This is a genomic window from Pseudomonas sp. E1MeOHC2, from assembly GCF_058745025.1.
Genome location: NZ_CP196675.1, coordinates 2,689,916 through 2,805,258, shown reverse-complemented (window position 1 = coordinate 2,805,258; position 115,343 = coordinate 2,689,916). Strand labels below are relative to the sequence as shown.

Genomic DNA, 115,343 nt, shown 5'->3' with positions numbered 1-115,343 from the left:
TCTTGTTGAAGCCGATCAGGCGGTCAACCGGGCGCTTGGCCAGGTCGGCTTCCATCCAGGCGCTGAGTTTCTCGTTGCGGCGGTGGTTGAACAGCGCCTTGACCGGCGCCACCAGCACTTCGAAGCCAGGCGGAATGTCACCTTCCCAGATCAGCGTGTACACACGGATCTGGTGGCCCCGCTTCTGGCATTCCAGGGCAATGCGCATAAAGTCGCGCTGCAGCCCGCCGAAGGGGAAATATTTGTAAAGCACGAAAGCCAGTTGCATCAACGAACATCCTCAGCCAGCAGCAACGCGCTCAAGCGGCTCGCCACATGCTCGGGATTCAGGCGAGTGAAGCACAGCGGCCACTCGCGTTTGAGATCGAACCGGCGCAGGTCATCGGCGCTCGGTTTGTAGGTGCACTTTTTCTGCAAGCAGGGTGCGCAGGGGAAATCGCTGGCCTGGTGAACCTGGGCGCGGCCATAGGCGCCGGTCAGGCCAGGGTTGGTCGGGCCAAACAGTGAAATGGTCGGCACGTCCAGGGCTGCGGCCAGGTGGCCCAGGCCAGTATCGACTGCCACGCAGGCCTTGGCCGCCGCCAGCACACGGGCGACACCGACAAGGTTCAATTTGGGGAGCACCTGGCAATTGTTCAAGCCCTGGGCGATGCGCTCGGCGCGTGCCTTCTCGGCCGGGTTGCCCCACGGCAGGCGCACCTCAAGTTTGCGCCGGCCCATGCGCTCGGCCAGCTCGCGCCAGTAGGCTTCGGGCCAGTGTTTGGTGGCCCAGGTGGTGCCGTGCAGGAACACCACGTAAGGTGCGGCCGGCGGCAGTTGCAGGCGGTCCAGGTCCAGGCCGTAGTTGCCGATGCCTTCCGGCAGGTCGTAGGCCAAGGCCATGGCGAACAGTTGCCGCACGCGCTCAACGGCGTGCTGGCCAACAGCGACTGACAGCGGGCGGTCATAGAAGCGGCTGGCCAACCCTTCGCGCGCCGAGTAACGGTCCAACCCGGCCACCGGTGCCTTGACGTAGCGGGTCAGCCAGGCCGACTTGACCAGGCCCTGGGCATCGATCACCAGGTCATATTTGCGCGCGCGAACGCGCTGCTTGAACGCCTTCCACTCGCCGCTCTTGAGGGTCTGCCAGATATTCTTGCGCCAGCGCCGGATGGCCACCGGGATCACCTGGTCGACCGCTGGGTGCCAGCTGGGGATTTCGGCGAAGCCTTCTTCCACCACCCAGTCGAATCGGATGCCCGGGATCGCGTGGGCCGCATCGGTAAGCGCCGGCAAGGTGTGAATCACATCACCCAGCGACGAGGTCTTGATGATCAGTACCCGCACTTAGTCGACCTCAGCCACGGTATCGATCAGGTTCGGGCCACCCAGGCTGTGCAAGGCGGCGATGACTTTTTGCGGGTCGAGCAGGCGCAGGCAGTTGTAGTGGCCGAAGCGGCAGGTGCGGTCGAAGCAGGGGCTGCATTCGATGCCGGTGCGTACCACTTCCACCTGCTCGGCCAGCGGCGGCGTGAAGCCCGGCGAGGTCGAGCCATAGACGGCGACCAGCGGGCGATTCAGCGCGGCGGCCACGTGCATCAGGCCAGAGTCGTTGGACACCACCGCATCGGCGCAGGACATCAGGTCGATGGCCTCGGCCAACGAGGTTTCACCCGCCAGGTTGTACGATTCTTCACGCAAGCCGGGGATCAGCCGGTCGCGGATCTGCTCACCGACCGGATGATCGCTCTTCGAGCCGAACAACCACACCTGCCAGCCCTGGCGAATCATCGCCTCCGCTACGGCAGCGTAGTGCTCGGCCGGCCAGCGTTTGGCCTCGCCAAACTCGGCACCGGGGCACAGCGCCAGCACGGGGCGGTCCAGCACCAGGCCGAATTTGGCCAGGGCGGTGTCACGGCTTTGCGTTTCGATCTGCAGGCTGGGGCGTGGGTAAGGTTGTGGCAGCTCGGTGCCCGGCGCATAGGCCAGGGCCATGAAGCGCTCGATCATCAGCGGGTAGCGGGCCTTGTCCAGCTTGCGCACGTCGTTGAGCAGGCCGAAACGCAGCTCGCCGCGCCAGCCGGTGCGTTTGGGAATACCGGCAAAGAACGGCACCAACGCCGATTTCAGCGAGTTGGGCAGCAGGATCGCCTGGTCGTACTGGCCGGCCAGGGACTTGCCGATGCGCCGACGCGTGGCCAGCTCCAGCGCGCCGTGGCCGAGCGGGAAGCTCAAGGCTTGACGCACTTCGGGCATGCGCTCGAGGATCGGCCGGCTCCACTCGGGCGCCAACACGTCGATCACGCAGTCGGGGTGCTGCTGTTTCAGGCTCTGGAACAGGGTCTGCGCCATCACCATGTCGCCGACCCAGCTGGGGCCAATGATCAGTATTCTCATGCTTAGTCCAGAAACGCTCGGGGAGGCTGCAGACTGCAGTACAGCCTGGCCTCCCCTCTTTATATTCAGGCTATGTGGCGGACAGTGTAACACCGGGAGCCAGCGCGGTACCTGTGGGAGCGGCCCTGTGCCGCGAAGGGCCGCCACGCGGCCCCAGCCCTCTCAAGTCAAACCGAGCTCACCCCAGATCCGCCGCACCTCACGGCGTTCATCGGCAAACTGCGCCGCATCGATCACCCCGGCCTGCTTCTGCAGGGCCTGGCGGTGCGAGGCAGAGCGGAACGCCTTGTACACTTCACGCAACAGCACCGCGTCACTGGCCGGCATCAAACCCGCCTGCTCCAGCTCTTCCAGAATGCGGATGTTATCGGTCCATCGGAGTATGGCCGGATGGTCGTGGGACCAGGCCAAAGCCGCGTATTGCACCATAAATTCGATATCGACGATACCGCCGGCATCCTGCTTGATATCGAACGGTACACCCGCTTCGAACGCATTGGCCGCAGTGCCGGCGGCAGTGGCCTTGGTGCCGAGATTGCCACGCATCTTGGCGCGCATCTCACTGACTTCGGTGCGCAACTTCTCAAGGTCACGGGCCTGGCCCAGGACCTTGGCGCGCACACCTTCGAACGCCGCGCCCACCTGCTTGCAGCCGACCAGCACGCGGGCCCGCACCAGGGCCTGGTGCTCCCAGGTCCAGGCCTCGTTCTGCTGATAGCGCTCGAAGGCACCGAGCGAGCTCACCAGCAGGCCCGAAGCGCCAGACGGGCGCAGGCGCATGTCCACGTCATACAGCTGCCCGGAGTTGGTCTGGGTGGTCAGCAGGTGGATGATGCGCTGGCCTAGGCGAGTGAAGAACTGCGCGCTGTCGATGGGCTTGTCGCCATCGGTTTCGGCCTGCGGGTCACCGTCATGGATGAACACCAGGTCCAGGTCCGAGCCATGGCCCAGCTCCAGGCCACCGACCTTGCCGTAGCCAATGATGATGAAGCCCGGGTCGCACAGGCTGCCGTCACTGCGCTTGGGCTGGCCATGGCGAGCCACGGTCTGGCGCCAGGCCAGCGCCAGCACCTGGTCGAGGATGGCTTCGGCCAGCCAGGTCAGGTAATCGCTGACTTTCATCAATGGCAGGTTGCCGCTGATTTCCGAGGCGGCCACGCGCAGGCTGTGGGCCAGCTTGAAGTGGCGCAGCGCCTCCATCTGTTGCTCAAGGTCGTCCTCGGGGATGCGCGTCAAACGCTCACGCAACTCGCTGGCCAGCTCCGGCGCCAGTGGCGGGCTGAACAGCCGGCCTTCGTTGAGCAGTTCGTCGAGCAGCAACGGGTAGCGGGCAATCTGCTCGGCAATCCAGGGGCTGGCCGCGCACAGCGTCAGCAGGCGGCGCAAGGCGCCCGGGTTTTCGGTGAGCAGCACCAGGTAGGCCGAACGCCGCGCAACGGCCTCGACCAGTGGCAGCACACGTTCAAGCACCAGGTCAGGGTTTTCATGTTCCACGGCCTGGGCCAGCAACCGAGGGATGAAGGCATCCAGGCGCTCGCGGCCAATGCGCTGCATCGAGCGCAACTGCGGGCTGCCACGCAACCCGGCAAGGCGACGCAGGGCATCGGCGGGTTGTTTGAAACCGGCTTCTTCAAGCTGCCTGCAGGCGGCGTCTTCATCCTGCGCCTGTTCCCACAGCGGCGACCATTCGCCACCGACCACCAGTTCGCCCTCGCCGTCTTCTTCATCTGGGTCGGCGATGACCTGGCGGAAGTGCCAGTCAACCCGGCCACGCCAGTACATCAACTGGTCATGGAAGCCCTGCCAGTCGGCAAAGCCCAGGATGTAGGCCACACGCGCCTGGTCGGTTTCGTTGTCCGGCAGCATCTGGGTCTGGCGGTCGGCGATGGCCTGGATGGCGTGCTCGGTATACCGCAGGAACTCGTAGCCTTCGCGCAGCTCGGCCACCACCGCGGGCGGCAGGTAACCTTGGCCTTCGAGGGTCGCCAGCACCTTGAGCAAAGGCCGTTGCTGCAGGCTCAGGTCACGTCCGCCGTGGATCAGCTGGAAGGCCTGGGCAATGAACTCCACCTCGCGGATGCCGCCGGCGCCCAGCTTGATGTTTTCGGACATGCCCTTGCGCCGCACTTCCTGCTGAATCAGCTGCTTCATGGTGCGCAGGGCTTCGATGGCCGAGAAGTCCAGGTAACGGCGATACACGAACGGGCGCAGCATCTGTTGCAACTGGGCCCCTGCCGCCTGGTCACCGGCCACCACCCGGGCCTTGATCATGGCGTAGCGCTCCCAATCGCGGCCCTGGTCCTGGTAGTACTGCTCCAGGGCATTGAAGCTCAGCACCAGGGAACCTGCCGAACCGTAGGGGCGCAAGCGCATGTCGACGCGGAACACGAAACCGTCGACGGTGACCGGGTCCAGGGCCTTGATCAGGCGCTGGCCCAGGCGGGTGAAGAATTCCTGGTTGTCCAGCGAGCGCTTGACCCCTTCGGTCTCGCCGCCCTCGGGGAAGGCGAAGATCAGGTCGATGTCCGACGACAGGTTCAGCTCCACGGCGCCCAGCTTGCCCATGCCCAGCACCACCATGTGCTGCGGCTGGCCGCTGCGGTGGCCGACGGGCGTGCCGAATTGCTGGCAATGACGCGGGTACAGCCATTGGTAGGCTTCATCTATGGCGGCGTCGGCAAGGTCGGACAGGTCGCGGCAGGTTTCGCCCAGTTCGGCCTGGCGGGTGATGTCGCGCCAGATGATGCGCACCTGCTGGCGATTGCGCTCGCGGCGCAGGTTACGCGCCAACTCGTCCTCGCTCTGCGCTGCCTGGGCCACGGCGGCGATCTGCCCGCGCAACTCACCGGGTGCATAGCGGCGCTCCAGCTCACCACTGGCCATCAGCGCGAACAGCATGGCCGGTTCGCGCTGGGCCTGGCCGAGGACGAAGTCGCTGGCGGCGGCAACCTGATCGAACTGTTGCCGATGGGCCGGGCTCCAGGCGTTCAGGTCAAGTTCGGGGTGGCCAGCCACGGCATCGCTGAGGCACTGCTGATTACGAGCGACCAGCGGTTGCAGGGTGGCGGGCAGATCGAGCGGCAAAGGCAGGCGCATGGACTATCCTTGATCGGCGTGAAAGAGAGGGGTAGAGGCGGCCAAATGGAAGGCGGACCACGGTTGGACTGTCATACAAAAGTTGGAAATAGCTAAAAAAAACGAATCACTGGCAAAAAACATCAAGAATCACCCGTTCGCGACACACCGCCAACCAACATGAACGTTTTTCCCCACAAGCCGGGGTGCGACCAAAAGCCGCATTTGTGTAGTTTTACTACTACCCCGGCTGTCTAAAAGCATGAAATACGAATGCATTTGTAGTAAAACTACACGGCGCCGGATCACACTCCGGTAATCCAAGAATTCACGACGTCTGCCCATAAGGCCAGTCGCAAACTCAGGCAAATCGATTCTGGTTGCCTTTCCGCCCTGGAGCAAGCCATGCAAGACCTCGATCCAATCGAAACCCAGGAATGGCTGGATGCCCTGGAGTCGGTCCTCGACAAAGAAGGCGAAGACCGCGCTCATTACCTGATGACCCGTATGGGCGAGCTGGCCACCCGTAGTGGCTCCCAGCTGCCGTATGCGATCACCACGCCATACCGCAACACCATCCCTGTCACCCACGAAGCACGCATGCCTGGCGACCTGTTCATGGAACGCCGCATTCGCTCGTTGGTGCGTTGGAACGCCCTGGCCATGGTCATGCGCACCAACCTGAAGGATTCGGACCTGGGCGGCCACATCTCCAGCTTCGCCTCCAGCGCCACCCTGTACGACATCGGCTTCAACTACTTCTTCCAGGCCCCGACCGAAGAACACGGCGGCGACCTGGTGTTCTTCCAGGGCCACGCTTCGCCAGGCGTCTACGCCCGTGCCTTCATGGAAGGCCGCATCAGCGAAGACCAGATGAACAACTTCCGTCAGGAAGTCGACGGCAAAGGCCTGTCTTCGTACCCACACCCATGGCTGATGCCTGACTTCTGGCAGTTCCCGACCGTTTCGATGGGTCTGGGCCCGATCCAGGCGATCTACCAGGCGCGCTTCATGAAGTACCTCGAAGCCCGTGGCTTCATCCCGGCCGGCAAGCAGAAGGTCTGGTGCTTCATGGGCGACGGCGAGTGCGACGAGCCGGAATCCCTGGGTGCAATCGCCCTGGCCGGCCGCGAGAAGCTGGACAACCTGATCTTCGTCATCAACTGCAACCTGCAGCGCCTCGACGGCCCGGTTCGCGGCAACGGCAAGATCATCCAGGAACTCGAAGGCGTGTTCCGTGGCGGTGGCTGGAACGTCAACAAAGTCGTCTGGGGCCGTTTCTGGGACCCACTGCTGGCCAAGGACACCAACGGTGCCCTGCAGCGCCGCATGGACGAAGTCATCGACGGCGAGTACCAGAACTACAAAGCCAAAGACGGCGCGTACGTGCGTGAGAACTTCTTCAACACCCCAGAGCTCAAGGCCATGGTCGAAGACCTGTCCGACGAAGAGATCTGGAAGCTCAACCGTGGCGGCCACGACCCGTACAAGGTCTACGCGGCTTATCACCAGGCGGTGAACCACAAAGAGCAGCCGACTGTCATCCTGGCCAAGACCATCAAGGGTTACGGCACCGGTGCAGGCGAAGCCAAGAACACCGCGCACAACACCAAGAAGGTCGACGTCGACAGCCTGCGTCACTTCCGTGACCGCTTCGACATCCCGGTCAAGGATGCCGACCTCGAGAACCTGCCGTTCTTCAAGCCAGAAGAAGGTTCTGCCGAAGCCAAGTACCTGGCCGAGCGCCGCGCAGCCCTGGGTGGCTTCGTGCCGCAGCGCCGTGCCAAGAGCTTCAGCGTGCCGACCCCATCCCTGGAAACGCTGAAAGCGATCCTGGACGGCTCGGGCGACCGCGAAATCTCCACCACCATGGCCTTCGTGCGCATCCTGGCGCAGCTGGTCAAGGACAAGGAAATCGGCCAGCGCATCGTCCCGATCATCCCGGACGAAGCCCGTACCTTCGGTATGGAAGGCATGTTCCGCCAGTTGGGCATCTACTCGTCGGTCGGCCAGCTCTACGAGCCAGTCGATAAAGACCAGGTGATGTTCTACCGCGAAGACAAGAAGGGCCAGATCCTCGAGGAAGGCATCAACGAAGCCGGCGCCATGTCGTCGTTCATCGCTGCCGGTACCTCGTACAGCTGCCACAACCAGCCGATGCTGCCGTTCTACATCTTCTACTCGATGTTCGGCTTCCAGCGTATCGGCGACCTGGCCTGGGCCGCTGGCGACAGCCGCACCCGTGGCTTCCTGATCGGCGGTACCGCCGGCCGTACCACCCTCAACGGTGAAGGCCTGCAGCACGAAGACGGTCACAGCCACATGATGGCGGGCACCATCCCGAACTGCCGTACCTATGATCCAACCTACGGCTACGAGCTGGCGGTGATCATCCAGGACGGCATGAAGAAGATGACCGAAGAGCAACAGGACATCTTCTACTACATCACCGTGATGAACGAATCCTACCAGCAGCCAGCCATGCCGGCCGGTGTCGAGGAAGGCATCATCAAGGGCATGTACCTGCTCGAAGAAGACACCCGCGAAGCCGCGCACCACGTTCAGCTGATGGGCTCCGGCACCATCCTGCGCGAAGTCCGCGAAGCGGCGAAGATCCTGCGTGAAGAGTTCAACGTCGGTGCCGACGTGTGGAGCGTCACCAGCTTCAACGAACTGCGCCGCGACGGCCTGGCCGTGGAACGCGCCAACCGCCTCAAGCCTGGCCAGAAGCCTCAGCTGACTTACGTCGAAGAGTGCCTGAACGGTCGCAAAGGCCCGGTAATCGCTTCCACCGACTACATGAAGCTGTTCGCCGAACAGATTCGCCAGTGGGTGCCGAGCAAAGAGTTCAAAGTCCTGGGTACCGATGGTTACGGTCGCAGCGACAGCCGCAAGAAGCTGCGTCACTTCTTCGAAGTCGACCGTCACTTCGTGGTGCTGGCTGCCCTGGAAGCCTTGGCTGACCGTGGCGAGATCGAACCGAAAGTGGTGGCTGACGCTATCGTCAAGTTCGGCATCGATCCGGACAAGCGCAACCCACTGGACTGCTGAGGAGTATTTTTAAGTGAGCGAACTCATTCGCGTACCTGACATCGGCAGCGGTGAAGGTGAAATCATCGAGCTGTTCGTCAAGGTCGGTGACCGTATCGAGGCTGACCAGAGCCTGCTGACCCTGGAGTCCGACAAGGCCTCCATGGAGATCCCGGCCCCCAAGGCCGGCATCGTCAAGGAACTGAAGGTCAAGCTGGGCGATCGCCTGAAAGAAGGCGACGAGCTGCTGGTGCTGGAAGTCGAGGGCGCCGCTGCGGCGCCTGAGGCTCCGGCCGCCCCTGCCGCTGCTCCGGCTGCCGCTGAAAAGCCAGCTGCCGAAGCGGCCCCTGCGCCGGCTGCAGCCCCTGCTGCCGCCAGCGTGCAGGACATCCACGTGCCAGACATCGGCTCGTCGGGCAAGGCTAAGATCATCGAAGTGCTGGTCAAGGTCGGCGACACCGTCGAAGCCGACCAGTCGCTGATCACCCTGGAGTCCGACAAGGCCTCCATGGAGATTCCATCGCCTGCTGCTGGCGTGGTCGAAGAAGTCCTGTGCAAGCTGGAAGATGAAGTCGGCACTGGCGACCTGATCTTCAAGCTGAAAGTGGCTGGCGCCGCTCCGGCTGCCGCTCCGGCTCCTGCCGCTGCTGCACCGGCCAAGGCTGAAGCTGCCGCGCCTGCCGCTGCCGCCCCAGCTGCTGCCCCTGCTCCGGTCGCTACCGCACCGGCTGCCGGCAACAACGCCAAGGTTCACGCAGGCCCAGCCGTTCGTCAGCTGGCCCGTGAATTCGGTGTCGAGCTGGGCGCTGTCGCGGCCACCGGCCCGCACGGCCGCATCCTGAAAGAAGACGTGCAGGTTTACGTCAAGGCCATGATGCAGAAGGCATCGGGCGCGCCAGCAGCCGCTGGCGCAACCGGCGGCGCTGGCATTCCGCCAATCCCTGCCGTGGACTTCAGCAAGTTCGGTGAAGTGGAAGAAGTGGCCCTGACCCGCCTGATGCAGGTCGGTGCCGCCAACCTGCACCGCAGCTGGCTGAACGTGCCGCACGTAACCCAGTTCGACAACGCCGACATCACCGAGCTGGAGGCCTTCCGCGTAGCGCAGAAAGCCGTGGCCGAGAAGGCTGGCGTCAAGCTGACCGTGCTGCCGCTGCTGCTCAAGGCCAGCGCCTTCCTGCTCAAGGAAATGCCTGACTTCAACAGCTCGCTGGCGCCAAGCGGCAAGGCCATCATCCGCAAGAAGTACGTGAACATCGGCTTTGCCGTGGACACCCCGGATGGCCTGCTGGTCCCTGTGATCAAGAACGTCGACCAGAAGAGCCTGCTGCAACTGGCTGCCGAAGCCGCTGCACTGGCCGAGAAGGCGCGCACCAAAAAGCTGTCGGCCGACGACATGCAAGGCGCCTGCTTCACCATCTCCAGCCTCGGTCACATTGGCGGCACCGGCTTCACGCCGATCGTCAACGCGCCTGAAGTGGCGATCCTCGGCGTTTCGAAGGCAACCATGCAGCCGGTCTGGGATGGCAAGGCCTTCCAGCCGAAGCTGATGCTGCCGCTGTCGCTGTCCTACGATCACCGTGTGATCAACGGCGCTGCCGCCGCGCGCTTCACCAAGCGCCTGGGCGACGTGCTGGCGGATATCCGCACCCTGCTGCTGTAAGGCGGCACGCTGCCCCTCGCAAGAGGGGCAGTACCCTTTTCGAGCTGCCACGCTCGTACCTCAACCCCGCCATTTGGCGGGGCTTTTTTTTGTTCGCCGATACGGTTTTGGCGCCTGTGAGATCGAGCGCCGAAAATATCAAGGCGATCTAAGATTTCCCGCCCACCCGCCGATAACCCGTACACAGCATCACACATGGCCGCTTGCCAGCCCTCGGGACATGATGCAACCTTGCCAGATACACCGCCGACCAGGCCGTGTCACCCTCTTCAAGCGAGTCTTCGATGAAAAGCCAACCCGATGCCGCCAGCCGTGTGGCGGCCGAGGTCGTCACGCAGCTACCCGTGCCCTCGCGGCTCGGCATGCTGCGCTTCGAAAGGCTCAACGAAGCCACGTGGGCAATGCTCTACCTGGACCCTGCCTGCGAGCGCCAGTTCGGCCTGCAGGCAGGCGAACTCTGCGCGCTGATCGATTCACCCTATGCCAGCCTGATGGAGCCCGAAGCCCGTTACAGGCTGCACGATGAAATCCAGTCGCAGCTGGCCCGGCGCGGCTATTACCGGGTGCGCTACACCTTGCATGCCCCTGGCGCTTCGCTACGCCTGCTGGAGGCCGGGGAAGCCTACAGGCAACACAATCGCCAACTGCTGCGCGGCTACCTGAGCGTGCTCGACGACCCGCCCGAAGACGCTAGCGACGCAGATGCCAGCGACCTGGAATCACGCAACAGCCGCCTGCAACTGGCCCTGAAGCTCAACCAGCGTGCCCAGCAAGAACAACTTGAACACCTGGAGCGGGTGCGTGGCCAGCAAGACCTGATCCTGCGCCTGGCCCGCCAGCGCTACAGCGCGGAGAACTCGCTGCTCGAAGCCGCCGAACTGATTACCCAGAGCGCCTGCGAAATCTACAAGGTCGACAGCGCCAGCATCTGGCACCTGGAAGACCAGCGCCTGGAGCCGATCAGCGCCTGGTACCGGCACGAACAGGAACACCGCCTGCCCGAAGCCATCGATGCCAGCCGCTTTCCCGATTACCTCGACGCCCTGCACGCCAGCCGCGCCATCGACGCGCATAACGCCAGCCACGACCCGCGCACCCGCGCCCTGACCCAAAGCCTGCGGCCCGACAACAAAGCCATGCTCGATGCCAGCGTGCGTGTCGATGGCCAGGTCATCGGCGTGTTGTGCCTGGAACAGAGCGGCCAGCCGCGGGCCTGGCAGTCCGACGAAATCGCGTTTGCCGGTGAGCTGGCCGACCAGTTCGCCCAGGTCATCACCAACCACAACCGGCGCACCGCGGCCAGCGCCCTGCACCTGTTCCAGCGCGCGGTAGAACAGAGTGCCAGTGCCTTCCTGCTGGTCAACCGCGATGGCGTGGTGGAATACGTCAACCCAAGCTTTACGGCGATCACCCAGTACAGCACCGACGAAGTCCAAGGCCGCCAACTGGCCGAACTGCCGGCGCTGGAAAACCTCAGCGAGCTGCTGTTCGATTCGCCTTCCAGCCTGGCCATGGGCAACAGCTGGCAGGGCGAATTCAAGAGCCGACGCAAAAACCTCGAGCCTTACTGGGGCCAGCTGTCGATTTCCAAGGTGTACGGCGATAACCGTGAGCTGACCCACTACATCGGTATCTACGAGGATGTCACCCAGACCAAGCTGGCCCAGCAGCGTATCGAGCGCCTGGCCTACACCGACAACCTGACCAACCTGGGCAACCGCCCGGCGTTCATCCGCAGCCTCGACGAACGCTTTGCCCGCAACGACGAAAACTCGATGTGCCTGCTGCTGGTGGACATCGACAATTTCAAACGCATCAACGACAGCCTCGGCCACCAGACCGGCGACAAGCTGCTGGTGAGCCTGGCCCGCCGCCTGCGCAACAGCCTGAGCGCCGGTGGCATCCTGGCGCGTTTTGCCAGCAACGAGTTTGCCGTGCTGCTCGACGATACCCGCCTGGAAGACGGCCAGGGCGTCGCCTTGCAATTGCTGCGCACCCTCGACAAACCGATGTTCGTCGACAACCAGCTGATCAACGTCACCGCCTCGGTGGGCCTTGCCTGCGCGCCGCTGCACGGCATCGACCCGGCGAGCCTGATGAAAAACGCAGGCCTTGCCCTGCACAAGGCCAAGGCCAACGGCAAGCACCAGGTGCAGGTGTTTACCGAAGTGCTCAATGCCGAAGCCAGTTACAAGCTGTTCGTTGAAAACAACCTGCGCCGCGCCCTGACCCAGAACGAGTTGGAGGTGTTCTACCAGCCCAAGCTGTGCCTGCGCAGCGGCCGCCTGCTGGGGCTGGAAGCGCTGCTGCGCTGGAACCACCCCGAGCGCGGCATGATCCGCCCGGACCAGTTCATCAGCGTGGCCGAGGAAACCGGCCTGATCATCCCCATCGGCAAGTGGGTGGTGCGCCAGTCGTGCCGCATGAGCCAGCAGTTGCGCGAGGCCGGCATGGGCAACCTGCACGTGGCCATCAACCTGTCGCCCAAGCAGTTTTCCGACCCAGACCTTGTGGCCTCGATCAGCTCGATCCTCAAGGAAGAGGCGCTGCCGCCGCACCTGCTGGAACTGGAGCTGACCGAAGGCCTGCTGCTGGAAGCGACCGAAGACACCCACCGCCAACTCGACGAACTCAAGGCCCTGGGCCTGACCCTGGCGATGGACGATTTCGGCACGGGCTATTCGTCGTTGAGCTACCTGAAGAAGTTTCCGATCGACATCATCAAGATCGACCGCAGCTTCATCAACGAAATCCCGGACAACCAGGACGACATGGAAATCACCTCGGCGGTGGTGGCCATGGCCCACAACCTCAAGCTCAAGGTTGTGGCTGAAGGGATCGAGACCCCGGCGCAGCTGGCGTTTCTGCGCAGGCACCGGTGCGATGTGGGCCAGGGGTATCTGTTTGATCGGCCGATTCCCGGGCGTGAGCTGGCCGAACGATTGAAGCGTTATCCGCGCGGTCCAATGGCCTGACAGCAGCCTAAAGCTCGGGCACTATAGAGACCATTCGTGCCCCTTCGCGGGGCAAGCCCGCTCCCACAAGTCCGTCCATGCATTCAGCCAGAACGGTAATCCTGTGGGAGCGGGCTTGCCCCGCGAAGAGGCCAGCACCTATCTACCTGACATACAGAGGAACGGCCATGGTCCTGCGTTCGGAAATCCTGGTGAACAAAAACGTCCTGCCAACCGCGGAACAGGCCCTGCCTGGCCGCGAAACGCCAATGTCCCTGCCTGAATTTCACTACGTCTTCAAAGACACGCCCCTGCTCGGCCCGTTCTTCGAAGGTGCCATCGACTTCGCCATCTTCGGCCTGGGTTGCTTCTGGGGCGCCGAGCGCCGTTTCTGGCAGCGTGAGGGCGTGGTCAGCACCGTGGTCGGCTATGCCGGCGGCTCCACCCCCAACCCCACTTACGAAGAAGTCTGCTCGGGCCTGACCGGCCACACCGAAGTGGTGCTGGTCGTGTTCGACAAAGACAAGGTCAGCTACCGCGAGCTGCTGGCGATGTTCTGGGAACTGCACAACCCGACCCAGGGCATGCGCCAGGGCAACGACGTCGGCACCCAGTACCGCTCGGCCATCTACTGCACCAGCCCCGAGCAGCTTGAACAAGCCAAGGCCAGCCGCGATGCCTTCCAGGCCGAACTGAACAAGGCCGGTTTCGGCACGATTACCACCGAGATCGACCAGGCACCAACCGTTTACTTCGCCGAGGCCTACCACCAGCAGTACCTGGCCAAGAACCCGGACGGCTACTGCGGTATCGGCGGTACCGGTGTATGCCTGCCACCCAGCCTGCAGGGCAACTGAACCATGGCCACGATGACCCTGTTCCACTCGCCGCTGTCGCCCTTCGTGCGCAAGGTCATGGTGATGCTGCACGAGACCGGCCAGCTTGACCGCGTCACCCTGCAGCCGGTGAACATCAGCCCGGTGAGCGGCGATGAGCAGCTCAACCAGGACAACCCGATCGGCAAGATCCCGGCCCTGCGCCTGGACGACGGCACGGTGCTGCACGACAGCCGGGTGATCTGCGAATACCTCGACCTGCAACACGTCGGCCTGCCATTGCTGCCGCGTGAAGGCTCGGCGCGCTGGCGGCGCATGACCTTGGCGTCGCAGGCCGATGCAATCATGGATGCGGCAGTGTTGAGCCGCTATGAGAGCTTCCTGCGGCCTGAAGACAAGCGCTGGCAAGGTTGGCTTGAGGCGCAAGGTGACAAGATCCGCCGCAGCCTGGCCAACCTGGAGCAGGAGCACCTGGCGGAGCTGATCTCGGGCTTTGATCTGGCGGCGATTGGCGTGGCGTGCGCGCTGGGGTACCTGGATTTGCGTCAGCCTGAGTTTGGCTGGCGTGAGCGCCAACCTGGGTTGGCGGCCTGGTATGCCGAGGTGATCAAGCGGCCGTCGATGGTGGCTACAGCTCCAGTGGCCTGACCGGCCTCTTCGCGGGGCAAGCCCGCTCCCACAAACCATGCAGCGCCGCCGGCACTGTGGGAGCGGGCTTGCCCCGCGAATGGGCTGCACAGCAGCCCCAGGCCCCACCTCGGTATCACAGGAAACAACTGCCCAATCCTGCGGGCCAACCACCGCCCGATCTCTCTGTCCTCCCTCATGCCGCCCTCCCCACCCGCGCCCAATCCAGCCGCCGGGTCAGCACCATGAATACACCCAGCAAACCAAAGCACAGCAACGACCCCATCAACAGTGCATAGTCTTCTGCACTGAGCAGCCCATAAAGCATCGCGTACAACGCTGCCAGCCCCGCCGCAAACCCAACCCCACGCCCCAGGCTGTGCAACACATGGCTGAGGTAGAAGCCGATCAGCAGCACACACGCCGAAGCCGATAGCCCGTATGCCGGGCCGAAGCCAATGTGCTCGGACAACGACAGCAACAGCAGATAGAAAAACGCCAGCGCCACACCGACCAGGATGTACTGCACCGGGTGCACACTCAGGTTCTTCAGCACCTCGAACAGGAAGAACCCGGCAAAGGTCAGGGCAATGAACAGCAAGGCATACTTGATCGCCCGTTCGCTCTTCAGGTACTGGTCCACCGGATCGACAAAACTGACGCCGAAGGTGCGACCGCTGAAGTCCTCGCATTGCCCGGCAGTGGCGCACTGGCGCAGGGCATCTTCAAGGTTGGTGGCGAAGAACGACGTCTGCCAGTGCGCAGTGAAGCCTTGGGCATCGATGTCGCGGCGGCTGGGCAGGTAGCTGCCGATAAAGCTTGGGTGCGGCCAGTTGGCGCGCAGATCGACACTGCTGGTACGGCCAACCGGCAATACATGCAACTGGCCAGTGCCTTGCAGCGCCAGGTCGAAGCCGTAGCTGAACGCACGCGCCTGCAAACCATCCAGCCCTGGCAGGCTGGCATGCACGCCACCGCGCATCCAGTCGAGCCCGGTCCCGGCTTCGAACGGCAACTTACGTTCGTCGAGCATCAGCTCCAGGCCATTCTCGATGCCGCGAATGTCGCTGATACCCACTACCAGAAAGGGCGTGTCGAACCGGTAGTCTTCGTAATCCTTGTCGATACCCCAACGCTCAGGGAGTTTGAAACGGCCACTGATACGGCCTTTGGCGTGAAACAGCCTGGCCTGGTAAATGCCGCGAGATCGTAGCTCGGTATCGACACCCAGGTCGGCGTCGAAGGTTTCCGGCAGGAAGTACAGATGGCCGGCAATTGTGCTGGTCTCCTGGGTACGCTCGCCGTCCTTGTCGATCCAGCGGCGCTGGTACTTGCGATAGGGCACCACCAGCAATGGCCCACTGAGCTGCTGCTCGAAACTGGCGCTCTGGGCGATGTCCCGCACCACGCTGTCACGCAGGTTCTGGCGCTCGTCGATGAGCCCATTGATCATCAGCAGGGGGATCAGCAACAACAACATCAGCAAGGCAATCATGCCGAGCTTGAATCCAAGGGTCTTGTTCATGGGGCCTCCTTTGGCAGTGGGCGCAGTGTCTGCGCCTTGCGTGGAGGCCTTGGGGAGACTGTGTGGAGATTGAGTGTTTTTCAGCTGATACGCCGCACCGGCAGCCACAACCGTACCCGCACCCCGCCATCGACGTTATCCACTGCCAGCGAACCGCCATGCAGTTGCATCACCTCGGCCACAAAATTCAGCCCCAGCCCAGTACTCTTGCGCCCACTCCCCGGCCGCGGCAGCGAGTAAAACCGCTCACTCACCCGCCCGATGGCATACGCCGGTATCGCCTGCCCCTGGTTGAACAGGCTCAAAGCCACCCGCCCACCATCGCGCTCCAGCTCGAACAACAGCGCGCCACCGGCCGGAGTAAAGTCCAGCGCATTGTCGAGCAGGTTGGCCAATGCCTGGCGCATCAGGAACGGGTCGCACAACAACCGCAGCCCTGCCGGCACCCGCTGTCGCACTTGCAGGCCCGCCCCTTCGATGCGTGCCGCATGGGCCAGCAACAACTCGTCGACCAGCGCCGCCAACGCCACTTGCTGCTCATCTTCCAGCGCCTGCATCTGCTCGACCCGGGCCAGGTTGAGCAGGCGCTCGATCATCTGCTGCAAGCGCTCGCTCTCGCGCTCGATGTTGCTGGTAAAACGCGCCCGCTGCTCGGCCGGCATGTCGCCCTGCAGCAGCTCGGAGGCCCCGCGAATGGCCGCCAGCGGGCTTTTCAGCTCGTGGGTCAAGGTGTGCACGTAGCGCTCGACGTAGGCCTTGCCTTCCAGTTGCGTGCGCATGCGCTCCACTGCATTGGCCAGGTGCGCCAGCTCACCGCCCTTGTAATGCGGCAATGCCGCCCGCTCACCTTCGCTGACCGCCTGAGCGTAACGGGCCAGCCTGCGCAGCGAACGCGCCAGCCACCACGACAGCGCTGCGCCAATCAACAAGCCCAGGCCAATCAAGCCCAGGCCCAACGTGAGCAAACGCTGCTCGGAGCGGTCGATGTAGGGTTGCAGCGAACTGTTGGGCTTGGCCACGGTAACCACGCCGATGATCTGGCCGTCATCGATGATCGGCGCGGCCACGTGCATCACCGAGGTGCTTTCGTCATCGGCGACACTGCGCGTGGAGCGGGCGCCGTACTCGCCGCGCAGGGTGAGGTAAACGTCATTCCACTTCGAGTAATCCTTGCCCAGGCCCTCACCGCTGGAGTCGAGCAGGACTATGCCTTTGGCGTCGGTCACGTAGATGCGGTGGCTGACCTGGTTTTTCGCCAAGCCCCAGATCTGCGCGCCCGGGCTACGCGAGCCATAAGCCTTGAGCACTTCAGGCAAACGGCTTTGCCCGAGGGTGCCGGCCTTGACGTCATCGTGCAGGATTTCTGCCAGCAGGTTGGCGGTGTCTACCAGGGTTTCTTCGGACGATTGGCGCACCACCGGGCGGATCTGTTCGCGCACCGTGTTGAGCAGAAAATACCCCGCCAGCCCGACGAACAGGAAGTACACCAGGAAGATGCGGATGCCCAGGCGCATCAGGCGTGATCCGGGCTGTAGCTGTAGCCGAGGCCGCGGTGGGTCTGGATCGGCTCTGCCTCGCTGGCGATCAGGCGCAACTTGGCGCGCAGGCTCTTGATGTGGCTGTCGATGGTGCGCTCGTAGCCCACGTCCGAGGCCACGCCTAAGGCATCAAGCAACTGCTCGCGGCTGAAGACCCGCTGGGGCTGTTCCAGCAGGCATTGCAGCAGACGAAATTCATGGCGGGTCAGGCTCAGCGGCTGGTTACGGTAGCTGATCTGCATGCGCAGGGTGTCGAGTTGGAACAGCATTGCCGCTGCGGCGGGCTCAACACGTGGCGCCATGCGTTTGAGGATCGCCCGCACCCGTGCAGCCACCTCGCGCGGGCTGAAGGGTTTGACCACGTAGTCGTCGGCACCGATCTCCAGGCCCACCACCCGGTCAATTTCGCCATCACGGGCGCTGAGGAACATCACCGGCACTTCGCTGAAGCGGCGCAGTTGGCGGCAGGTTTCGAAACCACTGATATCGGGCAGGCCGATGTCGAGGATGATCAGGTCGGCCGGGCGCTGGCGCTGCTGGTCGAGGGCGGCGCTGCCCAGGGTCACCCATTCGGTGCTGTGGCCATCGGCCTGCAGGGCGTAGACCAAGGTGTCGGCAATGGCGGCTTCGTCTTCGACGATGAGGATATGGGGCATGGTGCGCGGCCTGTGCAGAGATCGATGGCGACGCACTATTGTGTAGGAGCGGCCTTGTGTCGCGAAAGGGCCGCAGAGCGGCCCCGGCAAAATCTGCAGCAACGCTGAAATCGTGGGGCCGCTTTGCGGCCCTTTCCGACCGGTCCGGCGCCCCGGCAAGGCCGCACCTACAAGGGGCCAGTCAGGTTCCAGGTCAGCAGTCTGGCTTACCAGCGGTGAACTTCTTGGCCGGGTTGACCGCCGCCTTGAATTCACGCAGTGCCTTGGAGCCGATCAACAGCGGGTAGTTGAAGCTGCTGCGGTCCACCAGGTTCACTTCTACAGTGCGCTTCACGTCACCCAGGCACAGCTCAAGGTCCACCACCGGGCGCTTGGAGATTTCCGGCGCATCGCCCTCTTCCTCTTCGTCGGCACGGCCTTTGATTTTGCTGATGCGCGACACCTTGTGCTCGTAGACCTTGCCGTCGGACTCTTTGGTCGCCAGGCGGAAGCGCACCCACTCATCGCCATCGCGGGTGAACAGCTCGATGTCCTTGGCCGACAGCGATGCGGTAAAGGCACCGGTGTCCATCTTGGCCTTCAGGGTCTCGCCAATTTCCGGCAGGCTAATGTTTTCGTAACGGCCATAAATCGTCGGCTCGGCGGCCATGACCGGCAAGGCGAACAGCGACAACAGGGCAAGCAGTGATTTCACGGGTTACGCTTCCTTGATTGCAGACAGTGCTTAGACTGCACGAGTTGAATAGGTTCGTCGTCACACGGTAATCAACACAATGTGAAACATTTGTCCTCGCCGCTGGGCATTGGACATTTGGCGTGGGCCGCATCGCTGCTTATCATTGCCGGCCGTTTTTATCTGACAACAAGAGTTTTTTTATGCGTCGCCTGCTGACCGGCATTCTCACAACCCTGCTGCTGCTGCTCAACACTGTGGTGATGATCTGCCCGCTGATGGTCTTCGCCCTGCTCAAACTGGTGCTGCCAGGCCGTGGCCGTGACTACGCCTCCGCTGCGGTGATGTGGTTTGCCGAAACCTGGTCGGAGATCGACAAGGCGATCTTCGCCCTGTGCATCCCCACCCAGTGGGACATCCGCGGCGTCGAGCGCCTGCACAAGGACACCTCGTACCTGGCCGTGAGCAACCACCAGACCTGGGTCGACATCCCCGCGCTGATCGAAAGCCTCAACCGCCGCACGCCGTTCTTCAAGTTCTTCCTCAAGAAGGAGCTGATCTGGGTGCCGCTGCTGGGCCTGGCCTGGTGGGGGCTGGATTACCCGTTCATGAAGCGCTACAGCAAGGCGTTTCTGGACAAGCACCCCGAGCTCAAGGGCAAGGACCTGGAAATCACCAAGGCCGCCTGTGAGCTGTTCAAGCGCCAGCCGGTGACTGTGGTCAATTACCTTGAAGGTACACGCTTCACTGAGGCCAAGCGCCAGGAGCAGCAGTCGCCTTACCGCTACCTGCTGAAGCCCAAAGCCGGCGGCGTCGCCTTTGTGCTGGCGGCGTTGGGTGAGCAGCTGGATGCGCTGTTGGACGTGACCATCGTCTACCCCGGCAACCAGGCGCCTGGGTTCTGGGACTTGCTCAATGGCAGCATCAGTCGGGTGATTATCGACATTCAGGTGCGTGAGCTGGACCCGGCATTGTGGGAGGGGGATTACGAGAATGACCCGGCCTTCCGGCAGACCGTGCAGGCTTGGGTGAACCAGCTGTGGTTGGAGAAGGATCAGCGGATCGAGCAGTTGCGGGCTGAAATGAGATGAGATCTCTATCGCCTGTTCCGGCCTCTTCGCGGGCAAGCCCGCTCCCACAGGATGTCCACACTTTTCGAGTGCAGTGAGATAACTGTGGGAGCGGGCTTGCCCGCGAAGAGGCCCGCACATGCACAGCACAAATCCGATTAAAACCGACGCTAATAATCAGCATAAGGATTACTTCTTTGTCACCTTCCACCTAAGTGGATAAAAATCGACCAAAGCACAATTACAAAAAATTGCCTGGATCGATCGATGGCCAACCAAACCAGCTCCAACCCCGCCCAACTTCGTCGCGTCCTGGGCCTGCCCGCCCTGGTGTTCTTCGGCCTGGTGTACATGGTCCCGCTGACCATCTTCACCACTTACGGCATCGTCACCGAACTCACCGGTGGCCGCACCGCAGGCGCCTACCTGGTCACCCTGGTGGCCATGTTGTTCACCGCCGCGTCCTACAGCTTCATGGTCAAACGCTTCCCGGTCGCGGGTTCGGCGTATTCCTATACCAACATGGCCTTTTGCCAGAACGTTGGTTTCCTGGCGGGCTGGTCGCTGCTGCTCGATTACTTGTTCCTGCCAATGATCAACTACCTGCTGATCGGCCTGTTTCTCAACATCGCCTTCCCAGCGGTGCCCGCCTGGGCCTTCGTGCTCGCCTCCATCGCCCTGGTGACCGTGCTCAACGTGGTCGGCATCAACTCGGTGGCTAAGACCAGCAACCTGATCGTCGGCGCGCAGATCGTGTTCATCGGTGTGTTCGTGGCGTTGTCCTGCCAGACCCTGGCCGGCCAACCGGTAGACCTGCTCTCGCCGCTGATGGGTGACGGCTCCCAACCTGGCTTCGGCCCGCTGATGGCGGGTGCTGCAGTGCTGTGCCTGTCCTTCCTTGGCTTCGATGCCGTCTCGACCCTGGCCGAGGAATGCCGCGATGCCCGCCGCGATGTGCCACGGGCAATCATCCTCACCACGCTGTTTGCCGGAGTGCTGTTCACCGCGCTGGCCTACGTCAGCCAGCTGGTGCTGCCAGGCAGCACCTTTGCCAATGCCGATGCGGCAGCCAACGAGGTGATGTTCAAGGCAGGCGGGCAATTCCTGGCCAACTTCTTCACCGCAGCGTTCGTTGCCGGCAGCCTGGGTTCAGCACTGGCCTCGCAGGCGGCGGTGTCGCGCATTCTGTTCACCATGGGCCGTGACAACGTGCTACCACGCCGTAGCTTCGCTTACCTGTCACCGCGCTTTGGTACGCCGGTGTTCGCCATTTTGCTGGTGTCGGCGTTCTCGCTGCTGGCGCTGGTGATCGACCTGTCCACCCTCGCTTCGCTGATCAGTTTCGGCGCGCTGGTGGCGTTCTCGGCGGTGAACCTGGCAGTGGTGAAGACCCACCTGATGGACGATGCCAGCCAGCGTAATGCCAAGGGGTTGTTGAGTTATGGCGTGGTGCCGCTGGTGGGGTTGGGGCTGACACTGTGGCTGTGGACCAGCCTGTCGGCGCTGACGTTGGTGATTGGGTTGTGCTGGTTTGCGCTGGGGCTGGCGTATCTTGCCGTTCTGACTGCCGGCTTCCGTCGTCCGGTTCTACTGACGGACTTCTCCGAGGCGGGCTGAGGTCCGCCGCAAGTACTGACAATTCTGCCAGTTGTGCGTGGCCTCGCGAAGACAAAGACTTACGTAACACCGTCTTTTGCGAGGTACCCGCCATTGAGAACAGCCGCCCTGGCCTACACCCCATACGGATACATCGACAGTCAAGCTTGGTTGGCCACCCTGCTTGGCTTCAATGGCGAAAAGAACGATCCGCTCACCAGCATCTACCCATTAGGACAAGGTTACCGTAGCTACAGTCCAACCCTGATGCGCTTCCATAAGCCCGATAACCTCAGCCCCTTTGGGCAGGGCGGATATAACACTTACGCATACTGCAACTGTGATCCGATCAATTTCTGGGATGACACAGGTCATGCGCGAACATTTGCTCAGCTACGGAAGTTCTGGGTTGAACATAGCCAGTCGGCCCAATCCTCAACTACCCGGTTGATACGAGCGCCAAAAAAGAAAGTGACATTTAACAGAAAGATAACTGGCCGTATCTATCCGGGCGAACACGACGTACAGACAGGCAGGCTTATTGAAGAAAAACAGTCATTACAAGTTTACATTCACAAGTTCACTCAGCGCGTAAAACGAAAAACAGAAGACTTCAATTTTCTCATGGAGCCATCGACGCCTGACCTCGCGAAAAGTTTTGGCATCAGTGAGAAAAGATACCAGACTTCGCTGGAGGCACTCGCCACATGGCTTGACGACGCGCAAGATCGGTTGAAAAACCTTAACTCCACACTCAGAAGCTATCGAGTCTAATGGTCAAGCATGAGGAATATCTGATGAGTCGTGCGTCGCTTCGCGCTTATACACCTTATGGGCATTTTCACTATAGCCTTTCAAATCAGCAACTGCTCGGCTTCAATGGCGAACTGCTAGAAAGGCACTCTGGAACGTACCTGCTTGGCAATGGCTATCGTCCGTACAACCCGATAATCATGCGATTCCTTGCGCCTGACAGCTGGAGCCCGTTCGGCAAGGGGGGGCTGAATGCCTATGGCTATTGCGCAGGAGACTCCATTAACAATGTAGATCCAGATGGGCATGCTGTTGTCAATCGATTACGCCGCCACGCCGCCATACTGACGCCCGATGTTCCTCCCCCCCAAACGGCCCAGCATCTCAATCGCTCCCTCAACAGGCAGGGCTTGCAGACCGGACGCAGCGATCCGCTCACTCCTCCACCGCAAATTCAGCAGCCACGCGCCAATAGAAACCCACTGGCAAACGGTGGTCGAATGCCGTTTGAAGACCGGAGAAATCCAAGCGTGCCATTGAGTGAGGTCGTAACTCTGGCCAAAGAACTGGCGGGGGCGAAGCGGTCCCTTGCAGATGCTCCAGCGTTTCTGACATACGTGCATGAACCGAAAATGCGTGCCAATTACCTTGCGAATCTCGCCAGCATCCGTAGTGAAGTGCCAAAACAGCAAGATCGATTGAACGTGGCGATGGTCAGGTGGTTCCACTCCTGACCAACCCCATGTCCAGCCCAATCAAACCGATGGCGTATTCACTGGCGCCGGCGTGGTCCACAGGCTCCCCAGGTTCTGCAGCAACGACCCGGCGATGCCCTGCTGGCCCAGGTACTGCAGAATCAGAGGGGCAAACTGGCCGATCATCCCGGTGTCCATCCCCAGCGCCTTGAACGCAGTGTCCAGGTCGTTGCGGTTCTCGACGTTGTTGCCCAGGGCATTGCTCAGCGCCGACTGGCTTTCGCTGTTCTTGCCCAGCAAATCGCCCAGCCCGCTCAACCCGCCGAGTGCGTTGGCACCCGACAGCAGGTCCAGCCCAGGCACGGCTTTGGTCAGCTGGCCATAGTCGTCAGAACTCAGGTTATTACGCGCCAAGCCCAACATCGCCCCCGCCCCGCCCACGGCCTGTTCCGGGGTGATCTTCAGTTCACTGCCCAACGTGTTGAGCAAATTGGCCTGCGCCTCAGGCGCCTGCACCTGGCCCTGTTGTTTCTGGTTTTGCATGGCAGACACGGCATTGGCGGCATCGCTGAGGTTGAAGGCGAACACCGGGCTTGCGGCCAGGGTCATCAGGGTTGCAAGGGTGAATGCTTTCATTGAGAGGGACCTCGTGGGCCGGGATGGCTGCGGAAACGAATGGTTTGACTAAAAAAACCAACCTTTGTTCCGAGCCGATCACAAGCGCATGTCGCCGGTCATCGATAAGCGCTGCGCGACGGCAGGCTGCGGTGGAGGTACTTAAGAAAGCACATATACCAATTGGAGCATTTCAAATCCCTAGTATTTTTACCAGTTGCTAGTCGATTCTTCGGCAGTCATGCTTGAGACGTTCACCTCATCCAGCAGAAGTCCTGCCAATTAATCGGCCATGTATCTCACCATTGGAAGTATTCGCATGCTTACCAGACCCAGCACTAGAAAATTTCTCTATCAAAATGGCGAACTTAGCACCATTATAACCAATGAGGAAAGTCTAATACTTTTTCGCCACATGGCCAAGTTGCTTTCCGAGCGGAGCACAACCCATGGACAAGCGCTTACAGCAGGCAATCAAAGCAACTCCATACTGATTACAAAAAGCGCCGAAAAACAAGAAGCACGCGCCTACTCTCCATACGGATACGAACCCTATTTTCACACAGCATTCACAACGACAGGTTTTAACGGGAAACCAATCGAGAATTTCTTAGAAGGTTACATGCTCGGTAACGGTCATAGGTTATTCAAACCAGAGACCATGCGCTTTTACTCTCCCGATGAAATCAGCCCTTTCGGCGCTGGTGGACTTAACGCTTACGCCTACTGCTCGGGAGACCCGATAAACTTCCTCGACCCATCAGGTCGTTCTAGAGCAACCACCCTTTACAAGTCTCTAAAAAACATCTTCCCCACGCCAACAAAAAAAATGTAGGCGAACAAGGTCATTATGACTATATCACCTCGCCTCCCAGCTATGCGAAGGTACTCTCCGAGCACCCCAGCGAGCTTTCTACTGCTAAAGCTTTCCTCCGCGAGGATCTAGTCTCGCAAACAAAAATATTTGAATTCCACAAAAATGAAAAATCAGCATACCTCCAGGCCGCCTTCAACGAACATAAGAAGACGAAAAAACTCTTCCAAATGCCTAGTACAAAAAAATTACACAAAAAAACTGAGAACGAATTTAGAGCACAATACAAACACCACAAAGAACTGGAAGATAATGCCCTCGGGAAAATTGATCAGATCAAAACCTCGCTCGCACGGATCAGAACCGCAGAAAGCTAGAAAACAGCGACGTGCGGCGACGCCCCAACTGCCGCACGAACTCTTGCGACTTGTCTTCATACTCGGCTCAAGCGAGGCTGAGGCATGCAACTGGCGCAGAACCGCACCTAAATGAAAAGCCCCTCGACAGGAGGGGCTCTTCTTACTCAACGATGCTTACGCAGCACCCCACATCTTGTGCGGGTCGATCACAAACTTCTTCGGCACCCCTGCATCAAACTCGCCATACCCTTCCGGCGCCTGATCCAGGTTGATCACCTGCACGCCCACCACTTCAGCGATGTTGATCCGATCCCACATGATCGCCTGCATCAGCTGGCGGTTGTACTTCATGGTCGGGGTCTGGCCGGTGTGGAAGCTGTGCGACTTCGCCCAGCCCAGGCCGAAGCGGATGCTCAACGCGCCGATCTTGGCGGCGGCGTCGGAGGCGCCCGGGTCTTCAGTCACGTACAGGCCCGGGATACCGATACTGCCGGCGACGCGGGTAACCTGCATCAGCGAGTTCAGCACGGTGGCCGGGGCTTCATGCTTGGCGCCTTCGTGGCCGTGGCCGCGGGCCTCGAAACCGACAGCATCCACCGCGCAATCCACTTCTGGCTCGCCGAGGATGTCGATGATCTGCTCGTGCAGCGGGGTGTCCTTGGACAGGTCCACTACTTCGAAGCCCTGGGACTTGGCGTGTGCCAGGCGGGCCTGGTTGAGGTCACCCACGATCACGCAGGCGGCGCCCAGCAGACGCGCCGAGGCAGCAGCGGCCAGACCAACCGGGCCAGCACCCGCGACGTAAACGGTGCTGCCTGGGCCAACGCCCGCAGTCACGGCGCCGTGGTAGCCAGTCGGCAGAATGTCGGACAGGCAGGTCAGGTCACGGATCTTCTCCATGGCCTTGTCGCGATCCGGCAGTTTCAGCAGGTTGAAGTCAGCGTACGGCACCAGCACATATTCGGCCTGGCCACCGGTCCAGTCGCCCATGTCGACGTAACCGTAGGCACCGCCAGCGCGGGCCGGGTTGACGGTGAGGCAGACACCGGTGTGCATCTCTTTGCACGAGCGGCAGCGGCCGCAGGCAACGTTGAACGGTACCGACACCAGGTCGCCTTTTTTCAGGCGTTCGACATCACGTCCCAACTCGACGATTTCACCGGTGATTTCGTGGCCCAGAACCAGGCCGACCTGGGCAGTGGTGCGGCCGCGGACCATGTGCTGGTCGGAGCCGCAGATGTTGGTGGAGACCACCTTGAGAATGACGCCGTGTTCGATCTTCTTGCCGCGCGGGTCCTGCATTTTCGGGTAGTCGATCTTCTGCACCTCGACCTTGCCGGCGCCGAGATATACCACTCCACGATTGCCAGACATGCTCTTACCTCGCTTGATTATTATGTATGCAGCATTGGTTGAAGCGCCGCCATCCATGGGCGGCATGTGTTACTGGAATGCAGGGAATTGTGGGCCTGATGGGGCGGGGGGCAGTGACTGGAAACGACAGAAAGATGCCTTTTTACGGCAGGGAAAAATGTGTTGGGCCATTCGCGGGCAAGCCCGCGAAGAGGCCGGAACAGACTGTCAGAGAACGACAGTCCTGTTGGCGTTCAGGAACACCCGCCGCTCAATGTGATACCCCACCGCCCGCGCCAAGGTCAGGCACTCGATATCCCGCCCCTTGGCAATCAGGTCCTCGGGATAATGGCTGTGATCCACCACCTCGACCCCCTGGGCAATGATCGGCCCTTCATCCAGGTCGTTGTTGATGTAGTGCGCCGTAGCGCCAACCATCTTCACGCCCTTGTTGTACGCCTGGTGGTAAGGCTTGGCGCCCTTGAACCCCGGCAACAGCGAGTGGTGAATATTGATCGCCCAACCGTCCAGGCGCCGGCACAACTCGGGCGACAACACCTGCATGTAACGGGCAAGGATGACCAGTTCAGCGCCAGTCTCCTCGATCACTTGCAGCACCTTACGCTCTTGCCCGGCCTTGTCGTTGGGGTCGAGGGCAAAATGGTAGTAGGGAATCTTGTGCCAGTGCGCCAAGGGTTCGAGGTCTGGGTGGTTGGACACCACCGCAACCACGTCCATGCTCAGTTGCCCGATGCGCTGGCGATACAGCAGGTCGTTCAGGCAGTGGTCGGCCTTGGACACCATGATCACTACCTTGGGGCGATGATTCGGCGCGGTCAGCTCGAAAGCCATGCCAAACGCATCACTGCGTTCGGCGAGGCCGGCACGAAAGCCGACCTCATCAAAATCGTCCGGCTGGCGGAACTCGACGCGAATGAAGAAGCGCCCCGACTGCCGGTCATCGAAGGAGTGGTGCTCCGTCACGTAGCAGCGCTGCTCGAAGAGGTAACGCGTCACCACGTCGACGGTACCGAGCATGCTCGGGCAGTCGGCGGTGAGAATCCAGGTATCCGGTGCCCGACTCATGTTCTGCTCTCCTTAGGCCTCGATGCTCAGGCCGAACTCGGCCGAAGCGTCCTGCAGCCACAGCCACCAGTAGTCGGCGAAGCTGCGGCGAATCACCAGTTCCCAGGTGTCTTCGGCGGTGCGGCGGATCACCAGTTGCGACTTGGCGAACACGGTGCCGACGGCCTTGCCCACTGGGAAGTTGTTTGGGTGAACATCATAGCTGGTGGACTTCATCAGCACTTCACGCACGTTCGGGCCGCGCAGTTCCAGCAGGCTTTGCCCGCCGCTGACGTTAACTACCTGGATGTGCTGGCCTTCAAGGGCCGCGCGCAGTTTTTGCTCAACGGCAAACTCCTGGCCGCCTGGGACGATCAGCAGCCACTCGTCGGGGCCCATCCACTGCAGCGACATGTCGCTGTTGGCAACCACGGTCAGGGCCACCGGCAGCTCCAGGCCCAAGGCCTTGTGCACGCCTGCGGCGAATTCCGGATTGTGGCCGTCGCCACGCAGGGTCAGGTGACCGAGGAGTTTTTTCTCACGCAGGGTCACGCCTGCGTTCTTGCGGCCTTTGCCAACCAGGCTGGCCAGGTCGGCATGGTGCAGCGGCGACTGAGCCTTGGCTTCGGCGCCGGGGTTTTGCTGGAAGACGTTGATAGCGCTCATTTCTTACCTGCCTTGAATTCTGTTGTCCGTAAGACCGGAGGTCAGATGCAATGCCCGAATGCTAGCTGTGGCCTGTGGGAGCGGGCTTGTCCCGCGAAGAGGGCGGTGAAGCCACCATCGCATTCGCGGGGCAAGCCCGCTCCCACAGGGCTTGCATTTCAAGCAGACCTATCTCAGGGCCTTAAACGTTCTGCCGCTCACCCTTCGGATCGAAGAACACCGAAGACACGATTTCCGCCTCGATCACGCTGCCGTCGGCCTGCGGCGAGTACACACGCTCGCCCATGCGCTTGAGGCCGCCTTTGACCACACCCATGGCGAACGAATAGCCCAGGGAGTTGGAGGCATAGCTGGAGGTGACGTGGCCGACCATGTCCATCGGGATCGGTTGCTTGGGGTCGAACACCAGTTGCGCGCCCTCAGGCAGCCACTGGGTCGGGTCCACAGGCTTCAGGCCGACCAGCTGCTTGCGGTTGTCGCGCAGGCAGTCTTCGCGGTTCATGCCACGCAGGCCGATCCACGAGAACGGCTTGTTGCGGCCCACACACCAGCTCATGTTCAGGTCGTCCGGGTTCATCGAGCCGTCAGTGTCCTGGCCCACGATGATGAAGCCCTTCTCGGCACGCAGCACGTGCATGGTCTCGGTGCCATACGGGGTCAGGTTGTATTGCTTGCCCGCCTCGATGATCTTTTCCAGCACGCCCATGGCGTAGTTGGCCTGAACGTTCACTTCGTACGACAGCTCACCGGTGAACGAGATGCGGAACACACGGGCCGGTACGCCAGCGACGGTGCCTTCCTTCCAGGTCATGAACGGGAAGGCGTCCTTGTCCAGGTCGATGTCGTCGGTCAGCGCGCTCAGCAGCTTGCGGCTGTTGGGGCCGGACAGGGTCATGGTCGCCCAGTGGTCGGTGACCGAGGTGAAGTACACCTTCATCTCTGGCCATTCGGTCTGGTGGTACAGCTCCAGCCACTGCAGCACGCGGGCGGCGCCGCCGGTGGTGGTGGTCATATAGAAGTGGTTGTCGCCGACGCAGGCGGTCACGCCGTCGTCGAAGACCATGCCGTCTTCCTTGCACATCAGGCCGTAGCGGGCCTTGCCCACGTCGAGCTTGGTCCAGGCGTTGCTGTAGATGCGGTTGAGGAACTCACGCGCGTCCGGGCCCTGGATGTCGATCTTGCCCAGGGTCGAGGCGTCGAGCAGGCCGACGCTGTCACGCACGGCCTTGCACTCGCGGGCCACGGCGGTGTGGATGTCTTCACCGGCTTTCGGGAAGTACCAAGGGCGCTTCCACTGGCCGACGTCCTCGAACTCGGCGCCGTTCTTCACGTGCCAGCCATGCAGCGCGGTGAAGCGTACGGGCTCGAACAGGTGACCACAGTGGCGGCCCGCTACTGCACCGAAGGTTACCGGTGTGTAGTTGGGGCGGAACATGGTGGTGCCCATTTCCGGAATGGTGATGCCGATCGAACGGGCGGCGATGGCCAGGCCGTTGATGTTGCCCAGTTTGCCCTGGTCGGTACCGAAGCCCAGCGCGGTGTAGCGTTTGACGTGTTCGACCGACTCGAAACCTTCACGGGTGGCCAGCTCGATACCGGCAGCGGTCACGTCGTTCTGTTGGTCGACGAACTGCTTCGGCCCTTTGCTGCCCTTGTCGTGCGGCACCTGGAACAGTGCCACGGTGGCTTCTTCCTTACGCGCCACGGTTTTCGGCAAGGTGCCGGTGCTGGCCTTGAAACCGGCTTCAGTGGCTGCGCGAACGCCGCCTTCAAAGCCATCGGCAATCACGTCGCCGAGGGCGTAGACGCCATGGATACCACCGACGCAAACGCGTTTTTGCGGGGCATCGCCCGGCACGAAGCCGAGGATGTCATCGCGCCATACCGGGCGACCGCCCAGGTGCGATGCCAGGTGGACGATCGGGCTGTAACCACCGGAGCTGGCGATCAGGTCGCACTCAAGGGTTTCGCCTGGGCTGGTGACTTTATGGGCCTGCACGTCGATGGCGGCCACGCGGGCGCCGGTCACGTGCTTGCTGCCTTTGGCCTCGACCACGGCGCTGGAGGTGAGGATGCGGATGCCCTTGGCACGTGCTTCTTCAACCAGCGAGCCACGTGGATTGTGGCGAGCGTCGGCGATGGCGACCACTTGCAGGCCTGCGTCGTGCCAGTCCAGCGCGGCGCGGTAGGCGTGGTCGTTGTTGGTCGACAGCACCAGCTTGCGGCCTGGGGCCACGCCGTAACGGCGCACGTAGGTAGACACAGCACCGGCCAGCATGTTGCCCGGCACGTCGTTGTTGCCGTACACCAGCGGGCGCTCGTGGGCGCCAGCGGCCAGTACCACACGGCCGGCACGCACACGGTGCACGCGGTGACGCACCTGGCCGATCGGCGCGCGGTCGCCGAGGTGGTCGGTAAGGCGCTCGTGGATGGTCAGGAAGTTGTGGTCGTGGTAGCCGTTGACCGTGGCGCGAGGCAGCAGGGTTACTTCAGGCAGGCTTTCCAGCTCTTTGACTACGGCATTCACCCAGTCAGCGGCAGGCTTGCCGTCGAGGGTTTCGCGGGTGTCGAGCAGGCTGCCACCGAACTCTTCCTGTTCATCGGCGAGGATCACGCGGGCGCCGCTGCGGGCTGCTGCCAGGGCGGCGGCCAGGCCAGCAGGGCCGGCGCCGACAATCAGCACGTCGCAGTGCTGGTTCATGTAGTCGTAGCTGTCCGGGTCGTTCTGCAGCGGCGCACGGCCAAGGCCTGCCGCTTTACGGATGTACTTCTCGTAAGTCATCCAGAACGATTTCGGGTACATGAAGGTTTTGTAGTAGAAGCCCGGCGGCATCATGCTGCCGCCGACCTTGCCGAGGATGCCCATGACGTCGTTGTTGACGTTCGGCCAGCCGTTGGTGCTGGTGGCGACCAGGCCTGCGTACAGCGCCTGCTGGGTGGCACGCACGTTGGGGATCTGGGTGGCTTCGCTGGAGCCGATCTGCAGGATGGCGTTCGGCTCTTCGGTACCGGCGGCGATGATGCCGCGCGGGCGCGAGTACTTGAAGCTACGGCCAACGATGTCGACGCCGTTGGCCAGCAGCGCGGCGGCCAGGCTGTCACCGGCATAACCTTGGTAGGTCTTGCCGTTGAAGGTGAAGTTCAGGACCTTGCTGCGGTCGATACGGCCGCCGCTGGCGAGGCGATAGGTCTGGCTCATACTTTTTCCCCTTGGCCTTTGACGGTCGACGGTGCGCTGTTTTGCTTGCCGTTGGCGGTCACCTGCGGCTTCTCGCCAATCTTGTAGGTTTCCAGAATCTCGTAGGTCACGGTGTCGCGGGTGACGTTGAAGTACTGACGGCAGCCGGCAACGTGGTCCCACAGTTCATGGTGAATACCGCGCGGGTTGTCGCGGAAGAACATGTAGGTACCCCACTCCTCGTCGGAGCAGGCAGCAGGGTCCAGCGGGCGGGCGATGTGCGCCTGGCCAGAGGCGTGGAACTCTTCTTCGGAGCGCAGCTCGCCGCAGTGGGGACAAAAAATATGCAACATGACGGTGTCTCCGGTTAGTGGGCGACGGCGGCGGCGCCGTGTTCGTCGATCAGTGCGCCGTTGTAGAAACGGTCCATGGAGAACGGCGCAGCCAGCGGGTGCATCTCGCCTTTGGCCAGGCTTGCGGCAAAGACGTTGCCCGAGCCCGGGGTCGCCTTGAAGCCGCCGGTGCCCCAGCCGCAGTTGAAGAACATGTTCTTGACCGGGGTCTTGGAGATGATCGGGCAAGCGTCCGGCGAGGTGTCGACGATGCCGCCCCACTGGCGGTTCATGCGCACGCGCGAGAGGTTGGGGAACATCTCGACGATGGCCTGCAGGGTGTGCTCGATCACCGGGTACGAACCGCGTTGGCCGTAGCCGACCCAGCCGTCGATACCGGCACCGATCACCAGGTCGCCCTTGTCGGACTGGCTGATGTAGCCGTGCACGGCGTTGGACATGATCACGCTGTCGATGATCGGCTTGATCGGCTCGGACACCAATGCTTGCAACGGGTGCGATTCCAGCGGCAGGCGGAAGCCGGCCAGTTTGGCCATGTGCCCGGAGTTACCGGCGGTGACCACGCCGACGCGCTTGGCGCCGATGAAGCCTTTGTTGGTTTCGACACCGATGACCGCGCCGTTTTCCTTGCGGAAACCGATCACTTCGGTCTGCTGGATCAGGTCCACGCCCAGGGCGTCGGCGGCACGGGCGTAACCCCAGGCCACGGCGTCGTGACGGGCAACACCACCACGGCGCTGAACGGTCGCGCCGAGGATCGGATAACGGGTGTTCTTCGAGCAGTCCAGGTACGGGATTTCGGCCGCGACCTGGGCGGTGTTCAGCAGTTCGCCATCGACGCCATTGAGGCGGTTGGCGCTGACACGGCGCTCGGAGTCACGAATGTCCTGCAGGGTGTGGCACAGGTTGTAGACGCCGCGCTGGGAGAACATCACGTTGTAGTTGATGTCCTGAGACAGGCCCTCCCACAGCTTCATGGCGTGTTCGTACAACTGCGCCGATTCGTCCCACAGGTAGTTGGAGCGCACGATGGTGGTGTTACGGGCGGTGTTGCCGCCGCCCAGGTAACCCTTCTCGATCACTGCAACGTTGGTGATGCCGTGTTCCTTGGCCAGGTAGTAGGCCGTGGCCAGGCCATGGCCGCCACCGCCGACGATGACCACGTCGTAGACCTTTTTAGGGGTCGGCGTGCGCCACATGCGCTGCCAGTTTTCGTGGTGGCTGAGGGAGTGTTTGAAGAGGCCGAAGCCCGAGTAGCGTTGCATGGTCGTTTACTCCACTCAGCGGTAAACAGGGAAGTCTGCGCACAGCGCCGCGACGTTCTTCGCCACATCGGCTTCGACGTCAGCGTCACCGAGGTTGTCGAGGATGTCGCAGATCCAGCCGGCCAGGGCCACACACTGGGCGACCTTGAAGCCGCGAGTGGTGACGGCCGGGGTGCCGATGCGCAGGCCCGAGGTGACGAACGGCGACTGCGGGTCGTTCGGCACGGCGTTCTTGTTGACGGTGATGTGCGCGCGGCCAAGGGCGGCGTCGGCATCTTTACCGGTGAGGCCCTGGCGGATCAGGCTGACCAGGAACAGGTGGTTGTCGGTACCACCGGAAACCACGTCGTAGCCGCGGTCAATGAACACCTGGGCCATGGCCTGGGCGTTTTCGATCACTTGTTGCTGGTAAGCCTTGAAGCCAGGCTCCAGCGCTTCCTTGAAGCACACGGCCTTGGCGGCGATGACGTGCATCAGCGGGCCGCCCTGGGCGCCCGGGAAGACTGCGGCGTTGAGCTTTTTCTCGATCTCTTCGTTGGACTTGGCCAGGATCAGGCCGCCACGCGGACCACGCAGGGTCTTGTGGGTGGTGGTGGTGACCACATCGGCGAACGGGATCGGGTTCGGGTACAGGCCAGCGGCAACCAGGCCGGCAACGTGGGCCATGTCGACGAACAGCAGCGCACCGACCTTGTCGGCAATGGCGCGGAAGCGTGGGAAGTCGAGGGTCTTGGAGTAGGCCGAGAAGCCGGCCACGATCATTTTCGGTTTGTGCTCGACCGCCAGGCGCTCGACTTCGTCGTAGTCGATCAGGCCGGTGTCGGTGTTGATGCCGTACTGCACAGCGTTGTACAGCTTGCCCGAAGACGACACTTTGGCGCCGTGGGTCAGGTGGCCGCCGTGGGCCAGGCTCATGCCCAGGATGGTGTCACCGGCCTGCAGCAGGGCCAGGTAGACCGCGCCGTTGGCGGAAGAACCGGAGTGCGGCTGGACGTTGGCGTAGTCAGCACCGAACAGCTGCTTGGCGCGCTCGATGGCCAGTGCCTCGACCTTGTCCACGTGCTCGCAGCCACCGTAGTAGCGCTTGCCTGGGTAGCCTTCGGCGTACTTGTTGGTCAGGCCGCTGCCTTGGGCCTGCATGACGCGCTTGCTGGTGTAGTTCTCCGAGGCGATCAGTTCGATGTGATCTTCCTGGCGCTGTTCTTCGGCATTCATCGCCGCCAGCAGTGCGTCGTCGTAACCCTGGATCTGGTCTTGCTTGCTGAACATCGTGTATCTCCCGGCAGCGATCGTTTTTTGTCGTGGGGCACTGTGGCCCTTTATGGCGATGTTATGACTGGCGGGGTCGGGTCAGATGCCTGCGCACGCCTTGCAATGGCGCGTTTACGACATTGGCATTTGTGTTGTGCATGCCGGCCTCTTCGCGGGGCAAGCCCGCTCCCACAATGGCCGCGTGCACAGGGCCACTGTGGGAGCGGGCTTGCCCCGCGAAGAGGCCGGCATGCACAACGCATAAGTGGAGGTTGCACAGTTGTATAGGCAACTGCTGAATCGATGGTTTAGAGTGCTGATCTGCGTCGTTCACAGGACCGTGCCATGACAGATAAGAGCCAACAATTCGCCAGCGACAACTATTCCGGCATCTGCCCCGAAGCCTGGGCCGCGATGGAGAAAGCCAACCACGGCCACGACCGCGCTTACGGCGACGACCAGTGGACCGAGCGTGCCTCGGAATACTTTCGCAACCTGTTCGAAACCGACTGCGAGGTGTTCTTCGCCTTCAACGGCACCGCCGCCAACTCCCTGGCCCTGGCCTCGTTGTGCCAGAGCTACCACAGCGTGATCTGCTCCGAGACCGCCCACGTCGAAACCGACGAATGCGGCGCGCCGGAGTTCTTCTCTAACGGCTCCAAGCTGCTGACTGCGCCCAGCGTCAACGGCAAGCTGACGCCACAATCGATCCGCGAAGTGGCGCTCAAGCGCCAGGACATCCACTACCCCAAGCCACGCGTCGTCACCCTCACCCAGGCCACCGAAGTGGGCACCGTGTACCGCCCCGACGAGCTCAGGGCGATCAGTGCCACCTGCAAGGAGCTGGGCCTGAACCTGCACATGGACGGGGCACGCTTTACCAATGCCTGCGCGTTCCTCGGTTGCAGCCCGGCCGAGCTGACCTGGAAGGCCGGTGTCGATGTGCTGTGTTTTGGCGGCACCAAGAACGGCATGGCGGTGGGTGAGGCGATCCTGTTCTTCAATCGCCAGCTGGCGGAAGATTTCGACTACCGCTGCAAGCAGGCCGGGCAGTTGGCGTCGAAGATGCGTTTCTTGTCCGCGCCCTGGGTCGGGCTGCTGGAAGACGGCGCCTGGCTGCGCCATGGCAACCACGCCAACCACTGTGCGCAGTTGCTGGCATCGTTGGTCAGTGACTTGCCGGGGGTGGAGCTGATGTTCCCGGTGGAAGCCAACGGGGTGTTCCTGCAGATGCCGGAGCCAGCGATTGAAGCGCTGCGTGGCAGGGGCTGGCGGTTCTATACCTTCATTGGTAGTGGTGGGGCGCGGTTCATGTGTTCGTGGGATACCGAGGAAGCGCGGGTGCGGGAACTGGCGGCGGATATCCGCTCGATCATCACTGCCTGACAGATCGCATTCGCGGGCAAGCCCGCTCCCACAGGGTTGTGCATGCCCCTGTAGGGGCGGGCTTGCCCGCGAATGCGATGGCAGCAGCTCCAGCGATCTAAAGCCTGAACCCACTCATCTGCCGCGCCAGGTCATCAGCCAAGCCACGCAACGCCTGACACTCCTCCCGGCACCCCTGCACCTCCGCCGCCGTTTCCCGGGCCAGGTCGGAAATCCCCTGCACAGTCCGGTTGATCTCCTCAGTCACCGCCGATTGCTCTTCAGTCGCTGTAGCCACTTGGTGGTTCATGTCGCTGATGTGCTCGACCTGATCGGTAATCGCCCCCAACGAGGCCCCGGTACGCTGGCTCGACTCAACGCCACAGCCCGTCGCCTGCTGCCCGGCCTGCATCGACGTCACCGCTGAACCGGCCCCTTGCTTTAGGCGCTGGATCATTTGCTGCACTTCATCCGTGGACAACTGGGTTCGCCGCGCCAGGGTACGTACTTCATCGGCAACCACGGCAAAGCCACGCCCCATCTCCCCTGCCCGCGCCGCCTCGATGGCAGCATTCAACGCCAAGAGGTTGGTTTGCTCGGAAATACTGCGGATCACCGCCAATACTTCATCGATCGAGGCGACTTCATCGGCCAACTGCGCTACCGCATCCGCAGCCTTGCCGATGTCACCCGACATACCTTCGATACCCTGGATCGAGCGCCGAACCACATCACGCGCCTGCAAGGCTTCGTCGCGCGCCGACTGTGAAGCCTCGGCTGCATTGCCGGCATTGCGGGCAATGTCCTGCACCGTCAGCCCCATTTCGTGGACGGCGGTGGCAACCATCTCGGTCATTTCTTGCTGCCGCCCCGAGCGTTCAGCTGTGTTGTCCACCACCTGAGTGACCTGTTCAACGGCCAGGTGCAACCGCTCGGTCGTGCGCAGCACTTCACCGATCAACCCGCGCTGGCTGTCGAGAAAACGGTTGAAGCCGCGGGCCAGGTCGCCTAATTCGTCCTGGCGGGAATCATCCAGGCGATGGCTGAGGTCACCCGCGCCACTGCCAATCTGCACCAGCGCAGCGGTAACGCGGCGGATAGGCCGCACCAGTCCACGCGCCAGCAATACCACCAACAGCAGCGACAGCAGCGCGACGCCACCACCGATCAAGGTGGTCAGCCAAACCGCCTGGTGCATCTGCGCAAAGATCTCGGCCTCAGGCACCTCGGCGACCAGGGTCCAGTTCAGGTCGCGCAGCGGCAGGCCCAACGCCAGGTAGTCTTCGCCATCGCGCTGGAAGCGGCTGGTGCGCAGGCCCTGGTCGCCACTCATGACCGCCTTCGCCGCGTGCGCATCGAGCTGTTCGACGAGCTGGCGCTTGCCGCTGAAGGCATTGTCCGGGTGCACCTGGATCAGGCCATCGTTGCGCACCAGAAACACCTTGCCGTGCTCGCCAAAGCTGAAGTCATGGATCAGTTTCGACAGTTGGGTCATGCGCAGGCCCATGCCGGCCACGCCCACCAGCTTGCCGTCCTTTTCCACGCGGTAGTCGATGAACAGCGCCAGCTCGCCGGTGGCGCCGTCGATATCGATATTGATCAGGCGCTCGGCGCCGCTGTCGATGTAGCCGTAAAACCACTTGTCCTTGGGGTTGGCCCGACTCAGGGTGCGGTCCAGGCCATTCTCGTTGTAGTAGTGGCCGGTCTCGGTCGAGGCGAACAGCGTGGTAAAGGCTTTGTTCCGCTGCTTGGCAGCGTCGAGGTACTCGATGAAGCGCGGGGCTTGAGCAGGGTCTTCGCCATCGGCGAGCCAATCGCGCAGCAGGGTATTGCCAGCAATGTCGGCCGCAGCCACCAACGGCTGGCCGAGCATACGCTCGATGTCGTTACGGATGGCTTCGACACTGGCTGGCAACGCTGTGTCGACCAGGTAGCGTTCGGTCAGGCGGTTGAGCGCCACCGTGAAAATGATCACCACCACCAGGATGCTCGCCAGCAGGGCCGCGCCCATGCTTGCGATCAATTGCCACTGGATGCTCTTACGCCAGATACGCATGCCCTTGCTCCCCGCCAATTATTGTTTTGGGGGAAGTGTATACACTTGCGTATCCAGTTATTCCAGTGACTTGGAACAACCAAAAACAACTGTGGGAGCGGGCTTGCCCGCGAATGCAGCGGTGAATTCACCATCGCATTCGCGGGCAAGCCCGCTCCCACAGGGGTTCGGCAGGGTGCTGCTTATTGTTCGGCGATAGTCCGAACGATCGCATCCACCGTGGCGTCGATCTGCGCCTGGGTGCGCGCAAGCGTCTGCTGGTGTTCCTTCTGCAGCTCAACCTGCTTGGAGCACAGGTTCAGTGCAGCCAGCACCAGCAGCTTATCGCCGATCAGGGTCGGATAAGAACCCTTGGTCTCAGCCAGGGCGGTGTTGAGCATCCGCACTGCCTGCGCCAGGGTTTCTTCCTGGCCTTCGGGCGCCTTGATCGAATAGTCGCTGCCGAGGATCGACACGACATTGACCGGCTGCGCTTGCAGACTCATGCGTTGACGACACCCGCATTGGCGCGATCAACCAGCGCCTGGATACGTGCGGCTGTGGCGCCGTTCTTTTCTTCCTGCTCCATCAGCGACAGCTGCAGGGTTTCGTTTTCTTCCTTGGCCTGGGCCAGTTGCTGACCAAGGGTGGTGTTCTGCTCGGTGAGTTGAGCGTTTTTCTGCATCAGGTCGCTGACCAGTTGCTCGATTTGATTCAGGGAGGCTTCCAGCATGGGTCTATCTCAGGTTGTTGCAAAGGCCGCACACGATAAAGAAAAGCGTGAGTCCTCGCCATTAAATATCGGATTCTTAAGGTTTCTAACCCGCAGATTGACAGGGTAACCGCCCGCTTGTTCCGACCTGGATCAACCGCCGGTCAGGAAAAGGTTAGCGCGCTCACAATTTTCACTGCGCTCGCTCAAGACTAACCCGTCACGACCGATAGCCAGGCAAGTCATATTTCGTCGCTGCTCCCTGCGACCTCTTCCCTTTGCCTGGATTGCTCCTTCCATGTCCCTACGCAACATGAACATCGCCCCGCGCGCGCTGCTCGGCTTCGCGCTGATCGGCCTGCTGATGCTCGGCCTCGGCATTTTCTCGCTCATGCAGATGGGCAACATCCGCCAGGCGGGTGTCGCCATCGAAAGCATCAGCGTGCCCAGCATCAAGTCGCTCGACGAGCTCGCTGCGCTGAACCTGCGTATGCGCACCCTCTCCTATCGCCTGCTGCTCAACCGCGAACCGGAGACGCAGCGCGACACCCTCAACCTGCTGGACCAGCGCAACACCCAGATCGACCAGGCGCGCCGCGCCTACGAGCCCATGATCGGCGCACCCGACGAGCAAGCCGCCTACGATCAATACAGCCAACTGCTCAATCAGTACCGCCAGCTGGAGGCGCGCATGCGCAGCCTGAGCCAGGCGGGCCGCACCGACGAACTGCGCGACCTGCTCAACCGCGACCTGTTGGCCAACTCCGAGCAGATCAACAAGGTCATGGACACCCTGGTGCGCATCAACACCGACCAGACCCGCGCCACCAACGAAACGGCTGCCGGCCAGTACGCATCTGCTTTCGCGCTGGTGATCGGTCTGTTGATCGCGGCCACCTTGTTGACGCTGGTGTGCGCGTTCCTGCTGACCCGCAGCATCGTCAAACCGATTGAAGACGCGCTCAAATGCGCCGAGCAGGTTGCCGACGGTGACCTGACCCACGTCATCCGCGCCGAAGGCACCGACGAAGCCGCCCGCCTGCTGCGCGCCATGGCCCGCATGCAGGACAAGCTGCGCGATACCCTGCAATTGATTGCAGGCTCCGCAACCCAGCTGGCATCTGCGGCGGAAGAGCTCAATAGCGTCACCGATGAAAGCGCCCGCGGTTTGCAACAGCAGAACAACGAAATCGAACAGGCCGCCACCGCCGTCACCGAAATGACCAGCGCCGTGGAAGAGGTGGCACGCAATGCGGTCAGCACCTCGGAAGCCTCGGGCGAAGCCAGCCGTTCGGCCGGCGACGGGCGCGACCTGGTACTGGAGACTGTTGGCGCCATCGAACGCATGAGCGGTGATGTGCAGGCCACTGCCACGCTGATCACCCACTTGGCCGAGCAGTCGCGCGACATCGGCAAGGTACTCGACGTGATCCGTGGCCTGGCCGACCAGACCAACCTGCTGGCACTTAATGCCGCGATCGAAGCGGCCCGTGCCGGTGAGGCAGGCCGTGGCTTTGCCGTGGTGGCCGATGAGGTGCGGGCACTGGCCCATCGTACCCAGCAGTCGACCAGCGAAATCGAGCGGATGATCGGGAGCATTCAGGGCGGTACCGAAGAGGCGGTGGAGTCGATGCGCACCAGCACCGAACGTGCCGCATCGACCCTGAACATCGCCCGTGGTGCGGGCATGGCGCTTGATACCATTGCGGGTGCCGTGGCGCAGATCAACGAGCGAAACCTGGTGATCGCCAGCGCGGCGGAAGAGCAGGCACAGGTGGCGCGGGAGGTGGACCGCAACCTGGTGAATATCAATGACCTGTCGGTGCAGAGTGCGACCGGGGCGCATCAGACCAGCGCGGCGAGTGCGGAGCTGTCGCGGTTGGCGGTGGACCTGAATGGGCTGGTGGCCCGCTTCCGTACCTGAAAACTGCTGGGGCCGCTTTGCGGCCCATTCGCGGGGCAAGCCCGCTCCCACAGGTGACCACTGATTTCAGACCTGTGATAAGCCTGTGGAAGCGGGCTTGCCCCGCGAAGGGGCCGACACTGCTACCCAACATCCAGCAACCATTCCCCGCCTCACGACACGGCCACTTAACCTAGTGTTTCCCTGAATCTTACTTCAGGGAACATCACATGGACCGTGCCCAATCCCACCTGCTGCGCCGTGGCCGTTTCTCACAGCCCGGTGGTCTCTACCTACTGACCACGGCAACCCATGAGCGAAAGCGGATCTTCACCCAACTGCAATTCGCCCGGGGCGTGATCCAGCAACTGAGGCAGACAGAAACCGATGGGCTTTGCCGATCCCTGGCCTGGGTGGTAATGCCTGACCATGTGCATTGGCTGATCGAATTGCGAAGTGGCACGTTGTGTTGCCTGATGCGCAGGTTCAAGTCATGCAGCAGTCATGCACTTTATAAGCGGGGCATGCCACGCGCAAAGGTATGGCAGCCGGGCTATCAGGACCGGGCCTTGCGTCGGGAGGAGAGTGTCGTGCAGGTGGCGAGGTACATCGTTGCCAACCCCGTAAGAGCAGGGCTGGTAGACCGTGCTGGCGATTATCCACATTGGGATGCAGTCTGGATTTGATGGCCCTTTCGCGGGGCAAGCCCGCTCCCACAAGTCCACCGTAACCTTCAAGCCCGCGGTGAACCTGTGGGAGCGGCCTTGTGCCGCGAATGGGCCGCAGAGCGGCCCCTTGGGTCTCCCACAAGCCCCCCGTAACCTTCAAGCCTGCGGTGAACCTGTGGGAGCGGCCTTGTGCCGCGAATGGGCCGCAGAGCGGCCCCTTGGGTCTCCCACAAGTCCCCCGTAACCTTCAGCCCGCGATGAACCTGTGGGAGCGGCCTTGTGCCGCGAATGGGCCGCAGAGCGGCCCCTTGGGTCTTTGGATCAGTAATCGATCCGCACATCCCCTTTAGGCACACTGCAGCACGACAGGATGTACCCCTCGGCCTCGTCTTCCTCGGTAATCCCGCCGTTGTGCTCCATCTCCACCTCGCCGCCCAGCTTGAGTACCTTGCAGGTGCCACAAATGCCCATGCCGCACGCTTTGGGAATCATCAGCCCGACCTTCGCCGCCGCCGCATGCACGGTCTCGCCCGGGGCGATGCGAATACTCTTCTCGCTGCCGATGAACTCCACCAGGTTGAGGTCCGAGACATCCAGTTCCGGCGCATCGGCGGCCTGCTCGGCGTGTTCCACGGCATCGGCCTTGGCCTCTGCAGGCGTGGCACCGAACGATTCCTCGTGGTAGTTCTTCATGTCGAAGCCGACGGCTTCAAGCATGCGCTTGACCGCGCTCATGTACGGCGTCGGGCCGCAGCAGAACACCGTGCGTTCCATGTAGTCGGGCGAAATCAGCTCCATCAGGCGCTGGTTCAGATACCCACGGTAACCCGCCCACGGCTCACCCAGCCCGTGCTTCTCACAAATGATGTGCAGGCTGAAGTTGGGGATGCGCGACGCCATCTGCTCCAGCTCGCGGTGGTAGATGATGTCCTTCGGCGAGCGGGCGCTGTGCACGAAGACCATGTCGACATTGGCGTTGGTGTCGTAGAACCAGCGCGCCATGGACATCACCGGGGTAATCCCGACACCGCCCGAGAGGTACAGCACCTTGCCCGCCGGGAAGTCGATGGCGTTGAACAACCCCACCGGCCCGTGCACCGGCAGTTCGGCGCCTTCGTGCATGGTGTCGTGCAGGTAGTTGGAGACATGCCCGCCCGGCACCCGCTTGACCGTGATCGAGAAGCTGTACGGCACCGACGGCGAACTGGAGATGGTGTAGGAGCGCATCACCGGCTTGCCTTCGATCTCCAGCTCCAGGGTGACGAACTGCCCAGGCTTGAAGAAGAACATGATCGGTTGGTCGGCCATGAAGCAGAACGTGCGCACGTCCCAGGTCTCCTGGATGACCTTGACGCAGCGCACGATGTGGCGGCCGTTGGCCCAGGTCTGGGTGGTGACCGGATTGAGGAAGGTATCGGACATGTTCATCTCCAGCAGCCGACTATTGGCCTTTTTATGGCGTCGATAATGCGCAAGCTGAAGGCGACGTACATTCCTGCCTGCGACATCGGCGTACTTATCGCGACCAGGCCCATGCTGCAAGGGCTGTGGCGTCGTTATTCAAATCGGCCATGTCGCCCATGGATACGGTTCACGACGCCTTCGGACGCACACTCCACGGCAAAAGAACCTGCTGTTTTTTTTACGACAGCCTTGCGGCACCACAACAATGATTAGCCACCTTTTGCCGGCCGCACACGGCCCCGAGGACCACACGATGGACGTCACCGCAACCCTGAGCCTGGGCGATCCACTGGAAGCAGCACGCACGGCCACCGCCGAGATGCTGCAGACCCGCGAGCGCACCTACTCGCTGCCCCAGCCTTTCTACACCGACGAGCGTCTGTTCCAGATCGACATGCAGGAGATCTTCCACAAAGAGTGGCTGATCGCCGGCATGACTTGCGAGATTCCGGCCAAAGGCAACTTCATCACCCTGCAGATCGGCAAGAACCCGATCATCGTCATCCGTGGCGCCGAAGGTAAGGTGCATGCCTTCCACAACGTCTGCCGCCACCGCGGCTCGCGCCTGTGCACCAGCGACAAGGGCAAGGTGGCCAAGCTGGTCTGCCATTACCACCAGTGGACCTACGAGCTGGACGGCCGCCTGCTGTTCGCCGGCACCGAAATGGGCGCCGACTTCGACATGAAGGAATACGGCCTCAAGCCTGTGAACGTGAAGGTTGCGGGTGGCTACATCTTCATCAGCCTGGCGGAAAACCCGCCAGCCATCGACGAGTTCCTGGCCACTCTGGACCATTACATGGAACCGTACGACATGGAGAACACCAAGATCGCGGTGCAGACCCAGTTGCTGGAAAAGGCCAACTGGAAGCTGGTACTGGAAAACAACCGCGAGTGCTACCACTGCAGCGGTTCGCACCCAGAGCTGCTGAAGACCCTGCTCGAATGGGACGACACCAACGACCCGCGTGCCAGCCAGGAATTCAAAGACCACGTGGCCGCTTCTGCCGCCGCCTGGGAAGCCGAGAAAATCCCGTACCTGCACAAGAGCCACGGCCTGCGTAACCGCATCGTGCGCATGCCGCTGCTCAAGGGCACCGTGTCGATGACCATGGACGGCAAGCAGGCCTGCCAGAAGCTGATGGGCCGCATCAAGAACCCGGACCTGGGCTCGATGCGCATCCTGCACCTGCCGCACTCGTGGAACCACTGCATGGGCGATCACATGATCGTCTTCACCGTGTGGCCGATCAGCGCCCAGGAGACCTTGGTCACCACCAAGTGGCTGGTGCACAAGGACGCAGTCGAAGGCGTTGACTACGACCCCGCGCAGATGCGCAAGGTGTGGGACGCCACCAACGACCAGGACCGCCGCCTGGCGGAAGAGAACCAGCGCGGGATCAACTCTACCGCTTACCAGCCAGGGCCTTACTCGAAGACCTATGAGTTTGGTGTGGTGAACTTTATTGACTGGTATAGCCAGCGGGTGCTGGAGAACCTGGGGGCGGAACCGGCGCCGTATTTGAAGGAAGTGCAGGCGCAGTAACTTGTACCACCTCCTGGCACGTTCTCTTACACGTGCCAGGAGACATCAGGACCGGCGGACATCCTCCATTTGGATATCACGGTCCCCTGACGATTGCCAACCTTGATAAGCGCCCCGCACCGTATTGGCGATCCTGCCTGCCCAATACGCACTCGTACGACCAACGTAGCTCATTGCCTCGCCCATCATCCTGATTCCGGTCACCTCCACGAACGTACCGAATACGACGCTGCTCGACGGTATGCCTGGCTGTCCCATCAGCGCCCAAGTCTCTCGTGCAGCATTGAAATTGGACGTGATGCCACCCGCAATATTACCCCCGGAATTAGCCAGGCCAAATCCAGTGCTGACGGATATCAATGAACCGTCTGCCCAACCGCTCTCGGCACCCGCGAGCAAGTTGGCTGTAATGCCTGTCGTACCGGTTGCCGCAAATAAAGTGTTGCCAATACGGCTCGTCAGTGGCGGTTCAGTATAGGTGGAAGGCATACCTTGAGAAATGAGGTACCGGTCTTGTAAACGCAACGCCTCGTTCTTCGACGTTCTAAAAATCGCCCCGGCGGCGGTAACAAGACTTGACGCCGCGCCGACCACAGGCTGCCAACTCTGCGCATCCGGGTCGATTCTGTTGATCGGGTCACCGCTGCAATAGGCGTAGGTATTCAGTCCACCTTTGTCGAACGGGCTTAGCCGGTCAGGGCTCAGAAACCGCATAAGGGACGGGCTATAGGCGCGACGTCCTTTTCCAAGCAAGTACTGACCAGTCAACGAATCCCGATATTGGCCGCAAAAGCCCACTACGGGTTCCACAGAAGCTTTCATCACGCCATAAGGCGAGTACGCACGTGGAATAGGAGGTAGCCCTCCCATTACGGACTGTTGCCGATCAGTGCTTAACAATAACGTCGACATGGTTTACCCACAGGTGCCGGTTCTTGTGGATACCTTAGCGAAAGCTTAGAAGTGTGCGTACTGGCAAAAATACTAGGGAGCATTGATCATTATTTGATCAATCTTTGGCAGGCCTTATGGAACCTGGTCTGCAGCGAATTCCGTACACCTTGTCCACAGGGACACCAACAGAGATTGTGTGCAAAACTTCGCGCGACTGAAAAGGGCTGTGGATAACGGTCGCAAGCCTCGGTTTATGCCACAACAGTGGAGCGTAAACGGATAATGATCACTTTTTGATCAAACCCGCGTAACGCCTGAATCCAGAGGCCTGTAGCGATGCACAAACACTTTATCCACACCTTGGCGAACAGATTCCGGGGGTAAGATTCAGTGTAGGAGCGGCCTTGTGTCGCGATGGGTCGCAGCGCGGCCCCAGGATCTCGAACCTGGCTCAAGAGTGTCGGGGCTGCTGCGCAGCCCATCGCGACACAAGGCCGCTCCTACACAGGGGCGTCAACGCAACACGCCCTCTTCTACCAGCAGCTTGAGGATCGCCTCAGCGCCCTCTTGCGGCGAGACATCCTTGAGCACTTTGCCCCCGCCGCCACTGGCCTTGGCCGTTGCCGCCTTCATCCGGTCGGCACCGCTCTTGGCCTTGATGACCTTCAGGCGCTTAGGCCGTGGGCGGGCAGGTTGCAGCTCAGCTTCGCCCAGCAGCTCGTCTTCGACAATCGCCACATTACGCGCTGCCAATACACCCCGACGCGCAGGCCCAAACGCACTCTGGCGTGGCTTGGGCGCAGCGTTATCCACAGTCGCCAGCAACGGCAGGCGCACCTTCAGGCGACGCCGCTGCCCGCGAGGCAGGGCCTGGAGCACCTGGGCGGTGCCGTTTTCAATGGACTCCACCTCCGCCAGGCCGACGATCAACGGCCAACCCAGCTTCTCGGCCAGCAGGAACGGCAACATGCCCGAGCCCTCGCCCGTCTCGGCCTGGCTGCCGGTCAGCACCAGCTGGGCGCCAGCATCGCGCAGATAATCCCCGAGCACGCCCAGCACATCGGCGCCGGCCGGCTGCTCCAGCACATCCAGGTGCTCCAGCCCCATGCCCAGGTACGCACGCAGCGCCTCTTCCCGAGGATCGCCGGCATGTACCACCTGCAAGTTATCCCCAGCCAGCTGCAAACCCAGCTCCACCGCGCGGGCATCCTGCTCGGCGCGGCGGGCGCGGCCAGAGCTTGGGTGGGCACCGATGGAAACCAGGCTGATGACTTTCGTACTCATGCTCGTGCCCTTATGCCGCGTCGCGCTGGCCGCCGCTGCGGTAGTTGTCCACAGCCTCGATCAGTGCCTTGAGAATCGCCGAACTGTCGCCAATTACCGACAGGTCGGCCCGTTTGATCATGTCGCAGCCTGGGTCCATGTTGATCGCCACCACCTTGTCGCAGGCACCAATGCCCTGCAGGTGCTGGATCGCGCCAGAGATACCCACAGCTACATAAACCCGTGCAGTGACCCAGGTACCGGTGGCCCCCACCTGGCGGTTACGCGGCATGAAGCCGTCATCCACCGCCACCCGCGAGGCGCCTTCGGTGGCGCCGAGGGCTGCGGTTGCCTTGTGGTACAGGTCCCAGTCCTTGACGCCATTACCGCCCGAGACAATGAACTCGGACTCGGCCATGGCAATGGTGGCAGGGTCTACGGCCACGGAGCCCAGGTCTTCGATACGCGACAGGCTGCGGGCGATGCTTGTGGACAACTCCACCGGCTGCGCCTCGTGACGGGTTTCGCTGACAGGTTCGGCACATTCCGCCGCTGCCAGGATCAAGCGTGGCACGGCGCGTTGCAGGTCTTGTTGACCTGCGCCCGCGCGGCCTATGCACTGGCCATCCTTGACCTGCCAGACCCGCGTCGCCGGGCGTTCGCCCAACGCCGCCCCGAACCGCCGGCCCAATTCGCCGCCACCGGTGCGGCTATCGGGCAGCAGCCAGTGGCGCGGGGTGAACTGGTTATCCACAGCCCGCAGGCCCTGGACCAATTGTTCTGGCGCGTACCCTTCGAACGCCTCGCCCTCGATAACCAGCAAGCGGTCGACGCCGGCTGTGGAAAAGTTGCTTTCCTTGTGTTCGCCAAATACCACGGCCAACACTGCGCCGTCGCTGCCAGCCAGGCTGTGGGCCAGGCCCAGCAGGTCGCGGTCGTGGCTGCTCAGGCGGCCACCGACCATGTCCGGCACCACGCCAATGTAGAACGCCGGCGTCGGCACCTGGTGCAACGGCAGTTGGACTTCAGCGGCCGCCGTGCGCCGCCCGCCCACACCGGTGCCCTGCTGGGCGCCGCTGCGGTCGATACGCTTGATGCCACTGGGGCCGATGAAGCCTGCGGCAATCGCATGCGGGTTTTTGCGGATGACGCCGTTGGGCCCCATCCAGCTGGTCTGTTGCGTCTGCATCGCCGCATGCAGCGGATGCAGACGGTTACGGGCGATCCACTCGGCGCGTGGGTCGCGGCGGATGATGTCGCTCATCAGTGCACCTCCGCAGGTTCACGTTTAACCGTTGGCGACTTTGGGGTCGCGGGGGTTTCCTCTTCGATCAGCACATCGGCTACCAGCTCGGCGAGGTCCTTGATCTGTGGGCGCGGTTCGACCACACCTTCGAGCATCGCGGTGCACTGTGGGCAACCCACTGCCACCAGTTCGGCCTCGGTCTCGCGGATGTCGTCCATGCGCATGTCGGGGATACGTTGCTTGCCCGGGATGTCGGTAATCGGCGCACCGCCGCCACCGCCGCAGCAACGGGAACGGAAGCCTGAGCGCTCCATCTCGCGCACTTCGATACCCAGCGCCTTGAGCACTTCGCGGGGCGCTTCGTATTCACCGTTGTAACGGCCCAGGTAGCACGGGTCGTGGTAGGTGACGCTGCCGCCCTTGTGCTGGCCCAGGTTGAGCTTGTTGGCTGCGATCAGTTCGGCAATGTAGGTGCTGTGGTGCTGCACCTGGTACTCGCCACCCAACGCACCGTACTCGTTCTTGAGCACGTGGAAGCTGTGCGGGTCGCAGGTGACGATGCGCTGGAACTTGTACTTGGCCAGGGTCTGAATGTTGCGCTTGGCCAGTTGCTGGAAGGTTGCTTCATCGCCCAGGCGACGGGCCACGTCACCGCTGTCGCGTTCTTCCAGGCCGAGCACGGCAAAGTCCACGCCGGAGGCCTTGAGCACTTTGACGAACGAACGCAGGGTGCGTTGGTTACGCATGTCGAAAGCACCGTCGCCGACCCAGAACAGCACCTCGGTGGCTTTCACCTCCGACAGCAGTTTCAGGTTGAGGTCGGCCGCCCAGTTCATCCGCCCGCCAGGGGCGAAGCCGCCGGGGTTGTCGGTGGCAATCAGATTGTCCAGCACCTCGGCGCCCTTGTTGGGGGTCGCGCCCTTTTCCAGGGTGAGGTGGCGGCGCATGTCGACGATGGCATCGACGTGCTCGATCATCATCGGGCATTCCTCGACGCAGGCGCGGCAGGTGGTGCACGACCACAGCGTCTCGGCGTCGACCAGGCCATTGACGATCGGCTGGTGCGGATGGCCGCCATGCTCGCCGATCGGCTTGCCGGGGTACGGGCTGCCGGCGAACTTGGCGTCAGTGCCACCGGCCAGGCCGATGACCATGTCCTGGATGAGTTTTTTCGGGTTCAGCGGTTGGCCTGCGGCATAGGCCGGGCACATGGCTTCACATTTACCGCACTGCACGCAGGCATCGAACCCGAGCAGCTGGTTCCAGGTAAAGTCCACCGGTTTTTCCACGCCCAGCGGCGCGTTCGGGTCTTCCAGGTCCAGCGGCTTGAGGCCGGTAGAGCGGCCGCCGCCGAAGCGTTCGGCACGGCGGTGCCAGGCCAGGTGCAAGGCACCGGCGAAGGCGTGTTTCATCGGGCCGCCCCAGGTCATGCCGAAGAACAGCTCCGACACGCCCCACAGCACACCCAGGCCGAGTACGCCGACCATCACCCAGCCACCGGTGTTGGCCGGCAGGATGCCGGCCACCGGCAAGGTGGCGATGAAGAAGCTTGCGGCGAATACCAGCAGGCTCTTCGGCAGGCGCATCCACGGGCCCTTGGACAGGCGCGCAGGTGGGTTAAGGCGGCGTTTGAAGACAAAGATCGCACCGGTGAACATGATCACCGTCGCGACCAGCAATGCATAGCCAAGGATCTTGCTCTGCAGGCCGAAGCCGTGCACCAGGATCGCCAAGGCCGCCGACAGCACGAAGCCGCCCGCCGTGGCGACGTGGGTCTTGGACATGTACTTGTCGCGTTCGACCACGTGGTGCAGGTCCACCAGGTAGCGTCGCGGCATGGCCAGCAAGCCGCCGATCAGGTTGACCTTGGACGCTCGGCCACGCCGCCACATGCGCACCCGGCGCAGGGCGCCGAGCACCGCCAGGCCAAGGGCAGCGAACAGCAGGATGGGTAGAAGGGTGTTCAACATGGGAGGCTCCCACAAACAGCTGAATTCTTGCGCCGCTATGCCCCTTGTGGGAGCGGGCTTGTCCCGCGAAGACGTCCGGCCTGACAACATCGTTGTTCTTGCTGACGCATTCGCGGGGCAAGCCCGCTCCCACAGGGGTCTACGGCGTTTATGCCTGCTGGATCAGAAATCCTTGCACAGGCGCAAGGCGTCGTAGATCGCCGCATGCACGTTGCGCTGGGCCACGCAGTCGCCGATGCGGTACAGCAGGTAGCCCTCGCCCGGCTGGCTGAGGATCGGCTGCGGCTTGATGGCGAACAGCGCCTCCACATCGATCTGGCCCTTGTTGCGCGAGCCATCCTTCAGCGCGTAGTACAGCTCTTCGTCAGGGCGCACGCCGTTCTCGATCACCACCTGATCGACCACGCGTTCTTCCTTGGCGCCGGTGTATTCGTTCTCCAGCACCGCCACCAGCTTGTCACCCTCGCGGTAGACCTTTTCCAGCATCATGTCGCCGGTCATGATCACTTCTTTGGGGTACATGCTGCGGTAGTAAGTCGGGAAGGTCGTACCGCCCATGGCCACGCCCGGTTTGATGTCGTCGGTGACGATCTCGACCTGGCTGCCTTTGTCGGCGATGTAGTCCGCCGCCGACATGCCGGTGAATTCGCAGATGGTGTCGTACACCAGCACGTTTTTGCCCGGCGCAACCTTGCCGTCGAGCACGTCCCAGCTGCTGACCACCAGCCCTTCGGCGGCGCCCCAGTGTTCGTTCTGCTCGACGAACGGATGGCCGCCCACCGCCAGCACGATAACGTCCGGGCGCAGGTCCTGAATGGCGTCCACGCTGGCAGCAGTGCCCAGGCGCAGGTCGACTTTCAGGCGCGCCAGTTCCAGTTGGTACCAACGGGTGATACCGGCGATCTGGTCACGCTGCGGTGCCTTGGCGGCGATGGTGATCTGCCCGCCGATCTGGTCTTTCTTCTCGAACAGGGTCACGTCATGGCCGCGCTCGGCAGCCACGCGGGCGGCTTCCATGCCGGCAGGGCCGGCGCCGACCACCACCACCTTGCGCTTGACGCCGGTGGTCTTCTCGATGATGTGCGGCACGCCCATGTATTCACGGGAGGTCGCGGCGTTCTGGATGCACAGCACATCCAGGCCCTGGTACTGGCGGTCGATGCAGTAGTTGGCACCGACGCACTGTTTGATCTGGTCGATCTGGCCCATCTTGATCTTGGCGATCAGGTGCGGGTCGGCCATGTGCGCACGGGTCATGCCGACCATGTCCACATAGCCGCCTTCAAGGATACGCGTCGCCTGGTTCGGGTCCTTGATGTTCTGCGCGTGCAGCACCGGGACCTTGACCACTTCCTTGATGCCGGCCGCCAGGTGCAGGAACGGCTCCGGCGGGTAGCTCATGTTCGGGATGACGTTGGCCAGGGTGTTGTGGGTGTCGCAACCCGAACCCACCACGCCGAAGAAGTCGAGCATGCCGGTCGCGTCGTAGTACGCGGCGATCTGCTTCATGTCCTCGTGGCTCAGGCCATCGGGGTGGAATTCGTCGCCGCAGATACGCATGCCCACGCAGAAGTCGTCGCCGACTTCGGCACGTACCGCCTTGAGCACTTCCATGCCGAACTTCATGCGGCCTTCGAAGGTACCGCCCCATTCGTCAGTACGTTTGTTGACCCGTGGGCTCCAGAACTGGTCGATCATGTGCTGGTGCACGGCTGACAGTTCGACGCCGTCCAGGCCGCCTTCTTTGGCACGACGCGCAGCCTGCGCGTAGTTGCCGATGACCCGCCAGATCTCTTCCACCTCGATGGTCTTGCAGGTGGCGCGGTGCACCGGTTCACGGATGCCCGACGGCGACATCAGGGTCGGCCAGTTGAAGCCGTCCCAGCGCGAGCGACGGCCCATGTGGGTAATCTGGATCATGATCTTGGCGCCATGCTTGTGCATGGCGTCGGCCAGGTTCTGGAAGTGCGGGATGATGCGGTCGGTCGACAGGTTGACCGACGCCCACCACTCTTGCGGGCTGTCGATGGCGACCACGGACGAGCCGCCGCAGATCGCCAGGCCGATGCCGCCCTTGGCCTTCTCTTCGTAGTACTTCACATAGCGGTCGGTAGTCATGCCGCCGTCAGTGGCGTAGACCTCGGCGTGCGCGGTGCTGAGCACGCGGTTGCGGATGGTCAGTTTGCCGATCTGGATCGGCTGGAACATTGCTTCGAATGCCATGACGCTATCTCCGGCTTACAACGGCTTTGTAACGAACAGGCCATCTTCGTGGCCTTCTTCCGACCCGCCGTAGACCTGTTCGGCCACGGTGCGGATCTTGCTGCCGCGGGCAGCGAGAATCTGGTCCATTGCGCCGGCGAACCAGCCGGTGAACATGTAATCGACCTTGCGACCCACCTTGCCGTACACGTACACGAACGCCGAATGCTTGAGCTTGACGCTGCAGGTGCCTTTATCCAGGTCGATGTCCTGGATCTCGAACAGGCCCCAGCCCCGCTGGGACAGGCGCTTCATGTAGTGCTCGAACACCGCCACGCCTTCCAGGCCATGGCATTCGGCTTCCTTCTCGCACCAGTGCCAGGCGGACTTGTAACCGGCCTTGTAGAGGATCTCGGCATAGGCGTCAGCGCCCAGCACTTCTTCGATGCCGATGTGGTTGTTGACGAAGAAATGGCGTGGCACATACAGCATCGGCAAGGCGTCGCTGGTCCAGACACCGGTCTCGCTGTCGACTTCGATTGGCAATTGCGGGGCGATCTTGGCCATGGAAACTCAACTCCATAAAATTTTTTATTGGGATGCCCCGGCGTTGCTGGCAGGGGCTTTCAGGCTTGGAGAGCGGCTTACTCGCCCCAGACATCCTTGAGGACGTTTACCCAGTTCTCGCCCATGATCTTGCGCACCACACGTTCGGAGTGGCCGCGCTTGAGCAAGGTCTCGGTGAGGTTGGGGAACTCGCCAACGGTGCGAATGCCCAGCGGGTTGATGATTTTGCCGAAGTTGGTCAGGCGACGGGCGTAGCCCTTGTCGTGGGTCAGGTATTCGAAGAAGTCCTGGCCGTGGCCCTGGGTGAAGTCGGTGCCGATGCCGATGGCGTCTTCACCGACGATGTTCATGGTGTATTCGATGGCTTCGGCGTAGTCGTCGATGGTCGAATCGATGCCCTTGGCCAGGAACGGCGCAAACATGGTCACGCCGACGAAGCCGCCGTGGTCGGCGATGAACTTGAGCTCTTCATCCGACTTGTTGCGCGGGTGCTCCTTGAGCCCCGACGGCAGGCAGTGGGAGTAGCAGACCGGCTTTTTCGATTCGAGGATGACTTCTTCGGAGGTCTTGGAGCCGACGTGGGACAGGTCGCACATGATGCCGACGCGGTTCATTTCGGCGACGATCTCGCGGCCGAAGCCGGACAGCCCGCCGTCACGCTCGTAGCAGCCGGTGCCGACCAGGTTCTGGGTGTTGTAGCACATCTGCACGATGCCCACGCCCAGCTGCTTGAACACGTCCACGTAAGCAATCTGGTCTTCGAACGCGTGGGCGTTCTGGAAGCCGAACAGGATGCCGGTCTTGCCCAGCTCTTTGGCCTTGCGAATGTCGGCGGTGGTACGCACGGGCATGACCAGGTCGCTGTTGTCGCGAATCAGCTTCTGGCTGGAAGCGATGTTGTCGACCGTGGCCTTGAACCCTTCCCAGACCGACACCGTGCAGTTGGCCGCGGTCAGGCCGCCTTTGCGCATGTCTTCGAACAGCTCGCGGTTCCATTTGGCAATGATCAAACCGTCGATGACGATGCTGTCGGCGTGTAATTCGGCTGGGCTCATCAGGCTGTCCCCTTTTATTGAGTTGGGTCACGCCGAACATTGTGCCGGCGCTTTGGGGCCAGCATATGCCTGTGCCCCGAGGCGCCCCGATGCAAAAACGACAGGGGGTTTGCCGAAAGCGTCAATGCGCGACAACAGGCCCTCTGCGCCGCTGTTTGGCGATGAGAGACAGTCTCGATAACGACATTTTGCAGGCTTTCATGAACATTTCGTCAGGGAGCTACCGCGTTGCCTTCGGCTGAGCGAGAATCCCTGCGATTCGTCAGCCTGTGGAGGAGAAAAGGATGAAATCATTGGCATGGCTGGTACTGCTGGCCGTCGTGTCGGGCGCCCAGGCCGGCGAGGAAGAAAGCACCCCGTGCGACAACGTCGAGACCGACCAGCAGACTTACGCGTGCGCGGCGTTCAACAAGCAGACCGCCGAGCGTGAGCTGAAATCGGCTTACGATGACTTGATGCAGCGTATTCGCGACCAGTATGCCGACGAAACCGACCAGGCCACGGCCTTGGTTGGGCGCATGGAGGCAGCCGAGAAGGTGTGGACGCAGCTGCGCGATGCCGACTGCAAGGTCGAGACCTATGCCGAAAAGCCCGGCAGCAAGGCGTTCGAGGCGGCGTGGGATACCTGCGTGGCACAGCGCAGTGATGACCGCTCGGAATACCTGCAGTCCATCGGCCAGCAGTAAACCTGTACTGGTCTCTTCGCGGGACAAGCCCGCTCCCACACAGATCGCGCGGGCTTTCAAAGTTTGAGCAAGGCAGTTGCGCCCACAGGTGCTACGCATGCCTTGGGACCACACCTATCTGTGGGAGCGGGCTTGTCCCGCGAAGAGGCCAGCACTGACAAACATCAAACCGCCCGGGCCAACCGATCCTCCCGCGGGCAACGCTGGTACCGCGCCCGGTAACAGCGGGTAAAGTACGACGCTGACTCGAACCCACAAGCAACCCCCACCTCCAGCACACTCATGTCGGTTTGGCGCAACAACTGCCGCGCCTTGTCCAACCGCAACCGCAGGTAAAAGCCGCTGGGCGTGTCGTCCAGGTGCAGGCGAAACAGCCGCTCCAACTGCCGCCGCGTCACTTGCACCGCATCGGCCAGCACCTGGGTATTGAGCGGCTGCTCGGTATTGCGCTCCATCTCGCCGATCACTTTCACCAGCTTCTTGTTGCTGATGCCATAGCGGCTGGCGATCTGCATGCGCTGGTGATCCTGTCGCGGGCGGATACGCCCGAGCACGAACTGCTCCGACACCTGCACCGCCAGCTCACTGCCGTGGGCTTGCGCAATCAGGTCGAGCATCAGATCAATCGAGGCGGTGCCGCCCGCGCAGGTGATACGCCGCCGATCGATTTCGAACAGCTCCTGGGTAGCCTGCAAGCCTGGGTAGTTTTCCTTGAACGCTTCCAGCGCTTCCCAGTGCACGGTAGCGCGGTGGCCGTCGAGCAAGCCGGCCTCGGCCAGCACCACCGCGCCGGTATCGATGCCACCGAGTATCACCCCGTCATGATCCAGACGGCGCAACGCCTGCTGCAGTGGCGGCCCATAACAGGCCAACGGCTCGAAACCGGCGACGATCAGCAAAATACCGCTCGCCTCGCCCGCGCCCAACGCCGCATCGGCGTTTACCGACATCCCATTGCTGGCCTGCACCGCGCCGCCATCCAGGCTCAGCACCTGCCAGCAGTACGACGGGCCTTTGAACCGGTTGGCCACGCGCAGTGGTTCCAGCGCACTGATAAAGCCCATGGCCGAGAAGCCTGGCAACAACAGGAAATGAATGATCTGCGGCATTGCTGTGCTCCACAGTGAAGGTGGTCGCCTGGGTGCAAGTGTTGGTCGCCAGGGTGCGATTTTCCACCCCGCCAGCAGCGTAGCGTGTTCACACGGCCCAGAGAGACCGAACCCCATAACAATATGCACTGCCGATGGAGAGCCACCATGCACAGCTTGATCCGCCGCAGCCTGTTGACCCTTGCCGTGAGCAGCATCGCCTCTACCCCGCTTCTAGCCGCCGAGCCCGCCGCCTGCCAGAACGTGCGCCTGGGCGTGGTCAACTGGACTGACGTCATCGCCACCAGCGCCATGGCCCAAGTGTTGCTCGACGGCCTGGGTTACCAGACCAAGCAGACCAGCGCTTCGCAGCAGATCATCTTTGCCGGCATCCGCGACAAGCGCCTGGACATGTTCCTGGGTTACTGGAACCCGATCATGACCCAGACCATCACCCCATTCATCGACGCCAAGCAGGTGAAGGTGCTCGACAAGCCCAGCCTGGAAGATGCCCGCGCCACCCTGGCAGTGCCCACGTACCTGGCTGACAAGGGCCTGAAGACCTTTGCAGATATCCACAAGTTCGAAAAAGAGCTGGGCGGGAAAATTTACGGCATCGAACCTGGCTCGGGGGCCAATACCCAGATCAAGGCGATGATCGCCAAGAACCAGTTCGGCCTGGGCAAGTTCCAGCTGGTCGAGTCCAGCGAGGCCGGCATGCTCGCTGCGGTCGACCGTGCCGTGCGGCGCAAGGAAGCGGTGGTGTTCTTCGGCTGGGCGCCGCACCCGATGAACGTCAACATCGACATGGCCTACCTGGGTGACAGCCAGGATGCCCTCGGCCCTGACGAGGGCCGTGCGACGGTGTGGACGGTGACTGCGCCGGACTACGCCGAACGCTGCCCCAACGCCCACCGCCTGCTGGCCAACCTGAAGTTCAGCGCCGAGGACGAGAGCCGCATGATGCAGCCGCTGCTCGACCACAAGGATGCGCTGGAATCGGCCCGCCAGTGGCTCAAGGACCACCCCGAGGACAAGGCCCGCTGGCTTGAAGGGGTGACTACCTTCGATGGCAAGCCTGCCGCAGACAACCTCAAGCTCACCGCCAACTGACCCGGCCCTTTCGCAGCACAAGGCTGCTCCTACAGGTACAGCGCAAAGCTCAGGGTCACCTTGATCCTGTGGGAGCGGGCTTGCCCGCGAATAGGCCAGCACAGACACCACAAGGAACCGCCATGAACCACGACGTCATCATCACCTGCGCCCTCACCGGCGCCGGCGACACCGCCTCGAAAAGCCACCTGGTCCCGGTCACCCCCAAACAGATCGCCGAAGCCGCCGTCGAAGCCGCCAAAGCCGGCGCCACCGTGGTCCACTGCCACGTCCGCGACCCGCAAACCGGCCGCTTCAGCCGCGACGTGAACCTGTACCGCGAAGTCATGGAACGCATCCGCGAAGCCGACGTGGACATCATCGTCAACCTTACCGCCGGCATGGGCGGCGACCTGGAGATCGGCCCAGGCGAGACCCCCATGGAATTTGGCCCCGGCACCGACCTGATCGGCCCGCTGGAGCGCCTGGCCCATGTCGAAGCCCTGCTGCCAGAAATTTGCACCCTCGACTGCGGCACGCTCAACTTCGGCGACGGCAACTCGATCTACGTCTCTACCCCGGCTCAACTACGCGCCGGCGCCAAGCGCATCACCGAGCTGGGCGTTAAAGCCGAACTGGAAATCTTCGACACCGGCCACCTGTGGTTCGCCAAGCAGATGATCAAGGAAGGCCTGCTCGACGACCCGCTGTTCCAACTGTGCCTGGGCATCCCGTGGGGCGCACCGGCCGACACCACCACCATGAAAGCCATGGTCGACAACTTACCCGCCAACGTCACCTGGGCCGGCTTCGGCATCGGTCGCATGCAGATGCCCATGGCAGCCCAGGCGGTCCTGCTCGGCGGCAACGTACGCGTGGGCCTGGAAGACAACCTGTACCTGGACCGTGGTGTGCTGGCCAGCAATGGCCAACTGGTCGAGCGCGCGGTGGAGATCATCTCGCGCCTCGGCGCCCGCGTACTGACCCCGGCCGAGGGCCGGGAAAAAATGAATCTCAAGCGCCGCTGATCCTTTCAGGAGACCAACATGACCTTCATTACCGAGATCAAGACATTCGCCGCCCTGGGTAGCGGCGTGATCGGCAGCGGCTGGGTCGCCCGTGCCCTCGCCCACGGCCTGGATGTGGTCGCCTGGGACCCGGCGCCCGGCGCCGAGCAGGCTCTGCGCAAACGTATCGCCAACGCCTGGCCGGTACTTGAAAAGCAAGGCCTGGCACCTGGCGCATCACAAGAGCGCCTGAAGTTCGTGACCACCATCGAAGCCTGCGTGCGCGATGCCGACTTCATCCAGGAAAGCGCGCCAGAGCGGCTGGACCTCAAGCTCGACCTGCACGCAAAAATCAGCGCTGCAGCCAAGCCCGACGCCATCATCGGCAGCAGCACTTCAGGGCTGCTGCCCAGCGAGTTCTACGAATCGTCCACCCACCCGGAGCGCTGCGTGGTGGGCCATCCGTTCAACCCGGTGTACCTGCTGCCGCTGGTAGAGATCGTCGGCGGCAATCACACTTCGCCTGAAGCGGTCGAAGCCGCAAAAACCATCTACACAGCACTCGGCATGCGCCCGCTGCATGTGCGCAAAGAGGTCCCCGGCTTCATCGCCGACCGCCTGCTCGAAGCGCTGTGGCGCGAGGCCCTGCACCTGGTCAACGACGGTGTGGCGACCACCGGCGAGATCGACGATGCCATCCGCTTTGGCGCCGGCCTGCGCTGGTCGTTCATGGGCACTTTCCTAACCTACACCCTGGCCGGTGGCGACGCCGGCATGCGCCACTTCATGTCGCAATTCGGCCCAGCCCTGAAACTGCCCTGGACCTACCTGCCGGCACCGGAGCTGACCGACAAACTGATCGACGATGTGGTGAACGGCACCTCGGAGCAACTGGGCGAACGCAGCATCGCCGCGCTGGAGCGCTATCGTGATGACACCCTGCTGGCCGTACTGGAAGCGGTGAAGACCAGCAAAGCCAACCACGGCATGGCCTTTGGCGATTGAGGAGACTGCAATGCCCGCACTGATCACCTATCGCACCCCAGTCCAGGAGGACTGGGTGGACTACAACGGGCATCTGCGCGATGCCTATTACCTGCTGATTTTCAGTTATGCCACGGATGCGCTGATGGAGCGCATCGGCCTGGATGCCGACAGCCGTGGGCAGAGCGGCAACTCGCTGTTCACCCTGGAGGCGCACATCAACTACCTGCATGAAGTGAAGCTGGGCACCGAGGTGTGGGTGCAGACGCAGATCATCGGTTTTGATCGCAAGCGCCTGCATGTCTACCACAGCCTGCACCGGGCGGGGTTCGACGAGGTGCTGGCGGCAAGCGAACAGTTGCTGCTACACGTAGACTTGACCGGGCCAAAAGCTGCTGTGTTTAGAGCGACTAGTGTCGAACGGCTAAAGCAGTTAGCTGAGGAACAGCAAGATCTGCTGAACCCAGTGTATGTTCAACGTGTTATTGGTCTGCGATCCCAGTAGCTGGGTCCGCAGACGCTATTGGGCCCACCGTCAGCTAGCCTAAGAAAGTGCTGATGAAGATTAAGGTTCCCAGTCCCATCGCTGAGAACTGTCTGCTCGGTTACAGCGCGCTAATCTTACATCATCGCCGCCCGCACTTAGGCAATAGTCAATATTCGTCCAATAGGTTCTTAACATATTTTTCCCATCACCTAGGGGGACTTTCTCCCAGTACAGCATCTGCTCTATCGTGGATTCTTTGGGGCATGGATACATCCTCATGCTCATTGAAGTGCTGCCACGCAGGCAGGCATTAGAAGCCCCCCGACTTTCCGCACCATCGTTCACCAGCACATATCTAAGACCAACACGGTAAAACTTCCACTGCCGATCGCTTGCTTCAATATCGACATCGCAAGAAGCGAACGAAACGGTGCCGCTTGCTACCAAATTTAAACACGAAGCTTTTCCTTGCTGGGCACGTTGACTGTTCACCAACATTTTTGGCCGCAGGGGTGGTGGGTAGAGACTTTCAACAATTTCTCTGCGCTCATTGAAACGACGGGCGACATCGTGAAGTTGTGGGTCACCGAGCGGGCGGCCGTTGTAACTAAGGCGGGGGTTGGCAAAGTAAGGTAGCGCGCCGTGCGAGGTCCTCATTTGCGTATGAAAGTTACCCGTAACATCTTTATAGCCGTACGCATACTCAGGCACGTTGGCTGGCTCACTATGACGATGCATGGCACCCAGGTTATGACCCATTTCATGACCCAGCGAACCTGAGCAGTTGATAATGGAATACCCTTGAGTCTGCTTACTAACACTCAGCTGAGCCTGACCGCAATAATTATTGGCGACCACGTACAGGGTAGCCAAGTCAGCGCGATATTTTCCACGCTCAGTGAACACTTGTTGACCAAACCCTTTGGTTGTATTGGAAAATTCACTAAGTTGCACGCTCATGGAGCGGCCTGACTCATTATGATCTGCATCATAGTAAGCAGCGATTTCGAAGGTAATGGGAACCTGACTATTGATCATGTATTGATTGGCATTTTGCAACGCATTGGCGAGGCTCACCCTGTAATTCGGATTCCTTTGGCGCAATTCGTTCGTCGTCACAAGCAGCACCCGAATGATGCTGGAAGCAGACGTCGGCCGCTTGCCGAGCATTTCATCCGCTTGAGCAGTGCCCGCGATTTCAAGCGGCTTTGCGTCAGGCGGCAGCTTAGTTCCATCGACCTTGATCAAGGCCTGCTGCCCCGGGCTGACTGACTCGATTCGGTAGGCTTGCCCCTCGAACCTCAAGTCGCCTACTAACGTGTCACCCTGCCGAGCCAGCGACAGGTAATAGAACGGGTCATTTTCGATTTCCGCAGCGGAAGAGGGATGCGCCTGCTTCCAGGCTGAAGGCTTATACCCCACCCAGCCCTCGATGCCAGGGGTGATGGTGTTGTAATCGCGCAAATGGAACTGTGCTGTCTTGCCATTCGGCAGGGTGACTGCGAGGTCTTGAGTGTTACTGCTGACTACCGTCGGGTCTACCTTCACCAAGGTAATTTCCTGGTTCGCCGGGTCCGCGAGTAACGTGGCCAAGTATCCGGTAGCTGTCTTTTGCAATGTGTTGCGGTCAGGGGTTGGTTCAAGCATGAACAGTTGCGTAACCGCCCTTGAAGTGCTCCTTGAAGTGCCGCTCTCTGGCGGCGTCGATGACGAGCAGGCCGCTAGCAACACGCCCCCTGCAATGGCCAGCCACGTCCTATAGATAATCGCTTTCACATTCCCGCTCCTGTGGAAATCCATCGCCTCTAGCAAAGCAGGTAACGCGCAGACTCGTCACCTGGCAGAAATGTCAGGCAACCGCGTGAAAAACAGCGAACTATGGGCAAAAAATAACCCCGGAAAGCCGTGAGCATCCGGGGCCAAGAGCGAGCAACATCCACTGTGCACGAACGAGGGTGACCAAACCCTCCGTTGCGGTAGATGGCTTGAGTGTGCGCACTTCAGCGCAGGGTGATTTAGCCGTAAACGACCTGTTCTTAGCCAATGCAGCCATGCCAACATTCTGTTGTTGCGGGCATGTCGCGGTCGTCACAGAATCGGTCGTAAATCACAGCAGCACTCTCTTAGCGATAAAAGGGACAACAGCCATGATGCATGCGGATTTGATTGATCAGGACGACCTGGCAGGCCACCTGCGCGCGCGGGGGTTCGAGATTCCGGCCGGGGCCAGTGCCGAACAGGCTTGCGAGGCGGTGGTGCGTGGGCTGACCGAGCCCAATGCGCGGGCGCTGAAGGGGATGGTGGAGCAGATGTATACCGGCAGCGCGACGATCCTGCCGGCAGTGCGCCAGGCGATCGAGAAACAGCTTTTGCCTGCGCTGGCGCAGTTCAGCAAGCGAGCCTGATCGGTTTTCCCTCTACCGGCCTCTTCGCGGGGCAAGCCCGCTCCCACAGGTTATCCGCTGGACATGAGCCAGCGGTGATCCTGTGGGAGCGGGCTTGCCCCGCGAAGGGGCCGGCTCGGTATCAGAGCCTCACGCTGGCAAAGGTCGACTCGTTACGCGCCTGGCTCAGGGCCGCCATCGGCCCGCTGTGCGGCGACAAGGTCATGGCCTGCGGAATCGGCATCATCGCCACCTGCTGCGCGGTATTGGAGCCCACACGCTCGTCACGCGGCGGAATGCCGAAGTACTCGCGGTAGCACTTGGAGAAGTGCGGTGTGGACACAAAGCCGCACACCGACGCCACTTCGATGATCGACATCGGCGTCTGCTTCAGCAGCTGCCGCGCCCGGATCAGGCGCAGCTTGAGGTAATAGCGTGACGGCGAGCAGTGCAGGTACTTCTGGAACAACCGCTCGAGCTGCCGGCGCGACACGGCTACATACACCGCCAGTTCGTCGAGGTCGATCGGCTCTTCCAGGTTGGCCTCCATCAGCGCGACGATTTCTTGCAGCTTCGGCTGGTTGGTGCCGAGCATGTGCTTGAGCGGCACGCGCTGGTGATCCTGCTCGTTGCGAATACGCTCGTAGACAAACATCTCGGAAATCGCCGCCGACAGCTCACGGCCGTGGTCGCGGCTGATCAAGTGCAGCATCATGTCCAGCGGCGCGGTGCCACCGGAGCTGGTGAAGCGGTTGCGGTCGAGGGTGAACAGGCGGGTGCTCATGTTCACCCGCGGGTAAGCCTCTTGCATGGCGGCCAGGCATTCCCAGTGCACGCTGCAATCGAAGCCATCGAGCAGCCCGGCACAGGCCAGCGCCCAACTGCCGGTACACACGGCGCCCAGGCGGCGCGACTGGCGGGCCTGCGCCTGCAGCCAGGTCACGTGTTCACGGGTAACGGTGCGCTGAATGCCGACGCCACCGCAGACAATCACCGTGTCGATTGGCGGGGCGCTGTGCATCGCCGCGTCCGGGGTGATCTGCAGACCATCGCTGGCCCAAACCTGGCCGCCATCAACGGTCAGGGTGTGCCAACGGTACAGCTCGCGGCCAGAAAGCTGGTTGGCCATGCGCAGCGGCTCGACGGCCGATGCCAGGGAAATCAGGGTGAAGTTGTCCAGTAGAAGAAACCCGATGGACTGGGGGGCTGTGCGGTTCTGGGTTGGATTCCCGGAGGTGTACGACGTCATCGCGATTTCTCCTCACACAAATGCAGGGTGTGCCTCAGGCGGACACTGATTTTTTGTTATGGCCCCTTTTTCGTAGGTAGGGGCTTGTTGCCAATCTCAACGCAAACGCCGTGCCTGAAATTGAACGGCTATCCGAAAAAACCTGAAAACGACGCCTTTGTTCGGCAAATCAGGGCCTTCGGAGCGAGCTGGCTGGTCTTCTAGAACCGCCGTGCTAGGCGTGCTACGTGTAACTGGTGAGCACTTTGGTGACACGTGCCTTGTGGGTTGCCCAGAAACGACACTCTTAAGTGTCACCGACAATGCCCACACTCATCACGACATCTGACGGCCGGTCATACACAAACGCCCCATAACGGGGCGTTGTGATGAGAATGCGTGCGCGATTAGCGCATCAGCATTCGATAGCACTGACCGCCAGGCCGCCGCGCGAAGTCTCTTTGTACTTGTCGTGCATGTCGGCGCCGGTATCGCGCATGGTGCGGATTACCTGGTCGAGGGAGATGAAGTGTTCGCCGTCGCCGCGCAGGGCCATCTGCACCGCGTTGATCGCCTTGACCGCGGCAATCGCGTTGCGCTCGATGCACGGCACCTGGACCAGGCCACCGACCGGGTCGCAGGTCAGGCCAAGGTTGTGTTCCAAGGCGATTTCGGCGGCGTTTTCCAGTTGTGGCGGTGTGGCCCCCAACACTTGCGCAAGGCCAGCCGCCGCCATGGCGCAGGCCGAACCGACCTCGCCCTGGCAGCCGACTTCGGCACCGGAAATCGAAGCGTTCTTCTTGCACAAGATGCCGACCGCTGCCGCCGCGAGGAAGAAGTCGGTCACGTTCGACTCGTCCACCACATCACTGAAGCGCATGTAGTAATGCAGCACCGCCGGGATGATGCCCGCAGCGCCGTTGGTGGGCGCGGTGACCATGCGCCCGCCGGCGGCGTTTTCTTCGTTGACCGCCAGGGCGAACAGGTTGACCCACTCCATGGCGCTCATGGTCGAGCCGATCACGTTGGGCTTGCCGATCTCCTGCAAGCTGCGGTGCAACTTGGCGGCGCGGCGCCGGACGTTGAGGCCACCGGGCAGCGTGCCTTCGTATTTAAGGCCATTGGTGACGCACTCCTGCATGGCTTGCCAGAGCTTCTGCAGGCCGGCGTGGATCTCTTCCTCGCTGCGCCAGACCTTCTCGTTGGCCATCATCAATTGCGACACGCTGAGGTCGTTTTGCTTACACAGTTGCAACAGCTCAGCGGCACTGTTGAAGTCGTAGGGCAGCACGGTCTGGTCGGCGTCCAGCACACCGCTGGCGGCCTGCGCGGCATCGACCACAAAACCGCCGCCCACCGAGTAGTAGGTGTCGCGGTGCAGCTCGCCCTGCGCGCCTTCGGCGATCAGGGTCATGGCGTTGGGGTGGTACGGCAGGTTCTCGTCCAGCAGCAGCATGTCGCGGGCCCAGACGAACTCGATGGGCAACCGCCCATCCAGCAACAGCGTGTTGGTTTCGCGCAGGTCTGCGATGCGGGGGACGATCTGGGTCGGGTCGATGGCGTCAGGCCAATCGCCCATCAGGCCCATGATGGTGGCGTTGTCGGTACCGTGGCCGATGCCGGTGGCCGAGAGCGAACCATACAGCCGCACCTCGATCCGTTTTACCTGCTCCAGCTCGCCGCGCTCACGCAGCCCCTGAACGAACAGAGCGCCAGCCCGCATGGGGCCGACGGTGTGGGAGCTGGAAGGCCCGACACCGATCTTGAACAGGTCGAACACGCTGATGGCCATTGTCGAATCACCTCTTGCTGGGCTTGTCTCTGCGCGCCATGCGCAGGGCGGGGCAACTGCTAGGCTGAAGCTGCGAGCCGCCATGAATGCACGCATCATCGGGCTTTTGCCTACCCCTTCGCCGTCTGCAACCGACGTACTTTTGTTCAACTGCGCCGCGCTGTTTTTACCTGAGGAACAGCCAGCCATACGCCGCTTTCCAGCGGTCTGGTGACGCAAAAACGCGGCCGAGGGGGTGGAAAAACCCATATGCGACATCGCCCGTACTGGATACGACCCGTTCCGTACTGGATACGACCCCACCAGTAGGCGATTGCCCGGCGCTGGAGGATTATCAAAAGCGACTCGTATAGCACGGCCACGCAACCTGCCCTCTGCAGGCCTGGTCGACCGGACCTTCAGAAAGCCCGGCGACCCACGCGAACCCGAAGACAAAATCACAGGAGTCCATCCATGAAAGGTTCACCCTCGCTGTTGCTGGTTGCGTTGTTGTCCACCCCGCTGCTGGCCCAGGCCGCCGAGCCTGAGCAGTGCCAGACGGTACGCTTCTCCGATGTTGGCTGGACCGACATCACTGTGACGACAGCAACCACAAGCGTTGTGCTCGAAGCCCTGGGTTACAAGACCCACACCACCATGATCTCGGTACCGGTGACCTACAAGTCGCTGGCAACCGGCAAGGACCTGGACGTGTTTCTCGGCAACTGGATGCCGACCATGGAGAACGACATCAAGCAGTACCGCGACGCCGGCACTGTCGATACCGTGCGCGCCAACCTGGAAAACGCCAAGTACACCCTGGCCGTACCTCAGGCGCTGTACGACAAGGGTCTGAAGGATTTTGCCGACATCCCCAAGTTCAAGCAGGAGCTGGACGGCAAGATCTACGGCATCGAACCGGGTAACGACGGCAACCGCACCATCCAAAGCATGATCGACAAGAACGCCTTCGGCCTGAAGGACGCCGGTTTCAAGATCGTGCAGTCCAGCGAGGCCGGCATGCTGTCGCAGGTCGACCGGGCGCAGAAACGCGGCGAGTCGGTGGTGTTCCTGGGCTGGGAACCGCACCCGATGAATACCCGCTTCAAGATGCAGTACCTGACCGGCGGCGATGACTTCTTCGGCCCCGAATTCGGCAAAGCAACCGTATTGACCAATACCCGCAAGGGCTACGCGCAGGAATGCAGCAACGTTGGCCAACTGCTCAAGAACCTGTCGTTCGAGCTCAAGGATGAAAGCACCATGATGGGCTATGTCCTGGACGACAAGATGAAACCCGAAGCAGCCGCCAAGAAGTGGCTAAAAGACAACCCCGGCAAGCTGGATACCTGGCTGGCCGGCGTTACCACCGTTGATGGCAAACCCGGCCTTGAGGCGGCCAAGGCCAAGCTGGCGCAATAACGAACCACGCAATAGCGCTACCTCGGGGCGGGACCGTGCCCGCCCCGGACTGATTTCAATCTTTGCAGGTGGAAGCTCGCTATCATGCTTATCGATCAGAAAATACCCCTGGGCCAGTACATCGCGTCGTTCGTCGAATGGCTGACCCAGAACGGCGCGAATTACTTCGACGCCATCGCGCAGGGCCTGGAGTTCATGATCCATGGCGTCACCAGTACCCTGACCTGGTTCAACCCGTTCGTCCTCATCGCCCTGTTTGCCGCCCTGGCGCACCTGATCCAGCGCAAGTGGGGGCTGACCGCGTTCGTTGCGCTGTCGTTCCTGCTTATCTTCAACCTGGGTTACTGGCAGGAAACCATGGAAACCCTGGCGCAGGTGACCTTCGCCACCGTGGTCTGCGTGGCCATCGGCGTGCCGCTGGGCATCGTCGCTGCGCATAAACCGATGTTCTATACCGCCATGCGTCCGGTACTCGACCTGATGCAGACGGTGCCAACCTTCGTTTACCTGATCCCGACCCTGACCCTGTTCGGCCTGGGCGTGGTCCCGGGGCTGATCTCGACGGTGGTGTTCGCCATTGCCGCGCCGATCCGCCTCACCTACCTGGGCATTTGCGATGTGCCACAAGAGCTGCTCGACGCCGGCAAGGCCTTTGGCTGCTCGCGCCGTCAACTGCTCACCCGCATCGAACTGCCCCACGCGATGCCGAGCATCGCTGCCGGTGTCACTCAATGCATCATGCTGTCGCTGTCGATGGTGGTGATCGCGGCACTGGTAGGTGCTGACGGCCTGGGCAAACCTGTGGTCAACGCACTGAACACCGCCGATATCTCCCTGGGCTTCGAAGCGGGCCTGGCGATTGTGCTGCTGGCAATCATGCTCGACCGTATCTGCAAGCAACCGGAAGTCACGGTAAGGGGTGAAGCATGAGCATCATTCGTTTCGAAGACGTCGACGTCATCTTCTCCAACAAACCGCGCGAGGCACTCTCGCTGCTCGACCAAGGCAAGACCCGCGAGCAGATCCTCAAGCAGACCGGCCTGGTGGTGGGCGTCGAAAAAGCCAACCTGGATATCGAAAAAGGCGAGATCTGCGTGCTCATGGGCCTGTCCGGTTCGGGCAAGTCGAGCCTGCTGCGCTGCATTAACGGCCTGAACACCGTCAGCCGTGGCAAGCTGTTCGTCGAGCACGAAGGCAAGCACATCGACATCGCCCACTGCACCCCGGCCGAGCTGAAGATGATGCGCACCAAGCGCATCGCCATGGTGTTCCAGAAGTTTGCCCTGATGCCCTGGCTGACCGTGCGCGAGAACATCAGCTTTGGCCTGGAAATGCAGGGCCGCCCGGAGAAAGAGCGGCGCAAGCTGGTGGACGAGAAGCTCGAACTGGTCGGCTTGACCCAGTGGCGCAACAAAAAGCCCGATGAGCTTTCTGGTGGCATGCAGCAGCGTGTGGGCCTGGCCCGGGCGCTGGCGATGGATGCCGACATCCTGCTGATGGACGAGCCGTTCTCAGCGCTCGACCCACTGATCCGCCAAGGCCTGCAGGATGAGCTGCTGGAGCTGCAACGCAAGTTGAGCAAGACCATCGTGTTCGTCAGCCACGACCTGGACGAAGCGCTGAAGCTGGGCAGCCGCATTGCAATCATGAAAGACGGGCGGATCATCCAGTACAGCAAACCGGAAGAGATCGTGCTGAACCCGGCGGACGACTATGTGCGCACCTTCGTGGCCCACACTAACCCGCTGAACGTGCTGTGCGGTCGCAGCCTGATGCGCAGCCTCGACAACTGCAAGCGGGTCAATGGCTCGGTGTGCCTGGACCCGGGTATCGACTCATGGCTGGACATTGGTGAAGGCGGCTCGCTCAAGCGTGCACGCCAAGGCCAGAACGGTCTGGACATGCAGAATTGGGCGCCGGGGCAGAATGTAGAACTGCTGGAGCGCAGGCCGACGGTGGTGCACGCCGATATCGGCATGCGCGAGGCGCTGCAGATTCGTTATCAGACGGGCAACAAGCTGGTGCTGCAGGATAACGACAAGGTGGTGGGGATTCTTGGGGATACCGAGCTTTACCACGCGTTGCTTGGCAAGAACCACGGGTGATGCAACTGGGGCCGCTTTGCGGCCCATTCGCGGGACAAGCCCGCTCCCACAGGTACATGACAAGCCCTGAGCTATGTACTTTTCCCTGTGGGAGCGGGCTTGCCCGCGAAGGGCTGCAAAGCAGCCCCAATCACCGAATCAGCGAACCACGATCCCGCGCGAAGCCATGTAGGCCTTGGCCTCCGGCACCGTGTACTCGCCAAAGTGGAAGATACTGGCCGCCAGCACCGCGCTGGCATGCCCTTCCAGAATGCCGTCAGCCAGGTGCTGCAGATTACCCACACCCCCCGACGCAATCACCGGAATGCCCAGCGCATCGCTGATGGCCCGAGTAACCCCCAGGTCAAAACCGTTCTTCATGCCGTCCTGGTCCATGCTGGTCAGCAGGATCTCACCGGCACCCAGGCCTTCCATCTTCTTCGCCCACTCAACGGCATCCAACCCGGTCGGCTTGCGCCCGCCATGGGTGAAAATCTCCCAGCGCGGTTCTTCACCCGGCGCGGAAACCTTCTTGGCATCGATGGCGACGACGATGCACTGCGAACCAAAACGGTCTGCCGCCTCGCCCACGAACTCCGGGTTGAACACCGCAGCCGTGTTGATCGATACCTTGTCGGCACCGGCGTTGAGCAGGTTGCGGATGTCCTGCACGGTGCGCACGCCACCGCCCACGGTCAGCGGGATGAACACCTGGCTGGCCATGCGCTCGACGGTATGCAGCGTGGTGTCGCGGCCATCGACGCTGGCGGTGATGTCGAGGAAGGTGATTTCGTCAGCACCTTGCTCGTTGTAGCGACGGGCAATCTCTACCGGGTCGCCGGCATCACGGATGTTCTCGAACTTGACGCCCTTGACCACCCGGCCGTTGTCCACGTCCAGGCAAGGGATGATGCGCTTGGCCAGTGCCATGGTTCAGTCCTCAGCCTTGGTAGTTGTCGCAGAAGGCCTGAGCCTCGGCAACATCGAGGGTGCCTTCGTAGATGGCACGGCCGGTGATGGCGCCGATGATGCCGGGGGCCTTGGCGTCCAGCAGGGCCTTGATGTCGCCCAGGTTGTGGATGCCGCCCGAGGCGATCACCGGAATGCGCGTGGCTTCGGCCAGGGCCTTGGTGAAGGGCACGTTGCAGCCCTGCATCATGCCGTCCTTGGCGATGTCGGTGTAGACGATCGCCGAGACGCCATCGGCCTCGAAGCGCTTGGCCAGGTCGATGACCTGAACAGTGCTGACTTCAGCCCAACCATCGGTGGCAACGAAGCCGTCCTTGGCGTCCAGGCCGACGATGACCTTGCCCGGGAACGCCTTGCAGGCCTCGGCGACAAACTCCGGCTGCTTGACCGCCTTGGTGCCGATGATCACGTAGCTGACGCCAGCCTTGACGTAGTGTTCGATGGTTTCCAGCGAGCGGATACCGCCGCCGATCTGGATCGGCAGGGTTGGGTAGCGCTTGGCGATGGCGGTAACCACTTCACCGTTGACCGGCTGGCCTTCGAAGGCGCCGTTGAGGTCAACCAGGTGCAGGCGGCGGCAGCCACCTTCGACCCATTTGGCGGCCATGCTCACCGGGTCGTCGGAAAATACCGTGGAGTCTTCCATGCGGCCCTGGCGCAGGCGCACGCAAGCACCGTCCTTCAGATCGATAGCGGGGATAATCAGCATCTTGGGAACCTGTCTATTTGTTGGGTTTCAGGGCTTCTCGAGTGCCCACAGGTCGCTCTCGATGCTCTCGAACCGCTCCTTGAGGTGCAGCTGAACATCGGCAATCGCCCTGTTGTAGTAATGGGGTGCAATCTCTTTGCTGAACAGGTCGAGGACCTCGGCCACTTCAAACGACCCCAGCTGCAGCTCGAAACGGTCTTCGAGAAAGCGCTTGAGCGTGTCGAGCGCTTCGCGCTCCTGCTCGGCGGCCAGGGTGATGACCGGGGCCTTGGTCTTCGATTTGCTCATTTACCAGCGCCCGTCCCAGGCAACGAAGTTCTGCAGCAGTTGCAGGCCATGGGTATGGCTTTTCTCCGGGTGGAACTGCACGGCGAAGCGCGAGCCGTCGGCCAGCGCGGCAGCAAAGTCGACGCCATAGTGGCCGCGACCGACCACCTGGGCCGGCTTGCCGGCATCGATGTAGTAGCTGTGCACAAAATAGAAGCGCGCGCGGTCAGGGATGTCGTGCCACAGCGGATGCTGGTTGGCCTGGCTGACTTCGTTCCAGCCCATGTGCGGCACCTTCAGGTGCTCGCCATCCTCTTGCAGGCCCTTGCCGAAGAAACGCACCTGGCCGGGGAACAGGCCAATACAGTCGACGCCGTTGTTCTCTTCACTGTGCTCGAGCAGCGCTTGCATGCCGACACAAATGCCGAGAAACGGGCGGTCCTGGCTAACCTCACGCACCAGGCTGTCGAAGCCCAGGCGACGGATTTCAGCCATGCAGTCGCGAATCGCACCCACGCCTGGGAACACCACGCGATCAGCCTCGCGGATCACCGCGGCGTCGCTGGTGACCAGCACCTTGCCGGCGCCGACATGCTCAAGTGCCTTGGCCACCGAGTGCAGATTGCCCATGCCATAGTCGATTACGGCTACCGTCTGCATTTACAGGCATCCCTTGGTGGAAGGCATCTGCCCAGCCATGCGCTCGTCCAGGGTAATGGCCATGCGCAGCGCGCGGCCGAACGCCTTGAAAACGGTTTCGATCTGGTGGTGGGTGTTGTGGCCACGCAGGTTGTCGATGTGCAGGCTCACCAGGGCGTGGTTGACGAAGCCCTGGAAGAATTCCTGGAACAGGTCGACATCGAAGCCACCGACCGTGGCGCGGGTGAACGGCACGTGCATCTGCAGGCCTGGGCGGCCCGAGAAGTCGATGACCACGCGCGACAGCGCTTCGTCCAGCGGCACATAGGCATGGCCGTAGCGGAAGATGCCTTTCTTGTCGCCGATCGCCTGGGCGAATGCTTGGCCCAGGGTGATACCGACGTCTTCGACGGTATGGTGATCGTCGATGTGCAGGTCACCCTTGCACTCGATGTCCAGATCGATCAGCCCATGCCGGGCGATCTGGTCGAGCATGTGTTCAAGGAAAGGCACACCGATATCAAATCGGGCCTTGCCGCTGCCATCTAGGTTGATCGAGCACTTGACCTGGGTTTCCAGGGTATTGCGCTCGACGGAAGCCTTACGTTCGACCATCACCAGCTCCGCAAAATCATTGGGCGAAAAGGGCTCCATTATAGGCCCAGATCGCGCCAGCTTGAAACGCGGATGACATATGGCAGAGCAAGCAATTACGGGGGGTGGATGCAGTTACAGGTCTATACAAGCTGTGATTCGGGGGCTGGTTTGCAACCCCCGCAAGCCCCTTTCAATGGAACAGTACAGCCGTCTTCTGCAACGTAATCCACACCCCCCAAGCCAACGGCACAACCACCGCAGCCCAGGCAATCAGCACCAGCGGCAAGCTACCCGGCGCGGCATGCCACTCCAGCGAACGCGCCCCATCGGCCCCCTTGTCGTGGCTCAGCGCACGTTCGGCGGCCAATTGCGCGTCGCTCATGAAGTGCTTGTCCGCCACTGGGCGAATCAGCAAGTTGCAGATAAAGCCCAACACCAGCAGGCCCGCGAGGATATACAAGGTCATGTCGTACGCCGCAGCCCGCTCCACGCCCGCCGCCAGCTGATACTCACGCAGGTAGGTGATCAGCACCGGCCCCAGCACGCCCGCCGCTGCCCACGCCGTCAGCAAACGCCCATGAATCGCACCCACCATCTGCGTCCCGAACAGGTCGGCCAGGTACGCCGGCACCGTGGCAAAGCCGCCACCGTACATCGACAAAATGATGCAGAACGCCGCCACGAACAGCGCCACGTTGCCCAAGTGGCCCATGTTCGGCACCAGGCTGTAGAGGCCCACGCCCAGGGCGAAGAAAGCGAAGTAGGTGTTCTTGCGGCCGATGTAGTCGGAGAACGACGCCCAGAAGAAGCGCCCACCGATGTTGAACAGGCTCAGCAAGCCGGTAAAGCCCGCCGCGATCGCTGCAATCTGCGCCAGCTGCGCGGCATTGAGCTCGCTGAAACTCAGCTCGTTACCCAGCAGCTTGCCGGCGAACACTTCCTGCAACAGCGGCGACGCCATGCCCAGAATACCGATGCCCGCCGAGACGTTCAGGCACAGCACCAGCCACACCAGCGCGAACTGTGGGGTTTTCCAGGCCACGCTGACGTGCACATGGCGGTCGGTGACCATGCCATTGCCGGCCTTTTTCGCCGGGGCGGTCCAGCCCTCAGGCTTCCAGCCGGTCGGGGGCACGCGGTAACCCAGCGCGCCCGCCGTCATGAACACGAAATAAATCGCCGCCATGACCACGAAGCTCTGCCATACCCCCACGTCCTGCGCGTTGCCGAAGTGGCCCATCAGCGCGGTCGCCAGCGGTGCACCCACCATCGCGCCACCGCCAAAGCCCATGATCGCCATGCCCGTGGCCATGCCACGCTTGTCCGGGAACCACTTGATCAGGGTCGAGACCGGCGAAATGTAGCCCAGGCCCAGGCCGATACCGCCAATCACGCCAGAGCCCAGCCACATCAGCCACAGCTGATGGGTCTTCACGCCAATCGCCGAAATCAGCATGCCGCCGCACCAGCACAGCGCCGACACCAGCCCGGCCTTGCGCGGCCCGGCGTGTTCCAACCAGCCGCCAAGTACCGCGGCCGAGCAACCGAGGAATACAAAGAACAGGGTGTAGATCCAGCTCAGCATCGAAATCGGCCAGTCGCACTCGGCGCTGAACATTCGCGCAATGAAACCCATGTCTGCCGAGCAGGCGACCGGGGCGGTGATGCCGATGGCTTGCGACAGCGGCAACCAGAACACCGAGAAGCCGTAGGCCATGCCGATGCACAAGTGGATAGCCAACGCTGCCGGTGGCACCAGCCAACGGTTGAAGCCCGGACGGGCAATGATGCGCTCCTTCGACAGGAAGCTCGGCGCTCCGGCCAAGGTGCCTGCCGTGACGGTACTGCTCATGGGTTCAATCCTTTTTGTAGGGCCTTTACAGGGCAACGCACCGCGACAATGGGTCGCGGGCACACCGCAAGCGGCGCAAGGTTACCAGCACCCGGTGGGATGAAAGCAATCTGATATCGTGGATTTCTCCGTAGCTGAAACGGTATTTCGGTTCGCCTGTACCGGCCTCTTCGCGGGGCAAGCCCGCTTGTGTCTTGGAGAGGGAATAGAATCTGAAGTGAGAGCGGTGAATGGCAAGCTGATAGCCCGAGGTGCCCAGAGCACGTGTGGGAGCAAAAGCTGCCATTCACCGTTCCACTTTGGCGAGAGCCCGAACAGTTGGATGAGGGGCGTAATCTCGAATCACAAGCGTGGGCCAAGCCAAAGCGCTCTCACTCCTTGAGTTTAAGAGGGTTTGGCCATGTCTTCCTCTGTCGGCATCGATGTTTCCAGTGCCACACTTGCTGTTCACATCCGCCCTGAGGGGGTGAACTTCAGTGTTTCCAATGACTTGAAGGGATTCCAACTGCTCGTCGAAAAGCTTGGCGGGTATGCAGTTTCAATGGTCTTGCTCGAAGCTACCGGTGGCTACGAGTGCAATGTCCTCAAAGCGCTGCAGGATGCCGATTTTCCGGTTTGCCGGATCAATCCCAGTCGTGCCCGGGACTTTGCCAAGTCGATGGGTAAACGCGCCAAGACCGATCCCATTGACGCAGCGGTTTTGGCTCACCTGGCTGAAGTTATGCCCCCACGGCCTTGCCAGGTGATGACACCCGAGCGGGCCTTGCTGCGCGAACTGCTTATGCAGCGGGATCGCTTCGTCCAACAGCGCGACGATGACAAGCGGCGCCTGAAGCAGGCGCGGGCTCCCAGTGTTTGTTTGCGGTTGGAACAACACATCGCCTATCTGAAGGGTGAAATTCGAGCGCTGGAACAAGAGATCGCACAGCAGGCAGCAGCTTTGCCTGATGACCGGGTTAAACAGCTCACTCAAGTCAAAGGAATTGGTCTGATTACTGCCGGAAAGCTGATGGCCTTGCTGCCAGAGCTGGGCCAGGTGGATAAGAAGGAAATTGCCGCCTTGGTCGGTGTTGCGCCGTTCAACCAGGACAGCGGCAAGCAGTCGGGCAAGCGTTCAATCTGGGGGGGGCGCTCACAAGTCAGGCGGGCGCTCTATATGGCCTGCTGGGTGGTGATACGGCACAACAAGGACTTCTGCGAGCGCTACAAAGCACTGCGAGCCCAAGGGAAGTGCGCGAAAGTATCGGTGGTGGCGTGTATGCGAGTATTGATAGTGAGGCTAAATGCGATGCTCAAGACCGGAACGCCCTGGAAGGAGCAAATAGCTCATTCGTAGGAGCAAGCCTTGCTGGCGATGCCCGGCACAGCCGGGCCTGGGGCGCTACGCGCCCCATCGCCGGCAAGGCCAGCTTCCACAAGAAGACAGTTGCTCCCACATGATCGGATGAGCACCCTGTGGGAGCGGGCTTGCCCGCGAAGAGACCGGTACAGGCAACACAAACGGAACTGCCAGTACTGCGGCTGTCGAAAGCCGCAACCTCTGATCCATTCGTAGGGAAATACGCTGTATCGCCAGTCGAATACGCAGAGATAACCACTGCGGCGCTATACTCTGCCGCTGAATTTCAAACTGGACTACAAGGACTCGCCCATGAAAGCGTTCGGCAAAATCCTGGGACTGGGGCTTCTCGGGTTGCTGCTGATCATCGTGGCGTTGGGCTTCGCCCTGACCCACCTCTTCGATCCCAACGACTATAAAGACGAGATTCGCCAGCTGGCGCGCGACAAGGCTCATGTCGAGCTGACCCTCAACGGTGACATCGGCTGGAGCCTGTTCCCGTGGCTGGGCCTGGAGCTGCACGAAGCAAGCATCGCCACCTTGAACAAACCCAAGGAGCCGTTCGCCGACCTGCAGATGCTCGGTCTGTCGGTGCGTGTGCTGCCGCTGCTGCGCCGCGAGGTGCAGATGAGCGACGTGCGCGTCGAGGGCCTGAACCTGACCCTGGCCCGTGACGAACACGGCCACGGCAACTGGGAAGACATCGGCAAGCCATTGCCGGCACCCACCGGCGCGCCTGCCACAACACCGGCCCAGGCACCAACCGAGCAGGCCCCGGCGCAAGCCGATAGCGGCAGCGAGCGTGCGGTCAAACTCGACATCGACAGCCTGACCGTGAACAACGCCCGTGTGCAGTACACCGATGCCAAAAGCGGCCAGAGCTACACCGCCGAAAGCATTCAGCTAAGCACCGGCCCGGTCCACGAAGGGGCGAACATTCCGCTCAAGGCCAGTGCGTTCCTGAGTGCCAGCCAGCCGAACATCAAGGCCCGCACCGAGCTTGCCGGCGAACTGCGTTTCGACCGCAAGCTAAAACGCTACAACCTTGAAGACATGCGCCTGTCGGGCGAGACCTCGGGCGAACCGCTGGCCGGCAAGACCGTGACCTTCGCCGCCCAGGGCCAACTGCTGGTAGACCTGGCGGCCAATGTTGCCTCGTGGAACGGCCTGAAAATTTCGGCCAACCAGCTGCGAGCGCTGGGCGAGCTGAACCTGCGCGACCTGGACAAGGCGCCGCAACTCAGCGGTGGCCTGTCCATCGCCCAGTTCGATCTGCGCACCTTCCTCGATGGCATCGGCCGCCCGTTGCCGGCGACCAACGACCCGGCCGCATTCACCAAGCTGGAGCTGGTCACCCGCCTGCAAGGCACGCCAAACAGCCTGGCCCTGGCGGACCTGGCGGTGAAGCTGGACGACAGCACCTTCAGCGGCCGCGTGGCCGTCGAAGACTTCGCCAAGCAGGCCCTGCGCCTGCAGCTCAAGGCCGATACCTTCGACGCCGACCGCTACCTGCCGGCCAAGAGCGAAGAAGCCAAGGGCGCTACCGCCGCGCGCCAGGCCGAGGTCAAGCAACAGGAAGCCAGCGCCGTTGCCGGTGTCGGCAGCTCACCCCTGCCCAACGCTCCGACCCAGGTCGCCTGGAGTGACGACAAGCTGCTGCCGGTGGACCGCCTGCGTGCCCTGGACCTGCAGGCCGACCTGAGCTTCGGCTCGCTGACCCTGGACAAGCTGCCCATCCAAGATGCTCAGCTCAAGGCCATCGGCCAAGGCGGCCTGGTGACCCTGCAGACCCTGCGCGGCGAGCTCTACAACGGCACCTTCGAGGCCAAGGGCACCGTCGATGTACGCCCTGCTGTGCCGCAGCTTGGCGTCAACACCCGGATCGAGCGGGTACCGGTAGAGCACTTCATCAAGATCGAGGGCAAAGAGCAGACGCCACCGGTCAAGGGCCTGCTGACCCTGACCAGCGACCTGACCGCGACCGGCAACAGCCAGAAGGCGCTGGTCGATACCCTCAATGGCAACGCCAACTTCACCATCAACGATGGCGTACTGGTCAATGCCAACCTTGAACAGCAACTGTGCCAGGCCATCGCCACGCTCAACCGCAAGTCGCTCAGCGGCGAACCCCGCGCCAAGGACACGCCCTTCCAGGAACTGCGTGGCAGCCTGGTGGTGCGCAATGGCGTGGCCAGCAACCCAGACCTCAAGGCACGCATCCCAGGCCTCACCGTCAACGGCCACGGCGACGTCGACCTGCGCGTACTGGGCATGGACTACAACGTCGGCGTGATCGTCGAGGGTGACCAGCGCGCCATGCCGGACCCGGCCTGCCAGGTCAACCAGCGCTATGTCGGCGTTGAAGTGCCGCTGCGCTGCCGCGGCCCGCTGGAGCTTGGCGCCAAGGCCTGCCGCCTGGACCAGGACGGCATGGGCAAGGTTGCCGCCAAACTGGCCGGCAACCGCCTCAAAGACAAGATCGATGAAAAACTCGACGAGAAACTCGGAGACAAAGTGAGCCCGGAAGTGAAAGACGCGCTCAAGGGGCTGTTCAAGCGATGAGCCCCGAGCAGTTCTCCAGCGCCGTGCTCGACTGGTATGACGAGCACGGCCGACACGACCTGCCCTGGCAACAGGGCATCACCCCGTACCGGGTGTGGGTGTCGGAAATCATGTTGCAGCAGACCCAGGTCAGCACCGTGCTCAACTACTTCGACCGCTTCATGCAGGCCCTGCCCACCGTGCAGGCCCTGGCCGAAGCGCCGGAGGACGAAGTGCTGCACCTGTGGACGGGCCTGGGCTACTACACCCGCGCCCGCAACCTGCAAAAGGCGGCGAAGATCGTCGTCGAGCAGCATGGCGGCGAGTTTCCACGTAGCGTCGAGCAACTCACCGAACTGCCTGGCATCGGCCGCTCCACTGCCGGTGCCATCGCCAGCATCAGCATGGGCATCCGTGCGCCGATCCTGGACGGCAACGTCAAGCGCGTGCTGGCCCGCTATACCGCCCAGGCGGGCTACCCCGGCGAGCCCAAGGTGGCCAACCAGCTGTGGGCCAGCGCCGAGCGCTTCACCCCGCTGACCCGCGCCAACCATTACACCCAGGCGATGATGGACATGGGCGCCACGTTGTGTACCCGCAGCAAGCCCAGCTGCCTGATCTGCCCGCTGCAACGTGGCTGCGAAGCGCACCTGCACGGCGAAGAGACCCGCTACCCCGAGCCCAAGCCACGCAAAGCGCTGCCGCAACGGCGGACGCTGATGCCACTGTTGGCCAACCACGAAGGCGCGATCCTGCTTTACCGCCGCCCTTCCAGCGGCTTGTGGGGCGGTTTGTGGAGCTTGCCGGAGCTGGAGAACCTCGAACAACTCGACGACCTCGTCTACCAGCACGGCCTGCGCCTGGCAGATAGCCGCGCACTAGACGGCCTGACCCACACCTTTAGCCACTTCCAGCTGGCGATCGAGCCTTGGCTGGTGAGGGTCGACCCGGTCGGCCAGCACGTGGCCGAGCCCGACTGGCTCTGGTATAACCTCGCCACCCCGCCGCGCCTGGGCCTCGCCGCCCCGGTCAAGAAGTTGCTCAAACGCGCGGCCGACGAACTGATTGCAGGAGACGCCCGATGACCCGCACCGTGATGTGCCGCAAGTACAAAGAAGAACTCCCAGGCCTGGAGCGCCCGCCCTACCCAGGCGCCAAGGGCCAGGACATCTTCGATCACATCTCGCAGAAGGCCTGGGCCGACTGGCAGAAACACCAGACCATGCTGATCAACGAAAAGCGCCTGAACATGATGAATGGCGAGGACCGCAAATTCCTCCAGGGCGAGATGGACAAGTTTTTCGCCGGCGAAGAGTACGCCCAGGCGGAAGGCTACGTTCCACCGGCCGAATGACCCCAAAAAACGTAAGCGACGGAATTAATTTAAAATTTTTTCAAAAAGTCGTTGACGGACGGTCTGGAAATCTATTTAATTCACCTCGTCGCCCAGATAGCTCAGTCGGTAGAGCAGAGGATTGAAAATCCTCGTGTCGGCGGTTCGACTCCGTCTCTGGGCACCACCTTCAGCTTCTGGTGGTTGCAAAGTTACCCGAAGCGACAACAAGAAACCCGCCTAGTGCGGGTTTTTTGTTGTCTGCGATTTTTCAGTCTGCATTACGTTGTCGATATCCCAAATCTCTAGCCCGCTACCTGAGGCTGCACCACCTCAGCATGCAGCCTTACTCCAAGCGCCGCCATGACCTTCATGATGGTCGCCAAGCTGGGGTTACCCTCTGCAGAGAGCGCCTTGTACAAGCCTTCGCGCGTCAGCCCCGTGTCCCGGGCCAACTGAGCCATCCCGCGCGCCCGGGCAACATCACCCAACGCAGCGGCAAGCAAGGCTGGATCGTTTTCTTCAAGACAGGCCTCAAGGTACAAGGCTATGTCTTGCTCGGTCTTCAAATGGTCCACAGCATCCCATTTGGTCAGTTTGATATCTGTCATGACGGCCTCCTAAAGATCGCGCGCAAGCTTGAGTGCAGCTTTGATATCCCTCGCCTGGCTGGCTTTATCGCCACCTGCCAAAAGGATGATCACTTCGTAGCCCCGTTGAACGAAGTAGACTCGATGGCCCGGGCCATAGTTGATCCGCGCTTCGGACACTCCCTCACCAACTGGCTTACAGTCACCCAGCATCCCAAGCTCGATTCGGCGCAGCCTCACGTTGATACGCGCCTGCGCACGAGCATCCCGCAACGCAGCGAACCACCCTTTGTACGTCTCGGTTTGAATGAGTATATGCATGGGAAAAACGTAAACCACAGTTCACACTACATCCAATCTTCACGTGTTTCAAACTATTGAGCCGCCCCCAGCGACAAGGTCACAAATCAGCAACCGACATTGACCAACATCAAAAAGCCATTACCCGCTCGTCCTTAAAATACCAGGTGGCCATTCGACTACCCGCAAGGACCTCCATGAGCGAAGAATCCACCCTCCTGCTCCCCGCCCCCAGCGAACCCGCCCCAATCCCCCCTCGCACGCGTCGCCCACGTCAGCGCAAGCCCGAACCGACCATTACCCAGATCAGCCAGCAGCCCGCCGCACTGGAAGTGGCCACCGCCCCCAAAGGCAGCAACGAAGACAGCACCCGCGCACGCCTGCCAGCCAGCTACCCATACCGCACCCGTCTGCAACGCCAGGAATACGAAAAGGCCAAGCACGCGTTGCAGATCGAGCTGCTTAAAGTGCAGAGCTGGGTGAAGGACACTGGCCAGCGCGTGGTGATCTTGTTCGAAGGGCGGGACGCTGCGGGCAAAGGGGGCACCATCAAGCGCTTCATGGAGCACCTGAACCCGCGTGGTGCACGGATCGTGGCACTGGAGAAGCCCTCCGAGCAGGAAAAGGGCCAGTGGTACTTCCAGCGCTACGTCCAGCACCTGCCGACTGCAGGTGAAATGGTCTTCTTCGACCGCTCCTGGTACAACCGCGCCGGGGTCGAGAAGGTGATGGAGTTCTGCACGCCGCTGCAGTACCTCGAATTCATGCGCCAGGCGCCGGACCTTGAGCGCATGCTATGCAACAGCGGCATCCTGTTGTTCAAGTACTGGTTCTCGGTGAACCGCGAGGAGCAGCTACGGCGCTTCATCTCACGCCGCGACGACCCGCTCAAACACTGGAAGCTGTCGCCCATCGACATCAAGTCGCTGGACAAATGGGACGACTACACCGCAGCCAAAGAGGCGATGTTCTTCCATACCGATACCGCCGATGCACCGTGGACGGTGATCAAGTCCGATGACAAGAAGCGTGCGCGCATCAACTGCATACGGCACTTCCTGCATTCACTGGACTACCCAGGCAAGGACCCGGCCGTGGCGTATGCCCCCGACCCGTCACTGGTGGGGCGTGCGTCTCGTGACTTCGAAGAAGATGAAGCGCCAGCCGTCCACTGACAAGGGCAATCAGAAGTTGGCCATGGCGCTGCAGTATTCGGCCTTGGTGGTCTGTACGGGTTGCTCCACGCCCAGCTGCCGCAGCTTGACGCCACAGGCGCTGTAGCCGCGCACCACCACTTCGTAATCGGCGCCCTTTTGCGGCACGAAGTAGAACATGCCCAGGCAGTTGGTGACGCTGTTGTAGCTACCGCGGCCGCCATCGAGAAAGTGCAGGGTGAACGGCTTGCCGGCCGGCACAAGCACTTCGCTGACCGCATCCCCCTGCATCACCGGGGCGCTGGCAGGCATGCCCAGGGTTTCGCCATTGCGGTCGGCGAAGCCCTCCTTGGGCACTGCAATCACCCCTGCTCCTGGGCTGTACCAATCGACACAATCCTTGCCCGGCACCGCGCGCACCATGCCGTCGGCAATCACCCGCAGGCGAGCGGTATCGCCTGAAGTCGGTGAACCATAAGGGGTGTTGAACGATTTGACCGCCGCAATGTTGCCGCAGCCAGACAGCGCTACAGCCAGCAGGCATAGCGAGATTGCTGTTTTCATCCCTGAATTCCTCATGAGTGGTTACCGGACATCCGGCCGCCTGCCTGAGACCATCGCTTGTCGCTTGGGTTTCGCAGGCAAGTGCGATTCAATACGCGCACTTTTTTAGGCACCCCCAAGGATTCACCCATGGCCACCACGACCAAACAACAGAAACGCGCCAAGCGCGCCGCCAGCAAGGCCAAGCAAAACCGCATGGTGCGCAGCGGCCAGGCGGTCAAGGCCAGCGCCGGTGACAGCGCCAGCATCGAGCAGGTGTTCAACAAGGCCATGGAGTCGGACAGCTACAAGGAGCTGTTCGACAAGATGAAGGCGGCACAGGAAACCAGCCTGGTGGCGATGATCTCGGTGTTCCTGGTCGACCCGCTGCTGGCACTGGTGCTCAAGGGGCACAAGGAAGAACACGCCACCGACTACATCGTGCTGGTGTTCAACGCCTACCGCACCTGGCTTGATGGCGCCGACGAAGACACCACCATGGCCTGGCTGGAAAGCGACGAGTTCCAAGAGGCCTATATCGCCGCTTCAGAAGTCGTGGCCAAGCAGCAACAGCAGCAGAAGCAGTTCGGCTGAGCCATCACCGACCTCTTCGCGGGGCAAGCCCGCTCCCACAGATACTGTGCAGGCCTCACATGCAGCGCCATACCAGTGGGAGCGGGCTTGCCCCGCGAAGAGGCCCGACAGATGTAATAAAAAAGGCCGCGCCCTACACAGGGCGCGGCCTTTTCATTCAAAGCAGCGCAGATCAGTTATCCAGCGCCACCCGCCCAGCCGCTTCGCGCTTGCGATGCACCAGCAGCCCGGCCGCCACCACACCAATGCTCAGCAAAGCAGTGGCGATGATCTCGGCACGGTGATCCTCACCCACCCCCATCACCACCAGCACAGCAATGATGAAAGCGATGGTCGCCCAGGTCAGGCCCGGGAACAGCCACATCTTGAAGGCAATTTTCTCGCCACGCGCTTCACGCTGGCTGCGCATGCGCAGTTGCGAGACCGCGATCACCAGGTACACCAGCAGCGCAATGGCGCCAGAGCTTGCCAGCAGGAACTCGAACACCTGGGCCGGCGCCACATAGTTGGCGAACACACACAGGAACGCCGCCGCCGTGGACATCAGTACCGCCACATGCGGAGTACCCGCCTTGGTGGTGCGTTGCGACATGGCTGGGGCATCGCCACGCTTGCCCAGGGAGAACAGCATGCGCGAAGAGGTATACAGCGCCGAGTTCAGGCAGCTGGTGACGGCAATCAGCACGACGATGTCGACGATCAGCTTGGCATTCGGCACACCGATGCGGCTCAGCACGGTCTGGTAGGAGCCCAGCTCAGCCAGGGCCGGATCGTTCCAAGGCACCAACGCCACGACCAGGAAGATCGACACCAGGTAGAACAGGCAAATACGCCAGATCACCGAATTGGTGGCGCGGCTGATCTGCTTGCCTGGGTCTTTGGACTCGGCAGCGGCGATGGTGACGATTTCGGTACCCATGAACGAGAACATGGTGGTCAGCATGGCGGCCAGCACAGCGCCCAGGCCGTTGGGCATGAAGCCTTGGGTATCGAACAGGTGGCTGACACCGCTCACCTGGCTGCCCGGCACCAGGCCGAACATGGCCACGCAGCCCACGACGATGAAGCCGATGATCGCCAGTACCTTGAGCAAGGCGAACCAGAACTCGAACTCACCGTAGTTCTTCACGCTGCACAGGTTGGTCAGGGTCAGCAGCAGGGTGATGACCAGGGAGAAGGCCCACAGGTCAACAGCAGGGAACCAGGCGTGCAGAATGGCTGCGGCCGCGTTGGCCTCCAGCGGGATCACCAGCACCCAGAACCACCAGTACAGCCAGCCGATGGTGAAGCCGGCCCAACGCCCAATGGCGCGGTCGGCATAAGTCGAAAAAGACCCCGTGTCAGGTGAAGCGATGGCCATCTCGCCAAGCATGCGCATGACCAGCACGACCAACGTACCGGCAGCAGCATAGGCCAGCAGTACGGCAGGGCCCGCAGCAGCGATGGCGTGACCGGAACCCACGAACAGACCGGCGCCAATTACGCCAGCGATGGACAGCATGGTGACATGCCGCGATTTGAGCCCCTGAGCGAGGTCATTGGAATTGTTACCGCTCATAAAACTACCTTTGTAAGGAGTGGACCACTCCGACTACGGGAACGAAGCGCGCCTGGGGTTAATTAGGCGTCGCTGCAATCGGCGGTTTCCTACTGGCAATAAGCGCGCCATTTGCTGAATGCATTCGTCAGAAAAATCTGGCAGCCGTAAAGGGCGCGGCTTGCAGGGCTTTCGGCCATGCTTTGACCGAAAGGTCGCCAAATCCCCGTGCCAAGTCCGGATTACGGAAATACCCACTTACAAACGCACCAAAGGTGCCCCTAGGTAACACCTGCGCACCATTGCCATGCAAAAAAAGTACAACCGATAGGTACAACCATTGGAGCGGATTGGTTGAGGTGTCGAGTCCGCTCCCACCGTTACAAGCGATCCTCTCAGGGCCCGCTCATTGAACGAGTTAAGGATTGGCGCTTCCAAGCGCGGGCCAAAACTGGCACCATCGCGCCTTTTTTCATCAAGGCTCTGGTGTTGGGCTAGACCTTCGCGGTCATCCTCGCGACGTTGCGCTGCAGCGATGCGACAATCTGCCCCGACAGCGACCCGAGCCCCTAGCGACCCTGTTGGCCGTCATAATGCCGCTATGCTAGCTTGGCGCACGCCAGGAAGGCCGCCAACAGCTGGGAACGCACCCGAACACAAGAGGACCGCACATGGCCCAGGCCACGCCCGCGCTGGAAATTCGCAATCTGCACAAACGCTACGGCGAGCAGGAAATTCTCAAGGGCATTTCGCTGACCGCACGCGATGGTGACGTGATCTCCATCCTGGGGTCGTCCGGTTCCGGCAAGTCCACCTTGCTGCGCTGCATCAACCTGTTGGAGAACCCGCACCAGGGCGAAATCCTGGTCGCTGGTGAATCCCTCAAGCTCAAGGCCGCCAAAAACGGTGACCTGATCGCCGCCGACAACCGCCAGATCAATCGCCTGCGCAGCGAGATCGGCTTCGTCTTCCAGAACTTCAACCTGTGGCCGCACATGTCGATCCTCGACAACATCATCGAGGCGCCGCGCCGCGTGCTTGGTCAAAGCAAGGCTGAAGCCATCGAGGCCGCCGAAGCACTGCTGAAAAAGGTCGGCATCTACGACAAGCGCCACAGCTACCCCGCCCAGCTTTCCGGTGGCCAGCAGCAGCGCGCCGCCATTGCCCGTACCCTGGCCATGAAGCCCAAAGTCATCCTGTTCGACGAGCCGACCTCGGCGCTCGATCCGGAAATGGTCCAGGAAGTGCTAAACGTTATCCGCGCATTGGCCGAAGAAGGCCGTACCATGCTGCTGGTGACGCACGAGATGAACTTTGCCCGCCAGGTGTCCAGTGAAGTGGTTTTCCTGCACCAGGGCCTGGTTGAAGAGCAAGGATCGCCGCAACAGGTCTTCGAGAACCCGACCTCGGCGCGTTGCAAGCAATTCATGTCCAGCCACCGCTAACGGAGCAACACGAATGCAGACCTATAAGAAATTCCTCCTGGCCGCTGCCGCCACCCTGGTGTTCTCGGCAAATGCCATGGCAGCCGAAAAACTCAAAATGGGCATCGAGGCGGCCTACCCGCCCTTCAACAACAAGGATGCCAGCGGCCAGGTGGTCGGCTTTGACAAAGACATCGGCGACGCACTGTGCGCCAAGATGAAAGTCGAATGCGAAGTGGTCACCTCTGACTGGGACGGCATCATCCCGGCGCTGAACGCCAAGAAGTTCGACTTCCTGATCTCCTCGCTGTCGATCACCGATGAGCGCAAGCAGGCCGTCGACTTCACCGACCCGTACTACTCGAACAAACAGCAGTTCATCGCACCGAAAAACGTCGACTTCAAGACCGACCGCGCCTCGCTCAAAGGCAAGACCATCGGTACCCAGCGCGCCACCCAGGCAGCGACCTGGCTGGACGACAACGGCGGCATGGACGGCGAGTTCAAGGTCAACCTGTACGATGGCCAGGAAAACGCCTACCTGGACCTGACGTCCGGCCGCCTCGACGCCATCCTCGCCGACAAGTACGCCAACTACGACTGGCTGAAGTCCGACGCCGGCAAAAGCTTCGAGTTCAAAGGCGAACCGGTGAACGACAGCGACAAGGTCGGCATTGCCGTACGCAAAGGCGACAATGAGCTGCGCAACAAGCTCAATGCCGCACTCAAGGAAATTGTCGCCGACGGCACCTACAAAAAGATCAACGACAAGTACTTCCCGTTCAGCATCTATTGATTCGCCCCGACCGGCACGCCCTTGTGGCGTGCCGGTCCCTAGAACGACCCTACCCATGAATATCGACCTGCACGGATTCGGTCCGGCCCTGGCGGCTGGCACTTTGATGACCGTAAAACTGGCGCTTTGCGCCCTGCTGCTGGGGCTAGTCCTGGGCCTACTCGGTGCCCTCGCCAAAACGTCCCCGGTCAAGCCACTGCAATGGCTTGGTGGCTTCTACTCGACCCTGGTTCGCGGCGTGCCCGAACTGCTTTGGGTCCTGCTTATTTATTTCGGCACTGTCGGCCTGATGAACAGCCTCGGCGAGGCGCTCAACATGCCCGGCCTTGAGCTCAGTGCCTTCGCCGCCGGCGTCATCGCCCTCGGCCTGTGCTTCGGCGCGTACGCCACCGAAGTGTTCCGTGGCGCCATCCTGGCAATCCCCAAGGGCCACCGCGAAGCTGGCCTGGCGCTGGGCCTGTCCAAGGCGCGCATTCTGTCGCGGATCATCCTGCCGCAGATGTGGCGCATCGCCCTGCCCGGCCTGGGCAACTTGTTCATGATCCTGATGAAAGACACCGCGCTGGTCTCGGTCATCGGCCTGGAAGAAATCATGCGCCACGCGCAAATCGGCGTGACCATGACCAAGGAGCCGTTCACCTTCTACATGGTCGCGGCCTGCATCTACCTGGGCCTGACCGTCGTCGCCATGACCGGCATGCACTTCATGGAAAAACGCGCCGCTCGCGGCTTTGCGAGGGCTGAATAATGAACTGGGAAGTCATCATCAAATGGCTGCCACGCCTGGCCCAGGGCGCGACCCTGACCCTTGAGCTGGTGGCCATCGCGGTGGTTGCCGGGCTCATCCTGGCCATCCCACTGGGCATCGCCCGTTCGTCGCGCCACTGGTACGTGCGCGCCGTGCCGTTCAGCTACATCTTCTTCTTCCGCGGTACGCCGCTGCTGGTGCAGCTATTCCTGGTCTATTACGGGCTGGCCCAGTTCGACGCCGTGCGCAACAGTTCGTTGTGGCCTTACCTGCGCGATCCGTTCTGGTGCACCGTGCTGACCATGACCCTGCACACCGCCGCCTACATCGCCGAGATTTTGCGCGGCGCGTTGCAGTCGATCCCTAAAGGCGAGATCGAAGCGGCACGGGCGCTGGGCATGTCGCGGGGCAAGACCCTGTTCTACATCATGCTGCCGCGCGCCGCGCGAATCGGCCTGCCGGCCTACAGCAACGAAGTGATCCTGATGCTCAAGGCCAGCGCCCTGGCCAGTACCGTCACCCTGCTGGAACTGACCGGCATGGCGCGGACCATCATCGCCCGCACCTACCTGCCGGTGGAGATCTTCTTTGCCGCCGGGTTGTTCTACCTGGCGATCTCGTTTGTTTTGGTGCAAGGCTTCAAACTGCTGGAGCGCTGGTTGCGGGTAGACGCCTGCCAAGGGCGCTAAACCTCACCCACCTCTTCGCGGGCAAGCCCGCTCCCACAGGCTAGGCTCAGACCTCGTGCCCCCTGTAGGAGCGAGCTTGCTCGCGAAGGGCTGCAAAGCAGCCCCAACCCTGCCGACCACAATCATGACCCAACCCCCCATCCTCCACAGCCACCCCCTAAGCGACCGCTTCCAGGCCCTGGACCAGTTCCTGACCGAGCACCAGCACCTGTGGAAACCCAGGCCATTTACCGCCCTGCGCCTGGATTGGGAAGCCGAACACCCAGCGCTCGCCGCCCACCTGCGCCAAGCCACCCTGGCCGACGCCGAAGCCGAAGCCGAGCCCGACCCAAACACCCTGCCTGCGCCCTTCCCCCAGCTGGCCCGGCAAGCCCACCACCTAAGCGCCCTCGATGCACTCCCGGATGCCGGCCTGCCACCCGCCGCCCACCGCCTCGACGTCGGCGTGCCCGGCCGCAAGTGGCAGCAGATCGAAGCCTTCACCCGCCGCCTGGCCTTCAGCGAACAACCCCAGCACTGGCTGGACTGGTGCTCCGGCAAAGGCCACCTAGGCCGCCGCCTGCTGCAGCCTGGCCAGCAACTGACCTGCCTGGAATACGACGCCGAGCTCGTCGCCGCTGGCCAAGCCCTGAGTGAGCACCACCATCTGACCGCACGCCATGTGCATCAAGACGTGATGGCCGCCGACAGCGCCCGCCACCTCGACAGCGACAAAACCGTGGTCGCCCTGCACGCCTGCGGCGACCTGCACGTGCGCCTGCTGCGCCTGGCCAGCCAGCAAGGTTGCCGGCAAGTCGCGGTAGCCCCGTGCTGCTTCAACCGCATCGAAGCGCAGCACTACCCGCCGTTATCCACAGCCGCACAAGCTTCCGGCCTGCAATTGTCGCTGGACGACCTCGGCCTGCCCTTGAGTGAAACCGTCACTGCCGGCGCCCGCGTGCGTCGCCAGCGCGACACCTCGATGGCCCGCCGCCTGGGCTTCGACCTGCTGCAACGCCAGCAGCGCCACTGTGATGAGTACCTGCCCACCCCCTCGCTGCCGGTGGCTTGGCTGGACAAGCCTTTCGAGGCGTACTGCCGTGACCTGGCCGCACTCAAACAATTGCCCCTGAGCGGCACGCCGGACTGGGCTGCCCTTGAAGCCGCCGGCTGGCAGCGCCTGGCCGAAGTACGCAACCTGGAACGCGTGCGCAACCTGTTCCGCCGCCCACTGGAACTGTGGCTGGTGCTCGACCGCGCCCTCTTTATGGAAGAACAGGGTTACAGCGTGCGGCTCGGGTTGTTCTGCGACTACCCGCTCACACCTCGCAACATGCTCATCCTGGCGGAACGCGACCGTTAGCCGCAGAACAACCTGTGGATAAGTCTGTGCACAAGCTTTTGATGAATGGTTGGATCCAAGCGCTATTTCAAGCGTTTGGCTTATTCCTTGAGGCAGTTCAAGGCCTGCAAAAACAGGCGTTTGCGCAAAGACCAGCGGCGCATGGATTCGGCATGCCTTTCGCGCAAGTTAGCAATGCTACTTGTGCATAAACTTTTGTTGTGCTTTCTGCAGGGCCGCAAAGCGGCCCGATGAGTCAACGGTTTTTGTTGTTGGCCAACTCGATATCGTTCATCAGTGCCTTGGCCATCGCGGTCAGGTAATCGGCCGCGCCCAACAGCTTGTGGTCGTCTTCCATATCACCCTCCCTGAGCAGGTGCTTGATGTAACCGAGCAGGACCGAGACCTGCTCGTAGGCATCGCCGATGGGGATGCCGGGTTGTACGCGTAGCAGGCCAACCGGTGGGTTGCCGACTTCGAGGAAGGTTTCCAGGCCTGCGGTGGTGATCTCAATGTGGGGCTGGGGTGGATCGGGGACGATCTTGATCATGGCGGACTTCCATTTTTCTCAAAAAGGAACTGCCACCCGATCTTTCTCACGGATCAAAGGTGGCAGCCGTACGCGGGGTGAGAAACCGAGGAGAAAAACGCGAAAAGACTCGGCCAGACCGAAGTCTGCCCGCGCACGGCCACCATTACGATGCCGCCATTTCTCAATCGGGTTCTCACACCCGGTCGCCGGAGCGACCCGAAAACGGTATCCGTGAGGTACTTCCCCGACAACAGCGATACTTCGGCAGCGCGCGTAGGATAGGTCCGAAGCAGGCCAACCCCGAAGCATTTGGTTTCAGCTTCAGAAATGCCTTACAGCTGACGCACCGCTCCCCTTCCACGGTGTATCATCCATCACCCAAATCATTAAAAAGACACGTCGCGCGCTGACCGCCAGCCCCGCGACCTTCTGGCGTTGCGCCAGAACCGACAATGGAATAACGGACTTCTCATCGTGACCCAAGCCAAAACCCTTGCCCTGTTGACCCTCGCCATGGCCCTGACCGCGTGCGCCAGCGGCACCTCAAGCCACCCTTCCAGCAATCTGGGCTGGGACACCCCTGGCATGCAGCTGGGCGGCGACAGAGGCCTGCCCCTGCGCGTCGAGTCCCCGTGCCGCAAGCGCGGCTGCGACAACGACAAGCTGTTTTTCAACCCCGGCAAAACCGAGCCAAACGTCAACACGATCCATCGCGGCTGGTAGGAAAAATCTCCTTTTAGGCCGGTGACTTAGCTCATTTGCAAACAATCGCAAGGAAGTGGTTTACAGGCGCCAAACGATCGTTATAATGACGCCCCATTGCCGGTATAGCTCAGATGGTAGAGCAACTGACTTGTAATCAGTAGGTCCCGGGTTCGATTCCTGGTGCCGGCACCATACGCAGTATCAAAAAAGGCTCACCGAAAGGTGGGCCTTTTTTTGTTTGGGTGTCTGCTGCCCCTAACGTCTCCTACCTGAAAAGGGCTGAACCGCCCGCAGGCGGGGACGCTTTATCGATGCAATCTCGCCAAATCCTTCAAATACCCACCCCCGACTGGCCACGACCACGCTATAGCCACCGGCTCCACTTTGGCCGGTCACGGGCGCGATTAGTTTATTCCTACGAGCCAACCGGAACCGACTGTCTTGCTGCCACCGCAGGAGCGAATCAGGACTCAATCGAACGTATCGAGCTCGCAAGGCGTGCCGCCATCAGCAACCATATGGGGCCCATTCGCGGCGAACGCGGGCCGCTTGCCGGGCAAGTCAGCACCTCAAGGACAACAATGCCCTTGAATACGGCTCGGTCCCTGTAGGAGCTGGCTTGCCTGCGATGGGCTGCGCAGCAGCCCCAGATGCCCCCAACAAACGCCGTAATCAACGTCAAAGACAGATCCGCGAATCTCCTTAGATTGCCCCCATTCCGGTCAATTCGGGGGCATCAAAGCTGGACATTTCTGACCAGGCCACCAAGCTGCTTTAATGCCCATTCAACCCACCAGCGCCAAAGATGGCCGGTGGGTGGCGTGATCGCTAACGAGCTCCCTCAAGCCCTACAGGAGGCAATGTGCAATTCATCTACCTTTTCCTCTGCCTTGCAGGCGCGGCGTTGCCTCTCTCACAATTTTTCCCGTGGCTTGCTGCGCATAGCCTCAACCTACCGCTCCTGTTACAACAGGCAACGTCCAGCAACATTGCTGCGTTCGCTTGGGCTGATGTACTCGTTTCAGGTGTAGCGGTGGTCTTTTTCGTGATTGCGGAAGGTCGCAGGCTTGCTATCCCCCGGCTGTGGTTGCCGTTGTCGTGCCTTGCCGTCGGGCCTTCATTGGCGTTGCCACTGTTTCTCTTGCTGCGGGAGCGCCACCTTGCGGCAGCGCCTGTGGAAGCTTGCCAGTGATACTGCTCGAACAGACCCTCGCAATTACATGCTGATCGTGGAAAGGATAAGTTGAAAACCTCACCCCGAGACGCAGCCCGCCTTGATTTCTATCAAGGCTAAAAGCGCCAGAACGCATAGCTTGGTATCAGCCCCCGCTTGCGAGACTGAACGCCATGGCCAAAAAATTCCCCACCCACCCGAGCCACCCCGAGCGTATCTGCTGGGGGTGCGACCTCTATTGCCCTGCCAAGGCGCTAGCCTGTGGCAATGGGGCAGATCGGACCATGCATCCGGTGGAGTTGTTCGGCGAGGACTGGGACAGGTTTGAGGGTCAGCTGGATAAGCCGATTCATGAGGTGCGGCGGGGGCAACCCCGTTGATTGTGGGCGGCAAAGGGGCCGCTTTGCGGCCCATTCGCAGCACAAGGCTGCCCCTACAGAGGCGGCGTCAGAATGACGTGCTCAGCGTCAGCGACAGATTGCGGGGGTCACCATAGATCGCCCCGGCATAGAACCCGTACCGGGTGTAGTAATGCTTGTCGAACAGGTTATTGGCATTAAGGCTGACACTGGTCTCATCCGTCAGCTGGTACTTAGCCATGGCATTCCAGATCGCATACCCCGACCAGTTGACGTCGGTCGAGCCCGTGCTGACGCCATTACTCGGCTGCCCAGCCGGGCTAGACACCGCACGAATGTTGCTCTGCGCAGTAACCCCCGCACCAAGCGTCAGGCGGTCCAGTGGGCCGGACAGGCGATAGGTGGTCGAAGCCTTGAACAGGTGTGACGGGTCGCTGCGGCCATCACTGTCAATGCGGCGGAAGTGCAGGTAGGTGTAGCCGGCGTAAACGTTCCAATTCGGGGTCAGTGCGCCAGCAATCTCCAAGTCGATACCGTCGGTTTCCTGGCCGGACCCGGCCTTGTAGGCGTCATTGCCGGTCGGGGTGGTCAGGTCGCCGTCCAGCACGGCTTTGTTTTCCTGCTTGGTGCGAAAGTACGCCGCCGAGGCATTCAGGCGGCCATCAAACCACTCGCCCTTGATGCCAGTCTCGTAGCTCTGCCCGCGAATCGGTTCAACCTTGCTGCCGCTGCTGGTCTCGGCGGTCTGCGGGGTGAAGATGTCGGTGTAGCTGGCGTACAGCGAGTAGGTGTCGTTGAGGTCGTAAATAGCCCCCAGGTACGGGGTAACGATGCCGTTTTCTTCCTGGCTGGTACGCACGCCGGCATTGCTGCGGGTAATGGCCGAGTAGTTGCTGGTACGCACGCCGACGATCACCGACAACGGGTCGGTGATGCTCAGGCGGGTTGCCGCGTACATGCCCTGCAGGCGGGTGGTGGTCTTGCTGTGGCGGCCGGTGCGCGAGGCGAGCATGTCGTAATCGTCATCCACGCCATTGCGCCAGTCGGTCAGCGGGAAGCCGTTGTTGGCGCGGAACTGGCAACCCAGCGCGGCAGCACTGACGCGGCCGTCGCTGACCATGTTGCAGGTGTATTCCGGCGACCAGGCCACGGTGCGGCTGTCGTTGTAACCGACCATCGCCTGGTGGGTGCGGCCAAACAGCTGGAACGGGCCGGACAGGTCGATTTGCGCAGACTGCTGGGTGGTGTCGCTGGAGCTGTGCAGGCCGTTAAGCACGGCGCCGCTGCCATCCTGGTCCCAGTAACCGCCAAAGCTGCCGCGCCCGGCCGAGTTGACCTTGGCCAGGCCACGGTGGTTGAGGGCCTCGGCGGTGCTTTGTGCGGCTTTGAGGTCAAGGGTCCAGTCGTTGTCGAAGCGGTGTTCAAGGGAGCCGAATGCGGTGCGGGTGGTGTATTCGCCGAAGCTCCAGCTTGGCACCACGTTGGTGCTGCGGGGCAGGTCGGTCTTGCTGCCGTCGCGGTACCAGATCGGGATGTTTGCGCCCCAACCGCCGCCAACGACTTTGTTGTATTCGTACTGGTAACCGGCGCCCAGGGTGGTGGCGTCGTCCAGGTCGAACTCGAAGTTGGCCAGCGCGGCGCGGGAGCGCTCGGACTGGTTGTCGCGGAACGAGTTGGCGTCCTGCTGGGTCATCACGAAGCGTGAACGCAGGCGGCCATCTTCGGACAGCGGCAGGTTCAGGTCGGCGCCCAGGCGGCGTTTGTCCCAACTGCCGTAGGTGGCGTAAGCGCTGCCGCCAAAGGTCTTGGTCGGGGCCTTGCGAATCAGGTTGACGGTGGCCGACGGGTCGCCGGTGCCGCCAAGCAGGCCGTTGGCGCCACGGACGATATCGATGCGCTCGTACAGGTCCATGTTCAGGGCATTACCCCCGCCGCTGAAATCGGAGCCGCCCTGAAACTGCAGGCCATCGACCTTCCAGTTGGTGATGGAGTACCCGCGGGCACGGTAGTCGGTGCGGCCGCCCACTTCGGCCTTGCTGGCGGTCACGCCGGGCGTGGTTTCCAGCGCCTGCTCGATGGTGTGGATGGCGCGGTCATCCATCTGCTGGCGGGTAATGGTGGTCACCGACTGCGGCGTCTGGCGCGGCGTCAGCTTGAGGCCGGTGGAACTGCGGCTGCTCTCGACCGTGTACCCTAGCTGGCCGGTTTCATCGGCAGGCACCAGCGCGCTGTCTTCGATCTGCGTGGCATCCAGCTCCAGTGGCTGGCTGTCAGCCGCCATGGCGCCGCCGCTGATGGCCATGGCAATGAAGAAGGCCAGCGGGTTGAGGCGACTTCCGCCTCGGCTGATGGGAGAGAAGTCGTTCATGATGCTCCGAGGTTTCATTTGGGAAGGCTTCGTATTCGCAGATGATTTTTTGTTACGATTCTAGGGATCCGCCCTTGGGGCTCCAGAGCCGGCTTGTACGGGGATGTAATTGAACGTAACGAGCGCCCCCGGCCCTCACCGAACAGGTGTTTTTTCAAATGAGCACAACCCTGCTGGTTGTCGACGATGACGACGAAATCCGCGAACTTCTCTGCGATTACCTGACAGATGCCGGCTACACCGTGCTGGCGGCCGCTGATGGCGATGGGATGCGCCAGCAACTGGCTGGGCACAAGGTCGAGCTGGTGGTGCTGGACCTGATGCTGCCCGGCGAGGATGGCTTGAGCTTGTGCCGCCAGTTGCAATCGACGCCTGGCCTGGCGGTGATCATGCTGTCTGCCAAAGGCAGCACGCTGGACCGCATCATCGGTTTGGAAGTGGGCGCCGACGATTACCTGGCCAAGCCCTTCGAGCCACGCGAGCTGATTGCCCGGATCAAGGCCGTGCTGCGTCGGCCCCAGCGCCTCGACACGCCCGTGGCAAAACCGGCTGTCGAAGCGCAGCAGTTCGCCGGGTTTCGCCTCGACCACGTCAAACGCCTGCTCACCCGCCCTGACGGCGAAACGTTGACCCTGCCCCGCTCCGATCACCGCGTGTTGCGCGAGCTACTGGAGGCCAACAACCGTGTGGTATCGCGCGATCAGCTGACCCGCAGTGCGTTTGGCCGTGACCACCTGCCCGACGACCGCTCGGTGGACATGTGCGTCAGCCGCCTGCGCCAGCAACTGCGACGGGCGCCGGGCGGCGTCGCGCAGATCCTCACCATCCGCAACGAAGGCTATTTGCTGAGCATTGCCCGCAGCGAGGCTGATGCCTGACATGCGTTGGCTCCGCCGGTTGTGGCCGCGCACGTTGTTTGGCCAACTGCTGCTGATCATGGTCAGTGGCACGGTGGTGATCCAGTTGCTGTCGAGCAGCATCTGGTTCGATGTACGTTTCGCCCAGGTGCTCGAAGCCCCCGTTCGGCTGATCGCTGCCCGCAGCGCGCCGCTGATCGCCAGGGCCGACTGCCATGCCGGTACCGTGCAGGCGCCGGCCCATTATCAGGTGCGCTGCGCCGAGTCCCTGCCCGTGCAGGAGGTGGACCAACGTAGAGGGCGCAAGCGCATCGAACTGCTGCTGCATCAGGCCCTGAAGTACGAGCTGGGCCATGCTCAGGACGTTCGGCTGATGAAGGTGCAACTGACCGATGAACTGGGCCAGCCGATTGTCTGGCGCAGCCTGTTCGGTTTGCGCACGACGCAGGCGCACATTCAGTTTGCCGTGCCGCTGGCCGATGGGCATTGGCTGACCATCGATGGCCAAGAGCTGCAAGGCTGGAGCGGCGAGTCCGCCTGGGTGTTGATCAGCGACTACCTGCTTCGCGTCTATGCCCTGCGCATCGTCGCTGTGTTGCTGGTGTGCCTGCTGGCGGTGCGCCTGTGCCTGCGCCCACTGCGGCGCCTGGCGGATGCTGCGCGGGGGCTGGGCAGCAATCTGGAGCAGCCGCCCTTGGCGCTGGATGGGCCGGAAGAGGTGCGCCAGGCCGCGCAGGCCTTCAATGCGATGCAGCAACGGCTGATTGCGATGGTCAACGACAAGGCCTACTTCCTGGCCGCCGTGTCCCACGACCTGCGCACCCCACTGACGCGCATGCGCCTGCGCCTGGAGCGCCTGCCGGATGACGAGCAGCGTGAGCGCCTGCGGCAGAACATCACGCAGATGGACGACATGATTGGCCAGGTACTCGATTACCTGCGTGCCGGTGAGCAGCAGAACCTGCAACAGGTGGACCTGGACCGGCTGGTGGCGCGGCAGTGTGCCGACTTGTCCACAGCAAGCGAGCCACTGCCGGTTCATGGCCAGGGTGGCAGCCTGCGGGTCGATGCCCTGCTGCTGCAGCGCTGCCTGCAAAACCTGCTGGTTAATGCACTGCGTTACGCCAAAGAGGTTTCTGTCACGCTGGAGCGTGCGACCACGGGGGTTTATATCCATGTCGATGACCGAGGGCCGGGTATCGCGCCAGGCTTGCTGGCGACGGTCACCGACCCGTTCGTGCGGGGTGAAGGGTCGCGTAACCAGGAGTCTGGGGGGTATGGGCTGGGGTTGAGCATCGCAGAGCGGATCGCGGCCAGCCATGGCGGCGAGTTGCTGTTGTCCAACAGGGATGGCGGTGGCTTGCGGGCCAGTGTGCTGTTGCCTTATTAACCTGTCACCGCTCCTACAAAGAGCTGCGCACGGAATCAGGTAACAGTCTTTTACCGATTCCCCAGGTTTTCCGCAGCCCGCCATTGCCTATCCTAGGCGGGTCATCCTGCCTGCGATGGACCCATGAAACACTCTCTGCCCAGCCGCTACGCCTGCCTGTTCATCTGCCTGCTGTTCACCCTTGCCAGCCTCCCGTTACTGGCCCAGCATGCCTGGCTCTGGCCGTTCACACTGATCACTACCCTGCTCAGCCTGGTCGGCCTCAATGACCTGCGCCAAAGCCACCACGCGGTGCGGCGCAACTACCCGATTCTGGGCAACATCCGCTACCTGATCGAAACCATCCGCCCGGAAATCCGCCAATACCTGATCGAAGGTGACGACGACAAGCTGCCGTTCTCCCGCTCCCAGCGTTCGCTGGTGTACGCCCGGGCCAAGAATGAAAGCGCTGAAAAAGCCTTTGGCACACTCAACGATGCCTACAAGCCCGGCTTTGAGTTCATCAGCCATTCGATGCTGCCGGTGGCCACACCAGACCCTGCCTCGTTCCGCATCGCCATTGGCGGGCCGCAGTGCCAGCAACCCTACTCGGCATCGATCTTCAACATCTCGGCCATGAGCTTCGGCGCGCTCAGCGCCAACGCCATTGCGGCCCTCAACCAGGGGGCACGCCTGGGGCGCTTTGCCCATGACACCGGTGAAGGCAGCATCAGCCCCTACCACCGCGAACATGGCAGCGACTTGATCTGGGAGATCGGCAGCGGTTACTTTGGCTGCCGCACCGAAGAAGGCCGTTTCGACCCGCAACGCTTCGCCGAGCAAGCCCGCTCAGCGCAAGTGAAGATGATTGAGATCAAGCTCAGCCAGGGCGCCAAACCGGGCCACGGCGGCATCCTGCCGGGGCACAAGGTCAGCCCTGAAATTGCTGCTACCCGTGGCGTGCGTGAGGGCGAAGACTGCATTTCACCTGCTGCGCACAGCGCTTTTCGCAGCCCGGTCGAACTGCTGCAATTCATTGCCAACCTGCGCGAACTGTCGGGCGGCAAACCGGTGGGTTTCAAGTTCTGCCTGGGCCATCCGTGGGAATTCATGGGCATTGCCAAAGCCATGCTGGCCACCGGCATCACTCCCGACTTCATCGTCGTCGACGGCAAGGAAGGCGGCACCGGCGCGGCGCCACGCGAGTTCAGCGACAACATGGGCGTGCCCATGCGCGAAGGCTTGATGTTCGTGCACAACACGTTGGTCGGCCTGAACCTGCGCTCAAGCATTCGCATTGGTGCGGCGGGCAAGATCGTCAGCGCTTTCGATATCGCCAGTGTGCTGGCCATTGGCGCCGACTGGGTGAATTCGGCGCGTGGCTTCATGTTCGCCATCGGCTGCATCCAGTCGCAGAGTTGCCACACCAACAAGTGCCCGACAGGCGTTGCCACACAAGACCCGCTACGCCAGCGCGCCCTGGTGGTACCGGACAAGGCCCAACGGGTGGCCAGTTTCCATCGCAATACACTGCACACATTGGCCGAGATGCTTGCGGCGGCAGGCCTGGAGCACCCTTGCGAACTTAAGCCCAAGCACTTGGCACGCCGTGTCAGTGCCAGCGAAATCGGCTTGTTCTCGGACCTGCATACGTTCCTCAAGCCTGGCGAGTTGCTCAGTGGCTCGATTGAAAGCGAGTTTTATGCGCGGATGTGGCGGATGGCTCGCAGCGACAGTTTTGCGCCGGAGACTGGGGAGGTTGTACAAAAAACAGTAGTGCGCCATAGACAGGCGGAGCCAGCTTGAAAGCTGGGGGTGCTTCGCACCCCTTTCGCGACGCAAGGCCGCTCCCACAACTACAACGCAAATCTCTGCAGGAGCGGGCTTGCCCGCGATGGGCTGCAGAGCAGCCCCAGATGGATCAGTATCAGAAGATGCTGATCGGGTACTCGACGAATACGCGGACTTCGTTGCCGTCGTCGTTGTAGCCGTTCTGCTGCACAGCATTGTTGGTACGCACGAACGAGCTACGCAGCTTGATCGACAGGTCTTTGGCCGGGCCGTCCTGAACCACGTAACGGATCTGGTTGAAGATCTCGCGCTCTTTACCTTCACCGAAGCCTTGCGGGTTGGCGCCGTTGCGGGTGTTGATGTTGTCACCCACCACGTAGGCCAGCTTGTAGGTCAGGCCCGGTACGCCGTAGGCGCCGAAGTCCAGGCCGTAGCCCAGCTGCCAGGAGCGCTCGTCTTCGGCGTTGAAGTCGGACCAGTACGAGTTGGCCAGGTAGATGGTCGAACCACCGTCACCCACGCCACCGGCGTTCTGGTAGAAGCCGTAGTTGTAGCCGGTGCTGCCGGTGCTGCGCTGATGCGCGAGGGTGAACGAGTGTGCACCGTACGCGTAAGTGGCTGCCAGGCTCCAGATGGTGTTGGAGTCGCCGTTGAGGCCGGCGGCCTGGACGTACTTCTTGTCGATGTCCGACTTGTAGCCGTTGAAGTCCAGGGTCAGGGACTGGTCGCTGGCGATCGGGAAGACGTAGTTCAAGCCCAGGTAGTGCTTCTTCATCACGTCTTCGTTGTCTGCGGTGTACAGCGAAGCGGTGAAGTTGTCGGTGAACTTGTAGCTACCGCCGAAGACGTTGATCGACTTCAGGCCACCACCGTCACGACGCTCGGCACTCTTGCGCGCTTCCTGGGTGAAGCGACCGGCGTTCAGTTCCAGGCCCTCGATCTCTTTGGAGGTGATCAAGGTACCGGTGAAGCTTTCTGGCAGCAGACGTGCGTCGTCGTACTGCAGCACTGGCAGTGCTGGCATCTGGTCACCGTACTTGAGCACGGTGTTGGAGATGCGGAATTTCACGGCAGCGCCGCCACGGGCCAGGTTATGCGGCGAGCTGGCGTTGCCGTCGGCGTTCTTGGTCTCGTGCGGTTTGAAGAAGTCGACGCCGCCACCACCGTTGTGGCCTTTGCCGCCGTCCAGACGCAGGGCGTACAGGCCGAATGCGTCGACGCCGACACCGACGGTGCCCTGGGTGAAACCGGAGGAGAAGTTGGCGATGACGCCTTGGCCCCATTCGATCTGGTCATCGGTACCGTGCTTCTTGTCACGGTTGATGTAGGCGTTGCGCAGCAGCACATTGGCGTGGCTGTCTTCGATAAAGCCCTTGCTGTCGGCCTGCTCATTGGCCTGTGCCTGGGTCGCGGCGATCATCGCCAAGGCGACCAGGCTGATCCTGGTTTTCAACATGTTGTTTTCCTTATTCCTAATCAAAAACGCTCTGCAATATGACGCCAGGAACCAACGCCCCTTCGTAGGTTCGACGCTATGCGGATCCAAACTGGAAGGCTTGCCGGCAATCGCACGGTGGCCTTTAACAGCAGCATGGCCATGTCATGGCCAGCAGGCGTTGGCCGAATCCTATCCGTGTGCGATTACAAATGTCAAAAAGTCGTGAAATGCAGGTTGATATAACCAAAATCACCCGCTGCTCTGGTGCATTTCCATGCCTGTTCAGGCCATCAGTGGGCATTTTTTCTTTTGTCAGAAATGTCGCCTTGACCAACCAGCCAACATTCGGCGAGCGGCGTATACAAAAGGCGTAGTTACAAAGTGATACATATGTAAAGACAAGCCTTTACAAATACCCAAGCAACAGTAAATAGCAAGCATTACCATTCGCACCCTCTTTTCACCTGCCTCAGTCCGGATGTATTCATGCTTGTACCCTGCCGCCTTTCTCCCCTGACGCTTGGCCTGTCGCTGCTGTTCAGCGCCAGCCTGGCCAATGCCGCCACCACCACCCTGCCGGAACTGTCAGTCACCGCCGAAAGCGAGCGCGAAGAGGACAACCCGCGGGTCAAGGAGGTCAGTACCGCAACGCGCACCTCGACGCCGGTGCGCTACGTGCCCCAGGCCATCGACACGGTAAAGACCGCCAACGTTCTGGACTACGGCAACAACACCCTGGGCAAGGCGCTTGAAGGCATCCCCAACGTCAGCAGCGGCGCCGACACCCGCTTCGACAGCGTGCGCATCCGCGGTTTCGAGGCCAGCAACGACTTCTACCTGGACGGCATTCGCGACGACAGCCAGTACATCCGCGACCTCAATAACATCGAGCGGGTCGAAGTGCTCAAAGGGCCGGCAGCGGTGCTGTATGGCCGTGGCAGCCAGGGTGGCATCGTCAACCGCGTCAGCAAGGCGCCGGAGCACGGCCGCCGCTCGAGCATCGAGGCGCAAGGCGGTAGCGAAGATCTGCGCAGCCTGTACGCCGACCTCAGCGCCGACCCCAGCGATACCATCAGCCTGCGCCTGAACCTGGGCAACCAGGACACCAACAGCTTCCGCGATGGCATCGATGGCAGCCGCCAGTTGTTCGCCCCGTCGATGAGCTGGCAGCTCTCGCCCGACCTGAACTGGCTGGTGCAGTACGAGTACAGCCGCTACAACCGCACCCCAGACCGTGGCATCCCCGGGGTCAATGGCCGCCCGGCAGACGTCAGCCGCAGCACCACCTATGGCGATACCCAACGCGACTACATCGATGACCGCGCCCAGTCGCTGCGCTCGCGGCTCAACTACCAGCTCAACGAAACCTGGCAACTGCGCCACACCCTTGGCCTGTTCAAGCTCGACAGCGAGTTCGACAACACCTACGCGGTGGGCTACGACGCCAGCAAAAACACCGTTACTCGCCAGCGCTGGCAGCAGGACCTGAACACCCGCAACCTGTTCAACAACCTCGAAGCCGAGGGCGACTTCAACACCTTGGGGCTGGAGCACAAGCTGTTGGTGGGCCTGGAGTTCGGCAGCCAACGGCGCGACCCGACCCTTTACAGCGCTGCGCCGAACTCTGTGCCAAGCCTGGACGTCGGCAACCCCAACCGTGGCCTGCAACACACTGGCCCCATGTTGCTGTCGAGCGACAACCACACCGTGGTTCAAAGCCGTGGCCTTTACCTGCAAGACCAGGTCCGCCTGAACGATCAATGGCAGTTGCTCGCCGGCGTGCGATTCGACCAGTTCGAGGTAGAGACCACCAACAAGGATGGCCTGACCGAGCCGCAGGACAGCAACACCACCAGCCCGCGCCTGGGTGTGGTCTACACGCCGTGGCGCGACCACTCCTTCTACGCCTCGTGGAGCAAGACCTTCTCGCCGGTGGGCGGTGGCCTGATTGGCATTACCCCTGGCGCGCCGGGCAACAGCAATGACACCGGGCCAGAGCTCACCCGGCAGAAAGAGATCGGGGTCAAGAGCGACTGGCTCGACCAGCGCCTGACCACCACCCTCGCGGTGTATGAACTGGAGCTGTACAACCGCCGCACGCGTGACGCCAACGACCCGAGAATCACCGTGCTCACCGGTTTGCAACGTTCACGGGGCATCGAGCTGACGGCCACCGGCAACATTGTCGGCAACTGGTACGTGCGTGGGGGCATCGGCCTGCAGGATGCAACCATCGTCAAGGACAACAACAACCAGGAGGGCAACCGCATCAACGACGTGGCCAAGCGTAACGCCAGCCTGTTCGTGACCTGGAAGCCGGAGCTGGGATGGTACGCCGAGACCGGGCTGACGCTGGTCGGTGACCGTTATGCCGACAACCAGAACACCACGGTGTTGCCAGGCTATGGCCGTTGGGATGCGCTGGCCGGCTACCGCACCCACGACTGGGATGTGCGGGCGGCGTTGAACAACATTGCCGACAAGACTTACTACAGCTCGGCAACCAGTGCTGCGCAGATCCAGGTAGGCGACCCGCGCAGCCTGGTGGTCACGAGCACTTACAGGTTCTGATGCTCCTGCCTGCACCGGTGTCAGGACCGGTGCAGGCTACCCCGATAATGTCAGTGCCACACCGCCATCAGCGCCTGCATCTCCGCTTCGCTGATCAGCCCTTGGGGGTATCGCCCGGCAAGCAGACGTCGTGGGTCGGTCGTCCTGACCTGAATGTTTCCATGGTGCTTCAACCACTGCGCCAGAACCTCGAGCGATGGGTGGTTCACTGCCGATGGGCACAAAGCCGACTCACTTGCTGCGTTCATTTCCACACGTACTCCCTTGCCCGTGAGCGGCTAATTTACGTAGGTATTGTTACAGATCCGAGAGCCCCGCCAAGCCGAGCTATCTATTTGAAAAACAATACAAAACGTATGCCAAACACGCCGCCGGAGGTCGCCTGAAAAAAAAGGCCCGTCACATGACGGGCCTCTTCGTTCAGGGTGGCTTCAGCGCTTGACCGGTGCCGGTTGCTGCTGGGTCAGGCAATGGATGTTGCCGCCCCCCAGCAGCAACTCACGGCCAGGGATCATCACCACTTCGTGATCCGGGAAGATCTTGGCCAGGATCGCTCTGGCCTGGGCATCGGCCGGGTCATCGAAGCTCGGCGCGATGATGCCGCCGTTGACGATCAGGAAGTTCACGTACGATCCAGCCAGGCGCACCGATGGGTCGCGCTCTTGGCTGCCGGCCACCTGATCGACACCGTCACACTCTTCGGCAGTGGCAAACAGTGGGCCCGGAATCGGCATCTTGTGCACCACGAACTCACGGCCTTTGGCGTCGCGGGTGTTTGTCAGCACCTCCAGGGCGGCGTGGCAGCGTGCGTAGTTGGGGTCGTTGGAATCATCGGTCCAGGCCAGTAACACTTCGCCTGGGCGCACGTAACAGCAGAAGTTGTCGACGTGGCCGTCGGTTTCGTCGTTGTACAGGCCGTCCGGCAGCCAGACCACGGTATCGACCGCCAGGTGCTCGCGCAGTACCGCTTCGATCTGCTCGCGGCCCAGGTGCGGGTTGCGGTTACGGTTGAGCAGGCATTCCTCGGTGGTGATCACGGTACCTTCGCCGTCCACGTGGATCGAGCCACCTTCCAGCACGAAGCCTTCGGTCTGGTAGCGCTGGCAGCGCTCCATTTCCAGGACCTTGGCGGCCAACTCCTCGTCACGGTTCCATGGCGCGTAGAGGCCGCCATCGAAACCGCCCCAGGCATTGAAGCCCCAGTCAACGCCGCGTACTTCGCCATGATCGTTGATGACGAAGGTAGGGCCGGTGTCGCGCACCCAGGCATCGTCATTGCTGATTTCCACGACGCGGATGTTCGGCAGGTCGAGTTGGCGACGGGCGTTTTCGTATTGGCCTGCGGAAACGCCCACGGTCACCGGCTCAAAACGGGCGATGGCTTTGGCCAGTGTCACGTGGGCAGCCTGCGCCGGTTTGCCACCCAGGCGCCAGTTGTCCGAACGCTCCGGCCAGACCATCCAAACCTGGGTCTGCGGCGCCCATTCAGCGGGCATGTGAAAGCCGTCGGCACGGGGGGTAGAATTGAGAGTTTTCATGGTGAACCTCTGCGTAGGCCCTGAGCCGATGTGCACTGGGCGTTGGGTCGATGGGTTGGGGCGGCGGCACATTTATAACCGATATTTATCGGCATTTTAACCACATCTTACAGAAACAGAAAAGTATCACGCATAATATGCCGATAACAATCGATGTACCCGCTAACGCTTAGGGCTCCGCAGTGATATTTGTCTGCCACCACCCTAGCCGACGAGCTAGGCTGCTTGCCATAGAACTTGATTTTTCAGAGGCGATTTGAGATGCGCATACTCGTCACAGGCGGCGCCGGCTTCATTGGCTCGGCGCTCGTCCGTCACCTGATCAGCAACACCGAACACGAAGTGCTGAACCTCGACAAGCTAACTTACGCTGGCAACCTCGAATCACTGCAGAGCATCGCCAGCAACACCCGTTATGAATTCGTCCAAGCCGATATCGCCGACTCGGCGACGGTCAGCGCTGTGCTTGAGCGCTTCCAGCCCGAAGCGATCATGCACCTGGCAGCCGAGTCCCATGTGGACCGTTCGATCGATGGCCCGGCGGCGTTCATCCAGACCAATATCGTCGGCACTTACGCCCTGCTCGAAACTACCCGCGCCTGGTGGAGCCGCCTGCCTGCCGAACAGCGCCGTGCGTTCCGTTTTCATCATATTTCTACCGACGAGGTCTATGGCGACCTGCATGGCGCCGACGACTTGTTCCACGAGACCACGCCGTATGCGCCCAGTTCGCCTTACTCGGCGAGCAAGGCCGCTTCGGACCACCTGGTACGCGCCTGGCACCGTACTTACGGCCTGCCGGTGCTGATCAGCAACTGCTCGAACAACTACGGCCCATACCATTTCCCCGAAAAACTGATCCCGCTGATGATCCTCAATGCCCTGGCCGGCAAACCACTGCCGGTGTATGGCAATGGCCAGCAGGTGCGCGACTGGCTGTTCGTCGAAGACCACGCCCGGGCATTGCTCGAAGTGGTGAGCCACGGCAAGGTGGGTGAGACGTACAATATCGGCGGCCACAACGAGCAGAAGAACCTCGACGTGGTACACGCCATCTGTGCCCTGCTCGAAGAGCTGGCGCCACAGCATCCAGAAGGCGTGGCCCGTTACGCAGACCTGATCACCTACGTCCAGGACCGCCCCGGCCACGACCTGCGCTACGCCATCGATGCCAGCAAAATCGAACGGGAGCTGGGCTGGGTTCCACAGGAAACCTTTGCCAGCGGGCTGCGCAAGACCGTGCAGTGGTACCTGGACAACCTGCAGTGGTGCCGCCATGTCCAGGATGGCAGCTACCAGGGTGAACGCCTGGGCAATACCGACATCAAGGAGCTCATTGCATGACTAAAGGCATCGTTCTGGCCGGAGGATCCGGCAGCCGCCTGCACCCCATCACCCTTGGAGTATCCAAGCAACTGCTGCCGATTTATGACAAGCCGATGATCTATTACCCGATCTCGGTGCTGATGCTCGCCGATATCCGCGATATCCTGCTGATCTCGACGCCCCATGACCTGCCACAGTACCGCCAACTGTTCGGCGACGGCAGCCAGTTCGGCGTCCGCATCAGCTATGCCGAGCAGCCTTCACCCGATGGCCTGGCCCAGGCGTTCCTGATAGGCGAGCAGTTCATCGGCGACGACTCGGTCTGCCTCATTCTTGGCGACAACATCTTCCACGGCCAGAGCTTCACCGAGCAATTGCAGCGCGCGGTCAACTACCCGAGCGGCGCCACAGTATTCGGCTACTGGGTCAAGGACCCGGAGCGCTTTGGCGTGGTCGAGTTCGACGAGCAGGGCAATGCGCTGTCCATCGAAGAGAAGCCACTCAAACCCAAGTCCAGCTATGCGGTGACGGGCCTGTACTTCTACGACAACGACGTGGTCGAAATCGCCAAGGGCATTCGCCCCTCCGAGCGCGGCGAGCTTGAGATCACCGATGTCACCAATGCCTACCTCAAGCGCGGCGATTTGCGCGTGGAGCGCTTTGGCCGCGGCTTCGCCTGGCTCGACACCGGTACCCACGAAAGTCTGTTGGATGCCTCGCAGTATGTGCAAACCATCGAGAACCGCCAGGGGCTGAAGGTGGCCTGCCTGGAAGAAATCGCCTTCAACAAAGGCTGGATCACCCGTGAGCAGTTGATGATCAAGGGTGAAAAACTCAAGAAGACCGGTTACGGTCAGTACCTGATCCAACTGGCTATCGAGTCTGCATGAACATCATTCCCACCGAGATCCCTGACGTACTGATCATCGAACCGACGGTATACGGTGACAGCCGTGGCTTCTTCTTCGAAGCCTTCAACGCCCGCGAGTTCGCGAAGCAGGCCGGCGTCACCGTGGACTTCGTCCAGGACAACCACTCCCGCTCCATCAAGGGCGTGCTGCGCGGGCTGCACTATCAGGTGGAAAACACCCAGGGCAAACTGGTGCGGGTAGTGCAGGGCGAGATACGCGACATTGCCGTGGATGTGCGCAAGAGCTCGCCCACGTTCGGCAAATGGGTCGCGGTGCACCTGTCGGCCGATAATCATCGACAACTGTGGATTCCACCGGGGTTTGCCCACGGTTTCTCGGTGGTCAGTGAGTCGGCCGAGTTTCTCTACAAGACCACTGACTACTACAACCCTGGCGCCGACCGTTGCATCCGTTGGGACGATCCGCAACTTGCCATCGACTGGCAACTCGAAGGGCCGCCGGTGCTGTCGGAAAAGGATAAGGTCGGCGCGCCGCTGAGCGAGGCGCAATTGCTGCCATGAAGATCGTCATCTGCGGCCGTAATGGCCAAGTAGCCCAAGCACTGCAGGGGCAATTGGCTGGCCTGGGCGAGCTACACGTTCTTGGCCGTGAGCACCTGGACCTGGCTCGCCCCGAAGCCCTGCGCGAACCGCTGCGCCAGCTTGCCCCCGAGCTGATCATAAATGCCGCTGCCTACACCGCGGTCGACCAGGCCGAGCGCGAACCAGAGCGCGCCTTTGCAATCAATGCCCATAGCCCTCGCGTGCTTGCCGAGGAAGCAGCACGGCTCGGCGCGCCACTCATCCACTATTCCACCGACTACGTTTTCGACGGCAGCAAAGCCACCCCCTACACCGAACACGACACCCCCAACCCCCTGGGGATTTACGGCCAGAGCAAACTGGCCGGCGAACAGGCGATCGCTGCGGTGGCCGGTCAACACCTGATCCTGCGCACCAGCTGGGTCTATTCGCGATACGGGCACAATTTTTTGCTGACCATGCAGCGCCTGCTGCAAGAAAAGCCTCAACTGCGCGTGGTGAACGACCAGATTGGCGCACCGACCTGGGCCGGTACCCTTGCTGCCAGCACCCGTGTGCTGATCGAACGCTGGCAGGCCGGGCAGGCGGGCGCCTGGGGCACCTACCACCTCACCGCGCAAGGTGAGACGTCGTGGTTCGGCTTCGCGCAGGCGATCGCCGAGCAGTTACGGGCCCAAGGGTTGCCTTGTGCCGAGCTGCTGCCAATCCCGTCCAGCGAATACCCCACGCCCGCCCGCAGGCCACTCAATTCACGCCTGGACTGCTCACGCCTGGCTCAGCAATGGCACGTCCGCCTGCCACACTGGCAGCAGGCGCTGATCGACTGCCTCAAGTAGCGCATAATTGCGTCAGACTTTTCTGGCGCACTTACGTGATGATCGCAAAACCCACGCCTCCACGCCGTCCCCGCTGGCGCAGCCTGGCCCTGCTGACCCTGTGCCTGATCCCACTCCTGTGGCCGCTGCATCACCTGGCCGAGCGCTACTATCAGGAAGAACTGGCCTCACAGAACCGCCAGACCCTCGACCTGTACGTCGCCAACCTGCTAGGCACCCTGCACCGCTACGAAACCCTGCCGCAGATCCTCGGCGACCTGCCGGCGCTGCGCGGTGTGCTGGCCGACCCGTTCCGCCTGGAAGCGGTGACCAACGCCAACCGCCTGCTCAAGGACATCGTCCAGCAGACCGGTGCCGAGGTGATGTACCTGATGGACGTCAGCGGCAATACCCTGGCCGCCTCCAACTGGGACAAGCACGACAGCTTCGTCGGTCGCAACTTCGCCTTCCGCCCCTACTTCAACGAGGCCATGGCCGGCCACCTGGGGCGCTTCTTCGGCCAGGGCACCACCTCGGCCAAGCGTGGCTACTTCTTCGCCGCCGCCGTGCGCGACCGCGAGCGGATCGTGGGCGTGCTGGTGGTCAAGGTCGACTTGGACCACACCGAAACCCTGTGGGGCCGCACCCCAGAGCAACTGTTGCTGACCGACCATAACGGCGTGGTGATCCTCACCTCTCGGCCGGACTGGCGCTTCCGCGCCACCCGTGCACTGACCGAGGCCGAGCGCCAGGCGATCATCGCCATCCAGCCGTACCCGACCCAGGCCCCGCAACCGCTGCAGCTCAACCACGATGCGTGGATCACCCAGACCCGCGACATCAAGGAAACCGGCTGGCAGGTCAGCATCCTTGCCCCGCGCATCCTGGTCGACCGCTCGGTGCAGACCGTGATGGCCATCGGCGCCGGCACGCTGCTGGTGCTGGTGCTGCTGGCCGGCCTGGTGATGCAACGGCGGCGTCACTACATCGACCGCATCGACTTCGAGGCCCGCGGCCGCCAGGAGCTGGAAAAACGCGTGGCCGAACGCACCGCCGACCTCGAAGGCCTCAACACCCGCCTCAAGCGTGCCGTGCTCGACCGTGAAAATGCCCAGCAGGAAGCGGTGCGGGCCCAGGACGAACTGGTCCAGGCCGGCAAGCTGTCGGTGCTGGGCACCATGTCGGCGAGTATCAGCCACGAGCTCAACCAGCCGTTGGCGGCCATCCGCAGCTACGCCGAGAACGCCGAGATCCTGCTCGACCACCAGCGCACCGATGACGCCCGTGGCAACCTCAAGCTGATCGGTGAGCTGACCGGGCGCATGGCCTCGATCATCGCCCACCTGCGCGCCTTCGCCCGCCGCGACCGCCACGCCCCGGAAAGCGTGGCCCTGCAGCCGGCGCTGGACGACGCCCTGGCGCTGCTGGCCAAGCGTCGCCGAGCGATGGCCGTTGAGCTGATCCGCGACCTGCCGGAGGCCACCTTGTGGGTACAGGCGGGTGAAACCCGACTGCGCCAGGTGCTCGGCAACCTGCTGGCCAACGCCCTCGACGCCCTCACCGAAAAAGCCAACCCGCGCCGCCTCTGGCTGAGTGCCGAGCAGCGCGATGGCTACGTCTACCTGTACATTCGCGACAACGGCCCGGGTTTCAGCCGTCAGGCGCTGGAGCATGCCAAGGAGCCGTTCTTCACCACCAAGACCCGTACCCAGGGCCTGGGCCTGGGGCTGGCCATCTGCGAAAGCCTGATGCGCGCCCTTGGCGGCGAACTGCTGCTGGCCAACCACCCTGAAGGCGGCGCCTTGCTCACCCTGCAACTGCGCGTGGCCGCACCCGGCGCTACCCTGCCCAATTCGGAGGACCCCTCGGCATGACCCCCGAGACACTGATCGACAGCCAAGCCCAGGTCATTCTGGTCGACGACGACCCGCACCTGCGCCAGGCCCTGAGCCAGACCCTGGACCTTGCCGGGCTCAAGGTGGTGGCGCTGGCCGATGCCCAAGGCCTGGCCGAGCGTATCGAAGCTGACTGGCCCGGTGTGGTGGTCAGCGACATCCGCATGCCTGGCATCGATGGCCTACAGCTGCTGGAGCAACTGCACGGTCGCGACAGCGAACTGCCCGTGCTGCTGATTACCGGCCACGGCGATGTGCCGCTAGCGGTACAGGCCATGCGCGCCGGTGCCTATGACTTTCTCGAAAAGCCGTTCGCCAGCGACGCCCTGCTCGACAGCGTGCGCCGTGCCCTGGCCCTGCGTCGCCTGGTGCTGGACAACCGCAGCCTGCGCCTGGCCTTGAGCGACCGCCAGCAACTGGCCACCCGCCTGGTGGGCCAGTCGCCGGCAATGCTGCGCCTGCGCGAGCAGATCGGCGCCCTGGCCGGCACCCGCGCCGATGTGCTGATTCTGGGTGAAACCGGCGCGGGCAAAGAAGTGGTGGCCCGCGCCCTGCATGACTTGTCCAGCCGCCGCGAGGGGCCCTTCGTGGCCATCAACGCCGGGGCACTGGCCGAATCAGTGGTCGAGAGCGAGCTGTTTGGCCATGAACCCGGCGCCTTCACCGGGGCGCAGAAGCGGCGTATCGGCAAGTTCGAGTTCGCCAATGGCGGCACGCTGTTCCTCGACGAAATCGAGAGCATGAGCCTGGATGTGCAGGTCAAACTGCTGCGCATGCTGCAGGAGCGAGTGGTCGAGCGCCTGGGTGGCAACCAGCTGATCCCGCTGGATATCCGCATCATTGCCGCCACCAAGGAAGACCTGCGCCAGTCCGCCGACCAGGGGCGCTTCCGTGCCGACCTGTATTACCGCCTGAACGTGGCGCCGCTGCGCATCCCCCCGCTGCGTGAGCGCGGTGACGACATCCTGGTGTTGTTCCAGCACTTCGCCGATGCAGCCAGCCAGCGTCACGGCTTGGCGCCGCACACCCTGCAACCGGCACAGCGCGCCTTGCTGCTGCGCCACGACTGGCCAGGCAATGTGCGCGAGCTGCAGAACGTCGCCGAACGCTTCGCCCTTGGCCTGGAGCTGGCCCTCGACGGCCAGGCGCCGGCAGCGGCAACGCCAACAGCAGCGGTATTGACCGGCAACCTCAGCGAGCAGGTCGAACAGTTCGAGCGCTCGCTGATTGCAGCCGAGCTCGCCCAGCCGCATAGCTCCATGCGCAGCCTGGCCGAGGCGCTAGGCATTCCCCGCAAGACCCTGCATGACAAGCTGCGTAAACACAGCCTCAGTTTTGACGGCGGCAGCGGCGGCCACGACGACCAGGAGGACAACCGTCCATGAACACCGACAGCCAGTATTTGCAGTCCGTACTGCACAGCGATATCCCCCTGACCCGCGAAATGGGCCTGGAGGTCATCGACTGGCAGCAGCACACCCTGCGCCTGCAACTGCCGCTGGCAGCCAACGTCAACCACAAGAGCACCATGTTCGGCGGCAGCTTGTACTGCGCCGCAGTGCTGGTGGGTTGGGGGTGGCTGCACCTGCGCTTGCGCGAGCTGGGCATCGATGACGGGCATATCGTCATCCAGGAGGGGCAGATCAGTTACCCGCTGCCGGTCACAGGTGCCGCGGTGGCTCGCTGTGCGGCGCCGGATGAGAAGACCTGGGCGCGCTTCGTGACAATGTACCAGCGCCGTGGTCGGGCGCGTTTGACGCTGGAAACCACCGTCAGCAATGCCGGTAGCGACGCGCCTGCCGTGAGATTCAGCGGGCAGTACGTGCTGCACCGCTAGCTTGTTCTGTAGGTGATCGCCCAGCCCTTTGGTCATTGTGAGGGCAACTGTCTTGCTCAATGTCTAATAATTGGCGCATCACCTGTGGGAGCGGGCTTGCCCCGCGAAGCAAGCGACGCGTTGGATGGCACGGGCTTCGCCCGTGTTCGCGGGCAAGCCCGCTCCCACAGTGATCGCGCAGAATTTTAGATTTTGAGCAAGACAGTTGCTCCCTGCTTAGTCGTTAAGCTACGTGTTACTTGAGTCTCTACAAAGTGCGCGCCAGGTCGATCAAGGCTTGGCGCCAGGTGGCTGCGCTGGGCAATGCCAGGAAGAAGGGGTTGAGCAGGGATTCACGCGCCGGGTAGCGGAACGGCTGGCCATCCAGCCCGATCACCTCGCCACCAGCACCTTCGACCACACCCTGTGCAGCGGCGGTATCCCACTGCGACGTCGGCGCCAGGCGCGGATAACAATCGGCGCTGCCTTCGGCCAGCAGGCAAAACTTCAGCGAGCTGCCGATATTGGCCAACTGCAGGTCACCCACCGCAGCCCCTAGCCCAGCCAACAGCGCCTCTTGCTCCGGGCTGGAATGGCGACGGCTGGCGACCACGGTGAAACGGCCATCGCCAGGCGGTGCGATGCGTACCTGGATCGGCTGGGCAGCTTCGCCCGCCTCGGCACGCCAGGCACCCAACTGGCGCCCACCAAAGTAGCAGCGCCCGTTGGTCGGCATCGAAACCACACCAAACACCACCTCACCGTTTTCGATCAGCGCAATGTTGACCGTGAACTCTTCACTGCCCGCTATGAATTCTTTGGTGCCGTCCAGCGGGTCGACCAACCACCAGCGGCTCCAGCTCTGGCGCTCGGCCAGCGAAATGTCGCAGTCCTCCTCGGACAGCACCGGGATCTGCGGCGCCAGCGCCAGCAAGCCATCGGCGATGATCCGGTGGGCTGCCAGGTCTGCGGCGGTCACCGGGGAGTCGTCGGCCTTGTTGGTCACGGCCACGTCGGCACGCCAGAATGGCAGAATCGCCTCGCCCGCCCGATGGGCCAGCTTGACCACTTCGTGCATCAGTTGCAGGTCGTTCATAGCTCCAGCAGCCCCCGCTGGATCAGCAGGTCGCGGGCCAGGTACAGCGCCGCCAGGGCACGGCCCTCGGTGAATTGCGGGTGCATGGCCAGGGCCGACAGCTCGCGCAGGTTGACCTTGTCGACTCGCATGGGCTCTGGCTCATCGCCCTCAAGGTGTTCTTCATACAGCTCGGTCGCCAGCACCACCTGGATCTTCTGGCTCATGTAGCCCGGCGACAACGACAGCTCGGTCAGGTGCTCCAGCTGCCGCGCGCCAAAACCGGCTTCTTCCTTGAGCTCACGGTCCGCTGCCGCCAGCACGTCTTCACCCGGCTCGATCAGCCCCTTGGGCAAAGACAGCTCGTACTCGTCAGTACCACCGCAGTACTCCTCGACCAGCACGGCATGCTCAGCGTCGAGCATGGCCACGATCATCACCGCGCCATAACCATTGCCCCGGCCGACCAGGCGTTCATACGTGCGCTCGGCGCCGTTACTGAAGCGCAGTTGCACGGCCTCGACGCGGAACAAGCGGCTGCTGGCGACGATTTCGCGGTTGAGGACGGTGGGTTTCTGGCGCATGGGGCAGCTCCTTGGCGTGAACGGGTTACTATACCGTGGCTAGCCGACTGAACGAGAGTTTCCCATGCCTGTTCTTCCCTGGTCTGCCATCGATACCGTCCTGCTGGACATGGACGGCACGCTGCTCGACCTGCACTACGACAACCGTTTCTGGCTGGACCACCTGCCCCAACGCTATGCCGAGCTGCATGGCGTGAGCCGGGCCATGGCGGAACTGGAGCTGCAGCCCCTGTTCGAGCGCAATGCCGGCACGCTCAACTGGTACTGCCTGGACTTCTGGAGCCGTGAGCTGAAGCTGCCGATTCGTGAGCTCAAACGCGAGATCGCCGACCTGATCGCCCTGCGCCCGGACGCCGACACCTTCCTGGCCGCTATCCGCCAGGCAGGCAAACGCGTGGTGATGATCACCAATGCCCATCGTGACTCGTTGTCGCTCAAGCTTGAGCGGGTGGAGCTGGCGCCGTACTTCGAACGGCTGATCAGCTCGCATGACTACGGCTATCCGAAGGAAAGCCCGCAGTTCTGGGATGCGTTGCAGGCGGATATCGGCTTCGATCCGGGACGCAGCCTGTTTATCGACGACACACTGGCGATCCTGCGCAGTGCCCAGCAGTTTGGCGTGGGGCATTTGCTGGCGGTGCGCCAGCCGGACAGCCAGGCGGCCCCTCGCGACACCCAGGAATTTGCGGCGGTTGAGGATTACCGGGATTTACTGGCTGGCCTGTGAGGGCCCTTTTCGCGGGGCAAGCCCGCTCCCACAGGTATCCCGCCATACTGCAGTGTTGCGGGATACCTGTGGGAGCGGGCTTGCCCGCGAAGAGGCCGGCACAGCCTATAGCGATCTATCAGTCCGGAATCCGCAGCACCTGCCCCGGGTAGATCTTGTCCGGGTGCTTGAGCATCGGCTTGTTAGCCTCGAAGATCTTGTTGTACTGGCCGGCGTTGCCATACACGACGACGGCAATGGCTGACAGCGTGTCACCCTTTTGCACGGTAACGAACCGCGCAGCCTGAACGACCGGCCCTGTTACAGTGATCTGATCATCAACGCTGGCCACACCACTGATGTTGCCCGCCGCCAGAATGATCTTCTCTTTCTCCTCCTGGCTGGCCACTTCACCCGTGAGGATGATCTTGTCGCCCTCTACCGTGGCGGTGATGTTCGGGTTGCCCAGGCCAACGTCTTGCACGTGTTTCTTCAGCTGCTCCTCGGCATTGGCATTGCCGGGGGTCAGCAGGTCGATCAACTTCTCGCCGGCTTCCTTCACAAAACTGAACAGGCTCATTGCGTTCTCCTTGTCGATAAAACCTCGGAGCCAGGAGTCTAGGCCAGGATTGACCGACCTGCCCCACTGCGACCAATCGACGCGGTCTATCACGGCATAGACCCTAGCGATTAGACGTGACCGGCCCACAGGCCTAGGCTTGGGCTATCAAATCGCCGCCGGTAGCCAGCCCCGATGAACAGCAAACCTCCGGTCTGCGCGGCCTCATCGCCTTTGGCCTTGCCCGCCGCCAGCAACACTTACGATTACGTCCAGCTCAGCGACGCCGAGCGCGCCAGCACGCCCCTGGCCGAAGAGGTGGCCCTGGCCATCGCCTTCAACGGCCTCAACCAGGCCGTGATGCTGGTCAGCCCTACCGACCTGGAAGACTTTGCGGTGGGGTTCAGCGTTGGTAGCGGGATTGTCGAAAGCACCGACGAAATCTATGACCTCAAGCTTTCCGGCAGCGGTTCGGCAATGTACGCCGACCTGGAAATCTCCAGCCGCGCTTTCTGGAACCTGAAAAACCAGCGCCGCCAACTGGCCGGCACCAGCGGCTGCGGCTTGTGTGGGGTCGAGGCCCTGGAACAGGCACTGCCCGAGCTTGCCGAACTGCCCGGCGCGCCGCTGCCACCCGCGCACTGGCTGGCTGGCCTACGTCAGCGCATCGACGCCTTCCAGCCGCTTGGCCAGCATTGCGGCGCGGTGCATGCGGCGCTGTTCATGGACCGCAACGGCGAGCTGCTGCTTGGCCGCGAAGACATCGGCCGGCACAACGCCCTCGACAAATTGATCGGTGCCCTGCTGCGCCAAGGCATCGACAGTGCCGGCGGCCTGGCCATCGTCACCAGCCGCTGCAGCCTGGAGCTGATCCAGAAGGTCCTGCGTGCCGGCATCCAGACCCTGGTCAGCCTCTCGGCGCCCACCGGCCTTGCGCTGCAATGGGCACGCAAGCACAACCTCAACCTCATCCACCTGCCCAAGCACAGCGCACCGCGGGTCTACAGCCCAGCGGCGGAGTCGTAACAGCCGTGACCTCGTACCAGCACCTTCCGGACAACGCCCCAGCCTCCCCCCCTCGCTACAAGCCCTACCACGGCCCGGCCGGAGGCTGGGGTGCGTTACGCAGTGTGGCCAAGGCCTGGGTCGGCAGCGATAACGCGCTGAAGAACATTCGCGCCCTGCTCAAGACCAACCAGAATGGCGGCTTCGACTGCCCCGGCTGCGCCTGGGGCGATTCGCCGGAAAGCGGCATGGTCAAGTTCTGCGAGAACGGTGCCAAGGCGGTCAACTGGGAAGCCACCAAGCGCCGTGTGGACGCTGCCTTCTTCGCCCGCTACAGCGTCAGCACGCTGCGCGAGCAAAGCGATTACTGGCTGGAGTACCAGGGGCGCCTGACCGAGCCGATGGTCTACGACGCACAACGCGACCGCTATCAGCCCATCAGCTGGGAGGCAGCCTTTGCCCTGATCGCCCGCGAACTGAACAACCTCGCCACCCCTGACCAGGCCGAGTTCTACACCTCGGGCCGTGCCAGCAACGAAGCCGCTTACCTCTATCAGCTGTTCGTGCGGGCCTACGGCACCAACAACTTCCCCGACTGCTCTAACATGTGCCACGAAGCCAGCGGCGTGGCCCTGGGGCAGAGCATCGGCGTCGGCAAGGGCACGGTCACCTACGACGATTTCGAGCATGCCGATGCCATCTTCGTCTGGGGCCAGAACCCAGGCACCAACCACCCGCGCATGCTCGACCCGCTGCGCGATGCGGTAAAGCGCGGCGCCCAGGTGGTGTGCGTCAACCCGTTGAAAGAGCGTGGCCTGGAGCGCTTCCAGCACCCACAGAACCCGCTGGAGATGTTGACCAACAGCGACCGGCCGACCAACACCGCGTTCTTCCGCCCGGCCCTTGGCGGCGACATGGCGCTACTGCGTGGCATGGCCAAGTTCGTCCTGCAGTGGGAGCGTGAAGCCCAGGCCAAGGGCGAGCCTGCCGTCTTCGATCACGCTTTCATTGCCGAGCATGGTCACGGCGTCGATGAATACCTGGCCGTGGTGGATGCCACTTCATGGGCGCACATCCAGGCGCAATCCGGCCTGACCCTGGCTGACATCGAGCTGGCCGCGCGCATGTATTGCCGGGGCAAGCGAGTGATCATGTGCTGGGCGATGGGCATCACTCAGCATCGCCACTCGGTGCCGACCATTCAGGAAATCGTCAACCTGCAGATGCTGCGTGGCAACATCGGCGCGCCAGGTGCCGGCCTGTGCCCGGTGCGTGGCCACAGCAACGTCCAGGGCGACCGCACCATGGGCATCAACGAGCGCCCGCCGGTGGCGCTGCTCGATGCGCTTGAAAAACGCTTCCAGTTCCCCGTGCCGCGGCACAACGGCCACAACACCGTCGAAGCGATCCACGCCATGCTCGACGGCCGCGCCAAGGTGTTCATCGGCCTGGGCGGCAACTTCGCCCAAGCCACCCCAGACACCGAGCGTACCGCCCAAGCGCTGCGCAACTGCGAGCTGACCGTGCACATCAGCACCAAACTCAACCGCAGCCACCTGATCCATGGCAAGCAGGCATTGATCCTGCCGTGCCTGGGCCGTACCGACATCGACCTGCAGGCCGACGGCCCACAGGCGGTCACCGTGGAAGACTCGTTCAGCATGGTCCACGCGTCCAACGGCCAGTTGAAGCCGCTGTCGACGCAAATGCGCTCGGAGCCCGCAGTGGTCGCTGGCATCGCTGCCGCCACCCTGGGCAAGCAGCCGGTCGACTGGCACTGGTTGGTGGCTGATTACGACCGTATCCGCGACCTGATCGGCGACACCCTCCCCGGCTTCAGCGGCTTCAACGAACGCCTGCGTGAACCGGGCGGCTTCTATCTGGGCAACAGCGCCGCCAACCGCGAATGGAAGACCAGCACCGGACGCGCCAACTTCAAGGCCAACCAACTACCGGACACCTTGCTGGATGAACGGGTGCGGGCCAGCGGCCAATTGCCCGACCTGGTCATGCAGTCGATGCGTTCGCACGATCAGTACAACACCACCATCTATGGCCTGGATGACCGTTATCGGGGCGTGCGTGGCCAGCGCGAGGTGCTGTTCGTCAACGAGGCCGACATTGTCCGCCTCGGCTTCCAGCCAGGGCAGAAGGTCGACATCGTCTCATTGTGGGGGGATGAGCATGTGCGCCGGGTGCACGGTTTCACCTTGCTAGCCTTCGATATCCCCGCCGGGCAGGCGGCGGCTTACTACCCAGAGGTGAACCCGCTGGTGCCGCTTGAGAGCATTGGCGATGGCAGCCATACGCCGACGTCCAAGTTCATTGCCATCAAGCTTGAGCGGGCACGGGACGACGG

98 protein-coding genes, 2 tRNA genes and 3 pseudogenes (2 of these 103 running past the window's edge) are annotated in these 115,343 nt (G+C 62.0%); 53 read left to right on the top strand and 50 right to left on the bottom strand.

Going from position 1 to position 115,343, the window contains the following annotated elements:
- The 4 genes from ACSSU5_RS12490 to glnE form a co-directional block, all read right to left on the bottom strand.
- Positions 1-268, bottom strand: the start of a protein-coding gene (locus ACSSU5_RS12490; protein ID WP_275748682.1) for a glycosyltransferase family 4 protein. 857 nt of this gene lie to the left of the window's left edge; the window shows 268 of its 1,125 coding nt (coding positions 1-268); its start codon is at positions 266-268; the stop codon falls past the left edge of the window.
- Entirely contained in the window at positions 268-1,326 is a 1,059-nt protein-coding gene (waaC, locus tag ACSSU5_RS12485) for a lipopolysaccharide heptosyltransferase I (protein ID WP_264310624.1), read from the bottom strand. The genes ACSSU5_RS12490 and waaC overlap by 1 nt, the downstream gene beginning before the upstream one ends.
- Positions 1,327-2,376 carry a lipopolysaccharide heptosyltransferase II gene (gene waaF, locus ACSSU5_RS12480; protein WP_492561254.1) on the bottom strand — a complete coding sequence of 350 codons (1,050 nt, stop codon included), beginning with the start codon at positions 2,374-2,376 and terminating at the stop codon, positions 1,327-1,329.
- A 162-nt stretch (positions 2,377-2,538) separates the two neighbouring features.
- Positions 2,539-5,472: a bifunctional [glutamate--ammonia ligase]-adenylyl-L-tyrosine phosphorylase/[glutamate--ammonia-ligase] adenylyltransferase gene (gene glnE, locus ACSSU5_RS12475; RefSeq protein WP_492561253.1), complete on the bottom strand. Its 2,934-nt coding sequence runs from the start codon at positions 5,470-5,472 to the stop codon at positions 2,539-2,541.
- A gap of 384 nt (positions 5,473-5,856) precedes the next feature.
- Between glnE and aceE the strand changes: the two genes are divergently transcribed.
- From aceE to ACSSU5_RS12450, 5 genes are all read left to right on the top strand, one after another.
- Entirely contained in the window at positions 5,857-8,502 is a 2,646-nt protein-coding gene (gene aceE / locus ACSSU5_RS12470; RefSeq protein WP_033703119.1) for a pyruvate dehydrogenase (acetyl-transferring), homodimeric type, read from the top strand.
- Between the two features lie 13 nt (positions 8,503-8,515).
- Entirely contained in the window at positions 8,516-10,141 is a 1,626-nt protein-coding gene (gene aceF, locus ACSSU5_RS12465; RefSeq protein ID WP_264310627.1) for a dihydrolipoyllysine-residue acetyltransferase, read from the top strand.
- A 284-nt stretch (positions 10,142-10,425) separates the two neighbouring features.
- Positions 10,426-13,116, top strand: a complete 2,691-nt coding sequence (locus tag ACSSU5_RS12460; protein WP_264310628.1) for a putative bifunctional diguanylate cyclase/phosphodiesterase — start codon at positions 10,426-10,428, stop codon at positions 13,114-13,116.
- Positions 13,117-13,283: 167 nt separating this feature from the next.
- On the top strand, positions 13,284-13,952 hold the full coding sequence (gene msrA, locus ACSSU5_RS12455; protein ID WP_492561252.1) for a peptide-methionine (S)-S-oxide reductase MsrA: 669 nt from the start codon (positions 13,284-13,286) through the stop codon (positions 13,950-13,952).
- Positions 13,953-13,955: 3 nt separating this feature from the next.
- On the top strand, positions 13,956-14,579 hold the full coding sequence (locus ACSSU5_RS12450) for a glutathione S-transferase (protein ID WP_492561251.1): 624 nt from the start codon (positions 13,956-13,958) through the stop codon (positions 14,577-14,579).
- A gap of 175 nt (positions 14,580-14,754) precedes the next feature.
- On the opposite strand, the gene creD is transcribed toward ACSSU5_RS12450, so the two are convergent.
- The 4 genes from creD to rloA2 all read right to left on the bottom strand — a co-directional run bounded on the left by creD (position 14,755) and on the right by rloA2 (position 18,971).
- On the bottom strand, positions 14,755-16,083 hold the full coding sequence (gene creD, locus ACSSU5_RS12445; protein ID WP_492561250.1) for a cell envelope integrity protein CreD: 1,329 nt from the start codon (positions 16,081-16,083) through the stop codon (positions 14,755-14,757).
- Between the two features lie 80 nt (positions 16,084-16,163).
- Positions 16,164-17,597, bottom strand: coding sequence for a two-component system sensor histidine kinase CreC (gene creC / locus ACSSU5_RS12440; protein ID WP_264310632.1), 1,434 nt, complete (start codon positions 17,595-17,597; stop codon positions 16,164-16,166).
- Positions 17,597-18,277 carry a two-component system response regulator CreB gene (gene creB, locus ACSSU5_RS12435; RefSeq protein WP_264310633.1) on the bottom strand — a complete coding sequence of 227 codons (681 nt, stop codon included), beginning with the start codon at positions 18,275-18,277 and terminating at the stop codon, positions 17,597-17,599. Before creB ends, creC begins: the two co-directional genes overlap by 1 nt.
- A 193-nt stretch (positions 18,278-18,470) precedes the next feature.
- On the bottom strand, positions 18,471-18,971 hold the full coding sequence (gene rloA2 / locus ACSSU5_RS12430) for a retropepsin-like aspartic peptidase RloA2 (protein ID WP_264310634.1): 501 nt from the start codon (positions 18,969-18,971) through the stop codon (positions 18,471-18,473).
- Between the two features lie 182 nt (positions 18,972-19,153).
- Here rloA2 and yihG point away from each other — a divergent pair, with 182 nt between their 5' ends.
- The 4 genes and pseudogenes from yihG to ACSSU5_RS12410 all read left to right on the top strand — a co-directional run.
- The gene (yihG, locus tag ACSSU5_RS12425; protein ID WP_492561249.1) at positions 19,154-20,041 is read left to right on the top strand and encodes a 1-acylglycerol-3-phosphate O-acyltransferase, YihG family; all 888 of its coding nucleotides are present in this window, start codon (positions 19,154-19,156) and stop codon (positions 20,039-20,041) included.
- A 246-nt stretch (positions 20,042-20,287) separates the two neighbouring features.
- On the top strand, positions 20,288-21,637 hold the full coding sequence (locus ACSSU5_RS12420; RefSeq protein ID WP_492561248.1) for an APC family permease: 1,350 nt from the start codon (positions 20,288-20,290) through the stop codon (positions 21,635-21,637).
- A 93-nt stretch (positions 21,638-21,730) separates the two neighbouring features.
- Positions 21,731-22,390, top strand: a complete 660-nt coding sequence (locus ACSSU5_RS12415) for an RHS repeat-associated core domain-containing protein (protein WP_492561247.1) — start codon at positions 21,731-21,733, stop codon at positions 22,388-22,390.
- A pseudogene (locus ACSSU5_RS12410) lies at positions 22,390-22,677 on the top strand (RHS repeat-associated core domain-containing protein); the annotation flags it as partial. The gene ACSSU5_RS12415 and the pseudogene ACSSU5_RS12410, both read left to right, overlap by 1 nt.
- A gap of 447 nt (positions 22,678-23,124) precedes the next feature.
- Here ACSSU5_RS12410 and ACSSU5_RS12405 read toward each other — a convergent pair.
- Entirely contained in the window at positions 23,125-23,700 is a 576-nt protein-coding gene (locus ACSSU5_RS12405; RefSeq protein WP_264310638.1) for a DUF2780 domain-containing protein, read from the bottom strand.
- A 298-nt stretch (positions 23,701-23,998) separates the two neighbouring features.
- On the opposite strand from ACSSU5_RS12405, the gene ACSSU5_RS12400 reads away from it, so the two are divergent.
- The gene (locus ACSSU5_RS12400; RefSeq protein ID WP_492561246.1) at positions 23,999-24,514 is read left to right on the top strand and encodes an RHS repeat-associated core domain-containing protein; all 516 of its coding nucleotides are present in this window, start codon (positions 23,999-24,001) and stop codon (positions 24,512-24,514) included.
- Positions 24,515-25,026: 512 nt separating this feature from the next.
- Here ACSSU5_RS12400 and fdhA read toward each other — a convergent pair.
- From fdhA to ACSSU5_RS12365, 7 genes are all read right to left on the bottom strand, one after another.
- A complete protein-coding gene (fdhA, locus tag ACSSU5_RS12395; RefSeq protein WP_027594311.1) occupies positions 25,027-26,226 on the bottom strand; it encodes a formaldehyde dehydrogenase, glutathione-independent in 1,200 nt (399 codons plus the stop codon).
- Between the two features lie 207 nt (positions 26,227-26,433).
- On the bottom strand, positions 26,434-27,291 hold the full coding sequence (purU, locus tag ACSSU5_RS12390) for a formyltetrahydrofolate deformylase (RefSeq protein ID WP_264310639.1): 858 nt from the start codon (positions 27,289-27,291) through the stop codon (positions 26,434-26,436).
- Positions 27,292-27,303: 12 nt separating this feature from the next.
- On the bottom strand, positions 27,304-27,936 hold the full coding sequence (locus tag ACSSU5_RS12385) for a sarcosine oxidase subunit gamma (protein ID WP_264310640.1): 633 nt from the start codon (positions 27,934-27,936) through the stop codon (positions 27,304-27,306).
- Positions 27,937-28,117: 181 nt separating this feature from the next.
- Positions 28,118-31,135, bottom strand: coding sequence for a sarcosine oxidase subunit alpha (locus tag ACSSU5_RS12380; protein WP_492561245.1), 3,018 nt, complete (start codon positions 31,133-31,135; stop codon positions 28,118-28,120).
- Positions 31,132-31,467, bottom strand: a complete 336-nt coding sequence (locus ACSSU5_RS12375) for a sarcosine oxidase subunit delta (protein ID WP_027594307.1) — start codon at positions 31,465-31,467, stop codon at positions 31,132-31,134. The genes ACSSU5_RS12380 and ACSSU5_RS12375 overlap by 4 nt, the downstream gene beginning before the upstream one ends.
- A gap of 14 nt (positions 31,468-31,481) precedes the next feature.
- Positions 31,482-32,732, bottom strand: a complete 1,251-nt coding sequence (locus ACSSU5_RS12370; RefSeq protein ID WP_008089646.1) for a sarcosine oxidase subunit beta family protein — start codon at positions 32,730-32,732, stop codon at positions 31,482-31,484.
- Positions 32,733-32,747: 15 nt separating this feature from the next.
- The gene (locus ACSSU5_RS12365) at positions 32,748-34,001 is read right to left on the bottom strand and encodes a serine hydroxymethyltransferase (protein WP_016484535.1); all 1,254 of its coding nucleotides are present in this window, start codon (positions 33,999-34,001) and stop codon (positions 32,748-32,750) included.
- Positions 34,002-34,328: 327 nt separating this feature from the next.
- Between ACSSU5_RS12365 and ACSSU5_RS12360 the strand changes: the two genes are divergently transcribed.
- Positions 34,329-35,369, top strand: a complete 1,041-nt coding sequence (locus ACSSU5_RS12360; RefSeq protein ID WP_492561244.1) for a threonine aldolase family protein — start codon at positions 34,329-34,331, stop codon at positions 35,367-35,369.
- Positions 35,370-35,466: 97 nt separating this feature from the next.
- On the opposite strand, the pseudogene mcpH reads toward ACSSU5_RS12360, so the two are convergent.
- The 4 genes and pseudogenes from mcpH to ACSSU5_RS12340 all read right to left on the bottom strand — a co-directional run.
- Positions 35,467-35,973 (bottom strand): annotated as a pseudogene (gene mcpH, locus ACSSU5_RS12355) (methyl-accepting chemotaxis protein McpH); the annotation flags it as partial.
- 357 nt (positions 35,974-36,330) lie between these two features.
- Positions 36,331-37,359 (bottom strand): annotated as a pseudogene (locus ACSSU5_RS12350) (HAMP domain-containing protein); the annotation flags it as partial.
- Positions 37,360-37,586: 227 nt separating this feature from the next.
- Positions 37,587-37,889 (bottom strand): cell division protein ZapA, encoded by a 303-nt coding sequence (locus ACSSU5_RS12345; RefSeq protein ID WP_492561243.1) that lies wholly within the window; start codon positions 37,887-37,889, stop codon positions 37,587-37,589.
- Positions 37,886-38,116, bottom strand: coding sequence for an MreC domain-containing protein (locus tag ACSSU5_RS12340; protein ID WP_027594302.1), 231 nt, complete (start codon positions 38,114-38,116; stop codon positions 37,886-37,888). The genes ACSSU5_RS12345 and ACSSU5_RS12340 overlap by 4 nt, the downstream gene beginning before the upstream one ends.
- Before the next feature lie 277 nt (positions 38,117-38,393).
- On the opposite strand from ACSSU5_RS12340, the gene ACSSU5_RS12335 reads away from it, so the two are divergent.
- Together ACSSU5_RS12335 and ACSSU5_RS12330 are read left to right on the top strand one after the other, a co-directional pair.
- Positions 38,394-40,019 carry a methyl-accepting chemotaxis protein gene (locus tag ACSSU5_RS12335; protein ID WP_264310644.1) on the top strand — a complete coding sequence of 542 codons (1,626 nt, stop codon included), beginning with the start codon at positions 38,394-38,396 and terminating at the stop codon, positions 40,017-40,019.
- Between the two features lie 209 nt (positions 40,020-40,228).
- A complete protein-coding gene (locus ACSSU5_RS12330; RefSeq protein WP_264310645.1) occupies positions 40,229-40,684 on the top strand; it encodes an REP-associated tyrosine transposase in 456 nt (151 codons plus the stop codon).
- A gap of 303 nt (positions 40,685-40,987) precedes the next feature.
- On the opposite strand, the gene gbcB is transcribed toward ACSSU5_RS12330, so the two are convergent.
- A complete protein-coding gene (gene gbcB / locus ACSSU5_RS12325) occupies positions 40,988-42,088 on the bottom strand; it encodes a glycine betaine monooxygenase reductase subunit (RefSeq protein ID WP_264310646.1) in 1,101 nt (366 codons plus the stop codon).
- Positions 42,089-42,383: 295 nt separating this feature from the next.
- On the opposite strand from gbcB, the gene gbca reads away from it, so the two are divergent.
- A complete protein-coding gene (gene gbca / locus ACSSU5_RS12320; RefSeq protein WP_264310647.1) occupies positions 42,384-43,676 on the top strand; it encodes a glycine betaine monooxygenase oxygenase subunit in 1,293 nt (430 codons plus the stop codon).
- 45 nt (positions 43,677-43,721) lie between these two features.
- On the opposite strand, the gene ACSSU5_RS12315 is transcribed toward gbca, so the two are convergent.
- The 7 genes from ACSSU5_RS12315 to ACSSU5_RS12285 all read right to left on the bottom strand — a co-directional run bounded on the left by ACSSU5_RS12315 (position 43,722) and on the right by ACSSU5_RS12285 (position 52,873).
- Entirely contained in the window at positions 43,722-44,546 is an 825-nt protein-coding gene (locus ACSSU5_RS12315; RefSeq protein ID WP_492561314.1) for an RHS repeat-associated core domain-containing protein, read from the bottom strand.
- Positions 44,547-45,083: 537 nt separating this feature from the next.
- Entirely contained in the window at positions 45,084-45,854 is a 771-nt protein-coding gene (gene etfB, locus ACSSU5_RS12310) for an electron transfer flavoprotein subunit beta (RefSeq protein WP_264310649.1), read from the bottom strand.
- A gap of 10 nt (positions 45,855-45,864) precedes the next feature.
- Positions 45,865-47,097, bottom strand: coding sequence for an electron transfer flavoprotein subunit alpha (gene etfA / locus ACSSU5_RS12305; protein ID WP_492561242.1), 1,233 nt, complete (start codon positions 47,095-47,097; stop codon positions 45,865-45,867).
- Positions 47,097-49,049 carry a dimethylglycine demethylation protein DgcB gene (gene dgcB / locus ACSSU5_RS12300; RefSeq protein ID WP_264310651.1) on the bottom strand — a complete coding sequence of 651 codons (1,953 nt, stop codon included), beginning with the start codon at positions 49,047-49,049 and terminating at the stop codon, positions 47,097-47,099. The genes etfA and dgcB overlap by 1 nt, the downstream gene beginning before the upstream one ends.
- Positions 49,050-49,211: 162 nt before the next feature.
- Positions 49,212-51,272 carry a dimethylglycine demethylation protein DgcA gene (gene dgcA / locus ACSSU5_RS12295; RefSeq protein WP_264310652.1) on the bottom strand — a complete coding sequence of 687 codons (2,061 nt, stop codon included), beginning with the start codon at positions 51,270-51,272 and terminating at the stop codon, positions 49,212-49,214.
- Positions 51,273-51,287: 15 nt separating this feature from the next.
- Positions 51,288-51,818 (bottom strand): DUF5943 domain-containing protein, encoded by a 531-nt coding sequence (locus ACSSU5_RS12290; RefSeq protein WP_027594293.1) that lies wholly within the window; start codon positions 51,816-51,818, stop codon positions 51,288-51,290.
- 77 nt (positions 51,819-51,895) lie between these two features.
- The gene (locus ACSSU5_RS12285) at positions 51,896-52,873 is read right to left on the bottom strand and encodes a dipeptidase (RefSeq protein ID WP_003255700.1); all 978 of its coding nucleotides are present in this window, start codon (positions 52,871-52,873) and stop codon (positions 51,896-51,898) included.
- Positions 52,874-53,157: 284 nt separating this feature from the next.
- On the opposite strand from ACSSU5_RS12285, the gene ACSSU5_RS12280 reads away from it, so the two are divergent.
- Entirely contained in the window at positions 53,158-53,559 is a 402-nt protein-coding gene (locus tag ACSSU5_RS12280; protein WP_264310653.1) for a lysozyme inhibitor LprI family protein, read from the top strand.
- Positions 53,560-53,723: 164 nt separating this feature from the next.
- On the opposite strand, the gene ACSSU5_RS12275 is transcribed toward ACSSU5_RS12280, so the two are convergent.
- A complete protein-coding gene (locus ACSSU5_RS12275) occupies positions 53,724-54,668 on the bottom strand; it encodes a GlxA family transcriptional regulator (RefSeq protein WP_264310654.1) in 945 nt (314 codons plus the stop codon).
- Between the two features lie 147 nt (positions 54,669-54,815).
- On the opposite strand from ACSSU5_RS12275, the gene choX reads away from it, so the two are divergent.
- The 4 genes from choX to ACSSU5_RS12255 all read left to right on the top strand — a co-directional run bounded on the left by choX (position 54,816) and on the right by ACSSU5_RS12255 (position 58,235).
- Positions 54,816-55,760 (top strand): choline ABC transporter substrate-binding protein, encoded by a 945-nt coding sequence (gene choX, locus ACSSU5_RS12270; RefSeq protein WP_264310655.1) that lies wholly within the window; start codon positions 54,816-54,818, stop codon positions 55,758-55,760.
- Positions 55,761-55,882: 122 nt separating this feature from the next.
- On the top strand, positions 55,883-56,767 hold the full coding sequence (gene cdhC, locus ACSSU5_RS12265; RefSeq protein WP_492561241.1) for a 3-dehydrocarnitine:acetyl-CoA trimethylamine transferase CdhC: 885 nt from the start codon (positions 55,883-55,885) through the stop codon (positions 56,765-56,767).
- Positions 56,768-56,785: 18 nt separating this feature from the next.
- Positions 56,786-57,751 (top strand): L-carnitine dehydrogenase, encoded by a 966-nt coding sequence (locus tag ACSSU5_RS12260; RefSeq protein WP_492561240.1) that lies wholly within the window; start codon positions 56,786-56,788, stop codon positions 57,749-57,751.
- A 10-nt stretch (positions 57,752-57,761) separates the two neighbouring features.
- A complete protein-coding gene (locus ACSSU5_RS12255) occupies positions 57,762-58,235 on the top strand; it encodes a thioesterase family protein (RefSeq protein WP_492561239.1) in 474 nt (157 codons plus the stop codon).
- A gap of 60 nt (positions 58,236-58,295) precedes the next feature.
- Here the strand turns inward: ACSSU5_RS12255 and ACSSU5_RS12250 are convergent, their stop codons facing one another.
- The gene (locus ACSSU5_RS12250) at positions 58,296-59,993 is read right to left on the bottom strand and encodes a zinc-dependent metalloprotease family protein (RefSeq protein WP_492561238.1); all 1,698 of its coding nucleotides are present in this window, start codon (positions 59,991-59,993) and stop codon (positions 58,296-58,298) included.
- Between the two features lie 371 nt (positions 59,994-60,364).
- Here ACSSU5_RS12250 and ACSSU5_RS12245 point away from each other — a divergent pair, with 371 nt between their 5' ends.
- Positions 60,365-60,622 carry a hypothetical protein gene (locus ACSSU5_RS12245; protein WP_264310659.1) on the top strand — a complete coding sequence of 86 codons (258 nt, stop codon included), beginning with the start codon at positions 60,365-60,367 and terminating at the stop codon, positions 60,620-60,622.
- Positions 60,623-60,743: 121 nt separating this feature from the next.
- Here the strand turns inward: ACSSU5_RS12245 and gbdR are convergent, their stop codons facing one another.
- A complete protein-coding gene (gbdR, locus tag ACSSU5_RS12240) occupies positions 60,744-61,850 on the bottom strand; it encodes a choline metabolism transcriptional regulator GbdR (RefSeq protein ID WP_043203982.1) in 1,107 nt (368 codons plus the stop codon).
- A 394-nt stretch (positions 61,851-62,244) separates the two neighbouring features.
- Positions 62,245-63,621 (bottom strand): L-serine ammonia-lyase, encoded by a 1,377-nt coding sequence (locus tag ACSSU5_RS12235; RefSeq protein WP_264310660.1) that lies wholly within the window; start codon positions 63,619-63,621, stop codon positions 62,245-62,247.
- A gap of 453 nt (positions 63,622-64,074) precedes the next feature.
- On the opposite strand from ACSSU5_RS12235, the gene ACSSU5_RS12230 reads away from it, so the two are divergent.
- The 3 genes from ACSSU5_RS12230 (at position 64,075) to choV (ending at position 67,127) form a co-directional block, all read left to right on the top strand.
- Complete coding sequence (locus ACSSU5_RS12230; protein WP_264310661.1) at positions 64,075-65,022, top strand: choline ABC transporter substrate-binding protein; 948 nt, start codon at positions 64,075-64,077, stop codon at positions 65,020-65,022.
- 81 nt (positions 65,023-65,103) lie between these two features.
- Positions 65,104-65,952: a choline ABC transporter permease subunit gene (gene choW / locus ACSSU5_RS12225; protein WP_264313988.1), complete on the top strand. Its 849-nt coding sequence runs from the start codon at positions 65,104-65,106 to the stop codon at positions 65,950-65,952.
- Entirely contained in the window at positions 65,949-67,127 is a 1,179-nt protein-coding gene (gene choV / locus ACSSU5_RS12220) for a choline ABC transporter ATP-binding protein (RefSeq protein ID WP_027594275.1), read from the top strand. Before choW ends, choV begins: the two co-directional genes overlap by 4 nt.
- Before the next feature lie 138 nt (positions 67,128-67,265).
- On the opposite strand, the gene hisF is transcribed toward choV, so the two are convergent.
- The 6 genes from hisF to ACSSU5_RS12190 form a co-directional block, all read right to left on the bottom strand.
- Entirely contained in the window at positions 67,266-68,036 is a 771-nt protein-coding gene (hisF, locus tag ACSSU5_RS12215) for an imidazole glycerol phosphate synthase subunit HisF (RefSeq protein ID WP_264310662.1), read from the bottom strand.
- Positions 68,037-68,046: 10 nt separating this feature from the next.
- Positions 68,047-68,784, bottom strand: coding sequence for a 1-(5-phosphoribosyl)-5-[(5-phosphoribosylamino)methylideneamino]imidazole-4-carboxamide isomerase (hisA, locus tag ACSSU5_RS12210; RefSeq protein WP_016484508.1), 738 nt, complete (start codon positions 68,782-68,784; stop codon positions 68,047-68,049).
- A gap of 27 nt (positions 68,785-68,811) precedes the next feature.
- The gene (locus tag ACSSU5_RS12205) at positions 68,812-69,072 is read right to left on the bottom strand and encodes a DUF2164 domain-containing protein (protein WP_264310663.1); all 261 of its coding nucleotides are present in this window, start codon (positions 69,070-69,072) and stop codon (positions 68,812-68,814) included.
- Positions 69,073-69,711, bottom strand: coding sequence for an imidazole glycerol phosphate synthase subunit HisH (hisH, locus tag ACSSU5_RS12200; RefSeq protein WP_264310664.1), 639 nt, complete (start codon positions 69,709-69,711; stop codon positions 69,073-69,075).
- Positions 69,712-70,305 carry an imidazoleglycerol-phosphate dehydratase HisB gene (hisB, locus tag ACSSU5_RS12195; protein WP_264310665.1) on the bottom strand — a complete coding sequence of 198 codons (594 nt, stop codon included), beginning with the start codon at positions 70,303-70,305 and terminating at the stop codon, positions 69,712-69,714. It abuts the gene before it with no gap.
- Positions 70,306-70,477: 172 nt separating this feature from the next.
- Positions 70,478-72,139 carry an OFA family MFS transporter gene (locus tag ACSSU5_RS12190; protein WP_492561237.1) on the bottom strand — a complete coding sequence of 554 codons (1,662 nt, stop codon included), beginning with the start codon at positions 72,137-72,139 and terminating at the stop codon, positions 70,478-70,480.
- A gap of 400 nt (positions 72,140-72,539) precedes the next feature.
- On the opposite strand from ACSSU5_RS12190, the gene ACSSU5_RS12185 reads away from it, so the two are divergent.
- The 5 genes from ACSSU5_RS12185 (at position 72,540) to ACSSU5_RS12165 (ending at position 77,539) form a co-directional block, all read left to right on the top strand.
- Positions 72,540-73,475, top strand: coding sequence for an IS110 family transposase (locus ACSSU5_RS12185; RefSeq protein WP_264309399.1), 936 nt, complete (start codon positions 72,540-72,542; stop codon positions 73,473-73,475).
- 315 nt (positions 73,476-73,790) lie between these two features.
- A complete protein-coding gene (locus ACSSU5_RS12180; protein WP_492561236.1) occupies positions 73,791-76,040 on the top strand; it encodes an AsmA family protein in 2,250 nt (749 codons plus the stop codon).
- Entirely contained in the window at positions 76,037-77,104 is a 1,068-nt protein-coding gene (gene mutY, locus ACSSU5_RS12175) for an A/G-specific adenine glycosylase (RefSeq protein WP_492561235.1), read from the top strand. Before ACSSU5_RS12180 ends, mutY begins: the two co-directional genes overlap by 4 nt.
- Positions 77,101-77,373 (top strand): oxidative damage protection protein, encoded by a 273-nt coding sequence (locus tag ACSSU5_RS12170; protein WP_264310669.1) that lies wholly within the window; start codon positions 77,101-77,103, stop codon positions 77,371-77,373. Before mutY ends, ACSSU5_RS12170 begins: the two co-directional genes overlap by 4 nt.
- Before the next feature lie 90 nt (positions 77,374-77,463).
- Positions 77,464-77,539, top strand: a tRNA-Phe gene (locus tag ACSSU5_RS12165).
- Between the two features lie 118 nt (positions 77,540-77,657).
- On the opposite strand, the gene ACSSU5_RS12160 is transcribed toward ACSSU5_RS12165, so the two are convergent.
- Both ACSSU5_RS12160 and ACSSU5_RS12155 read right to left on the bottom strand, forming a co-directional pair.
- A complete protein-coding gene (locus ACSSU5_RS12160; RefSeq protein ID WP_264310670.1) occupies positions 77,658-77,963 on the bottom strand; it encodes an addiction module antidote protein in 306 nt (101 codons plus the stop codon).
- Between the two features lie 9 nt (positions 77,964-77,972).
- A complete protein-coding gene (locus ACSSU5_RS12155; protein ID WP_264310671.1) occupies positions 77,973-78,263 on the bottom strand; it encodes a type II toxin-antitoxin system RelE/ParE family toxin in 291 nt (96 codons plus the stop codon).
- A gap of 176 nt (positions 78,264-78,439) precedes the next feature.
- On the opposite strand from ACSSU5_RS12155, the gene ppk2 reads away from it, so the two are divergent.
- Complete coding sequence (gene ppk2, locus ACSSU5_RS12150; protein WP_492561234.1) at positions 78,440-79,417, top strand: polyphosphate kinase 2; 978 nt, start codon at positions 78,440-78,442, stop codon at positions 79,415-79,417.
- Positions 79,418-79,426: 9 nt separating this feature from the next.
- Here the strand turns inward: ppk2 and ACSSU5_RS12145 are convergent, their stop codons facing one another.
- Entirely contained in the window at positions 79,427-79,960 is a 534-nt protein-coding gene (locus tag ACSSU5_RS12145; protein ID WP_264310673.1) for a hypothetical protein, read from the bottom strand.
- 129 nt (positions 79,961-80,089) lie between these two features.
- Here ACSSU5_RS12145 and ACSSU5_RS12140 point away from each other — a divergent pair, with 129 nt between their 5' ends.
- Positions 80,090-80,533 carry a hypothetical protein gene (locus ACSSU5_RS12140; protein WP_027594262.1) on the top strand — a complete coding sequence of 148 codons (444 nt, stop codon included), beginning with the start codon at positions 80,090-80,092 and terminating at the stop codon, positions 80,531-80,533.
- Positions 80,534-80,705: 172 nt separating this feature from the next.
- On the opposite strand, the gene gabP is transcribed toward ACSSU5_RS12140, so the two are convergent.
- Positions 80,706-82,091: a GABA permease gene (gene gabP, locus ACSSU5_RS12135; protein WP_264310674.1), complete on the bottom strand. Its 1,386-nt coding sequence runs from the start codon at positions 82,089-82,091 to the stop codon at positions 80,706-80,708.
- Positions 82,092-82,741: 650 nt separating this feature from the next.
- Here gabP and ACSSU5_RS12130 point away from each other — a divergent pair.
- The 5 genes from ACSSU5_RS12130 to ACSSU5_RS12110 all read left to right on the top strand — a co-directional run bounded on the left by ACSSU5_RS12130 (position 82,742) and on the right by ACSSU5_RS12110 (position 87,069).
- Positions 82,742-83,515 (top strand): ABC transporter ATP-binding protein, encoded by a 774-nt coding sequence (locus ACSSU5_RS12130; protein WP_264310675.1) that lies wholly within the window; start codon positions 82,742-82,744, stop codon positions 83,513-83,515.
- 13 nt (positions 83,516-83,528) lie between these two features.
- Positions 83,529-84,290 carry an ABC transporter substrate-binding protein gene (locus tag ACSSU5_RS12125; protein ID WP_264310676.1) on the top strand — a complete coding sequence of 254 codons (762 nt, stop codon included), beginning with the start codon at positions 83,529-83,531 and terminating at the stop codon, positions 84,288-84,290.
- Positions 84,291-84,345: 55 nt separating this feature from the next.
- Positions 84,346-85,038 (top strand): ABC transporter permease, encoded by a 693-nt coding sequence (locus ACSSU5_RS12120; protein WP_264310677.1) that lies wholly within the window; start codon positions 84,346-84,348, stop codon positions 85,036-85,038.
- Entirely contained in the window at positions 85,038-85,727 is a 690-nt protein-coding gene (locus ACSSU5_RS12115) for an ABC transporter permease (RefSeq protein ID WP_492561233.1), read from the top strand. The genes ACSSU5_RS12120 and ACSSU5_RS12115 overlap by 1 nt, the downstream gene beginning before the upstream one ends.
- Positions 85,728-85,851: 124 nt before the next feature.
- Entirely contained in the window at positions 85,852-87,069 is a 1,218-nt protein-coding gene (locus ACSSU5_RS12110) for a methyltransferase (protein ID WP_492561232.1), read from the top strand.
- Positions 87,070-87,304: 235 nt separating this feature from the next.
- Here the strand turns inward: ACSSU5_RS12110 and ACSSU5_RS12105 are convergent, their stop codons facing one another.
- The gene (locus ACSSU5_RS12105) at positions 87,305-87,598 is read right to left on the bottom strand and encodes a DUF3077 domain-containing protein (RefSeq protein WP_264310680.1); all 294 of its coding nucleotides are present in this window, start codon (positions 87,596-87,598) and stop codon (positions 87,305-87,307) included.
- 456 nt (positions 87,599-88,054) lie between these two features.
- Between ACSSU5_RS12105 and ACSSU5_RS12100 the strand changes: the two genes are divergently transcribed.
- From ACSSU5_RS12100 to ACSSU5_RS12085, 4 genes are all read left to right on the top strand, one after another.
- Entirely contained in the window at positions 88,055-88,303 is a 249-nt protein-coding gene (locus ACSSU5_RS12100) for a hypothetical protein (RefSeq protein ID WP_264310681.1), read from the top strand.
- Positions 88,304-88,401: 98 nt separating this feature from the next.
- Positions 88,402-88,477, top strand: a tRNA-Thr gene (locus ACSSU5_RS12095).
- Between the two features lie 670 nt (positions 88,478-89,147).
- Positions 89,148-89,477 carry a DUF2834 domain-containing protein gene (locus ACSSU5_RS12090; protein WP_492561231.1) on the top strand — a complete coding sequence of 110 codons (330 nt, stop codon included), beginning with the start codon at positions 89,148-89,150 and terminating at the stop codon, positions 89,475-89,477.
- 155 nt (positions 89,478-89,632) lie between these two features.
- The gene (locus ACSSU5_RS12085) at positions 89,633-89,839 is read left to right on the top strand and encodes a DUF3079 domain-containing protein (protein ID WP_492561230.1); all 207 of its coding nucleotides are present in this window, start codon (positions 89,633-89,635) and stop codon (positions 89,837-89,839) included.
- Between the two features lie 67 nt (positions 89,840-89,906).
- On the opposite strand, the gene ACSSU5_RS12080 is transcribed toward ACSSU5_RS12085, so the two are convergent.
- Positions 89,907-92,204 (bottom strand): TonB-dependent siderophore receptor, encoded by a 2,298-nt coding sequence (locus tag ACSSU5_RS12080; RefSeq protein WP_492561229.1) that lies wholly within the window; start codon positions 92,202-92,204, stop codon positions 89,907-89,909.
- Positions 92,205-92,344: 140 nt separating this feature from the next.
- Here ACSSU5_RS12080 and ACSSU5_RS12075 point away from each other — a divergent pair, with 140 nt between their 5' ends.
- The 3 genes from ACSSU5_RS12075 (at position 92,345) to ACSSU5_RS12065 (ending at position 96,218) form a co-directional block, all read left to right on the top strand.
- The gene (locus tag ACSSU5_RS12075; RefSeq protein WP_492561228.1) at positions 92,345-93,064 is read left to right on the top strand and encodes a response regulator; all 720 of its coding nucleotides are present in this window, start codon (positions 92,345-92,347) and stop codon (positions 93,062-93,064) included.
- 1 nt (position 93,065) lies between these two features.
- Complete coding sequence (locus tag ACSSU5_RS12070; protein WP_492561227.1) at positions 93,066-94,433, top strand: ATP-binding protein; 1,368 nt, start codon at positions 93,066-93,068, stop codon at positions 94,431-94,433.
- A 123-nt stretch (positions 94,434-94,556) separates the two neighbouring features.
- Positions 94,557-96,218, top strand: coding sequence for an FMN-binding glutamate synthase family protein (locus ACSSU5_RS12065; protein ID WP_492561226.1), 1,662 nt, complete (start codon positions 94,557-94,559; stop codon positions 96,216-96,218).
- A gap of 121 nt (positions 96,219-96,339) precedes the next feature.
- Here ACSSU5_RS12065 and ACSSU5_RS12060 read toward each other — a convergent pair whose 3' ends face one another.
- A complete protein-coding gene (locus ACSSU5_RS12060; protein ID WP_264310703.1) occupies positions 96,340-97,659 on the bottom strand; it encodes an OprD family porin in 1,320 nt (439 codons plus the stop codon).
- A gap of 468 nt (positions 97,660-98,127) precedes the next feature.
- Between ACSSU5_RS12060 and ACSSU5_RS12055 the strand changes: the two genes are divergently transcribed.
- A complete protein-coding gene (locus tag ACSSU5_RS12055) occupies positions 98,128-100,212 on the top strand; it encodes a TonB-dependent receptor (RefSeq protein WP_264310704.1) in 2,085 nt (694 codons plus the stop codon).
- A 50-nt stretch (positions 100,213-100,262) separates the two neighbouring features.
- Here ACSSU5_RS12055 and ACSSU5_RS12050 read toward each other — a convergent pair whose 3' ends face one another.
- Together ACSSU5_RS12050 and aguA are read right to left on the bottom strand one after the other, a co-directional pair.
- Positions 100,263-100,460, bottom strand: a complete 198-nt coding sequence (locus ACSSU5_RS12050) for a hypothetical protein (protein ID WP_264310705.1) — start codon at positions 100,458-100,460, stop codon at positions 100,263-100,265.
- A gap of 183 nt (positions 100,461-100,643) precedes the next feature.
- Positions 100,644-101,750, bottom strand: a complete 1,107-nt coding sequence (aguA, locus tag ACSSU5_RS12045; protein ID WP_492561225.1) for an agmatine deiminase — start codon at positions 101,748-101,750, stop codon at positions 100,644-100,646.
- Positions 101,751-102,011: 261 nt separating this feature from the next.
- Here aguA and rfbB point away from each other — a divergent pair, with 261 nt between their 5' ends.
- The 7 genes from rfbB to ACSSU5_RS12010 are packed head-to-tail and all read left to right on the top strand — an operon-like array spanning position 102,012 to position 109,076.
- Entirely contained in the window at positions 102,012-103,094 is a 1,083-nt protein-coding gene (gene rfbB / locus ACSSU5_RS12040) for a dTDP-glucose 4,6-dehydratase (protein ID WP_492561224.1), read from the top strand.
- Complete coding sequence (gene rfbA / locus ACSSU5_RS12035; protein ID WP_492561223.1) at positions 103,091-103,966, top strand: glucose-1-phosphate thymidylyltransferase RfbA; 876 nt, start codon at positions 103,091-103,093, stop codon at positions 103,964-103,966. Before rfbB ends, rfbA begins: the two co-directional genes overlap by 4 nt.
- On the top strand, positions 103,963-104,508 hold the full coding sequence (rfbC, locus tag ACSSU5_RS12030) for a dTDP-4-dehydrorhamnose 3,5-epimerase (RefSeq protein ID WP_492561222.1): 546 nt from the start codon (positions 103,963-103,965) through the stop codon (positions 104,506-104,508). The genes rfbA and rfbC overlap by 4 nt, the downstream gene beginning before the upstream one ends.
- Positions 104,505-105,365, top strand: coding sequence for a dTDP-4-dehydrorhamnose reductase (gene rfbD, locus ACSSU5_RS12025; RefSeq protein WP_492561221.1), 861 nt, complete (start codon positions 104,505-104,507; stop codon positions 105,363-105,365). Before rfbC ends, rfbD begins: the two co-directional genes overlap by 4 nt.
- Positions 105,366-105,403: 38 nt before the next feature.
- Complete coding sequence (locus tag ACSSU5_RS12020; RefSeq protein ID WP_264310708.1) at positions 105,404-107,218, top strand: sensor histidine kinase; 1,815 nt, start codon at positions 105,404-105,406, stop codon at positions 107,216-107,218.
- On the top strand, positions 107,215-108,624 hold the full coding sequence (locus ACSSU5_RS12015; RefSeq protein ID WP_492561220.1) for a sigma-54-dependent transcriptional regulator: 1,410 nt from the start codon (positions 107,215-107,217) through the stop codon (positions 108,622-108,624). The genes ACSSU5_RS12020 and ACSSU5_RS12015 overlap by 4 nt, the downstream gene beginning before the upstream one ends.
- Entirely contained in the window at positions 108,621-109,076 is a 456-nt protein-coding gene (locus ACSSU5_RS12010; RefSeq protein WP_264310710.1) for a thioesterase domain-containing protein, read from the top strand. The genes ACSSU5_RS12015 and ACSSU5_RS12010 overlap by 4 nt, the downstream gene beginning before the upstream one ends.
- A gap of 247 nt (positions 109,077-109,323) precedes the next feature.
- Here ACSSU5_RS12010 and cysQ read toward each other — a convergent pair whose 3' ends face one another.
- Both cysQ and nudE read right to left on the bottom strand, forming a co-directional pair.
- Positions 109,324-110,151 (bottom strand): 3'(2'),5'-bisphosphate nucleotidase CysQ, encoded by an 828-nt coding sequence (cysQ, locus tag ACSSU5_RS12005; RefSeq protein WP_492561219.1) that lies wholly within the window; start codon positions 110,149-110,151, stop codon positions 109,324-109,326.
- Positions 110,148-110,714, bottom strand: a complete 567-nt coding sequence (gene nudE / locus ACSSU5_RS12000; RefSeq protein WP_264310712.1) for an ADP compounds hydrolase NudE — start codon at positions 110,712-110,714, stop codon at positions 110,148-110,150. Before nudE ends, cysQ begins: the two co-directional genes overlap by 4 nt.
- Before the next feature lie 64 nt (positions 110,715-110,778).
- Here nudE and yrfG point away from each other — a divergent pair, with 64 nt between their 5' ends.
- Positions 110,779-111,441, top strand: a complete 663-nt coding sequence (yrfG, locus tag ACSSU5_RS11995) for a GMP/IMP nucleotidase (RefSeq protein ID WP_264310713.1) — start codon at positions 110,779-110,781, stop codon at positions 111,439-111,441.
- A gap of 118 nt (positions 111,442-111,559) precedes the next feature.
- Here the strand turns inward: yrfG and lysM are convergent, their stop codons facing one another.
- Positions 111,560-112,000 carry a peptidoglycan-binding protein LysM gene (gene lysM / locus ACSSU5_RS11990; protein ID WP_492561218.1) on the bottom strand — a complete coding sequence of 147 codons (441 nt, stop codon included), beginning with the start codon at positions 111,998-112,000 and terminating at the stop codon, positions 111,560-111,562.
- Between the two features lie 174 nt (positions 112,001-112,174).
- Between lysM and fdhD the strand changes: the two genes are divergently transcribed.
- Positions 112,175-113,005 (top strand): formate dehydrogenase accessory sulfurtransferase FdhD, encoded by an 831-nt coding sequence (gene fdhD / locus ACSSU5_RS11985; protein ID WP_264310715.1) that lies wholly within the window; start codon positions 112,175-112,177, stop codon positions 113,003-113,005.
- A 5-nt stretch (positions 113,006-113,010) separates the two neighbouring features.
- Positions 113,011-115,343: the 5' portion of an FdhF/YdeP family oxidoreductase gene (locus ACSSU5_RS11980; RefSeq protein ID WP_492561217.1), read on the top strand. Its footprint extends 13 nt past the window's final position; 2,333 of the gene's 2,346 nt are visible here — the first part of the coding sequence; it begins with the start codon at positions 113,011-113,013; its stop codon lies beyond the right edge, outside the window.

Bases quoted from the DNA above. Each gene is read 5' to 3' on its own strand.
- waaF (WP_492561254.1), bottom strand. From the start codon at position 2,376: ATGAGAATACTGATCATTGGCCCCAGCTGGGTCGGCGACATGGTGATG.
- glnE (WP_492561253.1), bottom strand. From the start codon at position 5,472: ATGCGCCTGCCTTTGCCGCTCGATCTGCCCGCCACCCTGCAACCGCTG.
- aceE (WP_033703119.1), top strand. From the start codon at position 5,857: ATGCAAGACCTCGATCCAATCGAAACCCAGGAATGGCTGGATGCCCTG.
- ACSSU5_RS12460 (WP_264310628.1), top strand. From the start codon at position 10,426: ATGAAAAGCCAACCCGATGCCGCCAGCCGTGTGGCGGCCGAGGTCGTC.
- msrA (WP_492561252.1), top strand. From the start codon at position 13,284: ATGGTCCTGCGTTCGGAAATCCTGGTGAACAAAAACGTCCTGCCAACC.
- ACSSU5_RS12450 (WP_492561251.1), top strand. From the start codon at position 13,956: ATGGCCACGATGACCCTGTTCCACTCGCCGCTGTCGCCCTTCGTGCGC.
- creD (WP_492561250.1), bottom strand. From the start codon at position 16,083: ATGAACAAGACCCTTGGATTCAAGCTCGGCATGATTGCCTTGCTGATG.
- creC (WP_264310632.1), bottom strand. From the start codon at position 17,597: ATGCGCCTGGGCATCCGCATCTTCCTGGTGTACTTCCTGTTCGTCGGG.
- creB (WP_264310633.1), bottom strand. From the start codon at position 18,277: ATGCCCCATATCCTCATCGTCGAAGACGAAGCCGCCATTGCCGACACC.
- yihG (WP_492561249.1), top strand. From the start codon at position 19,154: ATGCGTCGCCTGCTGACCGGCATTCTCACAACCCTGCTGCTGCTGCTC.
- ACSSU5_RS12420 (WP_492561248.1), top strand. From the start codon at position 20,288: ATGGCCAACCAAACCAGCTCCAACCCCGCCCAACTTCGTCGCGTCCTG.
- ACSSU5_RS12405 (WP_264310638.1), bottom strand. From the start codon at position 23,700: ATGAAAGCATTCACCCTTGCAACCCTGATGACCCTGGCCGCAAGCCCG.
- ACSSU5_RS12400 (WP_492561246.1), top strand. From the start codon at position 23,999: ATGCTTACCAGACCCAGCACTAGAAAATTTCTCTATCAAAATGGCGAA.
- fdhA (WP_027594311.1), bottom strand. From the start codon at position 26,226: ATGTCTGGCAATCGTGGAGTGGTATATCTCGGCGCCGGCAAGGTCGAG.
- purU (WP_264310639.1), bottom strand. From the start codon at position 27,291: ATGAGTCGGGCACCGGATACCTGGATTCTCACCGCCGACTGCCCGAGC.
- ACSSU5_RS12385 (WP_264310640.1), bottom strand. From the start codon at position 27,936: ATGAGCGCTATCAACGTCTTCCAGCAAAACCCCGGCGCCGAAGCCAAG.
- ACSSU5_RS12380 (WP_492561245.1), bottom strand. From the start codon at position 31,135: ATGAGCCAGACCTATCGCCTCGCCAGCGGCGGCCGTATCGACCGCAGC.
- ACSSU5_RS12375 (WP_027594307.1), bottom strand. From the start codon at position 31,467: ATGTTGCATATTTTTTGTCCCCACTGCGGCGAGCTGCGCTCCGAAGAA.
- ACSSU5_RS12370 (WP_008089646.1), bottom strand. From the start codon at position 32,732: ATGCAACGCTACTCGGGCTTCGGCCTCTTCAAACACTCCCTCAGCCAC.
- ACSSU5_RS12365 (WP_016484535.1), bottom strand. From the start codon at position 34,001: ATGTTCAGCAAGCAAGACCAGATCCAGGGTTACGACGACGCACTGCTG.
- ACSSU5_RS12360 (WP_492561244.1), top strand. From the start codon at position 34,329: ATGACAGATAAGAGCCAACAATTCGCCAGCGACAACTATTCCGGCATC.
- ACSSU5_RS12345 (WP_492561243.1), bottom strand. From the start codon at position 37,889: ATGAGTCTGCAAGCGCAGCCGGTCAATGTCGTGTCGATCCTCGGCAGC.
- ACSSU5_RS12340 (WP_027594302.1), bottom strand. From the start codon at position 38,116: ATGCTGGAAGCCTCCCTGAATCAAATCGAGCAACTGGTCAGCGACCTG.
- ACSSU5_RS12335 (WP_264310644.1), top strand. From the start codon at position 38,394: ATGTCCCTACGCAACATGAACATCGCCCCGCGCGCGCTGCTCGGCTTC.
- ACSSU5_RS12330 (WP_264310645.1), top strand. From the start codon at position 40,229: ATGGACCGTGCCCAATCCCACCTGCTGCGCCGTGGCCGTTTCTCACAG.
- gbcB (WP_264310646.1), bottom strand. From the start codon at position 42,088: ATGTCCGATACCTTCCTCAATCCGGTCACCACCCAGACCTGGGCCAAC.
- gbca (WP_264310647.1), top strand. From the start codon at position 42,384: ATGGACGTCACCGCAACCCTGAGCCTGGGCGATCCACTGGAAGCAGCA.
- ACSSU5_RS12315 (WP_492561314.1), bottom strand. From the start codon at position 44,546: ATGGGAGGGCTACCTCCTATTCCACGTGCGTACTCGCCTTATGGCGTG.
- etfB (WP_264310649.1), bottom strand. From the start codon at position 45,854: ATGAGTACGAAAGTCATCAGCCTGGTTTCCATCGGTGCCCACCCAAGC.
- etfA (WP_492561242.1), bottom strand. From the start codon at position 47,097: ATGAGCGACATCATCCGCCGCGACCCACGCGCCGAGTGGATCGCCCGT.
- dgcB (WP_264310651.1), bottom strand. From the start codon at position 49,049: ATGTTGAACACCCTTCTACCCATCCTGCTGTTCGCTGCCCTTGGCCTG.
- dgcA (WP_264310652.1), bottom strand. From the start codon at position 51,272: ATGGCATTCGAAGCAATGTTCCAGCCGATCCAGATCGGCAAACTGACC.
- ACSSU5_RS12290 (WP_027594293.1), bottom strand. From the start codon at position 51,818: ATGGCCAAGATCGCCCCGCAATTGCCAATCGAAGTCGACAGCGAGACC.
- ACSSU5_RS12285 (WP_003255700.1), bottom strand. From the start codon at position 52,873: ATGAGCCCAGCCGAATTACACGCCGACAGCATCGTCATCGACGGTTTG.
- ACSSU5_RS12280 (WP_264310653.1), top strand. From the start codon at position 53,158: ATGAAATCATTGGCATGGCTGGTACTGCTGGCCGTCGTGTCGGGCGCC.
- ACSSU5_RS12275 (WP_264310654.1), bottom strand. From the start codon at position 54,668: ATGCCGCAGATCATTCATTTCCTGTTGTTGCCAGGCTTCTCGGCCATG.
- choX (WP_264310655.1), top strand. From the start codon at position 54,816: ATGCACAGCTTGATCCGCCGCAGCCTGTTGACCCTTGCCGTGAGCAGC.
- cdhC (WP_492561241.1), top strand. From the start codon at position 55,883: ATGAACCACGACGTCATCATCACCTGCGCCCTCACCGGCGCCGGCGAC.
- ACSSU5_RS12260 (WP_492561240.1), top strand. From the start codon at position 56,786: ATGACCTTCATTACCGAGATCAAGACATTCGCCGCCCTGGGTAGCGGC.
- ACSSU5_RS12255 (WP_492561239.1), top strand. From the start codon at position 57,762: ATGCCCGCACTGATCACCTATCGCACCCCAGTCCAGGAGGACTGGGTG.
- ACSSU5_RS12245 (WP_264310659.1), top strand. From the start codon at position 60,365: ATGATGCATGCGGATTTGATTGATCAGGACGACCTGGCAGGCCACCTG.
- gbdR (WP_043203982.1), bottom strand. From the start codon at position 61,850: ATGACGTCGTACACCTCCGGGAATCCAACCCAGAACCGCACAGCCCCC.
- ACSSU5_RS12235 (WP_264310660.1), bottom strand. From the start codon at position 63,621: ATGGCCATCAGCGTGTTCGACCTGTTCAAGATCGGTGTCGGGCCTTCC.
- ACSSU5_RS12230 (WP_264310661.1), top strand. From the start codon at position 64,075: ATGAAAGGTTCACCCTCGCTGTTGCTGGTTGCGTTGTTGTCCACCCCG.
- choV (WP_027594275.1), top strand. From the start codon at position 65,949: ATGAGCATCATTCGTTTCGAAGACGTCGACGTCATCTTCTCCAACAAA.
- hisF (WP_264310662.1), bottom strand. From the start codon at position 68,036: ATGGCACTGGCCAAGCGCATCATCCCTTGCCTGGACGTGGACAACGGC.
- hisA (WP_016484508.1), bottom strand. From the start codon at position 68,784: ATGCTGATTATCCCCGCTATCGATCTGAAGGACGGTGCTTGCGTGCGC.
- ACSSU5_RS12205 (WP_264310663.1), bottom strand. From the start codon at position 69,072: ATGAGCAAATCGAAGACCAAGGCCCCGGTCATCACCCTGGCCGCCGAG.
- hisH (WP_264310664.1), bottom strand. From the start codon at position 69,711: ATGCAGACGGTAGCCGTAATCGACTATGGCATGGGCAATCTGCACTCG.
- hisB (WP_264310665.1), bottom strand. From the start codon at position 70,305: ATGGTCGAACGTAAGGCTTCCGTCGAGCGCAATACCCTGGAAACCCAG.
- ACSSU5_RS12190 (WP_492561237.1), bottom strand. From the start codon at position 72,139: ATGAGCAGTACCGTCACGGCAGGCACCTTGGCCGGAGCGCCGAGCTTC.
- ACSSU5_RS12185 (WP_264309399.1), top strand. From the start codon at position 72,540: ATGTCTTCCTCTGTCGGCATCGATGTTTCCAGTGCCACACTTGCTGTT.
- ACSSU5_RS12180 (WP_492561236.1), top strand. From the start codon at position 73,791: ATGAAAGCGTTCGGCAAAATCCTGGGACTGGGGCTTCTCGGGTTGCTG.
- mutY (WP_492561235.1), top strand. From the start codon at position 76,037: ATGAGCCCCGAGCAGTTCTCCAGCGCCGTGCTCGACTGGTATGACGAG.
- ACSSU5_RS12170 (WP_264310669.1), top strand. From the start codon at position 77,101: ATGACCCGCACCGTGATGTGCCGCAAGTACAAAGAAGAACTCCCAGGC.
- ACSSU5_RS12160 (WP_264310670.1), bottom strand. From the start codon at position 77,963: ATGACAGATATCAAACTGACCAAATGGGATGCTGTGGACCATTTGAAG.
- ACSSU5_RS12155 (WP_264310671.1), bottom strand. From the start codon at position 78,263: ATGCATATACTCATTCAAACCGAGACGTACAAAGGGTGGTTCGCTGCG.
- ppk2 (WP_492561234.1), top strand. From the start codon at position 78,440: ATGAGCGAAGAATCCACCCTCCTGCTCCCCGCCCCCAGCGAACCCGCC.
- ACSSU5_RS12145 (WP_264310673.1), bottom strand. From the start codon at position 79,960: ATGAAAACAGCAATCTCGCTATGCCTGCTGGCTGTAGCGCTGTCTGGC.
- ACSSU5_RS12140 (WP_027594262.1), top strand. From the start codon at position 80,090: ATGGCCACCACGACCAAACAACAGAAACGCGCCAAGCGCGCCGCCAGC.
- gabP (WP_264310674.1), bottom strand. From the start codon at position 82,091: ATGAGCGGTAACAATTCCAATGACCTCGCTCAGGGGCTCAAATCGCGG.
- ACSSU5_RS12130 (WP_264310675.1), top strand. From the start codon at position 82,742: ATGGCCCAGGCCACGCCCGCGCTGGAAATTCGCAATCTGCACAAACGC.
- ACSSU5_RS12125 (WP_264310676.1), top strand. From the start codon at position 83,529: ATGCAGACCTATAAGAAATTCCTCCTGGCCGCTGCCGCCACCCTGGTG.
- ACSSU5_RS12120 (WP_264310677.1), top strand. From the start codon at position 84,346: ATGAATATCGACCTGCACGGATTCGGTCCGGCCCTGGCGGCTGGCACT.
- ACSSU5_RS12115 (WP_492561233.1), top strand. From the start codon at position 85,038: ATGAACTGGGAAGTCATCATCAAATGGCTGCCACGCCTGGCCCAGGGC.
- ACSSU5_RS12110 (WP_492561232.1), top strand. From the start codon at position 85,852: ATGACCCAACCCCCCATCCTCCACAGCCACCCCCTAAGCGACCGCTTC.
- ACSSU5_RS12105 (WP_264310680.1), bottom strand. From the start codon at position 87,598: ATGATCAAGATCGTCCCCGATCCACCCCAGCCCCACATTGAGATCACC.
- ACSSU5_RS12085 (WP_492561230.1), top strand. From the start codon at position 89,633: ATGGCCAAAAAATTCCCCACCCACCCGAGCCACCCCGAGCGTATCTGC.
- ACSSU5_RS12080 (WP_492561229.1), bottom strand. From the start codon at position 92,204: ATGAAACCTCGGAGCATCATGAACGACTTCTCTCCCATCAGCCGAGGC.
- ACSSU5_RS12075 (WP_492561228.1), top strand. From the start codon at position 92,345: ATGAGCACAACCCTGCTGGTTGTCGACGATGACGACGAAATCCGCGAA.
- ACSSU5_RS12070 (WP_492561227.1), top strand. From the start codon at position 93,066: ATGCGTTGGCTCCGCCGGTTGTGGCCGCGCACGTTGTTTGGCCAACTG.
- ACSSU5_RS12065 (WP_492561226.1), top strand. From the start codon at position 94,557: ATGAAACACTCTCTGCCCAGCCGCTACGCCTGCCTGTTCATCTGCCTG.
- ACSSU5_RS12060 (WP_264310703.1), bottom strand. From the start codon at position 97,659: ATGTTGAAAACCAGGATCAGCCTGGTCGCCTTGGCGATGATCGCCGCG.
- ACSSU5_RS12055 (WP_264310704.1), top strand. From the start codon at position 98,128: ATGCTTGTACCCTGCCGCCTTTCTCCCCTGACGCTTGGCCTGTCGCTG.
- ACSSU5_RS12050 (WP_264310705.1), bottom strand. From the start codon at position 100,460: ATGAACGCAGCAAGTGAGTCGGCTTTGTGCCCATCGGCAGTGAACCAC.
- aguA (WP_492561225.1), bottom strand. From the start codon at position 101,750: ATGAAAACTCTCAATTCTACCCCCCGTGCCGACGGCTTTCACATGCCC.
- rfbB (WP_492561224.1), top strand. From the start codon at position 102,012: ATGCGCATACTCGTCACAGGCGGCGCCGGCTTCATTGGCTCGGCGCTC.
- rfbA (WP_492561223.1), top strand. From the start codon at position 103,091: ATGACTAAAGGCATCGTTCTGGCCGGAGGATCCGGCAGCCGCCTGCAC.
- rfbC (WP_492561222.1), top strand. From the start codon at position 103,963: ATGAACATCATTCCCACCGAGATCCCTGACGTACTGATCATCGAACCG.
- rfbD (WP_492561221.1), top strand. From the start codon at position 104,505: ATGAAGATCGTCATCTGCGGCCGTAATGGCCAAGTAGCCCAAGCACTG.
- ACSSU5_RS12020 (WP_264310708.1), top strand. From the start codon at position 105,404: ATGATCGCAAAACCCACGCCTCCACGCCGTCCCCGCTGGCGCAGCCTG.
- ACSSU5_RS12015 (WP_492561220.1), top strand. From the start codon at position 107,215: ATGACCCCCGAGACACTGATCGACAGCCAAGCCCAGGTCATTCTGGTC.
- ACSSU5_RS12010 (WP_264310710.1), top strand. From the start codon at position 108,621: ATGAACACCGACAGCCAGTATTTGCAGTCCGTACTGCACAGCGATATC.
- cysQ (WP_492561219.1), bottom strand. From the start codon at position 110,151: ATGAACGACCTGCAACTGATGCACGAAGTGGTCAAGCTGGCCCATCGG.
- nudE (WP_264310712.1), bottom strand. From the start codon at position 110,714: ATGCGCCAGAAACCCACCGTCCTCAACCGCGAAATCGTCGCCAGCAGC.
- yrfG (WP_264310713.1), top strand. From the start codon at position 110,779: ATGCCTGTTCTTCCCTGGTCTGCCATCGATACCGTCCTGCTGGACATG.
- lysM (WP_492561218.1), bottom strand. From the start codon at position 112,000: ATGAGCCTGTTCAGTTTTGTGAAGGAAGCCGGCGAGAAGTTGATCGAC.
- fdhD (WP_264310715.1), top strand. From the start codon at position 112,175: ATGAACAGCAAACCTCCGGTCTGCGCGGCCTCATCGCCTTTGGCCTTG.